General features: G+C 60.7%; 83 protein-coding genes and 1 pseudogene (1 of these 84 only partly in view). 53 read left to right on the top strand and 31 right to left on the bottom strand.

Annotated features, from left to right (window positions below; genetic code table 11):
- The first annotated feature begins 745 nt into the window (after positions 1 to 745).
- Positions 746 to 1,789, top strand: a complete 1,044-nt coding sequence (locus tag AAAT03_RS04370; RefSeq protein WP_124786045.1) for a M42 family metallopeptidase — start codon at positions 746 to 748, stop codon at positions 1,787 to 1,789.
- A gap of 136 nt (positions 1,790 to 1,925) precedes the next feature.
- Here AAAT03_RS04370 and mnmA read toward each other — a convergent pair whose 3' ends face one another.
- Together mnmA and cysK are read right to left on the bottom strand one after the other, a co-directional pair.
- Positions 1,926 to 3,026 carry a tRNA 2-thiouridine(34) synthase MnmA gene (gene mnmA, locus AAAT03_RS04365; protein ID WP_349102668.1) on the bottom strand — a complete coding sequence of 367 codons (1,101 nt, stop codon included), beginning with the start codon at positions 3,024 to 3,026 and terminating at the stop codon, positions 1,926 to 1,928.
- A 181-nt stretch (positions 3,027 to 3,207) separates the two neighbouring features.
- On the bottom strand, positions 3,208 to 4,146 hold the full coding sequence (gene cysK / locus AAAT03_RS04360; RefSeq protein ID WP_055250951.1) for a cysteine synthase A: 939 nt from the start codon (positions 4,144 to 4,146) through the stop codon (positions 3,208 to 3,210).
- A gap of 253 nt (positions 4,147 to 4,399) precedes the next feature.
- On the opposite strand from cysK, the gene AAAT03_RS04355 reads away from it, so the two are divergent.
- The gene (locus AAAT03_RS04355; protein ID WP_117564502.1) at positions 4,400 to 4,828 is read left to right on the top strand and encodes an Rrf2 family transcriptional regulator; all 429 of its coding nucleotides are present in this window, start codon (positions 4,400 to 4,402) and stop codon (positions 4,826 to 4,828) included.
- A 140-nt stretch (positions 4,829 to 4,968) separates the two neighbouring features.
- Here the strand turns inward: AAAT03_RS04355 and AAAT03_RS04350 are convergent, their stop codons facing one another.
- A complete protein-coding gene (locus AAAT03_RS04350; protein ID WP_161194649.1) occupies positions 4,969 to 5,334 on the bottom strand; it encodes a phage holin family protein in 366 nt (121 codons plus the stop codon).
- Positions 5,335 to 5,657: 323 nt separating this feature from the next.
- Here AAAT03_RS04350 and AAAT03_RS04345 point away from each other — a divergent pair, with 323 nt between their 5' ends.
- The 15 genes from AAAT03_RS04345 (at position 5,658) to AAAT03_RS04275 (ending at position 30,350) form a co-directional block, all read left to right on the top strand.
- Positions 5,658 to 5,957, top strand: a complete 300-nt coding sequence (locus tag AAAT03_RS04345) for a YerC/YecD family TrpR-related protein (RefSeq protein ID WP_022094855.1) — start codon at positions 5,658 to 5,660, stop codon at positions 5,955 to 5,957.
- 185 nt (positions 5,958 to 6,142) lie between these two features.
- Positions 6,143 to 9,295 carry a PD-(D/E)XK nuclease family protein gene (locus AAAT03_RS04340; protein ID WP_161194648.1) on the top strand — a complete coding sequence of 1,051 codons (3,153 nt, stop codon included), beginning with the start codon at positions 6,143 to 6,145 and terminating at the stop codon, positions 9,293 to 9,295.
- A gap of 3 nt (positions 9,296 to 9,298) precedes the next feature.
- The gene (locus AAAT03_RS04335; protein WP_124786049.1) at positions 9,299 to 12,925 is read left to right on the top strand and encodes a UvrD-helicase domain-containing protein; all 3,627 of its coding nucleotides are present in this window, start codon (positions 9,299 to 9,301) and stop codon (positions 12,923 to 12,925) included.
- A 135-nt stretch (positions 12,926 to 13,060) separates the two neighbouring features.
- A complete protein-coding gene (locus AAAT03_RS04330; protein ID WP_164473288.1) occupies positions 13,061 to 13,246 on the top strand; it encodes a DUF3284 domain-containing protein in 186 nt (61 codons plus the stop codon).
- Entirely contained in the window at positions 13,170 to 13,568 is a 399-nt protein-coding gene (locus tag AAAT03_RS04325; protein WP_347486541.1) for a DUF3284 domain-containing protein, read from the top strand. The genes AAAT03_RS04330 and AAAT03_RS04325 overlap by 77 nt, the downstream gene beginning before the upstream one ends.
- 103 nt (positions 13,569 to 13,671) lie before the next feature.
- The gene (locus AAAT03_RS04320; RefSeq protein WP_161194646.1) at positions 13,672 to 14,871 is read left to right on the top strand and encodes an MFS transporter; all 1,200 of its coding nucleotides are present in this window, start codon (positions 13,672 to 13,674) and stop codon (positions 14,869 to 14,871) included.
- Between the two features lie 239 nt (positions 14,872 to 15,110).
- Complete coding sequence (gene dnaE, locus AAAT03_RS04315) at positions 15,111 to 18,914, top strand: DNA polymerase III subunit alpha (protein WP_118377276.1); 3,804 nt, start codon at positions 15,111 to 15,113, stop codon at positions 18,912 to 18,914.
- Positions 18,915 to 18,942: 28 nt separating this feature from the next.
- Positions 18,943 to 22,407: an SNF2-related protein gene (locus AAAT03_RS04310; RefSeq protein ID WP_161194644.1), complete on the top strand. Its 3,465-nt coding sequence runs from the start codon at positions 18,943 to 18,945 to the stop codon at positions 22,405 to 22,407.
- A 150-nt stretch (positions 22,408 to 22,557) separates the two neighbouring features.
- A complete protein-coding gene (locus tag AAAT03_RS04305; RefSeq protein ID WP_089572163.1) occupies positions 22,558 to 22,920 on the top strand; it encodes a desulfoferrodoxin family protein in 363 nt (120 codons plus the stop codon).
- A 117-nt stretch (positions 22,921 to 23,037) separates the two neighbouring features.
- Positions 23,038 to 25,023 carry a hypothetical protein gene (locus AAAT03_RS04300; protein WP_349102667.1) on the top strand — a complete coding sequence of 662 codons (1,986 nt, stop codon included), beginning with the start codon at positions 23,038 to 23,040 and terminating at the stop codon, positions 25,021 to 25,023.
- Between the two features lie 137 nt (positions 25,024 to 25,160).
- Positions 25,161 to 25,682 carry a crossover junction endodeoxyribonuclease RuvC gene (ruvC, locus tag AAAT03_RS04295; RefSeq protein ID WP_035137351.1) on the top strand — a complete coding sequence of 174 codons (522 nt, stop codon included), beginning with the start codon at positions 25,161 to 25,163 and terminating at the stop codon, positions 25,680 to 25,682.
- A complete protein-coding gene (gene ruvA, locus AAAT03_RS04290; RefSeq protein WP_055250934.1) occupies positions 25,682 to 26,302 on the top strand; it encodes a Holliday junction branch migration protein RuvA in 621 nt (206 codons plus the stop codon). The genes ruvC and ruvA overlap by 1 nt, the downstream gene beginning before the upstream one ends.
- Positions 26,302 to 27,369: a Holliday junction branch migration DNA helicase RuvB gene (gene ruvB, locus AAAT03_RS04285; protein ID WP_349102666.1), complete on the top strand. Its 1,068-nt coding sequence runs from the start codon at positions 26,302 to 26,304 to the stop codon at positions 27,367 to 27,369. Before ruvA ends, ruvB begins: the two co-directional genes overlap by 1 nt.
- Before the next feature lie 144 nt (positions 27,370 to 27,513).
- Positions 27,514 to 29,181 (top strand): formate--tetrahydrofolate ligase, encoded by a 1,668-nt coding sequence (locus AAAT03_RS04280; RefSeq protein ID WP_117778469.1) that lies wholly within the window; start codon positions 27,514 to 27,516, stop codon positions 29,179 to 29,181.
- A 179-nt stretch (positions 29,182 to 29,360) separates the two neighbouring features.
- Positions 29,361 to 30,350, top strand: coding sequence for a hypothetical protein (locus AAAT03_RS04275; RefSeq protein ID WP_117778468.1), 990 nt, complete (start codon positions 29,361 to 29,363; stop codon positions 30,348 to 30,350).
- Positions 30,351 to 30,362: 12 nt separating this feature from the next.
- On the opposite strand, the gene AAAT03_RS04270 is transcribed toward AAAT03_RS04275, so the two are convergent.
- Positions 30,363 to 31,544, bottom strand: a complete 1,182-nt coding sequence (locus AAAT03_RS04270; protein ID WP_161194641.1) for a cation diffusion facilitator family transporter — start codon at positions 31,542 to 31,544, stop codon at positions 30,363 to 30,365.
- A gap of 218 nt (positions 31,545 to 31,762) precedes the next feature.
- Here AAAT03_RS04270 and AAAT03_RS04265 point away from each other — a divergent pair, with 218 nt between their 5' ends.
- Positions 31,763 to 33,100 carry a hypothetical protein gene (locus AAAT03_RS04265; RefSeq protein ID WP_161194640.1) on the top strand — a complete coding sequence of 446 codons (1,338 nt, stop codon included), beginning with the start codon at positions 31,763 to 31,765 and terminating at the stop codon, positions 33,098 to 33,100.
- A gap of 57 nt (positions 33,101 to 33,157) precedes the next feature.
- Here the strand turns inward: AAAT03_RS04265 and AAAT03_RS04260 are convergent, their stop codons facing one another.
- On the bottom strand, positions 33,158 to 34,276 hold the full coding sequence (locus AAAT03_RS04260; protein ID WP_349102665.1) for a PDDEXK nuclease domain-containing protein: 1,119 nt from the start codon (positions 34,274 to 34,276) through the stop codon (positions 33,158 to 33,160).
- A 98-nt stretch (positions 34,277 to 34,374) separates the two neighbouring features.
- On the opposite strand from AAAT03_RS04260, the gene AAAT03_RS04255 reads away from it, so the two are divergent.
- On the top strand, positions 34,375 to 34,644 hold the full coding sequence (locus AAAT03_RS04255; RefSeq protein ID WP_253055771.1) for a hypothetical protein: 270 nt from the start codon (positions 34,375 to 34,377) through the stop codon (positions 34,642 to 34,644).
- Positions 34,645 to 34,907: 263 nt separating this feature from the next.
- Here the strand turns inward: AAAT03_RS04255 and AAAT03_RS04250 are convergent, their stop codons facing one another.
- The 3 genes from AAAT03_RS04250 to AAAT03_RS04240 all read right to left on the bottom strand — a co-directional run bounded on the left by AAAT03_RS04250 (position 34,908) and on the right by AAAT03_RS04240 (position 38,966).
- A complete protein-coding gene (locus AAAT03_RS04250) occupies positions 34,908 to 37,223 on the bottom strand; it encodes a phosphatidylinositol-specific phospholipase C (RefSeq protein WP_349102664.1) in 2,316 nt (771 codons plus the stop codon).
- 304 nt (positions 37,224 to 37,527) lie between these two features.
- The gene (locus AAAT03_RS04245; protein ID WP_161156269.1) at positions 37,528 to 38,121 is read right to left on the bottom strand and encodes a hypothetical protein; all 594 of its coding nucleotides are present in this window, start codon (positions 38,119 to 38,121) and stop codon (positions 37,528 to 37,530) included.
- A gap of 242 nt (positions 38,122 to 38,363) precedes the next feature.
- Complete coding sequence (locus AAAT03_RS04240) at positions 38,364 to 38,966, bottom strand: hypothetical protein (protein WP_349102663.1); 603 nt, start codon at positions 38,964 to 38,966, stop codon at positions 38,364 to 38,366.
- Between the two features lie 376 nt (positions 38,967 to 39,342).
- Here AAAT03_RS04240 and AAAT03_RS04235 point away from each other — a divergent pair, with 376 nt between their 5' ends.
- The 7 genes from AAAT03_RS04235 to AAAT03_RS04205 all read left to right on the top strand — a co-directional run bounded on the left by AAAT03_RS04235 (position 39,343) and on the right by AAAT03_RS04205 (position 49,831).
- Positions 39,343 to 39,975 carry a cyclodeaminase/cyclohydrolase family protein gene (locus AAAT03_RS04235; protein ID WP_349102662.1) on the top strand — a complete coding sequence of 211 codons (633 nt, stop codon included), beginning with the start codon at positions 39,343 to 39,345 and terminating at the stop codon, positions 39,973 to 39,975.
- Positions 39,976 to 39,977: 2 nt separating this feature from the next.
- The gene (locus tag AAAT03_RS04230) at positions 39,978 to 40,832 is read left to right on the top strand and encodes a tetrahydrofolate dehydrogenase/cyclohydrolase catalytic domain-containing protein (protein ID WP_349102661.1); all 855 of its coding nucleotides are present in this window, start codon (positions 39,978 to 39,980) and stop codon (positions 40,830 to 40,832) included.
- A 99-nt stretch (positions 40,833 to 40,931) separates the two neighbouring features.
- Positions 40,932 to 42,455 (top strand): C69 family dipeptidase, encoded by a 1,524-nt coding sequence (locus tag AAAT03_RS04225; RefSeq protein ID WP_349102660.1) that lies wholly within the window; start codon positions 40,932 to 40,934, stop codon positions 42,453 to 42,455.
- 99 nt (positions 42,456 to 42,554) lie between these two features.
- The gene (locus AAAT03_RS04220; protein ID WP_117583986.1) at positions 42,555 to 42,971 is read left to right on the top strand and encodes a hypothetical protein; all 417 of its coding nucleotides are present in this window, start codon (positions 42,555 to 42,557) and stop codon (positions 42,969 to 42,971) included.
- Between the two features lie 8 nt (positions 42,972 to 42,979).
- Complete coding sequence (locus AAAT03_RS04215; RefSeq protein WP_349102659.1) at positions 42,980 to 44,743, top strand: lipopolysaccharide core heptose(II) kinase RfaY; 1,764 nt, start codon at positions 42,980 to 42,982, stop codon at positions 44,741 to 44,743.
- A 432-nt stretch (positions 44,744 to 45,175) separates the two neighbouring features.
- On the top strand, positions 45,176 to 48,937 hold the full coding sequence (locus tag AAAT03_RS04210; protein ID WP_349102658.1) for a DUF4430 domain-containing protein: 3,762 nt from the start codon (positions 45,176 to 45,178) through the stop codon (positions 48,935 to 48,937).
- A 9-nt stretch (positions 48,938 to 48,946) separates the two neighbouring features.
- On the top strand, positions 48,947 to 49,831 hold the full coding sequence (locus tag AAAT03_RS04205; RefSeq protein ID WP_349102657.1) for a DUF4430 domain-containing protein: 885 nt from the start codon (positions 48,947 to 48,949) through the stop codon (positions 49,829 to 49,831).
- A gap of 159 nt (positions 49,832 to 49,990) precedes the next feature.
- Here the strand turns inward: AAAT03_RS04205 and AAAT03_RS04200 are convergent, their stop codons facing one another.
- The 3 genes from AAAT03_RS04200 to AAAT03_RS04190 all read right to left on the bottom strand — a co-directional run bounded on the left by AAAT03_RS04200 (position 49,991) and on the right by AAAT03_RS04190 (position 53,007).
- Positions 49,991 to 50,398 (bottom strand): GtrA family protein, encoded by a 408-nt coding sequence (locus tag AAAT03_RS04200; RefSeq protein ID WP_022095123.1) that lies wholly within the window; start codon positions 50,396 to 50,398, stop codon positions 49,991 to 49,993.
- Between the two features lie 218 nt (positions 50,399 to 50,616).
- A complete protein-coding gene (locus AAAT03_RS04195) occupies positions 50,617 to 51,012 on the bottom strand; it encodes a GtrA family protein (protein WP_117806353.1) in 396 nt (131 codons plus the stop codon).
- A 78-nt stretch (positions 51,013 to 51,090) separates the two neighbouring features.
- The gene (locus AAAT03_RS04190; RefSeq protein WP_349102656.1) at positions 51,091 to 53,007 is read right to left on the bottom strand and encodes a fructose-1,6-bisphosphatase; all 1,917 of its coding nucleotides are present in this window, start codon (positions 53,005 to 53,007) and stop codon (positions 51,091 to 51,093) included.
- Positions 53,008 to 53,327: 320 nt separating this feature from the next.
- Between AAAT03_RS04190 and AAAT03_RS04185 the strand changes: the two genes are divergently transcribed.
- Complete coding sequence (locus AAAT03_RS04185; protein WP_349102655.1) at positions 53,328 to 54,218, top strand: DegV family protein; 891 nt, start codon at positions 53,328 to 53,330, stop codon at positions 54,216 to 54,218.
- Positions 54,219 to 54,298: 80 nt separating this feature from the next.
- Here AAAT03_RS04185 and AAAT03_RS04180 read toward each other — a convergent pair whose 3' ends face one another.
- Complete coding sequence (locus tag AAAT03_RS04180; protein ID WP_349102654.1) at positions 54,299 to 55,390, bottom strand: hypothetical protein; 1,092 nt, start codon at positions 55,388 to 55,390, stop codon at positions 54,299 to 54,301.
- A 190-nt stretch (positions 55,391 to 55,580) separates the two neighbouring features.
- Between AAAT03_RS04180 and AAAT03_RS04175 the strand changes: the two genes are divergently transcribed.
- Positions 55,581 to 55,751, top strand: coding sequence for a hypothetical protein (locus tag AAAT03_RS04175; protein ID WP_158550943.1), 171 nt, complete (start codon positions 55,581 to 55,583; stop codon positions 55,749 to 55,751).
- A 24-nt stretch (positions 55,752 to 55,775) separates the two neighbouring features.
- Here the strand turns inward: AAAT03_RS04175 and AAAT03_RS04170 are convergent, their stop codons facing one another.
- Complete coding sequence (locus AAAT03_RS04170) at positions 55,776 to 56,879, bottom strand: RsmB/NOP family class I SAM-dependent RNA methyltransferase (protein ID WP_349102653.1); 1,104 nt, start codon at positions 56,877 to 56,879, stop codon at positions 55,776 to 55,778.
- 149 nt (positions 56,880 to 57,028) lie between these two features.
- A complete protein-coding gene (locus AAAT03_RS04165) occupies positions 57,029 to 59,179 on the bottom strand; it encodes a class I tRNA ligase family protein (RefSeq protein WP_349102652.1) in 2,151 nt (716 codons plus the stop codon).
- Positions 59,180 to 59,311: 132 nt separating this feature from the next.
- Here AAAT03_RS04165 and AAAT03_RS04160 point away from each other — a divergent pair, with 132 nt between their 5' ends.
- From AAAT03_RS04160 to queA, 3 genes are all read left to right on the top strand, one after another.
- On the top strand, positions 59,312 to 59,881 hold the full coding sequence (locus AAAT03_RS04160) for a DUF3267 domain-containing protein (protein ID WP_346972290.1): 570 nt from the start codon (positions 59,312 to 59,314) through the stop codon (positions 59,879 to 59,881).
- A 67-nt stretch (positions 59,882 to 59,948) separates the two neighbouring features.
- Positions 59,949 to 60,524, top strand: a complete 576-nt coding sequence (locus AAAT03_RS04155; protein ID WP_253055807.1) for an epoxyqueuosine reductase QueH — start codon at positions 59,949 to 59,951, stop codon at positions 60,522 to 60,524.
- A 70-nt stretch (positions 60,525 to 60,594) separates the two neighbouring features.
- The gene (gene queA, locus AAAT03_RS04150) at positions 60,595 to 61,806 is read left to right on the top strand and encodes a tRNA preQ1(34) S-adenosylmethionine ribosyltransferase-isomerase QueA (RefSeq protein WP_346972296.1); all 1,212 of its coding nucleotides are present in this window, start codon (positions 60,595 to 60,597) and stop codon (positions 61,804 to 61,806) included.
- A gap of 367 nt (positions 61,807 to 62,173) precedes the next feature.
- On the opposite strand, the gene AAAT03_RS04145 is transcribed toward queA, so the two are convergent.
- Positions 62,174 to 63,937, bottom strand: a complete 1,764-nt coding sequence (locus AAAT03_RS04145; protein ID WP_349102651.1) for a hypothetical protein — start codon at positions 63,935 to 63,937, stop codon at positions 62,174 to 62,176.
- Positions 63,938 to 64,231: 294 nt separating this feature from the next.
- On the opposite strand from AAAT03_RS04145, the gene AAAT03_RS04140 reads away from it, so the two are divergent.
- The 5 genes from AAAT03_RS04140 to AAAT03_RS04120 all read left to right on the top strand — a co-directional run bounded on the left by AAAT03_RS04140 (position 64,232) and on the right by AAAT03_RS04120 (position 68,332).
- Positions 64,232 to 65,032 carry an SDR family oxidoreductase gene (locus AAAT03_RS04140; protein WP_006235414.1) on the top strand — a complete coding sequence of 267 codons (801 nt, stop codon included), beginning with the start codon at positions 64,232 to 64,234 and terminating at the stop codon, positions 65,030 to 65,032.
- A gap of 464 nt (positions 65,033 to 65,496) precedes the next feature.
- Complete coding sequence (gene tgt, locus AAAT03_RS04135; protein WP_055250876.1) at positions 65,497 to 66,636, top strand: tRNA guanosine(34) transglycosylase Tgt; 1,140 nt, start codon at positions 65,497 to 65,499, stop codon at positions 66,634 to 66,636.
- Between the two features lie 213 nt (positions 66,637 to 66,849).
- A complete protein-coding gene (locus AAAT03_RS04130; RefSeq protein ID WP_055250875.1) occupies positions 66,850 to 67,608 on the top strand; it encodes a TIGR00730 family Rossman fold protein in 759 nt (252 codons plus the stop codon).
- A gap of 113 nt (positions 67,609 to 67,721) precedes the next feature.
- On the top strand, positions 67,722 to 68,021 hold the full coding sequence (locus tag AAAT03_RS04125; RefSeq protein WP_055250873.1) for a type II toxin-antitoxin system RelB/DinJ family antitoxin: 300 nt from the start codon (positions 67,722 to 67,724) through the stop codon (positions 68,019 to 68,021).
- 2 nt (positions 68,022 to 68,023) lie between these two features.
- Positions 68,024 to 68,332 (top strand): type II toxin-antitoxin system YafQ family toxin, encoded by a 309-nt coding sequence (locus AAAT03_RS04120; RefSeq protein ID WP_055250871.1) that lies wholly within the window; start codon positions 68,024 to 68,026, stop codon positions 68,330 to 68,332.
- A 93-nt stretch (positions 68,333 to 68,425) separates the two neighbouring features.
- Here the strand turns inward: AAAT03_RS04120 and AAAT03_RS04115 are convergent, their stop codons facing one another.
- Positions 68,426 to 69,286, bottom strand: coding sequence for a DegV family protein (locus AAAT03_RS04115; RefSeq protein WP_118267115.1), 861 nt, complete (start codon positions 69,284 to 69,286; stop codon positions 68,426 to 68,428).
- A 123-nt stretch (positions 69,287 to 69,409) separates the two neighbouring features.
- On the opposite strand from AAAT03_RS04115, the gene AAAT03_RS04110 reads away from it, so the two are divergent.
- From AAAT03_RS04110 to AAAT03_RS04070, 9 genes are all read left to right on the top strand, one after another.
- On the top strand, positions 69,410 to 70,105 hold the full coding sequence (locus tag AAAT03_RS04110) for an HAD hydrolase-like protein (RefSeq protein ID WP_346972294.1): 696 nt from the start codon (positions 69,410 to 69,412) through the stop codon (positions 70,103 to 70,105).
- A gap of 54 nt (positions 70,106 to 70,159) precedes the next feature.
- On the top strand, positions 70,160 to 71,596 hold the full coding sequence (locus tag AAAT03_RS04105) for a M20 family metallopeptidase (RefSeq protein ID WP_349102650.1): 1,437 nt from the start codon (positions 70,160 to 70,162) through the stop codon (positions 71,594 to 71,596).
- Positions 71,597 to 71,915: 319 nt separating this feature from the next.
- Complete coding sequence (locus AAAT03_RS04100; protein WP_117655832.1) at positions 71,916 to 72,854, top strand: phosphate ABC transporter substrate-binding protein; 939 nt, start codon at positions 71,916 to 71,918, stop codon at positions 72,852 to 72,854.
- Positions 72,855 to 72,878: 24 nt separating this feature from the next.
- Entirely contained in the window at positions 72,879 to 73,787 is a 909-nt protein-coding gene (gene pstC / locus AAAT03_RS04095) for a phosphate ABC transporter permease subunit PstC (protein ID WP_117735919.1), read from the top strand.
- Complete coding sequence (gene pstA, locus AAAT03_RS04090; protein ID WP_349102649.1) at positions 73,780 to 74,706, top strand: phosphate ABC transporter permease PstA; 927 nt, start codon at positions 73,780 to 73,782, stop codon at positions 74,704 to 74,706. Before pstC ends, pstA begins: the two co-directional genes overlap by 8 nt.
- Positions 74,703 to 75,575 carry a phosphate ABC transporter ATP-binding protein PstB gene (gene pstB / locus AAAT03_RS04085; protein WP_349102648.1) on the top strand — a complete coding sequence of 291 codons (873 nt, stop codon included), beginning with the start codon at positions 74,703 to 74,705 and terminating at the stop codon, positions 75,573 to 75,575. Before pstA ends, pstB begins: the two co-directional genes overlap by 4 nt.
- 203 nt (positions 75,576 to 75,778) lie before the next feature.
- Positions 75,779 to 77,638: an ABC-F family ATP-binding cassette domain-containing protein gene (locus AAAT03_RS04080; protein ID WP_349102647.1), complete on the top strand. Its 1,860-nt coding sequence runs from the start codon at positions 75,779 to 75,781 to the stop codon at positions 77,636 to 77,638.
- A gap of 6 nt (positions 77,639 to 77,644) precedes the next feature.
- Positions 77,645 to 78,415: a Cof-type HAD-IIB family hydrolase gene (locus AAAT03_RS04075; RefSeq protein WP_349102646.1), complete on the top strand. Its 771-nt coding sequence runs from the start codon at positions 77,645 to 77,647 to the stop codon at positions 78,413 to 78,415.
- 212 nt (positions 78,416 to 78,627) lie between these two features.
- Complete coding sequence (locus tag AAAT03_RS04070) at positions 78,628 to 79,017, top strand: metal-dependent transcriptional regulator (RefSeq protein WP_055252669.1); 390 nt, start codon at positions 78,628 to 78,630, stop codon at positions 79,015 to 79,017.
- Positions 79,018 to 79,296: 279 nt separating this feature from the next.
- Here AAAT03_RS04070 and AAAT03_RS04065 read toward each other — a convergent pair whose 3' ends face one another.
- The 5 genes from AAAT03_RS04065 to AAAT03_RS04045 form a co-directional block, all read right to left on the bottom strand.
- A complete protein-coding gene (locus AAAT03_RS04065) occupies positions 79,297 to 81,249 on the bottom strand; it encodes a heavy metal translocating P-type ATPase (protein ID WP_055252068.1) in 1,953 nt (650 codons plus the stop codon).
- A gap of 99 nt (positions 81,250 to 81,348) precedes the next feature.
- Positions 81,349 to 81,567, bottom strand: a complete 219-nt coding sequence (locus tag AAAT03_RS04060; protein ID WP_055252067.1) for a heavy metal-associated domain-containing protein — start codon at positions 81,565 to 81,567, stop codon at positions 81,349 to 81,351.
- Positions 81,568 to 81,630: 63 nt separating this feature from the next.
- Positions 81,631 to 81,996 (bottom strand): metalloregulator ArsR/SmtB family transcription factor, encoded by a 366-nt coding sequence (locus AAAT03_RS04055; RefSeq protein ID WP_055252065.1) that lies wholly within the window; start codon positions 81,994 to 81,996, stop codon positions 81,631 to 81,633.
- A 419-nt stretch (positions 81,997 to 82,415) separates the two neighbouring features.
- Positions 82,416 to 83,606: a hypothetical protein gene (locus AAAT03_RS04050; protein WP_148315876.1), complete on the bottom strand. Its 1,191-nt coding sequence runs from the start codon at positions 83,604 to 83,606 to the stop codon at positions 82,416 to 82,418.
- Between the two features lie 349 nt (positions 83,607 to 83,955).
- The gene (locus tag AAAT03_RS04045; protein ID WP_055252061.1) at positions 83,956 to 84,924 is read right to left on the bottom strand and encodes a hypothetical protein; all 969 of its coding nucleotides are present in this window, start codon (positions 84,922 to 84,924) and stop codon (positions 83,956 to 83,958) included.
- A 171-nt stretch (positions 84,925 to 85,095) separates the two neighbouring features.
- Here AAAT03_RS04045 and AAAT03_RS04040 point away from each other — a divergent pair, with 171 nt between their 5' ends.
- Positions 85,096 to 86,184, top strand: coding sequence for a putative manganese transporter (locus AAAT03_RS04040; RefSeq protein WP_055252059.1), 1,089 nt, complete (start codon positions 85,096 to 85,098; stop codon positions 86,182 to 86,184).
- Between the two features lie 164 nt (positions 86,185 to 86,348).
- On the opposite strand, the gene AAAT03_RS04035 is transcribed toward AAAT03_RS04040, so the two are convergent.
- Both AAAT03_RS04035 and AAAT03_RS04030 read right to left on the bottom strand, forming a co-directional pair.
- On the bottom strand, positions 86,349 to 86,831 hold the full coding sequence (locus tag AAAT03_RS04035) for a DUF188 domain-containing protein (RefSeq protein ID WP_117563982.1): 483 nt from the start codon (positions 86,829 to 86,831) through the stop codon (positions 86,349 to 86,351).
- Positions 86,832 to 87,434 (bottom strand): DUF308 domain-containing protein, encoded by a 603-nt coding sequence (locus tag AAAT03_RS04030; protein ID WP_117773002.1) that lies wholly within the window; start codon positions 87,432 to 87,434, stop codon positions 86,832 to 86,834. It abuts the gene before it with no gap.
- Between the two features lie 234 nt (positions 87,435 to 87,668).
- Between AAAT03_RS04030 and AAAT03_RS04025 the strand changes: the two genes are divergently transcribed.
- The 3 genes from AAAT03_RS04025 to AAAT03_RS04015 all read left to right on the top strand — a co-directional run bounded on the left by AAAT03_RS04025 (position 87,669) and on the right by AAAT03_RS04015 (position 89,618).
- On the top strand, positions 87,669 to 88,340 hold the full coding sequence (locus AAAT03_RS04025; RefSeq protein ID WP_158563751.1) for a nitroreductase family protein: 672 nt from the start codon (positions 87,669 to 87,671) through the stop codon (positions 88,338 to 88,340).
- 82 nt (positions 88,341 to 88,422) lie between these two features.
- The gene (locus AAAT03_RS04020; RefSeq protein WP_055252053.1) at positions 88,423 to 88,965 is read left to right on the top strand and encodes a histidine phosphatase family protein; all 543 of its coding nucleotides are present in this window, start codon (positions 88,423 to 88,425) and stop codon (positions 88,963 to 88,965) included.
- Between the two features lie 17 nt (positions 88,966 to 88,982).
- Positions 88,983 to 89,618: a histidine phosphatase family protein gene (locus tag AAAT03_RS04015; protein WP_117772998.1), complete on the top strand. Its 636-nt coding sequence runs from the start codon at positions 88,983 to 88,985 to the stop codon at positions 89,616 to 89,618.
- 129 nt (positions 89,619 to 89,747) lie between these two features.
- Here the strand turns inward: AAAT03_RS04015 and AAAT03_RS04010 are convergent, their stop codons facing one another.
- Entirely contained in the window at positions 89,748 to 90,437 is a 690-nt protein-coding gene (locus AAAT03_RS04010) for a DUF1015 family protein (RefSeq protein ID WP_117563978.1), read from the bottom strand.
- A 39-nt stretch (positions 90,438 to 90,476) separates the two neighbouring features.
- The gene (locus AAAT03_RS04005) at positions 90,477 to 91,697 is read right to left on the bottom strand and encodes a M20 family metallopeptidase (protein WP_117772996.1); all 1,221 of its coding nucleotides are present in this window, start codon (positions 91,695 to 91,697) and stop codon (positions 90,477 to 90,479) included.
- Positions 91,698 to 91,920: 223 nt separating this feature from the next.
- Between AAAT03_RS04005 and AAAT03_RS04000 the strand changes: the two genes are divergently transcribed.
- Positions 91,921 to 92,901 carry a hypothetical protein gene (locus tag AAAT03_RS04000; RefSeq protein WP_147335433.1) on the top strand — a complete coding sequence of 327 codons (981 nt, stop codon included), beginning with the start codon at positions 91,921 to 91,923 and terminating at the stop codon, positions 92,899 to 92,901.
- Positions 92,902 to 93,248: 347 nt separating this feature from the next.
- Here AAAT03_RS04000 and AAAT03_RS03995 read toward each other — a convergent pair whose 3' ends face one another.
- The 4 genes and pseudogenes from AAAT03_RS03995 to AAAT03_RS03980 all read right to left on the bottom strand — a co-directional run bounded on the left by AAAT03_RS03995 (position 93,249) and on the right by AAAT03_RS03980 (position 97,840).
- The gene (locus AAAT03_RS03995) at positions 93,249 to 94,412 is read right to left on the bottom strand and encodes a phosphoglycerate dehydrogenase (RefSeq protein WP_117735908.1); all 1,164 of its coding nucleotides are present in this window, start codon (positions 94,410 to 94,412) and stop codon (positions 93,249 to 93,251) included.
- A 69-nt stretch (positions 94,413 to 94,481) separates the two neighbouring features.
- Positions 94,482 to 95,606, bottom strand: coding sequence for a 3-phosphoserine/phosphohydroxythreonine transaminase (serC, locus tag AAAT03_RS03990; protein WP_117772992.1), 1,125 nt, complete (start codon positions 95,604 to 95,606; stop codon positions 94,482 to 94,484).
- Between the two features lie 142 nt (positions 95,607 to 95,748).
- Positions 95,749 to 97,491 (bottom strand): annotated as a pseudogene (locus AAAT03_RS03985) (DNA/RNA helicase domain-containing protein).
- The gene (locus AAAT03_RS03980; RefSeq protein ID WP_197032115.1) at positions 97,484 to 97,840 is read right to left on the bottom strand and encodes a nucleotide pyrophosphohydrolase; all 357 of its coding nucleotides are present in this window, start codon (positions 97,838 to 97,840) and stop codon (positions 97,484 to 97,486) included. The pseudogene AAAT03_RS03985 and the gene AAAT03_RS03980 overlap by 8 nt, the downstream one beginning before the upstream one ends.
- A gap of 115 nt (positions 97,841 to 97,955) precedes the next feature.
- Here AAAT03_RS03980 and AAAT03_RS03975 point away from each other — a divergent pair, with 115 nt between their 5' ends.
- Entirely contained in the window at positions 97,956 to 98,147 is a 192-nt protein-coding gene (locus AAAT03_RS03975) for a hypothetical protein (protein ID WP_117563971.1), read from the top strand.
- A gap of 21 nt (positions 98,148 to 98,168) precedes the next feature.
- On the opposite strand, the gene AAAT03_RS03970 is transcribed toward AAAT03_RS03975, so the two are convergent.
- Positions 98,169 to 99,770: a potassium/proton antiporter gene (locus AAAT03_RS03970; RefSeq protein WP_117563970.1), complete on the bottom strand. Its 1,602-nt coding sequence runs from the start codon at positions 99,768 to 99,770 to the stop codon at positions 98,169 to 98,171.
- Positions 99,771 to 100,023: 253 nt separating this feature from the next.
- Here AAAT03_RS03970 and AAAT03_RS03965 point away from each other — a divergent pair, with 253 nt between their 5' ends.
- Positions 100,024 to 100,863 (top strand): metallophosphoesterase family protein, encoded by an 840-nt coding sequence (locus tag AAAT03_RS03965; RefSeq protein ID WP_055252016.1) that lies wholly within the window; start codon positions 100,024 to 100,026, stop codon positions 100,861 to 100,863.
- Positions 100,864 to 101,180: 317 nt separating this feature from the next.
- On the opposite strand, the gene AAAT03_RS03960 is transcribed toward AAAT03_RS03965, so the two are convergent.
- A complete protein-coding gene (locus AAAT03_RS03960) occupies positions 101,181 to 102,755 on the bottom strand; it encodes a lipopolysaccharide biosynthesis protein (protein ID WP_349102645.1) in 1,575 nt (524 codons plus the stop codon).
- A 352-nt stretch (positions 102,756 to 103,107) separates the two neighbouring features.
- On the opposite strand from AAAT03_RS03960, the gene pckA reads away from it, so the two are divergent.
- On the top strand, positions 103,108 to 103,667 hold the start of the coding sequence (gene pckA, locus AAAT03_RS03955) for a phosphoenolpyruvate carboxykinase (ATP) (protein ID WP_349102644.1). 1,111 nt of this gene lie beyond the right edge of the window; 560 of the gene's 1,671 nt are visible here — the first part of the coding sequence; its start codon is at positions 103,108 to 103,110; its stop codon lies off the right edge, out of view.

Below are 103,667 nucleotides of genomic sequence, written 5' to 3'. Positions count from 1 at the left end.
CTCCCGAATGCGCGGTATATCTCCTGCCATCTTCTCACGGCTTCCACGGGAAGCGAAAGGGCAATCGCGGCAGATTTATACCCGTGCCCGAGCTCGAAGAGCCCTATGGCCGCCTTCCTGGCCTCGATATCATGCTTCACTCTCAAATCAACGCGCATAAAGAAAGCCTCCCATTTCTCATGTCCAAGAAATGGGAGGCAGTTCAACTTCGTGCGGCGGGGGCTTTTTGTGCCGCGCCGATGCCCCGATATGGGCAAAACCAAGGCATGCTGCCCGCTGCGGATAGGTGGTGCACTTCCCAGCGTGCATTTTTGGGAGTATTCAGCAAGCTCTGAAAAATGCATAACGTTGTGAATGGGTCGTAGTGGCCCGCGGCGCCCATCGACAGCACTTGTGGGCGGGCTATCGATGGGCGGAGATGGCTGTCGCCGCGTTTTTGGTTTGCGCCGGCCTGCAACACTGCTGCAACCACATCGTTATGTCGTTTGTGATGGGGCCGTTGGGGCCCACGGTGCTGAATACTCCGTTTTTTGCACGGTCCAAGGTGGGGTACCCTAGGATGAGAGAAATTGATACCTCATATTTATGCATATATCGATATTTCTATGCAAGATTTGGATTGTAAACCGTGCGCGTGCATAAAACCGGTGTGGGGACGTCTGGAGTCGGCTCGGCTCCTGGGGCATTGCACGTGCAGAACGGTTAAAATCGGGACTCGGTCTTAGTTTTACTTGGAAGGATGCATATGGCTTCTAATGTTGATGCTTCTCTAGAGGAGACGCTCTCCTATATTACTGACCAGTTGAAGGCGCTTACCTCGATTGCTTCGCCTACGGGCTATACCCGTGCGGCGACTGATTATCTGATGGAGACCCTGCGCGATATGGGGTTTGGGCCCGAGCGTTCCAATAAGGGCAACGTGTTGGTTGAGCTTGGTGGCGAGGGTGGGCCGCTCGTACTGGCGAGCCATGTCGATACCCTGGGCGCCATGGTGCGTTCCATCAAGGACAATGGTCGCTTGCGTCCCACGACGCTCGGCGGGCATCAGTGGTCTACGGCCGATGGCGAGAACTGCACCGTTTACACGCGCGATGGCAAAGTCTTTACGGGTGTGGTCCTCAATACCGAGCCTTCGGCGCATGTGGCCGATGAGCCGGTCAAGACCATCGAGAAGAACATGGAAATCCTGCTCGACGAGAACGTTGACAGCAAGGACGATGTGCTCGAGCTGGGTATTCAGACGGGCGACATCATCGCTATGGATCCGCGTACCACGGTGACGGAGAGCGGCTACATCAAGAGCCGCTTCCTGGATGACAAGCTGTCGGCGTCGATTCTGCTGGGTCTGGCCCGTTCCGTTGCTGACGGCGAGGTGTCGCTTTCGCGCAAGGTGTCGCTGCTCTTTACCGTGTACGAGGAGGTCGGCCACGGCGGTGCCTTTGTGCCGGCCGACACGCGTGAGATGATCAGCGTGGACATGGGCTGCGTGGGTGACGACCTGGGCTGCACCGAGCGCATGGTTTCGATTTGCGCCAAGGATTCGGGCGGTCCGTACAACTACGACCTGGTAACCACGCTGTCCAACATCGCGCGCGAGCTGGAGCTCGATTACGCCATCGATGTGTACCCGCACTACGGCTCCGACGTCGAGGCCACGCTCTCGGCCGGCTACGACATTCGCCATGGTCTGATCGGCCCCGGCGTGTACGCGAGCCACAACTACGAGCGCAGCCACATCGACGGTGTGCGCAACACTTTCGAGCTGGTTCGCGCCTACGTCCAGCGCTAACGATGCAGCGGCCTCGGCTGACACGGCAGTACCGACCGAGGCTGTCCTCTCTAACTTGCGGTGAAATAGGGACTGTTTGGCGGTTTTAAACGCTTAAACAGTCCCTATTTCACCGCAACTTATGAAGGGGATGGGGCTATTTGATGGCGCCGGTCACGGTGCCGCCGCCCAGGACGATGTCGCCGCGATAGACTACAACGGCTTGGCCGGGGGCGATGGCGCGCTGCGGCTCGTCAAAGGTCAGCAACATTTGCCCGTCTTCGCCGCACGTAAGGATCGCTGCCTGGTCTTTCTGTCGGTAGCGGTACTTGGCGCCCACGCGGATGCCGCCGGCATCCAGCTCGGCCTCCATGCGGTCGGCAGGGGCGCTCCAGATCCAGTCGTTGGCCGTGAGCGCCGTGGCCGTCAGGTCCTCGGCCTCGCCCAGATGCACGGTGTTGTTAGCGGCGTCGACGCCCGTCACATACACAGGATGCGCCATCGCGACGCCCAGGCCTTTGCGCTGGCCGATGGTGTAGCGCAGCGCGCCGTTGTGGCGCCCGACCACGCTGCCGTCGCGCCACACAATGTCGCCCGGTGCAGCGGGATGTCCGCAGCGGCGCTCGATATAGCCCGCGTAGTTACCGTCTGGAATAAAGCAGATGTCCTCGCTTTCGGCCTTCTGGGCGTTGGTAAAGCCCTGCTCGGCGGCTATGCGGCGCACGTCGCGCTCTTTGTCTAGGCCTGCCAGCGGAAAGATCGTGTGCGCCAGGCGCTCCTGCGTGAGCGAATACAAAAAGTAGCTTTGGTCCTTTTTAGGGTCCTCGCCGCGATGCAGCTGCCAGGTGCCGTCTGCCGCCTGGCTTGTTTTGGCGTAATGGCCCGTGGCGATGTAGTCGCAGCCCATGTCCAGCGCTGCATCGAGCAGCGCGCCAAACTTAATGTGGCGGTTGCAGATAATGCACGGATTGGGCGTCAGCCCCTCCTGGTAGGCGTTCATAAAACGCTCGACAACGTTGCGGTCGAAGGTTTGCTGCAAGTCGAGCACGTGATGGGGTATCCCCAGGCGCTCGGCGACGGCCTTTGCATCGGCGATGTCGTGGTCGACCTTACTCATGCCCGTGGCGGGATCGGGCGCGGGGCAGGTGAGGCGCATGGTGGCACCGACACATTCGTAACCCTGACTTTTGAGCAGATACGCGGTCACGCTGGAATCGATGCCGCCGCTCATGGCGACGAGCACGCGCTTGTTGTGCATGAGGAGGTTCTCCTTGGTGGCATGTGGCCAAAAAAGAAAAGCGGCGCGGGAGGCTGGTTCCGCGCCGCAGACATTGTAGCAAGTTCGGACGTCTCGTGGGGCATCCTGTTGGGATGAGGTCAGACTGCCAGAAGAGAGGGGAGACCGGCGTGCCTTGGACTCGTTCTAAGAACGAGAAGCTCTAGTCCTGGAAGAGCGCCGTGGACAGGTAGCGCTCGCCGGTGTCGGCGAGCAGCGCCACGATGGTCTTGCCTTCGTTCTCGGGGCGCTTGGCCAGCTGCAGAGCGGCCCAGACGGCGGCGCCGGACGAAATGCCCACGAGCACGCCTTCCTTGTGGCCCACGGCGCGGCCGGTGGCAAAGGCATCGTCGTTCTCGACGGGGATGATCTCGTCATAGACCTGGGTATCGAGGACGTCGGGCACAAAGCCGGCGCCGATGCCCTGGATCTTGTGCGGGCCGGCCTGGCCCTTAGAGAGCACCGGGGAGGTGGCGGGCTCGACGGCGACGACCTGAATCTCGGGGTTCTGCTCCTTGAGGAACTCGCCCACGCCGGTCACGGTGCCGCCGGTGCCAACGCCGGCGACGAAGATGTCGACCTTGCCGTCGGTGTCGTCCCAGATCTCGGGGCCGGTCGTGGCCTTGTGGATGGCGGGGTTGGCGGGGTTCACAAACTGGCCGGCGATGATGCTGTTGGGGGTCTCCTTCTGCAGCTCCTCGGCCTTGGCGATGGCGCCCTTCATGCCTTTGGAGCCGTCGGTGAGCACGAGCTGTGCGCCGTATGCCTGCATGAGCTTGCGGCGCTCGACGGACATGGTCTCGGGCATAGTGATGATCACCTTGTAGCCGCGGGCCGCCGCCACCGAGGCGATGCCGACGCCGGTGTTGCCACTCGTGGGCTCGATGATGGTGTAGTCGCCACCGCGCACGAGCTTGCCGGCCTTCTCGGCCTCGTCAATCATGTTCTTGGCGACGCGGTCTTTGACGGACCCGGCGGGGTTGAAGTATTCCAATTTGACGAGCACACGGGCCTTGAGGTCCTCGTCGGCCTCGAAGTGGGTGAGCTCCAGAAGCGGGGTGTGGCCGATAAGCTGATCGATGGACGTGTAAACATTGCTCATGGTGAACCTCCAAAGTGTTCAAATGACTGGATACCGTGTGGTTTTACGGTGTGTGTGGCAGCGAAACCCACAAACCTTATAGGTTGTTCGTTTTGCTGTTGGCAAGCATAGTAGACACCAAAGCCTAGTAACGCAATAGGAAATAGAAGATTATTACGAGTCGATTAACCATCTTGACGGGAATAGGTATTTTCAAAACCAATTTTTCGGCTAGAATTTCTACGAATTAAAAGACCGAAAGGCAGCTATATATATGTTGGTTTCCACAAAGGGCAGATATGCCCTGCGCGTTATGGTCGACCTGGCCGAGCACCAGGCGACAGGCCGTATCCCGCTTAAAGAGATTGCGGCGCGTCAGGGTATTTCGGAGAAGTACCTCGAGAATATTCTGGCTACGCTCGTGCGCGCCAACATGCTCTCGGGCATGCGCGGCAAGGGCGGCGGCTATGTGCTCACGCGCCCGCCCGAGCAGTACACGGTGGGCGAGATCTTGCGCCTGACCGAGGGCAGCCTGGCGCCGGTCGCCTGCCTGGATGGCGACTGCAAGGGTTGTTCGCGCTCTGACGAGTGCCCCACGCTCGACGTGTGGAAGAACCTGGACAAGCTTATCAACGACTACCTCGACGGTGTGACGCTCGATCAACTTGTCGCTCCCAACGAAGGCTACGACTACGTGATCTAGCCCACCTGCCATTTGGGGACGGGGTGGAAATGGCAGATTCTCTCGCCCTTTGAGACTTGGCAAATAAGAAGGCCGCCCATTTTTGTGATGGGCGGCCTTCGTTTTGGGCTGTTGAGACGGGCGCGGCCGGAATGGCCGTTTTAGCCCTCGGCGATGCTGTCGAGGATGCTGCGCATGATGGACACCAGGATGCTGCCCATAAAGGCCGATCCAAAGCTGGCGATGGAGATGCCCGCGCCCAGCAGATTGACCGACAGATAGCTGGCCAGCTCGAGCATAAAGCTGTTGACTACGAGCTGAAAAATACCCAGCGTAATGATCGTGAGCGGCAGCGAGATAACCGTCAGGAACGGCTTGACGAGCGAATCGACGATGTTCAGGAACAGTCCCACGAAGGCAAAGCAGACCCAGGCGTCGGCCATGCCGAAGGGCTGAATGCCGGGGACGAGAAACGTTGCGATCGCGATGGCGATTGAGGTCAAAAGCCAGTTGAGCATAAAGCGCATGGTGTGAATCCTTTCTTGCGCATGGCGTGGTGAGGGAGCGTGAGAGGCACATGCCTTTGCAACTCGGACAGATGCTCGGGCACGGCTCTGTTTGGGCGCCCATTGTCTCAGATATTCGTGGAGCTTGCGTGCGCATTCGGTTTCAAAACGGCGTTCGTCCTAGAAAACGCGCCGCTGGCAGAGAGTTTTGTCGCTTTAGTTTGGTGGTGTGCTAAACTGCTACGGGCAAAAGCCACAGGCGTTGCCCTATTGCATAGAACGGGCGAACGATGCCCGATGTCAGTATCAACTTCGATGCCTTATGGCGGGTTTGGCGGTGATCGATGAATATCGAGAACATGTTTGACAAGCCTGATGTCAAGCAGCTGGTCCACGCATTTAGTCTTTTGGATGACGAGAAGGATATCCAAGCGTTTTTGACCGATATCTGCACGCCGCGCGAGATCTGCGATCTTTCGCAACGTCTGCAGGTTGCGCGCTATCTGGATGAGGGCGAGCCTTATGTTGAGGTTCAGGCCCGCACCGGCGCTTCGTCCACTACGGTGAGCCGCGTTTCAAAGGCGCTGAACGGCGAGTACGGCGGCTATCGCAAGATCCTCATCAAGCTGGAGGATGGCGAGTAGGCCAGCGACAACAAACGAATTGTGCAGAACCGTCCCTTCGGGGGCGGTTTTTATATGCCCGCAATCGGCTGGTGCGTTGGGGTCAGGTTGCTTTGCACCAAAACATGGAGCTGAGGTAGCAATCTGTCCGCGTGGGCGGGTAGGATGGAAGCATTGAATATTGCGAACGGTTTGAGTGGAGGACCATGCCTGTTCGAATCTATACCACCAACGCCGGCGCGGATTTGAGCGATGCCGAGGCGGCGCTGCTTGCCGACCTTATTGCCCGCCACGGGCGTGCCGTGCTGCTGGCGCCAACGTTTGCCGAGCTCGACCTGTGCCGTCATGATGCGGCGGAAGCCGGCGTTTCGCTGGGTATTGACTACAAGACGCCTACATCGTGGCTTCGCTCGCTTTGGGAGCTTTTGGGCGACGGGCGCGGTTTCGTCGACAACCTGCAGCGCCAGATGCTGTTTTCGGACATGGTAGCGCGTCTCGACGACGCCGACCTGCAGCCGCTTTCGCGCAGCCAGGGCACGGTGCGTATGCTCGCGCGTATGGCTCGCGATGTGCTGCCGGGTGTGGCAGGGACAGGTGCCGAGCGTTGCTGCGACAACGTTTGCAAGCCCAAGCCCAGAAGCGACGCCGAGGCTCGCGTGTTTGAACTTTTGTGCGCCTATGCGCGCGGTTTGGACCGTCGAGATATGGTCGAGCCCTGCGAGGCGGCTGACATTATGGCCGGCGCTTTGGCCGACAACCTGCCGGGGTGCGCCCGCGCCGTTTGCGTGCGCGGCGTCACGTCATTTACGTATAGCCTGCTCGAGCTGCTGTCCGCCGTGGCAAACAACGGGGGAGAGGTTGTCGTGCTGCTTGCCCGCGAGCAAGCGGCGATGCGCGAGGAGCTTGCCGCGGCATTTGATGTCCGCGGTGTGCTGTTTGAGATCGCGCCGCTGGACGAGGATGCCGGCGCTCCCGCGATTGCTCCAAAGTCCGTCGTACGTCCTGCCTTTGTGGAAGTCGCCGGGCCCCATGCCCGTGCCCGTGTCTATGCGGACGTCATCGATAAGATGGTGAAAGCGCGCAAGGAGTCCAAGGTCAACGATGCCGCCTCCGCACCCGTCGATCCCGTGCGCGTACTCGTGGTGTCCGCCCGGGCACCCCAGCTGTTCGGCGAGCTTGCCGCTCGTTTGGCGGCGCGCCACGTTGCTGCCGAGACGGCCGAGTTCACGGCGTTTTCCCAATCCATTGCGGGCAGGCAGTTCACGGCGCTCGCCAACCTGATCGAGCGTATGAAGGCCGCCGACGAAGGGGCAGCTTCTAAGACTGAGTGGTGGCCCGCTCCGGAGCTTACCGACTGGATTTACAGCCCGCTTTCGGGTGCCGACGCCGCCAGCGCGCGCACGTTCGACAAGAATATGCGACTGTCGCGCAGCAAGACCACTGCGGGCGTCAAGAGCCTGCTGCAGAGCGTGCAGGGCCAGGTGAGGGGCGCGCGTAAAGCGGCGAGCGACGAGAACTGGTTTAAGAGCGTGCCGTGCGTGATCTCGGACGTGTTCCAGGCGCTGTGGCGCGACAAACCCGTGACGGCGCTCAAGGCCATGCTTGCCGTTGCCGAGGCACTGCCCGATCGCGCACTTGGCGGTCTCGACGGTCAGGCCCGTCGCCAGGCGGAGGTGGCCCTGCTGCGCCACGTCATCGACATCCTTATGAATGACGCCCGTGCGCTCAACGTGTCGCAGGCCGCGACCGTGCCCGTGCTCGATGACATTCGAACCAAGGTGGACAAGCGTAGCGCCGCCTACGATTACGAGACCTACGAGGTTGACCGTGCGCCACGCGCCCAGGTTCGCTTTGCTTCGCTTGCCGATGCGGCGGCTCTGCGCCCCGGCAGCTACGATGCCGTGCTGTTTGCCGATGTCGATCTGGACAGCTATCCGCTCTCACACGAAGAGGGGCCGCTGACCACGCTGACGGCGAGCCTCGGTCGCGAGGACGTGACGCTTGAGCCTGCGGCCTTGCTGCGCGCACGCTTTGGCCGCGCGATACAAGCGTCGCGTGGTCCGGTTACGCTCGCCCGTGTGACCCACGATCGTCAGGCGCGCGAGTGCTATCCGGCGGCCGTGTGGACCGAGTTGCGGGCGCATGCCGAGGCCGCTAACGATGCTAAGGCCGCTGACGCCGACAAGGCCGCTGACGACGCTAAGGCCGTTGGCGCCGACAAGGCGAAGTGTGTGGGTGAGGGCGATATCGTAAGGGACTTCGATCCCGCGGCAGGCGAAGGTCTTAGGCGCGAGCGCGTGACCTGCGAAGCCCCCCAGCATCTGAGCGATGAAGCCATTCCGTATCTGGTCCTGCGTCGTCGCGATGGCGAGGGCGAGGATGCGCCGCTGGTGCCGCGCCTGACGTCTGCCTCGCAGATCGAGGCCTATTCGACCTGCCCGCTATGCTGGTTCGTCTCGTACCGCGTGAAGCCCCAGTCGATCGACGCTGGCTTTGGCAATATGGAGAAGGGCAACTTTGTCCACGACGTGCTGGAACACTTGCATGCCCGTCTGCCCCAGGAGGGCATGGAGCGCGTGACACCCATGAATCTGCCACGCGCGAAGGAGCTGCTGCGCGAGGTCTTTGACGAGACCTTGGCCGAGCATGCGGGCAAGCGCGGTACCGAGGGCCCGCTCGTGCCGCTCTCCCCGGTGGAGGAGCGCCAGGTGGCCGAGATTTTGCCGCAGCTGGAGGGCGTTCTTGCCTACGAGTCCGAGGCGCTCGCGCCCTTCGCGCCGCGCTACCTGGAGTTTGCGTTCAACGAGCTCCAGGTCGAGTATGCCGGCTGGCCGCTCGGCGGGCGCATCGACCGCGTGGATGTGGATGCCGAGAATCGCGCCGTGGTAATCGACTACAAGCATCGCACGGGCGTTGAGGAGTTTAAACTCGCCGACCCCACGGTGCGCGACGAGGAATCGGGCGAGGCCGCCATCGACGACCCGCGGTGGCTGCCGCCCCATACCCAGACGCTTATCTATGCGCAGGCCATGCGCCGGGCGCTGGATCTGGATGCCCGTGCGGCGCTCTATTTTTCGACCAAGGGCGGCAAACCGGCGCTGCGCGGCGCCGCGAGTGCCGAGCTGCTCGAGGAGGAGCGTGGTGACGGCCGCATCCCGGGGCTTAAGAAGGGCTTTCCCGGCGAGGGTGGCAGCATGGACTTCGACGCCCTGCTCGATCGCGTGGAGGCCGGCATCGCCGAGCGCCTGCACGAACTCGAGGCAGGCGACGTTGCCGCCGTCGACCCGATGTCGGCTCAGGCCGCGCATGCGCGCTGCTCGTATAACCACGAAGGAACGTTTGTAAGGAGGGACGTGTAGACCATGGATCTTTCGACTTTGATGCCGCAACAGCTGCAGATCGTCAAAACGCTCGACCGTCCGCTGTTTGTCTCGGCGGGTGCCGGTTCGGGCAAGACCTTTACCCTCACGCGCCGCATCGTCTACGCGCTCTCGCCCGAATCCGGTCCGTTCGTTGAGCATCTGGACCAGGTGCTCGCCATTACCTTCACCAAAGATGCCGCGGCCGAGATTCGCGACCGCGTGCGTCGCGCGCTTATCGAAGAGGGTATGGACGAGGAGGCCCTGACCGTCGACGACGCTTGGATCTCGACCATTCACGGTATGTGTTCGCGCATCCTGCGCGCGCATGCGTTGGAGCTGGGCATCGATCCCGAGTTCACGGTGCTTACCGATACCGATGAGCTTATGGATCAGGCTGTCGAGCATGTGCTGGGGCGCGCGACGGCGCCCGATGCCGCGCCTGAGCTCGCCGCCTCGCTTAAGGCCCTCTACGCTTGGTATCCCATGGCGGGCGAGGGCGGGCCGTTTGGCGCCGGTACCACCATCAAAGGTCTGGTGCGCGACCTGCTGGAGCTATCGAGCCAGCTGCCGGGCGGCATGGACGATGTGTGCGTGGCGCGCGGCCAGGCCGATACCTCGGCACTCGCCGACGCCTATCGCGCGGCGTTGGGTGCGAGCAAGGCCGCGACCGAGAAAGCGCAGGTGGCACTCGATGCCATCGACGCGTTTGAGGCGAGCGGCAAAACCATGGAGGATGTGGCGCGACTCATGATGTCGTGCAGCATGCCTCGGGCGAGCAAGGCGTTTCCTAAGGAACAGGTGGAGCTGCTCAAGGCCGAGGCTGCCGATGCGTTTATCAATATCGTGCTGGCCTGCGGTGGTCCCGCGCTCGATGCGCTGGTGGGCCTGGCCCGTTCCGTGGAGGCTGAGTATCGCGCGCTGAAGGCCGGCCAGTCCGCGCTCGATAACAACGACCTACTGCGTATGGCGTACGAGGCGCTGCGCGACTACCCGGCTATTCGAGCGGCCTATGAGGGTCGCTTTAAGATGGTCATGATCGATGAGTTCCAGGATACCGACCAGATGCAGGTCGATTTGATCCGTTACCTGACGGGCGCGGGGGAGCGCGCACTGTGCACCGTAGGCGATGCGCAGCAGTCGATCTACCGCTTCCGTGGTGCCGAGGTCGAGGTGTTCCGTCGCCAGGAGCGCAAGGTGGGTTCGACGACGGCGTCCGAGACGGTCGCCACGTCCGATGCCCCCGCCGGCGAGCTCGTCAAGCTTGTACGCAACTTCCGCAGCCACGACGAGGTGCTGCGCTATGTGGCGCGCGTCTTTGACGGCGACACCGGTGGTTTGATGCAGGGGTTCTTGGATCTTGAACCGAGCGACGAACGCGAGGACAAGCTCAAGGCGAAGGCATCGCGCCGCCAGGCGATCTTCGTTGCCGGTGGCAGTACGCAGGAGCGAACGCAGGCGAAAGCTCGCGCGATTGCGGAGCGATTCCAAGCACTCGTTAAAGCGGGCCAGCCCCAGGGCAGCATGGTCCTGCTGCTGGGCCGCATGACCAACGCCGATGTCTATGCGCAGGCCTTCCGCGACCAAGAGCTCGACTGCGTGATCGCAGGCGGCTCGGTCTTTGCCCAGGCAGCTGAGGTGCAGACGGTGCGTGCCCTGGTCTGCGCACTCGCCAATCCGGCCGATACGGCGCAGGGCCTTATGCCGCTGCTCGCCTCGCCGATGTTTGCGCTCGGCGCCCAGGAGTTCCTGGCGCTGGCGACCAAACTGGACGACCAGACGGGGGAGACCTCGCGCCGCAACATCGATGCGGGCATCATGAGCGATTCCGATGTGCCGGGTTTGCAAGACTTGCCGCTCGTGACGCGCGCCCGCGAGGTGCTGCGGTATGCGCTTCGTCGCGTGGGCCGCGATTCGTTCGCCGCCATCGCGCGCGATACTGTCAACGCCTCCGGCTGGTTTGTGCGTCTGGCACAGCGTGGTCCCGAGGGCAAGGCCATTGCCGCCAACGTGCTTAAGGCGCTCGATGCCGTGGCCGAGGCGGAGGCCGAGTTCGGTAACTCGCCGCGTTCCATTGCGCTTGCCTTCGACCGCTTCTTGGCGGGCAAGGAGGCCCCAGGTGCCCTCAACGAGGAGGGCGACGGCGCGGTGCGCATCATGACGGTGCATGCCTCCAAGGGCCTGGAGTATCCGGTCGTGGCGGTTGCGGAGTGCTTTGGCGTGCGTAAGTCTTCGGGTGCGGCTCAGATGGGGCGTGTCGAGGGCGGAGCGCAGGTCGTGGCGCTGCCGGCGCGCTTCGACGGCGTTAAACTCGCGGACGGCACGTTCGTAAAGGGCGATGACGTCAAAAAGCAGTTTGAGCATGCGTTTAAGGGTAAGGGCACGTCGCTATGGTTGCCGCCGGAGCTCATGGAGGATGTCTGCGCGACGGGTTCTCCCGCCGAGGCATTCGTTCGCCTGCGCAACCACGACCTGCAGCTTTCGCTCGAGGAGCGGGCTCGCTTGCTCTATGTCGCCATGACGCGAGCGCGCGAGCTGGTCATTCTGGCGATGGATGTCGGCGTGAGCCGCGGCAAGGTGACGGCGCCGACCTTCGATGTCGAGACGGATCTGACCTACGACGTGCTGCGCCGCATTTTGCCGACGGATGCCCTGGACATGCCGCAGCTCGATGCCGACCGCCTGGTGTTCGACAACTCCCAGCCGGGCGACTACGAGCTCATTTCGCTCGCGGACTTTTCCTTTGGCGAGCAGTCGTTTGAGGCCAATGCTTCTCTGGATGCCGAGGGCAGGCTTGTCCGCGGCGATGCCGATGCCGCCGATAATGCTGCGCACTCAACTGTGCCCGGTCCTGCCGACGCCGAGCCCGATGCGTTTGAGCTCGTGTATCCCCAGGCGGTGGGCGTGCGCATGGGCACCTGCCCGTATCCGGCGCGCGATTCGTACAGCTACTCGTCAATTGCCGCGGCGCTGCATGCCGAGTCCGAGGACCGTGCCGCCGAGGCACACGTGCCCATGGACGAGGCCGGCGATGATGCGGAGTCGGATGGTTCTGAGATGACGGATGCAGACGTGGCCGCCGTTGAGCCCGCCGGCAACCCCATGGCGCTGGGCTCGGCGTTCCATGCTGCCTGCCAGTGGCTGATCGAGATGGGTGCCGACGTGTTGCCCGCTGTGCGCGCCGATGCGCTGGCACGCTTGTGGCGCCTGACGCCGGAGCAGCGCGAACGCTTCGACGTTGCCCTGGACCGCTGGCTCAAGTCGGCTGTTCGTGCCGACCTGCTCGCGTGGCCGTGCGTTCGCGCCGAGGTGCCGTTCTTTTCGCTGGGCTGTGAGGACAAGGACATTGCCCGCTACGGTGCATATGCCGAGGGCGCCATCGACGCTTTGGCAACCGACCCGGCCGATCCGTCGCGCGCGCTGGTCATCGACTACAAGACGGGCGGCACACCGGACGAGACGCCGGATCAGCTGCAGGAGAAGCACGCCCTGCAGGCGCGCGTCTACGCTGATGTTCTGCACAAGGCGGGCTTTGAGGCCGTGACCGTCAAGTTCGTCCGCGCGGAGCAGCCGGATCCAACCATCTTCGTCAAACCCGCCGAACCTCAAGTAGTCACCTACAACCTTTAGCCACCTCAGGCTTTATGGTGCTATTTGGTTGGTTTTCGGCCGTAAGGCCCTCAATCGTCCAAATGGCACCGCAACGCATGGGAGAGCCTGGGGCGGTACAATGGCTCGAACGGTTCAAGCGAATAAGGAGCCATCATGCAGCTCACCAAAACGCTTAAGGTGACGCCGGAGGAGCTTTTTGACGCTCTGGCGGGGTCCATCATGCAGGATATCGAGAACGCCACGGGCAAACGTCCTAGCCGCAATAAGCTCAACGGCTATAAGTACGAGAAGCGTCCATACCGCAAAAGGCAAGACCAAGGGCACGGCGATCAAGGTTAAGATCAAGCACTTTGACTACCCGTGCCTCTATGAGGTCTGTTTTCAGTATGCGGCGGGCATCAATACCATGCGCTATGAGGCTGCACCTGCTGGCGATGGTGCTTGCGAGCTCACCTATACCGAGGATTTTCAGGGTGCGGGTGGCAACACGTCTGGCATGCGCGGCAAGCTCGGCCTCTTCTTCTACGAGCGCAAGCTCAAGAGCCGCGCCAACCAGACGATTGATCAAATCGTCAAATACATCGAGGGTGAGCGCCGCGTAAAGGCTAATCCCGCCTTCGCCGATGATACTGCCGAAAACGCTTCGGATGTATTCCATTGATACCCTGTGCAAAAGCTTTACCGCTCTTCACATCAACTGTGAACACTTCAGGCTTCGAGTCAGTAGCGAGCGGCCCGGCAAAATTAGTTGATGGAAGTGCCAAATGAATAAGAATGCCGCTACGCAACTGCACATCTATTCCGCCTTTTTCGTTCTCGCGGGATTTGTTTTAAATCGGGGAGTGTTTCTACTTTTCCTTGCGGATAAAGGAATGTCTGTCACGGAAATCGCGCTTTATCAAGCCCTGTACAACATTGCAACGGTCGTCCTCGAGCTGCCAACAGGGCTGGTAGGCGATTTCTTTGGAAAGAAGTTCTCGATTCAAGTGGGCGTTCTGCTTCTTTTCTTCCATACGGCTGGCATGCTGTTACTCTCAGGCCCCTTTCTCGTCGCGCTTTCCCTTGTTGAGGCACTCGCCTACTCCCTTCAATCGGGATCCGAACAAGCACTTTTATATGAAATTGCCCGAAATGCCGGTCAAGGAGAGCGCTTCCTCACCATCAACGCTCGGCTGCTTGCCGCGCAATCAATCGCGACGGGAGTGGCAATCGTACTTGGATCATTCATTGCCCAAGTATCTTGGAGTGCCCTCTACGTATGCGTTTCCGTTTTCTATCTCCTGCAGCTTTTCCTTCTGTATCCCATTGAGAGGATGGAAACGACCCATTCCAAAAACTCTGGGGAGGAAAGGTTTGACGTAGCCAAGATCTTCAGACGCGAAACCTGGTGCATTGGAGAATCCGCTTTTGCGGTATTGCTTCTTCTAGTCGGCACAAGCATGCTCGATGGATTCTATGGGAGTTATTACAACTTGAATCAGTTGGTATTCGACGCATTTGATGCTCCCGTCTCCATAATAGGAATCTTTTTCGGTGCATCCTATGCAGTAAATGCGACGGCCTACATTGCAGCAGATTTCTTCTCATCGCGTTTCGGGAAAAGAAACACCATGCTCGGCTCGATGTTAATCGAGGCCGGTCTTTTCATGATTCTTCCGTGGTTCGCTTCAAATCCGCTGTGTTTGTTTGGCCTTAGCATGGTGCTTTGTTTTCTCCCGGAAGTGGTGTACATCACTTCGGAAAACTTAATCCAAGACGCGATAGCGGATGATCTCCGCGCGACGATCCTTTCCGTCGCGTCTCTGGTAAGGGCCCTCTTTTCTGCAATGTTTTTCTCCATATTTGGATATGTGTTGGGGTTATATCCCATTCAGATAGCGCTCGGTGTTATTGGCGCAATCGCGATAGCAATTACCGCCGTTGTTTCTTTAAAAATGGTAGGAATACATGTCTCCAAGAATTGATATATCGATTGACGAGCTGCCCGAAGCGTCGAGCCTTCTTGATGGACATGACTATTCGTCACAAATCATTCAGCGTATCGCCGGGGTTTCAGTAATACTCGATATATCTGGATGCCCTCATTCCCCTTTTTGAAGGTCCCAAAAAGACTACCGTGTGGGTTTGGCTAGGTTCGGGTGCTGTCCGCGCCGTGGGGTAAAATCGTTCAGTCAGAACACGAACCCGCATCGGAGCTCATCACATGGCATTCGTCCATCTGCACAACCACACCGTCTTTTCCATGCTCGACGGCGCAACCCGTATCCAGGATATGGTCAACCGCGCCGTTGAGCTGGGCATGCCCGCCGTCGCCATTACCGACCACGGCTACATGTATGGCGTGCCCGATCTGGCGCTGGCCTGTGACGCCGTTAACCACAACACGCCCGAGTACAAAACCTGGAGCCACGACAAGGCCTTCTTGGAAAAGGACCGTCGCGACGAGCTGGTGGAGCCCGATCCCGAGGCAAACCCGCGCGAGCATGCCCAGTATGTGAAGGACATGGCCATGTGGGACGAGAAGGGCAACATCGACGAGCTCAAGCCGCCTCTGGTCATCAAGCCCATCTTTGGCTGCGAGGTTTACTTTACGCCGGACGAGACGCTCGCCCGCGACCATAAGCCCGAGCTTTATCACATGATCCTTCTGGCCAAGGACCAGGAGGGCTACGTCAACCTGATGCAGACGGTTTCCGAGGCCGCCGTGCAGGGCTTTTACTACAAGCCCCGCGTGACGCTCGACAACCTGCGCCGCCATGCCAAGGGCATGATCTGCACGAGCGCCTGCATCGCGGGCATCATTCCCAAATACATCGACCGCGGTGACATGGAGGGCGCCATCAAGTGGGCCGAGACCTTCCGCGATACCTTCGAACCCGGCGACTTTTATATCGAGATCCAGGAACACGGCATCACCACCGACAACGGCCTGACCGACGAGCAGATGGACCGCACGCTCATCGATATCGCCAAGCAGGTGGGCGTCAAAGTCATTGCCACCAACGACTTCCACTACCTGCGCCGCGAGGACGCGCCGGTGCAGGACGTCATCATGTGCATTGGCATGAACGCCAAGGTCGACGACCCCAACCGCATGCGCATGACCGGCTCGGAGTTTTATATGAAGACCGAGGAGGAGATGCGGGCGATGTTCCCGTATTGCCCCGAGGCCTGCGACAACACGCTCGAGATCGCCGACAAGTGCTACGTAGAGCTGGACTGGGACTCCATCATCCTGCCGCGCTTCCCGCTGCTCGACCCCGGCGAGACACACGAGAGCCAGTTCCGCCGCGAGTGCGAGAAGGGCCTGCGCCAGCACTATGGTGACGACTGGGCCACGCGCGAGATCGGTGGCGTCAACATCAAAGAGCGCTTTGAGTACGAATACAAGGTCATTTGCGACAAGGGCTTTGCCGCCTACTTCCTCATCGTCGCCGAGTACGTGCAATGGGCCAAGGACAACGGCATCGGCGTCGGCCCCGGCCGTGGCTCGGCCGCCGGCGCTATCGTCGCCTACGCCATGAACATCACCGCGTTCGACCCGCTCGAGAACGGCCTGATGTTCGAGAGGTTCCTGTCCCCGCAGCGTACCGAGATGCCCGATATCGATATGGACTTCGACGATGAGCGGCGCCTCGAGGTCGTGGAGCACGTTCGCCAGCTCTACGGCCCCGAGAAGGTCACCCACGTCATCACCTACTCGACCATTAAGGCCAAGCAGGCCATCAACGATGCCGCGCGCGTTCTGGACTACCCGGTCTACATGGGCCAGCGCCTGTCCAAGATGGTCTCGAGCGACCCCAAGGTCAAGCTCAAGCAGGTACTCGAAAAACAACCCGGCAAAGAGGATCTGTTTAACCCCGACTTTGCCGAGGCCTATAAAAAGGACGACGACGCCCGCCGCATCATCGACACGGCGCTCTCGATTGAGGGCCTCACCCGTGGCGAGGGCGTGCACGCGTGCGCCGTTCTGATCTGCCGCGACCCCGTCAACGAACATGTGCCCACCAAGCTCGACACCAAGGGCGGCGTCGAGATTACCCAGTACGAGGGCCATACCGTTGCCGACATGGGCCTGCTCAAGATGGACTTCTTGGGCCTGCGCACGCTGACGGTTATCTCCAAGGCCAAGGCAAACATCAAAAAGAACTTCGGTATCGACATCAAAGAGGAAGAGATCCCCTTTGACGATCCCGAGATCTTTAAGCTCATGGGCTCCGGTCACACTGCCGGCGTCTTCCAGGTCGAGTCCGCCGGCATGACGGCCACGATCAAGAACATGAAGCCCACCGAGTACAAGCACGTCGTAGCATTGATCGCCCTGTACCGCCCGGGCCCGCTGGGCGCCGGCATGGTCTCGTCCTACATCAACCGTATGAACGGCAAGGAGCCGGCCGTCTCCTACGACGACCGCCTGGACGACATCCTGGGCGAAACCTACGGCACCATGGTCTACCAGGAGCAGGTTATGCTCATCTCCGTCGAGATGTGCGGCTTCTCCAAGGGCGAATCGGACTCGCGTATCCGTAAACCCGTGGCTAAGAAAAAGATCAAGCTGCTCACGTCGACGGTGCTGCACTGGGAGGATGGCTCGGACGAGACCACCTACGACCACTGGATGAACGGCGCTATCAAGAACAACTACACGCGCGAGGTCGCCCAGAAGATTTGGGACGATGTTCTCGAGTTCGCATCTTACGCCTTTAACAAGTCGCACTCCGCCGGCTACGCCATCCTGGTTATGCAGACGGCGTGGCTCAAGGCGCACTATCCGCACGAGTACATGGCGGCCGTTCTGACGTCCTACACGGGCAAGACCGACAAGATCGTGCACTACGTCTCGGCATGCCGTCACGACGGCATCCCCGTGCTGTCGCCAGATGTCAACGAGTCGGGTACCGAGTTCACGGCTACCAAGGAGGGCGTGCGCTTTGGTCTGGCCGGCATCCGCGGCGTGGGCACCGGTGTGGCACAGGCGATTATCGCCGAGCGCGAGGCGGGCGGCCCGTTTAAGACGCTGCACGACTTTGTCGAGCGCGTGGACTCGAGCCAGGCCAACCGTCGCGTAATCGAATCGCTGATCAAGGCAGGCGCCTTCGACTCCACGGGGTATCCGCGTCGTCAGATGATGCACTTTGTGGACAAGAACAACCCCGAGAACATCATCGATGCCGCGGTAAAGCGCCAGAAGGATCGCGCGAGCGGGCAGACGTCGTTCTTCGATATGTTTGGCGACGTTGAGGGCTCGGGCTTCGAGGTCAGCGTGCCCGATCCGGACGGCCAGGAATGGGACCGACACCTCAAGCTGAGCCAGGAGAAAGAGGTTCTGGGCATCTATGTCTCGGACCACCCGCTGCGCCCGTTTGAGTATGCACTAGCCAAGGCGCGCGACTTCTCGTTCTCGCAGATCGATACCGGCTACGAAGTTCAGAATCCTACGGGCGGCACCATCAACCAGGAAATTCCCGAGGGCAAGGCGCTGTGGTGGGCCGGCATGGTCTCGAGCGTGTCCAAGCGCGTGACCAAAAACGGTGACCCCATGGGCATCGTGCAGCTCGAGGACATGGAAGGCGAGGCCACCGTCGTCGTGTTCCCCAAGACCTATAAAGAGGCCGAGGGGTACCTGTACGGCGAGGTCGATCCCGAGACCGGCGCGCAGCTGTCCGATGCCTTTGTGCGCATTAAGGGCAAGCTCGAGCGCTCGGACCGCGGCGACCAGATCATCGCGCAGGAGATCGTGCCGCTCGAGCTCAACGAGGAGAACAACAAGCCCAAGGTGTTTGAGGTCATGGTGCCCAACAGCCGCTTTAGCCAGGGCAATATGGCGCGCCTGGCCACGGTGCTCACCGCTAACCCGGGCGGCGACCGTGTGGAGATCTTTATCGAGCAGGTGGACGGGCGCGTGCTGCGTGCCGAGGTACCTGCCAAGGTCAACGCGCGTTCGATTCCGCTGCTGGCCGAGGCCAAGGCCATTGTGGGTAACCAGGGCCGCGTGACGGTGATCTAAGCTACCCCGGGTGAGATTGGAGGAAGTGATGGCGCAGGGGACGTTTGTGCAGGCGCTTCGCAAAGAGGCGGCGTTGAGCGGCACCTTTATGAAGGGGCGTTCGCTCATGCTCAACGGTGCCGTGCTGTCGATTGAGGACAGCGGCTCGCGCTTCTCCAAAAACGTGACGATTGAGGGGTCGGTGCGCGGCTCGCGCGGCGACCTGTACAAGACGCACGTGGCGCTCGACATGGACGAGCACGAGGTGATCGACTACGACTGCGATTGCCCCGCCGCCTATCGTTACCCCGGTATGTGCAAGCACGCTATTGCCACGGCTCTGGCGTATTTGGATGCCAGCGGCGCCGAGCCCGTCGAAGGTTTGCGCACGCCGGTCCGCACGTTTACGGCGCAGCCGAAACAGCCCGCGCGCACCGCGTCCGCCGCGCCGGCCGTCAACCCCAACTTTCCCTTCCCGGCGCCCGTCCCCACGAGCCCGAGCCTTGTGGCGGCGCTTTCCGATCTTTCGGACGCGCGCATGGATGAGCTGGCGAGCATGCGCCGCAAGCTTGCCGGTGCCGTTGATCCCGACGCCCCCAAAGCGGCGTTGGAGCCCTCGTTGGTGCCGTACTACAATCCGCTGTTCGCTGACCGCTTTAGCTGGGCGCTCGAGTTCCGCATTCGCTGTGGATCGGTCTCCTACGTGGTCAAGGACATCGACGGCATGGCCGATGCCTACGTGCGCGGCGGCACGTTCTCCTATGGCAAGAAGCTCACGTTTGTCCATTCACCTGAGGCCTTTGACGAAACATCGGCAAAGCTGCTCAACCTTGTTGTGACGACAGTTGCCTATCTCGATGACATCACAAGCTCGCGTTCGGCGTCGTACGACTTTGCCCGCAGTGGTTTTGTTGCCGAGCGTCAGTTGCCGCTGTCCGAGCATAGCATCGTATATGTGCTGGACCTGCTGCGCGGCCAGACCATCTCCTTTGAGCCCGCCTGGTCGCGGGGGATGACGACGCATCGCACCTACGACGTGGCGGTTGAGCTGTCTCCGCAAGGGGAGGACGAGGCATCCGCTAAGCGCCCACCGCTGCTTGCCGCCAAAATCGCGCCGGCGGCTGGTGGTAGCTATGACCTGCGCCTGCCCGCCGATATGTACTGCTTTGCGTCGGGCGATGCCGCCTACTTGGTTGACACGCGCCGCGCGCGCCGTACCGACGCTGCATTTGCTCAGCATGCCGCACCTTTTTTGTCGCGCTTGCTGCCGTGCCGCACGCCCGCCCATATTGCCGCCGAGCAGGTGGGTGAGTTCTGCCGTATGGCGCTGCCCATTTTGCGCGACTACACCGACCTCACCGCGCCCGCCGCGCTCGATACCGTGGCACCCGAGCCGAGCTTTGCTATGGCGATCGGCGTCGACGATGGGCTCGTGACCTGCAAAATTACGGTTACCTACGGCGATTGGTCGGCGGATCTCTTTAGCCTGGGCGCTCCGGGCAGCCCCTTCGAAGAGCAGCGCCCCGGTGTGCCGCCCCGCGACGAGGTGGCGGAGTTTCGCGTTATGGATACGGCGGCCCTGTACTTCGATTTCTACGAGCGCGGCCTGGCGTTTGAGGAGCGCGATGACGCCCGCTTGTTCTGCCTGCTGACCGAGGGCCTGTCTGCCCTGTCCGAACTGGGTGAGATCATGCTCAGCGACCGTCTGCGCCAGATCTCGGTCCGCCCCGCGCCCAAGCTCTCGGTTCGTGCGACCGTTAAGAGCAATCTGCTCGATGTCGAGCTGGGCGCGAGCGGGCTTTCGGCCGCGGACCTTGCCGTCTATCTCGATTCGTACAAGCGCCATCAAACGTTTGCGCGCCTTACGTCCGGCGACATCATTCGCCTGGACGAGGGGGCGCGCGCCGCGTTTGGCCTTGCCGAGGACCTGGGTGTCGATGCCGTCGACCTGCTCGACGGCGTGTCGCTTCCCGCGTCGAGCACCCTGTTCGTCGACAGCATGCTCGCACGCACGCCGGCGCTCGAGGCCGATCGCGACGCTGCGTTCCGCCGTACCGTCGAGCGCCTGGACACGCTCGGCAAGATGGACTTTACGGTGCCGGCATCGCTCAAGGCAACGATGCGCGGCTACCAGGTCGACGGATACCAGTGGCTCGGCTCGCTCGAACACCTGGGCCTTGGCGGCATCTTGGCCGACGACATGGGCCTGGGCAAAACGCTCCAGATGATTGCGCATATTCTGGCGCGCGTGGAGGCGGGGGACACCAAGCCCACGCTCGTGGTATGCCCGGCCTCACTCGTGTACAACTGGACTGCCGAGCTGGAGCGCTTTGCCCCGTCGCTCGATGTGTGCGCCATTGTGGGCGCCAAGGCTCAACGCCGCGTGCAGATCGCCGGCGTGGCCGAGCATAGCGTGGTCGTGACGTCGTATGACCTTATGCGGCGCGATATCGACGAGTACGTCGAGCGGGATTTTGCCCGCGTGGTGCTCGATGAGGCACAGTACATTAAAAATCCGCTCACGCAGGTGGCGCGCGCCGCCAAGCGCCTGCCTGCCGGCGTGCGCTTTGCCCTGACGGGCACGCCCATCGAAAACCGCCTGTCCGAGCTCTGGAGCATCTTCGACTTTTTGATGCCGGGCCTTTTGGGGACGCGCGAGTCGTTTGCCAAGCGCTTCGAAAGCCCGGTCGAGCACGCCGAGGGCGACAGCGCCGCTCGCCTGCAGGCGCTCGTGTCGCCGTTTGTGCTGCGCCGTGTTAAGGAAGACGTGGTGGCCGACCTGCCCGAGAAGATCGAAGACACCGTCATGGCGCAGCTTACCGGCGAGCAGCGCAAGCTCTACCTGGCCAACCAGGACCGCATCGCCCAGCAGGTGCAGCACCGCGAGGCTGGGGAGTTTAAGAAGGACAAGCTCAAGGTGCTCGCCGAGCTCACCAAGCTGCGCCAGATCTGCTGCGACCCGCGTCTACACTACGAGGATTACAAGGCGGGGAGCGCCAAGCTCGATACGTGTATGGAGCTCGTGCACGGCGCACTCGACGGCGGGCATCGCATCCTGTTGTTCAGCCAGTTTACGGGTATGCTCGATATCATCGGTAAGCGCTTGGCCAAGGAGGACATCGCCTTCCTTAAGCTCACGGGCGCTTCGTCTAAGGAGAGCCGCGCCAAGATGGTCGCGCAGTTCCAAGCGGGCGAGGTTCCGGTCTTTTTGATTTCGCTCAAGGCGGGCGGCGTGGGCCTTAACCTGACGGCGGCCGACGTGGTCATCCACTACGACCCGTGGTGGAACGTGGCAGCGCAGGACCAGGCGACCGACCGCGCGCACCGTATTGGCCAGCAACATACCGTGACCGTGTACAAGCTCATCGCCAAGGACACGATCGAGGAGCGCATTATGCAGATGCAGGAGTCCAAGCGCGACCTGGTCAACAGCGTGCTCGGCGGCGACGGCATCTCGTCGGCGCTGTTTACCCGCGAAGATGTTCTGGCGCTGCTGGGCGGCGACGGGCGCTAACCCGCTCGGGTGGGGCCGCCAGGGCGGATAGCGCACGCTGCCCCATCGTCCCCGCCCGTTATGTGTTCATTTGCAATGCCGTGGATGGTTTGTCTGCCTTTGGGCATAAGAACCATCAAGAACATTGGCACGTCAGCAAAGGAGAACATCATGGCGAAATTCTTTAAGGACCCCGACGGTAAGCTCATTGCCGCCCTTGGCAACGACGTTGCAACCCCTGCCGGTTGCACGGAACTGACCGCAAACACTGAGGACGCGGCGCACGAGAAGCACGTGCCTGTTGTCGAGACCGAGCGCGACGGTCACGTGATTCGCGCACGCGTTGGCTCGGTCGAGCACCCCAGCCTGCCCGAGCACTATATTGAGTGGATCGCCCTTGAGGCCGAGGGCCGCTTAGAGGTCCATTACCTTGAGCCCGGCATGAAGCCCGCGACGTTTTTTGCCGGCGGTTCCAAGACCGGTACCGTCTATGCCTACTGCAACCTGCACGGGCTGTGGTCCGCGACATTCTAGGAGCGCGCCCCCGCTCGGGGTATCATAGCTAGCATATGCACATGCGAGCGCCGACTGCATCATGCGGCCGGCGCTTTTACTACGACAACGATGGTTTACGACGGAAAGGGCTGAGCCATGAAGCTCGCGCTTGCACAGATCGATATGCGCCTGGGTGATATTGAGGGCATTTGCGGCCGCATGGAGGACCAGGCTCGTCTGGCCCACGAGCGCGGGGCGCGCGTGCTGTGCGTTCCGGCTCCGCTCTTTATGGGCGCCATGCCCGGGGGCCTGGTGGGCACTGCCGACTTTGAGCACGACATGCTTGCTGGCTTGACTGGTGTCGCCGAGCGTATCCAGGAGCTTGACATGATCTGCATCGTGCCCGCGGCGGTTTCGTTTGAGGGCCAGCCGCTGCTCGACTACATGATGCTCAAGGACGGTCATGTGGTGCCGGCGCGTTCGAGCATTGCCCTGCAGCGTGGCGAGAACAACGACACGCGTTGGGCGCCGCCGGTGTTCGACGTGGACGGCGTGCGCATTGCCGTGATTTTTGACTTGGACCGCGAACTCGAGATGTTGCCGACCGGTGTTGACCTCATTGCGTATTTCCAATTCAACGCGTTTGACATGACCGACCGCGAGACTGCTGCCATTGCCGCCGTACGCAGCGGCGCCTACCGCAAGATCGCATCCAAGCGCAGCGTGTGGTTTGCCTGCATGGCGCCGGTCGGTGCCTATGACGAGTCGGTGTATACCGGCGGTTCGTTTGTGCTCGACGACTGCGGTCGCGTGGTGGCCCAGGCGCCGTGTTTTGAGGAGAGCCTGCTGGTTCAGGAGATTCAGCGCGGCGTGATGCTCGATGCCCTGGAAGATCACGAACTGCCCGAGTTCCGTTCCGAGGAGTGGCTGTGGCAGGCGCTGGTGCTCGCCGTGCGCGACAACGCCCGAGCCCACGGTGCGTCGCGTGCTGTGGTGGCGCTCGAGGGCGACTTGCCGTCGTCCCTGCTGGCGGCGCTGACCGTCGACGCTCTGGGCCCGCGTAATGTGATTGGCCTGGTGCTGGGGCGCAACCGTATCTTTACGCCGGCGCAGGAAGAGGCCGAGGCTGCCCGCTGTGCCGCCGTCCGCGCCATCGCCGAGCGTCTGCACATTCGCACCGTCGAGCGCGATGCACCGGATGCGGCGCGTGTGCTCGATCGCGACGTGTCGGCGGGCGATGCCGAGCGTCTGCGCTCGCGCACGCTGGGCCTCATGCTGGAGGACACGGCGCTCGAGCTGGGTGCGATGGCGCTGAGCCCGCTGTCCAAAACCGAGTACGCGCTGGCGGCGCCGGCGCTTTGCGGCGGCTACCAGGGCGATTACGCGCCCTTTGGCGATGTGTACCTGTCGACGCTTGAGTTTGTGGCGCGTGTGCGCAACCGCACGTCTGCCGTGGTGCCCCAAGAGCTCGTGACGCTCAACGCGGTGGAAGATTGTATGGAGCGAGTGCTGGCGCAGGCGCTCTCGACGCTCGACGGTCCGGTCGATATGCTCGACCGCGCGGCACAGCTGCTCGGCGGGCTTGAGCCGGGTGAGGTCGATGGCGCGCTCGAGGCGCACGTGGACCGCAATCGATCTTTCGACGACATCCCGATGGCCGCTGGCAAGCCTGAGGCCTGCTCGCTGCTGCTGATGCTCGTGCGTCAGGGCGAGGCCGCCCGCCGCATGCTGCCGACGGCGTCGATCGTCTCAGCCCGTTCGTTTGTCGAGCGCGCCTGGCCGTACATGCTCGCGTGGTCCGACCTGGGGCTTAACGGCAAGGAGCGTATGACGGTCGATTCGCTGGCGCGCGCCGAGGTGCGCCGTTTTGCTGACGAGGATACGAGCGAGCGCGTGCGAAACGAGATGATGGGCGTGCTGGGCGAGCTACTGGGTATTTCGCCCGAGCAGATGGAGGAGCTGCGCTCCGAGGACGGCCAGCGCCGCCTGCACGAGGGTATGAAGAAGTTTGAGGGCGAGGTCCAGGACGCCATCGATAAGATGATGGGCGGCCAGGGTGGCCCGCAGGGTGGGCCCCAGGGTGGCCCGATGCCGCATCCGCCGGTGGATCCGAGGCAGTTTCCCTTTTTCTCTCAAAACTAACTATGGGATAGGATTCGCTTCCAACCCCGACACTTCAACTAAGCATCTTGGCCCCGTTGTGTTATTCTAGAACAGACGTTCGTGAATGATGCTCAGGGCCTTGCCTTGTGCTGTACTTGTGACGAGGGGAGGTTGGCTTGGTCATTTTGGGTATCGACCCCGGTTTGGCCCATACGGGTTGGGGGATTATCGAGGAGCGGCGCGGCGAGGTTCGCTGCCGTGCCTACGGTTGTATCGAGACCAGCGCGGGTAGTCCGCTCGCGGTGCGCCTGTCGCATATCGCCCGCGACCTCAAGGGCGTCGTGGAGCGTTATCGACCCGATACTGCTGCTATCGAGAGCATCTACTTTGGCGCTAATGTCCGCTCGGCAATCCCCACGGCACATGCCCGCGGTGCCGCGCTCGTGGCGCTTTCGGAGTGCGCGCTCGAGATCGGCGAGTACACGCCTATGCAGATCAAGCAGGCTGTGGTGGGTACCGGCGCCGCGGACAAGCGGCAGGTCGCCTACATGGTGCGCACGCTCACGCAGCTCGACCACGACCCTCATCCCGACCATGCCGCCGATGCCCTGGCTTGCGCCATCTGCCACGTAAACCTCAGCCGCACCCGCGCCCTCACCGGTGGCGAGTTCTATCAACAGAGAGGAACCGGATACTGATGATTTCCCAGCTCCACGGAACGCTTGTCGAGGCCACGATGAGCTCTGCTGTCGTCGACGTGTCGGGCGTTGGCTTTGAACTCGGCATTTCTGGCGGCACTGCGGCCACGCTGCCTACGCCCGGCGGTGAGGTGCGCCTCTATACCCGTATGCAGGTGCGCGAGGACGCTATGACACTTTTCGGTTTTTCCTCTAAGGATGAGCGCACGATGTTCGACCGGCTTGTGTCCGTCTCGGGCGTTGGCCCGCGCTTGGCGCTCGCCGTACTTTCCACCTATACCGTGGGACAGCTGTATTCCCTGGTGATGGCCGAGGACGACAAGGGCATGGCCAAGGTGCCCGGCGTGGGCAAAAAGACCGCCCAGCGCCTCATCTTGGAGCTCAAGAGCACCTTTGCCAAGGACAAGGGCTTTGTGCCGGTCGATGCGATCCCCGGTCAGGTTGCGATGCCCGTGCCCGCCGCCGCTCCTTCGGCGATCGATGACGCCCGTGCGGCACTCCTTTCCATGGGCTTTAGCCCGCAGGAGACCGATGTCGCTCTGAGCGGGTATGATGGGCAGGATATGCGTGTCGAGGATTTGCTCGGCGCGGCGCTTAAGCGACTCGGAATGGATGCGTGATGTGGGAAGCCGATGACTCTCGGGACCTGTGGGCGACGCCCGGCAACTCGCCGGCGGCATCCATGGCGCACGGCGAGCGCATGGTGGGCTCGGAGCTGACGGCCGAGGACCTCGATGTCGATCGCACTTTGCGCCCCCAGCGCCTGGACGATTACTGCGGCCAGGAGCATATCAAGCAGAGCCTGCGCGTGTTGATCGAAGCGGCGCAGAGCCGTGGGGAGACGCTCGACCACGTGATCTTCTCGGGTCCTCCGGGCCTGGGCAAGACCACGCTGGCCACCGTAATCGCCAACGAGTTGGGCGCTCAGATAAAAACGACGAGTGGCCCGGCCATCGCGCGTACGGGCGACCTGGCGGCCATCCTTACCAACTTGCAGCCGGGTGATGTGCTGTTTATCGACGAGATCCACCGCCTCAACCGTTCGGTCGAGGAAGTCCTGTACCCCGCGATGGAGGACTTTGCCCTCGATATCGTGATTGGCAAGGGTCCGGCGGCGCGCTCGATTCGCCTGGATATCCCCAAGTTTACGCTGGTAGCAGCAACGACCCGCTCAGGCATGTTGACCGGCCCGTTGCGCGACCGCTTTGGCATTTCATATCGCCTGGATTACTACACGGTCGAAGAGCTCGCGCAGATTGTGACGCGCTCGGCAACTATTCTGGGCGTGGCGATCGACCATCCCAGTGCACTTGAGATCGGCTCGCGTTCGCGCGGCACGCCGCGTCTTGCCAACCGCCTGCTCAAGCGCGTGCGCGATTACGCACAGGTGCGCGGCAACGGTCCCATCGAGCTCGATATCTGTCGCCAGGCGCTCGAGTTCTTCGAGATCGACGAGCTCGGCCTGGACTGGATGGATATTCGTATCTTGGAGACGCTTGCCAAGACGTTCTCCGGTCGTGCCGTGGGACTTACGACCCTTGCCAGCGCGGTGGGCGAGGACCCGGGCACGCTCGAGGATGTCTATGAGCCCTATTTGCTGCAGTGCGGGTTGATGATTCGTACGCCGCAGGGCCGTCAGGCAACCCTGCGCACCTTTGAGCACCTGGGGATTGAACCTACCGTTTAGGGCGCTTTGTTTTGGCGGGCTGTTGGGCTATCGCCGGGCATCGGGTAAACATATCGCCGTTCATCGGTTATGGGCGTTTTACTATTGCGCGCCCGTGCTATGCTGAATTGGTCTTTTTCTCATTCGGTAACGAAAGGACCGCCCATGCCTACTGACATCGAAATCGCACGTTCTGTCACGCCGCTGCCTATTACCGAGGTGGCCAAGAACGCCGGCGTCGACGTTAAGCACCTTATTCCGTACGGCTTCGACAAGGCTAAGGTCGACTATTCACTGCTCAACGAGCCGACCGATCACCAGGCCAAGCTCGTCCTCGTGACCGCTATCAACCCAACGCCTGCGGGCGAGGGCAAGACCACCACGACCATCGGTCTGGCCGATGGCCTGCGTCGTCGCGGCGTCAAGAGTGCCGTGGCCCTGCGCGAGCCTTCGCTCGGCCCCGTCTTTGGTGTTAAGGGCGGTGCTGCCGGCGGCGGCTGGGCTCAGGTGATCCCCATGGAGGATATCAACCTGCACTTTACCGGCGACTTCCATGCCATCGGTGCTGCCAACAACCTGCTGGCCGCCATGCTTGATAACCACATCCAGCAGGGCAACCAGCTTGGCATCGACGTTAAACGCATCACTTGGAAGCGCGTCGTCGATATGAACGACCGTCAGCTGCGCCACGTCATCGACGGTATTGGCGGTAAGGCCCAGGGCGTGCCGCGCGAGGACGGCTTCGATATCACCGTCGCCTCCGAGGTCATGGCAATCCTGTGCCTGTCTACGAGCATCAGCGACCTCAAGGAGCGCCTGGGCGAGATCGTCGTCGGCTACAGCTTTGCCGGCGAGCCCGTCCGTGCCCGCGACCTTAAGGCCCAGGGTGCCATGGCCGCGTTGCTTAAGGACGCGCTCAAGCCCAACCTGGTGCAAACGCTCGAGGGCACGCCCGCGTTTGTCCACGGCGGCCCCTTCGCCAACATCGCCCACGGCTGCAACTCTATCATGGCCACGCGTATGGCGATGCGCTTTGGCGATGTTGCCATTACCGAGGCCGGCTTCGGTGCCGATCTGGGTGCCGAGAAGTTCCTCGACATCAAGTGCCGTATGACGGGCGTTCGCCCCAGCGCCGTCGTGGTCGTCGCGACCGCTCGTGCGCTGAAGTACAACGGTGGCGTCGCCAAGGCCGACCTCAACGAGGAGAACCTCGAGGCACTCAAGGCCGGCATGCCCAACCTGCTGCGTCACGTCGACAACATCCAGAACGTTTATGGTCTTCCCTGCGTGGTCGCCATCAACCGCTTCCCGACGGACACCGAGGCCGAGCTTGCGCTCATCGAGTCCGAGTGCCAGAAGCTCGGCGTCAACGTTAAGCTTTCCGAGGTCTGGGCCAAGGGCGGCGAGGGCGCGCTCGAGCTTGCCGATGAGGTCATGCGTCTGATTGAGCAGCCGAGCGAGCTCAAGTTTGCCTATGAGGACGGCGCCGATGTGGCCGACGCTCTTGAGGCCATTGCCACCAAGGTCTACCGCGCCGACGGTGTTGACTTTACGCCGGCCGCCAAGCGCCAGCTCGCCGAGCTGCGCGAGAACGGCTTTGGCAACCTGCCGGTGTGCGTGGCCAAGACGCAGTACAGCTTTAGCGACAACGCCAAGGCCCTGGGCGCTCCCGAGAACTTCCGCATCACGGTGCGCGAGCTCAAGGTTTCCGCCGGTGCCCACTTTGTGGTCGCACTGACTGGCAGTGTTCTGACCATGCCGGGCCTGCCCAAGGTCCCTGCGGCCGAGAACATCGACGTCGACAACGACGGCAACATCACCGGCCTGTTCTAAGCCTGCTGCCCATAGCTGCTTGTCCGCCCCGCCGTGCCCACAAGGCCCGGCGGGGCTTTTTTATCCTTAGGCCCGCGCATGTCTTGTAGATACCGACGGGCTCTGCCCATCATAGGCTTTTGCGCGGGTAGAATGCATGGATAATTTGATGCTCACGCGCGACGGAAAGGAATCGTTGCATGGATCAGGACAAGACAACCGTGATGGGCGGCTACGGTTCCGCGCAGGCTGGCGATAGCGCCGATGCGACCCGCGTTGTTCCCAACCCCGGATATACCGACCCCGCCGCGACGCAGCCTTCTGCCGAGCCCACCCGGGTTATGGGCTATGGCGACACGGCGCAGGATTCTTGCGCTGCATCTTCGCAAGGCCCCTATGGCAACGCAGCTCCGGACCCGTTTGATTATGCGTCGCAGGATTCTTATGCCGCTTCGACACCGAATCCCTATGATGACCTGCCGCAGAATCCCATTCCGCAGCCTCAGCAGACGACGTATATGCCTCGCACGGCGCAGCCTCGCTACGAGTCGCGCGAGCCGTATCGCGAGTACCCCAAGTCGATTCCGCAATATGGCGAGGACGAGGAGAAGAAGCCGTCGCGTTCGTCGAGCGTGATCAAGAAGATCCTCATCGTGCTGGCGATCTTCTTTGCGCTGTCGGTTGTGTTTGCCATCGTGTCGGGCATGCTCAACAAGCGAGGGAGTTCAACGGCCGATACCACTGCCGAGCAAACCGAGTCCGCCTCGTCTAGCACCGTCGATCTGAGCGATATCCCGGGGCAGTACTGGTCCAACGCCAAAAAGCTTCTCAAGTCGCGCGGCGCCGATCTTTCGAATGCCGTGGTCCTGACTGATGATGGCTCAACGCCCGTCATCGATGCCAACTGGGTCGTTACTTCTGCCTACTATAACGACAACGGCAACCTCGAAATTCAACTCACGCACAAGAACAGCTCGGGCAACTCGTCCGGCGGCCAAAGCGGTACCGACAGCTCGAGCTCCAATACGCTGGAGGACTTGAGCAACAAGGCACAGGAGTTGGGAGACAAGGCGCAAGAGCTGGGCGATACGGCACAAAACCTGGGCGACACCGCGCAGAACTTGGGCGACATGGCGACGGATGCCTGGAACGCACTGCAAAACGGCATCTCGGGCGCGCAGGGAAACTAGCTGTTAAGCGGGCTACAGCTGCTCTGCTGGACGGTCGGGCGAACTAAAGCCCGAGTCAAACGTAACGACGCATGAGACGTTGGGCCGGCGCTCGTGCACGATGCGCGTGACGAGCTCCAGCAGCTCCTCGTCGGATATGTCAAAGCCGTCGGGGCGCACCAGGTCAAACGAAACGAACCCGTCGTGCTCGTGCAGGTCGTGGATGGAGAGCGCGGGATCGATCTGCATGACGCCGCGCTTGACCCAGCCGCGCAGATCATCGCCGGTTGTCGCGATGGGGTCGCAGTGCAGCGTGATGCCAATGCCCATCTGGCGCTTGATGTCGTGCTCGATGGTGTCCAGGATCTCGTGGTGCTCAAATGCGTCGCCCTCGCCGGGCATCTCCACGTGGGCGCTGGCAAACTGACGACCGGGGCCGTAGTCGTGCACCATCAGGTCGTGTGTGCCCAAGACCTGCGGATAGGACATGATCTTGTCGCGGATTGCCTGGACGAGCTTGGGGTCGGGCGCTTGCCCCAGCAACGGGCTGATGGCGTCGCGCACCAGGCCCATGCCACTGATGCAGATGAAGACGCCCACGCCCAGGCCCGCCCAGCCGTCGAGGTCAAAGCCGGTCGTCTGCGAAATAAGCGCTGCGGCCAGGACCGATCCCGAGGTGATGACGTCGTTTTTGGAGTCCTGTGCTGTGGCGATGAGTGTTTCGGAATCGATACGGTTGCCCAGCGCACGGTTGAATGCGGCCATCCAGAATTTGACGAGCATGGACAAGACGAGAGCGGCTAGGGAGACCAGCGTGTAGGCGGTGGGGGAGGGCTTGATGATCTTAGTGACCGACTCGAGGATCAGGTTGATGCCGACGGCGCAAACCAGGACGGCGACGAACAGACCGGCTAGGTACTCGTAGCGACCGTGGCCATAGGGGTGGCCTTCGTCTGCCGGGCGGCTGGCAAGGCGGAACCCGAGCAGGCTCACGATGTTGCTCGAGGCGTCGGAGAGGTTGTTGAAGGCGTCGGCGATGAGCGAGACAGAGCCGGCGAGCAGGCCCGCGATGCCCTTGGCCAGGCACAGAGTGATGTTGAGGCCAATGCAGATGAGGCTTGCGGCGAAGCCCGCGTTGGTGCGGCAGGAGGTATCGACCGGCTCGCCCTCGCTGCCGGGAACAAGCGTATGTACCAGCCGATTTACAAATAGCATAGCGGTCGTCCTCACAATCATGTTTAAGGGGATAGTGTAGCTCGCGCGGAGGCGCTGTGCACCGATGCTCAGAAAATGCAGTAATGGTCTGCCGGTGCTAACGAGCGAGCCTTCTCGTCTGCCTGGGTGGTCCATTTTGGGCCACATGGGTATGGGCATGTGCCTGTTTGCTCGACATACTTAACGTCGATAGCCCCTGTGCAAAGGAGGACGTTTCCATGGACGAGATGTTTGCCATTAAATGTCAAAACTGCGGCGGCCCTATGTACTCGCACCAGGCTAAGCGCAGCTTTGAGTGCGCCTATTGCGGCGCGGTCATTCCGTGGCAGGCGGACGCCGGAGAGCCCAAGAGCGCTTTGGGCATTCGCCATACGCCGTTGACGGTGGTGGATGGACTGCTCAAGCTCACGCATGTGTCGCAACTCGAGCGCCCGGAGGACCCGGACTGGTATTTCTTCAATTCGCACTGGCGCAATCAGTCGGTCCTGGAACATCTGCTGTGGGAGGATTGCGGCACGGCGCAGGAGTTCCAAGAGGCCACGCATGTGAGCATTCCCTGCCCCTTCTGCGGAGCGTCCTTTGAGGGCGAGTCAACGCAGCGTGTGTTTGAGTGCCCGTCCTGCGGCAACAAGATCGGCATTGCCGACCTGCTCAAGCCCGGTACGTTTAGCAAGCGCCTGACCTTGGGCGTGGGTGCGGAGTATGTGCCGGAGCAGGGTATTCCATGCGAAATCTCGCCGCAGCAGGCGCGTGCCAACGCACTGCAGCTGGTGCGTCAGTACCCCGACGCCTTTGCCGGGCACGATGTAGAAGATGCGATCCAAAACGACATGATGCTCTTCTACTTCCCCATGGCGCTCGCGGATTTGCGCATGATGGCGTCCTTCCCGGGCAAGGGCCTGAGCAAGGAAACCCTGGTGTACTACGAGGTGCTCGACTGGGCGTATCCGCGGGCAAACTACCTGGACATTCGCCTCATGGGCATTTTGGAGCCGTGGGACTTTGCCAAGGTCGGTCCGTTCGATCCCGCCATGCAGGAAGGCGATTTCCGCGTCGTCTCCGTCGATGCGTCTACCAAGGACCAGGTGGTCATTGATAAGTTGGCGCTCGACGTTGCGGGCAACGACGCTGAGGCTGTACTGGGGCTCAATAAAAAGAGTATCCGCACGTGGGCTTGTAAGGCCCGCAAGCACAAGGACGGCCTAGTTATGGTGCCGGTCTACTTTGTCGACCGTCCGGCAACGGATGGCCGCGATGGCGAGCAGGTGCGCATTGCCGTAAACGGCCAGACGGGTCGTGCGGCAGCGGTGGTGTTTAGCGATAAGCGCGAAACGCACATTGTCGCACCGCTCAACCCGAGCCTGCATCTGTCCGGCGAAAGTACCGTGCATGCCGCGCCCATCGAGGTCAAATACGTTAAATCGCCGTTTCTGTACCAGATCGTGCGCCGTGGAGGCGGCGAGCAGCAGCATCAGGTTGCAGCGGTCGCCGAGGGTTCTTACCGAGAGGAGAAGCCCAAACGCAAGGGCTTGCTCGCTGCGATCTTTGGGAAGTAGGGAAGCGCAGCGCGGGACGGCTCACAGGCGTGCGGGCGTTTCGGTCGCAACGTGCTGCTACACTTGCGTTTCGCCATTGGTCGCTTCGTTGATGGCGCGGTACTCGGCACTCAGCTCGCGCGCCAGCTCTTCCTTGCTTGGAAGATACGGCAGGTATTTGGCGGCAAACACTTGGTCGTTGTCTTCGGGCAGCGTGTACTCGACGATCGAATCGCTTTTGTCCGCGCAGAGCACGATGCCTATGGGCGGATTGTCGCCTTCGTTCATGAGCTCGCGCGTGTAGTAGTTCACATACATTTGCATCTGGCCCAGGTCCTGATGCGTAAGATCGTCCGTCTTAAGGTCGATGAGCACGAAGCAGCGCATCAGATAGTTGTAAAAAACAAGGTCAATATAGAAATGGCGTCCATCAAAGGTGATGCGCTTTTGGCGCGCCTCGAAAGCGAAGCCACGGCCAAGCTCCAGCAGGAACTTCTGAAGATGCGTGATGAGCGCCTGCTCTAGATCGCTCTCGCGAAACGCAGTATCGTCCGAGAAACCTAAAAACTCCAGCACATATGGGTCGCGGATGATATCCTCGGGGCGACGAGCCGGGGCGCGCTTTTGGATTTCCTGGGTGACGGCCTCCTTGTCCTTGCTGGCAAGTAGGCGCTCTCGGAACATGGTGTTGATCTGGCGCTCGATCTGGCGCGTGCTCCAGCGAGAATTGGCGCATTCGTTCATGTACCAGGCGCGAGCATCAGGGTCGGGAATGCGCATCAACCTGCGGTAATGAGTCCAGCTCAATTCGCTACGCAGTGCGTCGCGAATTGGAAACGCAAGAAAGAACTGACGCATATTGCGAAGGTTTGCGATGCCAAAGCCTCTTCCGAAATCCGCGGTAAGCCTTCTGGAGAGGCCCGCAATCAATGCCTCTCCATATGCTGCGCGCTCCTCTCCGCCCTGTTCATCAACAATACTCTTGCCGATCTCCCAATATGCCTCAACCATCGCAAAGTTAACGGCGGTATAGGCCTTGTCGCGAGCGGCGTTGAAAATCGAGGAAACCTGCTTGTAAAAAACTTCTGGCACGATTGCCGATTCCCCGCGGTTTGCCAGTTCACTCATCAATATCGCCCGACTTTCCTCTTGAGGACGCATCTTTATTGCATTTAGTTTAAAGACTCGTACGGACACGAATCGCTGCGCTGTCTGGCAACTTCGCATGGGGGCCTTGCGGTGACTAAAATTTGGCAATAGAGACAGCTTTCGCGAACCCCATGGGAGTGACATGCATGGACAACAACACCTTGCTGTTTCAGGACAAGGGCTCGGGTAGGTTTAAAGACGTCAAGATCTACCCCAACCGTATCGAGGTGCTCAAGAAGGGCGCTTTTGGTGGCAAGCACACCGAAATTGTCTATCTTAAGGACATCACGGGCGTCAATAGAATCAAAGGCCGCGATGTTTTTCTGCGTAACAGGCTGTTGACTGCTTGTGTTTTTAGCCTGAGCAGTCGTGCGAAGGCCCAGGAGTTTGTTAACGCGCTGAACATGGTGATGTAGCCTATGGCGGCGTTTGGGCCAAGGTAAAAATCGGGGGCACAGAACGGTATCCTGCGCCCCCGATTGAGTCGATGTGTCTAAAAGGCCGGCTTGCCTATTCGCTATCGTCCCCAGCGTTTTCGCGGTCACTGGCAAGCATCGCCGCGCCAGCGACCGTTGTCGCCATGGCGGCAGCGGCGAGCCCGGCGGCGATGCCAGAGCCGTCGCCCGTGTCGGCGAGTTTTCCGCCCGAGCCCTTACCCTTGTTGCCCTTACCATTCTTATCAGCGCCGTCTGCGTTGGAACCCGTGCCGCTGCCGGTGCCGCCTGTACTGCCCGAGGCCGCTACGGTAAAGCTTACGGCTCCATTGCTGGCGAGCATGTAGTTCTGTGCCGCGTCGCCCAACAGGTCTTTCGCACGCACCCAATACGTCCCCGCGGCAAATGCCTCGCCCTCGGCCATCACCGTTCCTGGAGCACCCCATCACCGTTCCTGGAGCACCGTTTGCATCGTGCATAAACTCGAGTTGGGCCGTGCAGGCATCGTTTTCGAGCTTGCCGTCGAGCGGCGCCGTGACCTTGGCGCGCACGTCCTCGCCGGCCTTAAGGCCTTCGAGTCCCTCAAAATGAGGCGTCAGCACGCGCGGATCGATATCGATGGGCACGGATCCCTGCAGCCCTATAACGGTCTCATTGCCCAAGGCATCGACATCAACGTATTCGATGGCAAAAGCGCTTCCCGAAGCCGCCACGTTGAGTACGTTGCTGCTGTCGACGAGGCGGAAATGACCCTCGCCAACGGTCTTGCCGTCCTGGAGCGAGGCGTCGCTCAGCGAGTCGCCATATGTCATGTGCATGCGGGCTGGGAGGTAGCACGAAGCCGTCTGCTTGTGCTGCGTATCGTAATTGCGCTGGTAGATGCTTCGGGCCAGTGCCGCATCAACAAAGTCGGACGCAATGATGCCAATGTGCTTGCGGCAGTCCGCCTTTGTGCTCTCAACTCCGCTATTGTTTATATACGAGCTCTTGTACAGGTGCTCGTCGACCACTCGCGCTGCGGTAAATGGGTTGTATTGCGTGCAGCTCGTGTAGTTGATAAACCAGCAGCGCTCCGTCACCTGCGCCGTTGTCCCGTCCTCGGCAGTGATATCTACGGGACTGCGCTTGAGATCGGGCGCTGCATTCAGGGCCATATCGACCCAGTCGATCTTACTGGATCCCGTGCAGTCGTAATGGTCTTGGGCATATACCTTGGTGCAATAGGGCTCTTTGGCACCCGCATTGCCCGCAGCCTCAAAGCCTCGCGCGTCTTGGACGAGGCGCATGGACTTTCCGGAATGCGCCTTGATTTTGTCGTCCCATTCAGTGAGGTCGAGGCCCCACGTGTGGCCGTCTACGCTGTCGCCGGCGAGTTTAAATCGACGCAGCAGGACGATCTTTCCGCGCACCTCGTGTAGCGTGGGGATTCGGCTCGACGTATAGAACAGTTTGGGGTTGTCGTCCAAAACCTTGGCGAAAGCCGTCGTAACACTTTCGTCGGTAGCCTCGTCGTTGCCTCGTGATACAAGCATGATGAGCGCTTCTGTCGGGTTTTCGTTCAAAAACGTTTTGAAGTAGCCTATGACATCGGAAAGATGCATAAAGTACGCGTCTTTTTTGAGCAGGTAGTAATCCCCGTGGTCGATACCGGGGTCGTCGCCCTTTCCGAGCCGGATATCAAAATAGCGAATGCCTTCGAGCAACTGCGTGGGAATGTAATCCTGCTGGCATTTTACTTGCGAGGATTGGGGCTCAGTGTCGTTGTCCACGCTGCAGGTGCCCGAATCGTGCGTACCCGGGATGCTCAGCTCGTCGAGGAACTTGTTGTCGTCGACGTATTTCATCCAACATGGCCCATCGACGTAGCTGCTGTACGTGATCCAGTCGAGGCTGCTAACCGTGGCATCGTTCTTTTTCATGTCGTAACCGATAAGTTCGAGCTCCCACGGAATGCTCTTACTCTTATGGCAGATCTTATTGTTGTCCTGGTCTTCGCCGTTCGATTCTATTGCCAGGTACTTAATGTCTTTTTTCTCGGTTTCTTTCTCGACCGTGCGGTCTCGGATGATATAGGTTCCGTTTGATTGACGCTCGAACGCAAAAGCGCGGCTGGGCTTGTTGTCATACTCGCCGCCCCATACGTGGATGACCTTTCCATCTTTGTCAGAGTCGTCGTCGACCGACCAAATGCTGTAGCCCGTCTTTTTATGCTCTTCGAAATTGAGCAAGGTGCGGATAGCATACCAGTTTGTATCGTCATTCTTGGTCGTTACGTTCTCAAGGATGAGCTTGCTGGACGTGCCGTCGTTAAACAGGTGGCAGACGTTGCCGCGTACGTTGCCGTCTTGGTTGACGCTCGCGGTGCGAAAATAGCCCGCGGGGCGAAGGCGAATGACGAACTTGTCGAGGGTGGCCGCCGGTGTGGGTGCGTCTTCTGCAAATGCCGCGCGCAGGGGAATGCCCGGCGCTGCGGTTTCGGGCAGGCTTGCAAGTGGTGACAACGCCGCAAGCCCTAGGCCCAGCGTAAACGCTCGGCGGCTGATGGCATGGTGTTCGGTCATAACTTCTCCATTCGCAGAGTGCGGTTATGCGATAGTTTTGGTCACTATACTGCCCAGATGTTTAAAGATGCTGGTTTAATTGTCTGCGCGGCGCAATAAATCGGTGGGCGGACGTGTTGGGGCGCTTGTCTATTTGTGCTGCTACCGCGCTGGGGGTGGTTTTGCCGCCCGGCACCCTCGCGTTCGCCGGCTATCGGCATAAGAAAAGGAGGGTCGGTTTACCGGCCCTCCCTGGGTACGAAGCGCTGGGGTACCGTCGCTTGTTTGCACTGCGACCGTGTTTCCCGTTGCGCTCGCCAGTCGCTTAGCGCTTGATCTCGATATCGTCGAGCTTGACGTCCATGGCCTCGGTCTTGGCCTTGGCAATGTCATCGGCAAACTCCAGAGACTTCATCATGGTCTCGACGGCGTCCTTGTGCTCCTCGACATTGTCGATGCTCACGTAAACGCTGCCGCCGCCTGCTTCGGTGAAGTACTCAGTCGTTACGCCGCCCGAGTGTGTATAGGAAGCGTTGCGCCAAGTCTTGCCGTTGTACTTGACGGGATCATTCTCGGTCCACTCAAAGTTGGCCTTCCATTTGGCCTCGTAGTCGAACAGCTCGTCGGCGTTCTTGTCGGAGTCGAAGACAGGGATGAAGCGATCGCTGGCGTGCTCGCTCTCGGTGAACTTAAACTGGGCCCTATCGGCGGTGTCGCCTGCGACGTCCGTGATTTCGACGCCCTCGGGCACCTCGACCTTAAACCAAATGAAGTCGGTCCTCATATCCACGGCTGGCTTTTCTGCTCCGCCGCCACCGCCACTGCCGGCAGCGCCACCGCTTCCACCGCAACCCACCAGGGCAACTGCGGCAAAAAGACTCATGCAGAGGGTGAGAATCGCAAAGGCCTTCTTTTTCATGGTCGTGTCCTCCTCGGTCTGTAACCGCCCATGGATTACCTGTCTTTACTGTACGCGCGAGCGGCTCCTTCGGGTGGGCCATGTGTCCCATTCTGAGGGCTGGAATTGCGCCGACAAGTGGCAATATGCGCGGGTCCAAAAGAGGGGAGGGCCGATGCTGTCGGCCCTCCCCGGGGTTGGGTGCCCGTTGCTTTAATGGGGCGCATGTGCGCAGGTGCGCGTAGGCGCGTGCGGGTGTCCCGTTACTTGAGCTCGATGCTCGAAATCTCGACTTCGCGCGCCTCGGAAACTGCCTCTGCCATGTCATCGGGGAATTCGATGGAGTTGAGGAGCGCCTCGGCTTCTTTCTTGTGCAGGTCGAAGTTCGAGATAAGGACATAGATGCTTCCCGGCTCAACGTCGGTAAAGAGGAGGGTTGTGATGCCACTGTTGTCCTCGTACGTTCCGACGAGCCACGTCCTGCCGTTATACTCGACGGACCCGCCATCCTTCCACTGGAACGTATCCCCCTTCTTTTCCGCCTGGTCGGCGTGGGATTCCTCGGCAGTCAGCGCTTTTTTCCAAACGGGGATAAACCGATCGGCCGAGGCGTTCTCGTCTTCGGGGAAGGTGAGCTGGACCCTGTCGGCGTTCTTGCCTGCCGAGTCGCTTACGCCAACGCCCTCGGGCATCTCGACCTTAAACCAGATAAAGTCGGTCTTCTTGGCGACGGGGGCCTTTTCCTTGCTCTCGCCCTTGGCGGCGCTGCTGCCTCCGCCCGATGCGTTCCCGCCGCAGCCCACGAGGGCGAGCGCGGCAAAGAGGGCGATGCAAAGGGAAAGGATCGATAGGGTCTTTTTCTTCATGGTGGCGTCCTCCTTGTCTCTTGGTGACATCGCGGTGCCGCGGGGCGTCAGGGCGTTGTTTCCGTTTGCGGCGGATGTCTTTGCGTACGGTGCGGCGATACCTCCGTTCGTGGTTTGCGGCCGTTGAGTGGCCGTGCCCCAACGGGTTCCTTACTTATAGATATGCCCCAGTTTTTGACGTCCGGGAGTCTCGAAAGGTGGGCCATGTGTCCCATGTTTGCGGCGTCGACGCCTATCGTTCGTCATAGAAATCCGCGATGGCCAGGTGTGCTGACGCTCATGTGCTTATGGGCTAGACTTAGCATCATTACGTGTTTGATGCGGTTGGTCGGCGGTTGCCGCCCGACCGATCTATATGACTTGAAGGTGCATACGTATGAGCCAAGAGATGATGGACAAGACCTGCCGTGGGTTTGCCGAGGCGCTGGCCGCGCGCGAGCCGGTTCCCGGCGGCGGTAGCGCGAGTGCCTTTGTGGGCGCGCTGGGTGCCTCGCTTTGTGGGATGGTCGCACGCTACGGGGCGACCAATCCCGCGCTTAGCGATCGGGCGGACGATCTGACGCGTGCATTTGCCCAGGCAGACGAGTTGGCGCAGGAACTAGTGGGTCTGGTTGCCGAGGATGTTCGTGCATACGGCCAGGTGTCTGCGGCATACGGTATTCCGCGCGAGGACCCGGCTCGACCCGCGGCGATTCAGGACGCGTTGCGCGTGGCGGCCATGCCGCCGTACCGGATCATGGATGCCTGCGGGCGCGCGCTGGCGCTGCTCGAGGACATGGCCGACAAGGGTTCGCGCCAGTTGCTGTCCGACGTGGCATGCGGCGCCGTGTTCTGCCGTTCCGCTATGCAGGGCGCGAGCTTGACGCTCTTTGCCAACACCACGTCTATGAAGGATCGCGCTCGTGCTGAGGAACTCGAGACGGCGTGTGATGAGTTGCTCGACACGTGGTTGCCGCGCGCCGATGCGCTGGCGCGCCGCGCCGCCGACGCTGCAAGGAAGAGGGGATAGTCATGGCTGAACTGCTGAAGGGTGCTCCCGTTGCTCGCGCTTTGACTGAGGAACTTGCTGCTCGCTGCGCAGTCCTGCGCGAGCGCGGCGTTGTTCCGACGTTGGCTATCGTGCGTGTGGGTGAACGCGAGGACGACCTATCCTACGAGCGCGGTGCGCTCAAGCGCTGCGAAAAAGTGGGGATTGAGGCTCGTCGCGTTTTGCTTTCTGCCGATGTTTCGCAGGACGAGCTGTTGGCGGCCATCGAGGACATTAATACCGATTCGTCTGTTCATGGCTGCCTGATGTTCCGCCCGCTGCCCGCCGGCCTTGACGAGGACGCGGTTGCCGCGGCACTCGATCCTGCCAAGGACGTTGACTCCATGACGCCGGCTTCGCTGCTCACCACGCTTTCGGGGCGCGGCGAGGGTTTTGCCCCCTGCACAGCCGAAGCCGTGCTTGCTTTGCTGGATCATTACGGCGTTGAGCTGGATGGGGCCAAGGTCGCGGTTGTCGGTCGGTCGCTGGTTATCGGGCGTCCTGTTGCCGCCATGCTTACGGCGCGCAATGCGACTGTGACGACGTGCCATACGCATACGCACGACCTTGCTGCCGAGTGCCGTGCGGCTGATATTGTGGTTGCGGCCGTTGGGCGCGCACGTACGATTGGCGTGGATGCGGTTCGCGAGGGCCAGACGATCATCGATGTTGGCATTAATTGGGACGAGGCCGCTGGCAAGCTGGTGGGTGACGTCGATTCTGATGCTGCGGAGCCGGTCGTTAACGCCATCACGCCCGTGCCGGGCGGCGTGGGCGCTGTGACGACGGCGATCCTCGCCAAACACGTGATCGAAGCGGCCGAGCGCGCATCGAAATAGGTTTTTGACCACAAGGGCTGCCGAGGCCGTGGTTTCGCCCTTTCTGCGCCGAAGCGATACACTGTTATCGTTTGATTTCTTCGCTCAAGGAGGATGCGCATGCCGTGCACAACGATTTTGGTCGGTAAGAACGCGAGCTACGACGGGTCGACCCTGGTCGCGCGTAACGAGGACTCGTCCAACGGGGTGTTTGAGCCCAAGCGCATGCGCGTGGTGCATCCCGACGAGCAGCCGCGCGTCTACACGAGCGTCCTGAGCCACCTGACCGTTGAGCTGCCCGATAACCCCATGCGTTACACGAGCGTCCCCGATGTTGTTCCGGGCCACGGCATCTGGGCCGAGGCCGGTTTCAACGAGCTCAATGTGGGCATGTCCGCAACCGAGACGCTCACCACCAACGAGCGCGTCCGCGGTGCCGACCCGCTTGTGGACTACGTGCCCGCCAAGGGCAACGAGGGTGAGGACGGCTATGTGCCGGCGCAGCCTGGTGGCCTGGGTGAGGAGGATATGGTGACCCTGGTCCTGCCCTACGCCAAGTCCGCCCGCGACGGCGTTCGTATCCTGGGCGACCTGCTCGAGCGCTACGGTACCTACGAGAACAACGGCATCGCCTTTAGCGACGTGGACGAGATCTGGTGGCTCGAGACCATCGGCGGCCACCACTGGATCGCCAAGCGCGTGCCCGACGACGCCTATGTGACCATGCCCAACCAACTGGGTATCGACAGCTTTGACCTGGATGACGCCGAGGGCGCCCAGGCCGACCACATGTGCTCCGCCGACCTGCGTGCCTGGATGGCCGAGTGGCATCTGGACCTGACGCTGGGCGTCGATGGCGACGGCCCGGCGACGGTCTTTAACCCGCGCGAGGCCTTTGGCTCGCACAGCGACAGCGACCATGTCTACAACACGCCGCGCGCGTGGTACATGCAGCGCTGCCTTAACCCCAGCGATGTGTGGGACGGCCCCGACGCCGACTACACGCCCGAGAGCGATGACATCCCCTGGAGCCGCGTGCCCGAGCGTAAGGTGACCATCGAGGACATCAAGTACGTACTCTCGAGCCACTACCAGGGCACGGAGTACGACTGCTACGGCAGCAAGGGCACGCCCGCCACACGTGGCGCCTATCGCCCCATCGGCATCAACCGCAACAGCCAGCTCGCTGTGCTGCAGCTGCGCCCCTATGCGCATCCGGCCTACCGCGCCGTGCAGTGGATGGCCTTTGGCTCCAACTCGTTTAACGCGCTGGTTCCGCTGTACGCCAACGTCGAGACCATGCCCGAGCACTTTGCCGACACGCAGGCTCGCGTGACGTCCGAAAACTTCTACTGGGCCAACCGCCTGATCGGCGCGCTGGCCGACGTCCGCTTCCATGAGTGCGGCCGCGCAGTCGAGGATTATCAGGAGAAGGTCGGCGGCATGGGCCACAAGCAGATCCATGACGTCGACGCTGCCGTAGCCGTTCTGCCCGAGGCCGAGGTGCCTGCCGAGCTTGCACGCGCCAACGAGGAGTTTGCCGAGCTCGTGCGCGTGGAGACCGATGCCCTGTTGGGCAAGGTGCTCTACACCACGAGCTGCGCCATGAAGAACTCTTTCGCGATGAACGACAACGTGAGATAGGGATTTCCCGTCGATCGAATAGCGCTAAAACGCTTTGTCGCTTTCACTCAATCTTGGGTACAAGAACGCCAATGCAGTTGTTTGTGATTGGAGACAACCATGGTTATGAAACTCGATCAGCTTGTTAACGGTGCCATCAACGTGGGCTTTGGCGCTGCCGCCGTTGCTGTCGAAGGCGGCAAGAAGGTCCTCGACGACCTTAACACCAAAGGCGAGCAGGTCCGCAAGGACACCGCCACCCCCGATATCGCCCGCAGCGTGTCCGACATGTTCGAGCAGGCCGGCGGTACCATCTCCGATCTGACCGAGCGTCTGGGCATGCAGGGCGAGACCGCGGCCCAACGCGTGCTCGACGAGCTCATTCTGGCTCGCGTCCGCGTTATGACCGCGCCCGAGCGTACGGCCTTCCTGGCCCATGTGCGCGACATCGTCGATTCGGTCGAGGACAACGTGACCTCGGTGCCCGTCGAGTCCGTTGAGCCCGACGATGCGAAGGATACCGAAGAGGCCGAGTAGCAGCGCAGATGGCAGATTCCACCACCGATTACAACAATCTAGATCCCTTGGGTGACGAGGCGGCGGTTGTCGATGAGGTCGATGCCGCCGTCTCGGGCGCTCGCAAGAAGCCGCGCGCTGTCGATATGGTCCCCGAGGAGCCCGACGCGATGGCGCCGGACGAGGAATACCAGCTCACGCCGGCGGGTCGCCGCGAGCGCATCGGGCAGATTGTTCGCCTGGTCAAAAAGTACCGCGTGTGGGACAACCTCACGCCGGTTCGTTTGCGCCGTCTGCTCGAGGAACTCGGCCCCATGTTCGTCAAGATGGGGCAGATTCTGGCCAACCGGTCCGAGATTCTGCCGCAACGCTTTTGCGACGAGCTGCGTCGTCTGCGGTCCGACGTGGAGCCGGTGCCGTACGAGGTCGTACTCAGTTGTCTGGAAGAAGAATACGGCCTGCGCCTGGGAGAGATGTTCGATGCGATCGACCCCAATCCGCTTGGTAGCGCATCGCTCGCGCAGGTGCACCGCGCTCGTCTGGTGACGGGCGAGGACGTGGCCGTCAAGGTGCAGCGCCCCGGTGCGCAGCAGGTTATGGCGCAGGACATCGATATCATCCGCTCGGTGGTGCGTATCGTTTCCAAGTTCGTCAACACCGATCAATTCGTTGACCTGCACGGCGTAGTCGAGGAGTTGTGGACCTCGTTTCGCGAGGAGACCAACTTTTTGGCCGAGGCCAAAAACCTCAACGACTTCTACGAGTTCCATAAGAGCGTTCATGGCGTGACGTGCCCTAAATCCTATCTGGACCTGTGCACCGAGCACGTGGTGGTTATGGACTACGTCGACGGCATTTCGATCGCCGATCCTGAACGCTTGGTGGCCGAGGGCTATGACTTGGAAAAGATCGGTGCCGCAATCGTCGAGGACTACTCGACGCAGGTGCTCGATGACGGCTTTTTCCATGCCGACCCGCATGCGGGAAACATTATTCTCAAGGAAGGCATCGTCTACTTTATCGACTTGGGCATGGTCGGACGCATGTCGAGTCACGATCGCGGTATCGTCAAGGACATGATTTTCGCCGTGGCCGAGGGCGATGTGCCAAAGCTCAAGGATTCGCTCATGCGCTTCGCCGTGACGCGTGGCGATTCGGCAGAGCTCGATCATTCAGCGTTTTTGTCCGATCTTGACTTTATCGTGGCTGACTTTGCGGGCCTTGACCTGAAGGATTTGGATATCGGCGAGTTTTTGACCTCGCTGTTAAACCTCGCGCGTAAGAATGATGTTGAGCTGCCGAGCGTGGTGACGATGTTCGCCCGCGGCATGGTGACGCTCGAGGGTTTGCTGACCGAGTATATGCCCAACGTCAACATGATTCAGATTATCCAGGCGCACATCAAAAACGAGAAGAGCACCTATGCGCGCGTACGTGATATGGGACGCGATCTTGCCGCGAGCAGCTATCGTGCGGCAAAAGGCTCGCTCGAGGCAGCCGAGTATCTGGGCTTGGCTTCGCGTATGCTCACGCGCGGCCAGCTTAAGGTGAACACGCAGATCATGAGCAGCGATAAGGCGCTGCGACAGCTAGGTGGGATTATCGACCGCATGTCGATGGCTATTGTGATCGCCGGCCTGTTTATCGGTTCGTCGGTGGTGTACTACGCGCGCATCGAGCCGGTTGTGTTCGGCATTCCGGTCATTGGCTTTTTGGGCTACGTCAGCGCGCTGGTGCTGGCACTTATGCTGGGCCGCAATATCTGGCTCAACAGTCACGGCGGCAAGCACTAGAGGCTGCGACCGTCACCGTATTTTCCTATCGCAAACAATAGCTTTTACCCTTGGGCTTCGCCTGCGTGCGAGGCCCTTTTGCGTGATACCATACTGACGGTAATAATCGATGGCCTAGATGGTGGTGCGGAGACGCACAAATGCGCGGTTTTCCTGCGCGTTTGGGAGAATCGGGGTGCAAGTCCCCGGCTGTACCAGTAACCGTAATTCCTCTTGGCTCGGGATGTTCGCGTCGCAGATCGGACGGCGCGCCTGAGCCGTTAAGGTTAAGTCGGATCGCCTCCCATCTTGCATGCGGCTGCGGCGTATGCTGCCGGTGTGCATAGGGCTCTGGAGGGAAGAGAGATCCCGATGGGGGAACTCGAGCGCAACATGCGCGATGACGTGGGGCAGCCTCAAGGCAACGCTCCAAGTACAGACAGTAGGAGACAAATGGATATGTTTGTGGACGAGCGCCAGCGCGTCTCGCATCGCCGTGGCGCAACTGCGCGCGGCGTAGCCAAGCGCGGCCTGGTGGCATTCCTGGCCTTCGCGATGGCCTTTGGCACCACGCCGGCTCAGCTGTGGGCCGAGGGCGCCGAGGGCATTGCCGAGGCTGTGGCTCAGGCTACGACGCCGGACGAGGGCGCAGCGCCTGCGGATGGTGCTGCCGACCAGGGCAACGCTGAGGTTTCGGATTCTGGGAGCGCGCCCGCGGCTAGTGCTGCCACAACAGGGGCGGCGGCTGGCGACGAAGGCTCGGCGACGGGGGAGAACCCTGCCGCGAGCGAGCGGTCTTCGACGGTAGCCGCTGACCAAGCAGGATCTGCCGCCGCGGCTGCCGTCCAGACGGAGAGCCCGACGGAAACCGGCGATGTCGCCAAGAAGCAAGTCGAGGTCTCGTTCTCGATTATCGGCACCGATGCCGACGGCAAGGCTCAGACCTGGGTGGCACCTACGCAGCTCAAGCTCGACGAGGGCGCGACGGCTGCGGATGCCTTTATTAAGCTGCAGGAGAAGACGGGCTTCAAGGCGGACTACGATCCGAACACGGCATACGGGTTCTACCTCAAAAGCATCACATCCCCGAGCGATGGCCGCACGCTTGCCTACGATCCGACGACTTATGCCTTCTGGCAGCTGTTCGTCGATGGCGCGTCTTCCTCGGTTGGCGCGAGCAGCGTCAAGCTCACCCAGGGGCAGAAGATTGAGTTTGCCTATACGGCTGGTAGCTCGTCCCCTGTCGTTAAGGACCAGGTTGCCGCAAATGTGACCGTCATTGGTCGCGATGCCCAAGGCAAGACTCAGACTTGGGTCGATAACGCGCAGTATGTGGTGACGTCCGGCTCGAGCGCACTTGACCTTACGAAGGTCGCGCTCGAGGCGAATGACATCGACGCCGTTGCTGCGGGCTCCTTCATTCTGAGCCTTAAGTACAACGGCGTTGAGCTGGGTACGCCGCTCGATTATTCGACCTATTGGCAGCTGTTCATCAACGGCAAGTCGAGCGACTACACGGCAGACAATGTCACCATTCATGCTGGCGATACCGTTACGTGGTTCTACGGTGGCTGGGGCGACCAGTTGCCGTCCGATTCCGTCCATGCTTCCGTTCAGGTCCTCGGTAAGGACAAGGACGGCAAGCAGCAGGTTTGGGCCTCGACGGGCCAGACGAGTCTCAAGGCAGGCTCTACTGCCAAGGATCTCCTTGAGCAGACCGGCCTTACTCTCGATGCTGGCGAATCGCCTTGGGGCTGGTTCCTCAACGGTATTACTTCGCCGTTCGATTGTAAGTCCTATGGCTGGGATGCTGCGACTAATAGCTATTGGCGCTTCTACGTAAATGGCAAGTTCGCCGACGTTGGCGCCGGTGCCTACAAGCTCCAGGAGGGTGACGCCGTCACCTTTATGTATGGTGCTGACGCCGATGCCCTCCCCGGTCAGGTTCTTGGGTCCGTCGATGTTATCGGTCCCGATGCCAACGGCAACAATACTCGCTGGGGCTCGGCAAGCAATGTTTCTCTGCCCGAAGGCTCTACGGCCCAGAACCTTATCGAAGCGGTTCTGAAGGCAAAGGGCGTTACGTACAGCGGCTCCCAGAGCGGTGAGTACTGGTTCCTCAATTCCATCGACTCGCCGTTCGGAGGCAAGACGTACGGCTATGATGGTGCGACCAATAAATACTGGCATCTGTATATCAATGGAGAGCCCTCCTTACTCTGCGCCAATCAGATTACGCTCAAGAGCGGCGATAAGGTTACGCTTGCCTATACAACTGATAAATCGCCCATGCCCGATCCCGACAAGATTGTCGTGGACCCGAGTGCGACGACTCCTGATTGGGATGCCGAGTGGGCCGGCTACGGCAACAGTGGCAACGGTTCGACCGTAACGGATGCCAAGACGCCTGCGCAGGCCGCCGGTCTTAAGTGGGCCTTCGATTGGAAGGCCGAGTCTGGCCAGCAGTATGCCAACTGCAGCGAGCCTGTCATTGCTAACGGTTTTGTGTACATCGCGACCGAGAACGAGCTCATTAAGATCGATTCGTCCACGGGCAAAAAGGTTGCCTCTGCGCCGCTTGCCTCCAAGGTGAGCTATACCTCTCGTCCGATCTATACCAACGGCCTTATCATCGTTCCGCTCAACGGCGGTGCGGTCCAGGCGATTACTGCAGACAAGCTGATCTGCAAGTGGCTGACGCCTGGTTTGACGGACTTGACGCAGAGCTCCTGCACCGTCGTTTCGGACGGCGAGTACGTCTATGTTGGTACGGTCGTTATTTCGTATGACGAGAACTACAACGCGACCTACGGCAACGGCTCCCTGAAGCGTATCAAGATTGCCACGGGCGAAGTCTCTTGGCAGAACATTGACCCTTCCGAGGGCTATTATTGGACTGGTGCTGCGCTGACGGATAAGTACGCCATTGTTCCTACGAGCGCGGGCACGCTTAAGTGCATTGATAAGACGACGGGCGATGTCGTTTCGACTATGAAGCTCGGTGCTCTCGCGAACGCCGACTGTGTCGCCGATCCGTCCAATGGTTCGACCTTCTATCAGATGACGCACGATGGAAAGCTCCATGTGATTTCGCTTTCGGCGAAGGGCGTGCTGAGCGAGCAGAAGACGGTCGACCTGGGTCTTACGAATAACATGAGCGCCCCGGCGGTGTCTGGCGAGAACTTGATTGCCGGTGGGCAGACGGCTACTGGATCTGCTCTGGTTCTCTATAATCTGAAGACTGGTAAGACCACGATGGTCACCGCTGCTGACGGTAAAGAACTACCGGCCGGATTTAACGGTATTGCTGCTACTCCGCTGGTGAGCGTTCAGGGCAGCAAGACCTATGTGTACTTCACCGTTAACAGCGCGGATAGCAAGGATTACGTTAACTACTCTGCTGGTGGTGGCGTGTATCGCTATACGCTCGGCGATGCAGAGGCGACGCAGATTTATGATGCGGCTGGCCATTACCAGTACTGTGACTCTCCGGTCATTGCCGATGCATCTGGCAACCTGTACTACATCAATGATTCGGGTACTTTGTTCAAGCTGGGGGCTGTTGAGTCTTGGACGGTTGCCTTTAATTCCAATGGCGGGTCTGCTTGCGACACTAAGTTTGTTGCTACGGCCGATGGCAAGCTGGTCAAGCCGGCAGATCCGACGCGCGATGGCTACACTTTCGGCGGTTGGTATACCGATGAGGCTTGCATGCAGGCGTATGACTTCAGTACGCCGGTGACGGCCGATTTGACGCTGTATGCCAAGTGGACCAAGAATGCCGTTAACCCTGGCGGTAATGGCGGCGCTGGTTCGAATGGCGGCGGTTCTGGTACCGGTACTGGTTCCGGCACTGGCGCTGGCGCGGGTTCTGGCTCCGGCTCGAAGGGCGGCGCTATTGCCCCGGGCCAGAAGCCGGTGACCAAGACGACGGTGTCGACCAAGACCGAGACCAAGGAAAACAAGTCCGACAAGAAGGACTCCGATAAGTCCGATAAGAAGGACGAGAAGAAGTCTGACAAGAAGGACGGCAAGTCCGACAAGAAGTCCGATTCCAAGTCCGATACGGGCGCTGCTTCCACGACCACTGCCAAGAAGTCCTCTAGTGCTTCCGAGCAGGAGGCTGGCACCAATCCGCTCGCCATCGTTGGCGTTGCCGCCGGCGTCATCGGTCTCGCCATCGTCGGCGTGTTCGTGTTCACCAAACGTCGGTAGGTGAGGGCTGTGTCCAATAAATCCAAGGACGCTGACCCCAAGCAACCAGATTCATCGTTCATTCAGTTCGACGATGCAAAGCAACAGGGCGCCGCTTCGGCGGCGTCCGCCCCTCGTTGCGAGGCGCTCCTTGGCGTTCTGACTGCCGCGTGCACCATTCTGATCGTCGTCTCGCTGGGTTTCGTCCATCCTTCCACAAGCGGTGCCTGGTCCATCGACTGGATCATTCAGACCGTGACGGGGGAGAGCGTCGTCACCAAGGACACCAAGGCGTCTGGCTCGACTACGACTTCGGTCGAGGCCAGTTCCAAGGATTCCAAGTCATCGAATGACGCAAAAGACGAGTCCAAGGACGATTCCGAGTCTTCAAACAAGGAATCGGATAAAAGCTCGGATAGCAAGAAGTCCGATGGTCAGGACGGCAAGAAGTCTGGAGATAAATCCGCTGCCCAGAATACGGGAGCCGGCGATACTTCCAATGTGTCTGGCGGTGCTTCTTCGGGCGGCGGCCAGTCGTCTGATGGAGCCTCCAGCTCTAATGGTGGAAACGCCTCCTCGGGCGGCCAGAGCGGCTCGCAGGAGTCCAGCTACGTAACAGTGACGGTTTCGGTTACATCGAGCGCTGTGGGCAATCCTGTGTCCTCTGGTGGCACCTTTACCTTTAACGAAGGCGCCACCGTTTACGATGCCCTGTGCGCGCTGGGCCTTTCTGTCAACGCACATGGCTCGTCGTACGGCACGTATGTCTCCGCGATTGGTGGTTTGGCCGAGAAACAGTACGGCGGCACGAGTGGCTGGATGTACTCCGTCAACGGCACAACGCCCATGACGGCCTGCAGCAACTACGTTCTCTCCAACGGCGACAACGTGGTCTGGTATTACGTTACAGGCTAGAGGCCTCGACATAGCGCGCCAGACGGGCGGTTCGGACAAACATCCGGGCCGCCCGTTTTTCATGCGAATGAGACCGGGTCGCCGGGCCTCTCGGCAAACAAAAAACCGGTTGGAACGGGAATTCCAACCGGTTATACATTCAAGCTAATAATGAATCGACTACGACCGTGCGCCCTCGAGGAAGAAGCGGCGGCTAAAGTAGTTGTACCAGGTGACCAAGAACGTGGCGATGGCCTTCATGGCCTGGTAGCCGATGCTCAAAAACGTGACGCCCACAAACATGTACAGGTCGTTGAGGCCCAGACCGATCACCGACAGGATGGTGAAGATCGTGAACTCGCGCTTGCGGCTCATGCCCTCGCGATGGTCGAACACGTACTTCATGCTGAGCCAGTAGTTGACCACGACGGACGTGATGAACGAGACCGTGGTGCTCATCAAAAAGTCGAGGTGGAACAGCTCGACGAGCGCAATGAGCATACCCCAGTCGATGCCAAAGGAGATAAGGCCCACGACAGCGAACTTGAGGAACTGCTTGGTATGAGGTTGTGCCAGTGCCTTGCGCACGTAATCACATCCAATGCGTTGATGAATCGAGCAGAGGATACTTTAGAGCTTTTGCAAGGGAAACGTAAGGTCTTTGCCAAGAACTATACGAACTCGCCAGATTTTCAAGAGCTAATCCGCAAACGTTGAAAATTTGCCCGTAAACGAGCAAAGCCCACGAACAACAAAACGCTCGACGCGCGTCATCCGAGGGCATCGTAAAGCTGTAAGGCTGCGAGTTACTTGGTCTCGTCGCCTTCCAGGAAGATCTTTCGGGTCACAAAGTTGTAGACCATGACGAGCGCGGTGGCGCAAATCTTGGCGATATTGGCCTCGAGGCCCAGGCCGGCGTTGAGGGCCAGCACGATGCCGTCGTTGAGTACCAAGCCAATAACGGACAGCACGACAAAGATAATGAACTCGCGGCGGCGGCTCATGCCCTCCTTGTGCGCAAACACGTACTTCATGCTGGCGACGTAATTAAAGATGAGTGAGACGATAAAGCCGCTGGTGTTGGCGATTAGGATGTTGAGGCCCAGACCGTAGTGGAGCAGATTCATAATGCCAAAGTCGATAACCGTGGCAATGACACCGACGACGCCAAATTTCATGATCTGCGCAAGGAGCTTTTGCATGGTACCTGCCTTAAGCTGGCGCCGAAGCGCCGCGGGGATGACAAACTCAGCAAGTTTAGCCAATCCCCACGGGTGGAGCTAGGCGCGCTCCTCGATAGCACCGTTTCTATATGCATCGAGCAGCTGGCGTAGGTCCTGGATTTGGCTGCGAATCTTGGCGCCAGTATCGGTGTCGCTCACCATGCGGCGACGGTCTGCTTGGTCAAAACGGTTGGTCTCGCTTTCGATGTCCACGTTGCGCGTGAGTGCCTCGGCAACCGTGGTAAAGGCCCGGTGCGACTTGAGGCGGCATCCGCGCGAGCCCGAGATAAGTGTGTAGCCGGCGATGCCCGTCTTGGGATGGTAGGCGCGGCAGAAGCCGCCATCGATGACCAGCAGCTTGCCCTCGGCGCGGATGGGCTGCTCGCCCTTGGTGGTTTTGACGGGCGTGTGACCGTTGATGATGTGGCCGGTCGGTGAACATGCCATGGGCGCGACACCAAACTCGCGCATGATGTCATCGCAGACCGAGGGCGACTTGGTAAGCGTAAAGTACGGGTCCATCGGCTCGACCCAGGTGCTCTTATCGGCGATATAGGCGCGCTCAAAGGTACGCACCAGGCGTCCGCTGGCGGGTGAGTTAAAGCCAATCCACAGGTACCACATCCAGTCGAGGGCGTCGCGGTCGCCCACGCGCCAGGCGCGGCGGGCGATGTGGTCGCAAAAATCGAGATAATCGCGGCCAGCGTGCCAGGTGCCCAGGCAGTTCATGCTGCTAAAGGTGCCGTCTTCGTTGAGCGGCACGCAGCCATGGAACAGCAGGTTGCCGTTGGCGACCTTGTACATCGAGCCGTGGGAATAGAGGAAATCGATATGGCGATGCAGGTGATCGGCGGTGACAAACTCGGACACGAGCTTGTCGATGATGTGCTGCTCCTGAGACGTGAGCGTATAGGGGTCCGTCGGGTCGACGGTGGGGAAGTCGTTGGTCGTGAGCGGCCACACGCTGCCGTCGGCGAGCGTGACCGTGCCGGTGTCGTGGTCGATCTTGTCGAGTAACAGGCGGTCGGTCATGTCGAACTCGGGGTGGCGCTGGATAATCTGACCCTCGAGCTTAAAGAGCAGCACGTTGATGGCCTTGATCAGCGGGGTGATGGACTCACCGGTGGTGTAGGTGGCATCGGCAAAGGCGACAAGCTCACGCAGCGAGATGCCGTAGTCGTTCTCCAGGATCTCGTAGTTGTCGTAGCGTAGGTTGTTGCGCAGCACCGTGGCGATGCAGGCGGGCTCACCGGCCGCAGCGCCCATCCACAGCAGGTCGTGGTTGCCCCACTGGATGTCGAGTGAATGGTAGGTGAGCAGGCGGTCCATAATCTTGGCCGCGCCGCCACCGCGGTCGAAGATGTCGCCCACCAGGTGCAGGTGGTCGACGGCCAGGCGCTTGATGAGCGAGGCAAGCGACTCGATAAAGTCGTCGGCGCTTGCGGTCTCCAGGATGGACTCCACGATGCGCTCGTGATAGCGCACGCGATAGTTGTTCTCGTCCGGGTGCGTGTGCAACAACTCGTCGATGATGTAGGCGTAATCGCGTGGGATGGCCTTACGCACCTTGGAGCGCGTATAGCGGCTCGAAAGCGAGCGGGCGACCATGATGAGCTGGTCAAGCATCGTCTTGTACCAGGTGGGCGAGTCCTCGCGCTGGCTGCGGACCAGCTCGATCTTCTCGCGCGGGTAGTAGATGAGCGTGCACAGCTCGCCCTTCTCGTCAAAGGAGAGCGTTTCGCCAAAGATTTCGTCGACATGCTCGCGCACGACGCCCGAGCAGTTGTTGAGGATGTGCATAAAGGCTTCGTACTCGCCATGCACGTCGCTCATAAAATGCTCAGTGCCTTTGGGCAGGTTGAGGATGGCCGAGAGGTTGATGATCTCGGTAAACGCGGATTGCTCGGTGGGAAATTGTTTCGACAGCAGGCGCAGATACTTGAAGTCTTGCGGATTGCGATCGAATGCGACCATGAAACACCTTCCGATGGAGCTGGTAAAACTGATAAACAGCGTCAAACGTTTATCAGTATGCGCCGCTTTTGTTTCGATTTTGCGCCAGCGGCTGAATTGTCGGCTGAACGGTTTGGTAAATCGATTTAGTTGAGGTAGATATGGCGGTTGAGTGGAGACGACAGAGGGTGTTTTCTCAGATATTTATGCGTGGGGCCGGTGGAGACGATGGTGGTAAAGATGTTCGCTATTTTTGGTTCGATTTGGTAAATAGTGGACATATGTACCGTATGTAGGCTCACTGTGCGATAATTTGCGCAGCAATGAGTAAGGAGCCTCATATGAGTGATTTTGTCCTGACCTGTGAATCCGCCGCCGATCGAACTCGGGAGTTCTTTGAATCGCGCAATATCCCTGTCGTGTGTTTTCATTACGAGATCGACGATGTTGTCTATACGGACGATCTGTATCAGTCGATTACGCCGGACGAGTTTTTTGCCCAGATATCCGCGGGCGCCATGCCCAAGACGTCTCAGGTGAGCGTGGGTGAGTACGAGGAGTTTTGGGAGCCGCTTGTTGCCGAGGGTAAAGACGTGCTGCACCTGACGTTGTCGTCGGGTATTTCGGGTACGTATGGCTCGGCTTGCGTTGCGGCGCAGATGCTCGCGGATCGCTATCCCCAGGGCGGCAAGGTGCGCGTCATCGATTCGCTGGCGGCGTCTTCGGGCTTTGGCCTGCTGGCGGAATGTGCCGCCGACGTGCGCGATAGCGGGGCTTCACTCGACGAGACGGCTGCCTGGATCGAGGAGCACAAGCTCAACCTGCACCACTGGTTCTTCTCGACCGATCTGTCGAGCTACCTGCGCGGCGGTCGCATTTCGGCTGCGAGCGCGATCATCGGCACGGCGCTTAAGATTTGCCCGCTTATGACGGTCGATTGCGAAGGTGGGCTGTCGCCACGTGAGAAGATTCGCACTAAGAAGCGCGCGATTTCCGAGATGGCTCAGACCATGATGGCACACGTGCAGGACGGTGCGGATTATTCGGGTAAGTGCATCATGTCGCACTCGGCGTGCCGCGAGGATGCCGAGGCAGTTGCGGCGCTGATTGAGAAACAGGTTCCGCAGCTTAAAGGCAAGATTGAGATCAATAACATCGGTACTCTGATTGGCTCGCATACCGGACCTGGTACGGTGGCGCTCTTCTTTATGGGCGACAAGCGCGTGGATTAATTTGCCCCATCACATCGCTGCATGATTGCTCAAACGAAAACGGCCCGCCTCACGTTTGTGGGGCGGGCCAAGATGTTTTGCTAGCGTTTCTTTCCTCGGAAGAAAAAGCCGTGCAGTGAGGGCTTGAGCCCGCGGTTGGCGCGACGCTCCTCGACGCGCTCGTGGATCGAAGCGACGCGCTCGATGACCTCGTCGGGAATCGGCACGTCGGGATTCATGTTCTCGACCTGGCTGACTTCGGCGGCGGCGACCTGGTCGATAATGGGCACATCGTCGCGCGAGATAACGGGCGTGGCGTCTTCTTTCATCTTGCGATAACGCTGCATCATGTCGGTCTGTAGCTGCTGTGCCGAAGGCGGCGTCCAGATGATGGCGTTGGCGCCGGCGGCGATGGTCTCGCGGATGCTCTCGGGCGTCTTGCCGCCCGGCGCGATGAGCGGCAGGTTGGGATAGTGCTCGCGCAGTTCACGCAGGACCTGCGGCGTGTTTTTGCCGGCGGCGATGTTAAGAATCTTGGCGCCGGCGCGCACCTTTGCGTGAGCATCGTCGTCGCAACGTACGACCGTGGCGATGACGGGGATGTCGGCGATGTTGGTGATGTGCTCGACCATCTCGGCAGTAGCGGGGGAGTTGACCACACAGCCCGCCGCGCCCTGCATCTCGGAGACGGCTGCCATCTGAACGGAGCGCTTACCGGTCGTAGTTCCGCCGCCCACGCCTACAAAGACCGGGCACTCGGCGACGGTCAACAGTGCCTGCGTAATGGCCGGCTGCGGCGTGAAGGGGTAAACGGCGAAGACAGCATCGGCGTTGGAGTTGCGGATAACCGCGACATCGGTGGTGTAAATGAGCGACTTGATGCGGCGGCCGAAGAGCGTGAAGCCGCTGGCCTCCTCGATCTCGTCGGGCATGCGAAGGGCAGCCTTGCGCAGACGTCCGTCGATGGGCAGGGGCTCCATAGGGAGCAGGCCGTTGGGCGTGACGGCTACCTGGGGCTCGGTGAACTCGTCTGCGAGCTCGACCTCGGAGAAATCGACCGAGGCGACGATGTCTTCGTGAACCTCGGCGGGCACATCGATGGGGGCTTGGTCGTTTGCCGCGGCAGGCGTGTCGAAGGAGCTGGTGCCGACGAAGGCGTTGACGCGCTCATTTAGATCGTTGAGGGTATCCATGGAGGCTCGATTCTATGTGATGACGGCCGGCAGGGTGCCGGCAGCGTTGTGCTTGCTAAATCGTTTGACGAGTTGATTTTTCCCCGCCGCGTCCTCCGTTAGACCGAAGGGCGGCGAACGTGAAGGAGCTGTGGTGGCGGGGATCGAGGTGCTATCTTGAAAGTCCCGTTTAAAAGAGAGGTGACGCGGTATGGAATTTTCGGCAATGTTGGGCTCGATTGGCCTATGCGTGGGCGCAATCGTTGCCGCCGCGGTCATCTACTTTGTGGTCACGGCCATTAAGGGCAAAAGGGCCGAACGCAAGGAGCGCGCGATGCTTAAACAGCATCGCGACCAGCAGGACAAACGCGCACGGAGATAGCTTGTTGAGTTTTGGATCCGTACGCTAGCTGCGTTTTCGGATCAGGGCAATGTAGAAGCCCTCAAATTCGCGGCTGGGCGGAATGGTGAGCGTGCCGGGCAGGCCGTTGGCGATGGCCGATACCTGACCCGCGGCAATGGCCTCGGTCAGGGCGTTGGACTCGATGCGCGGCTTCTCGCCAGCTTCCTGGGCGCGGCGTGCCTCACTTTCGCTTGGCGTGCCGTCGAGGGGGATGAGCTCGCAGTCCATATGCTTGTCGAGGGCCTCTTGCAGGGCGTCCTCGTTTTCCTGCGGCAAGATCGAACAAGTCGAATAGACGAGCGTGCCGCCCGGTTTGAGGGCTCCCATGGCGCGGTCCAGAAGTGCTCGCTGCGAGCGGGCGCACTTGCTCAGCAACTGCTCGGTGAGGCCGCGCAGGCTCTTCTCGTTGCCGCTGACGACGGTGCCCGTGCCGGTGCAGGGAGCGTCGAGCAGGATACGGTCAAAGCGGAAGAACTCGTCGAGCTCGCGTGCGTCGATGCGCATGACGGGCACGTTTTTTGCGCCTTGGCGGTGGAGGTTGGCTTCGAGCTTCTCGGCGCGGGGAATGCTCATCTCGCAGGCGGTAAGGTGCGCCTGCCCCTGCGTGAGGGCGGCGATCTGCGTCGTCTTGCCGCCGGGGGCCGCGCACATGTCCAGGATGTCCTCGCCGGCCTGGCCGCCCAAGACCAACGGCGGCATCATGGACGACAGACTTTGCAAGTAGATCTTGCCGTCGCGGTAGATGTCGAGGTCCCACAGGTCGGAAACCTGGGCCTCGGGCAGGATGAAAGCGTCCGGGTACCAGGCGACGGTTTGGTGGGCGATGCCGGCTGCGTCGAGCGCGGCGGCGATGTCCTCGGCGGTCGCCTTGAGCGTGTTGGCGCGCAGCGTGACCGGGCGTGTGACCGCGGCGCCGAAGCCCTTGATCATGAGCTCGGCATCGGCGGGCGCATAGGCGCCGGCGACCGTGTCGACCATAAAGCGCGGCAGATCGGCGGCGCAGGGAAGGGCGGCAAGCTGGTCGGAAAGCTCGGTGGCGGCAAACTGCCTGAGCTTGAGCTCGGCCTTGACCTGCTTTTTCTGCTTACGACGACGCGGCTTGGACATCCGTCTTTCCTTCCACCGAAATGATTATTCTGGGACGGGGATAAAAAATCATTTAATGATCCCCGTTCCAAAAAGACTACTTTGCGGCGCCCGGGAATGATTTTTTATCCCCGTCCCAGAATAATCATTTCCGGGCGCGTTGCGGTTGCCTAGTACTGGCTCTCGTGCTTGCTGAAGAAGTCGAAGCGCGGGGGTAGCGGCTTTACGCGGTGCTCGCCGGGCTTCTCGCCCAGGCTCTCCACAAACTCATCCGTGGAGGCGAAGATGTTATCCCAGCTAAAGAAGGCGACCGGGTCGATGTCGAAGTACTCACAGATGAGCTCGCAGCCGGCCGGGACGATGCCGTGCATCAGGACGGTCGCCACGCGCAGCTCGGTAAAGGCGTCGACGAGGGCCTGCGTCATTGCGGCGTTGGCCGGCTCGCCCTCGAGCTTGTTGGCGGCCTTGGAGGCGTCGCTCCAGCGCTTGTTGGCGGCGCGCAGGTAGTCGTCGCACACGGCAAGCGCGCGGTGCGTCTCGAACTTGTACATGGCCTGCTCAAAGGCGAGGGCTGCCTGCTGGGCGGCTTCGACCACGGTGTCAGAAGCGGCACCGGCGGGGATGCAGCCGTTGCGGTAGGGGCTCTCGTCGCCTTCCTTGACGGCGACGCCGTAGAAGCAGCTGCGGGCCAAGCGGTTGAACACGCCGGTCAAAAGGGCGCTCTCCTTAAGGGCCGGGTCGATAACGCGCTTGTCGTCGCAGGCGCGTACCTCGTTGCCGTCCTTGTCCTTGCCGGTCACACGCGTGTCGTATGCCTTGGGGCTAAAGCTTACCGGCTTCTCGGACAGGCCGAGCGACAGCCAGTGCGCACGCATCTGCTCGCAGGTGTAGTGGTTGAGCAGGTCGTCTGCCGGCGGGGGAGGCGTCTGCGAGGACGAGCTGGCCTTTTTGCCCATGTAGAGCAGGTGGTAGCAGGCGCTGACGGTGCTCTGCGTGAGGTCCCAGCCCAGGGCCTCCCACATGGCGGTCTGCGCGATGCAGTAGAAGTAGATGTTGTCCTGACCGATAAACTGGTAGATCTGCGCGTCGTCCGAGCACCACCAGTCGCGCCAGTCGAGCGAGCTGTGCTGGTAGGTGGGCGCGGGGACCTGCGTGGAGTCGGCAGCGGGCTCGCCCATGAGGGCGGCATCCTGGGCGGCGACGCCCTCGGTCACGCCGGCTGCCTTGGCATCGCGCGCGAGCACGGTACGCGTATAGCTGATGGGCGCCCACAGGCTCTCGGGCCAGCACCAGCAGGTGACGTCGGAGACGCCATCGACCTCGGGCACCGGAACGCCCCAGTCGATGTTGCCGGTGATGCGGAAGGGCACGAGCGCCTTGCCGCTGCGGAAGCGCACGCCGCCGTTGGCGAGCACCGCGTGGGCGTCGTCGCGCTCCTTCCAGCTGGGGAAGGTGACGGTAAAGCTGCTCTTGTTGCCCTCGGGCTCCAGCACGGTGTGCTCGGGAAGCTGGTCCTCGACGGCGTCGAAGGCCTCGCGGAACTTGTTCTGGATGTAGAGCTGAGCCGGCAGCAGCCACTCCTCCATGGTCTTGGAGACCACGGAGCGAACCTGCGGGTTCTGGGCGAGCTTGGCGGTGTAGGTTTTCATGAAGTCGAGGTAGGCCGGCAGGTCAAAGTAGAGATTGTCGACCGGACGCAACTCGGGCACCTCGCCGGTGAGCTGGCTTTTGGGCGCGATGAGCTCCTCGGGCTCAAACTGGTGGCCCAGATCGCACTCGTCGGCATAAGCCTTCTCGGACTTGCAGCCCTGGATGGGGCAGCGGCCGATGACCTGGCGTCCGTTGAGGAACGTGCCGGCCTTGGCATCGTAGAACTGCAGCGTGGAGCGCTTGGAGATGGTGCCCTGCTCGTGCAGGCGCTCGATAATCTCGGCGGTCACCTCGTTGTGAATCTGCGCAGCCGGCTCAAGGCCCGAGCCGCCGTAGATATCGCAGCTGATGTTGTAGTTGTTGAGGGTCGCGGCCTGGCGGGAGTGATTGGACTCGACATACTCGCCGATGGACTTATCGTAGCCTTCGTTTTCCTTGAGCTTGCGGTAGCTCTCCATGATGGGCGAGCCGTAGCAGTCGGTGCCCGAGGTGAAGATGACGTTCTCGCGGCCCAGGCGGTCGCGAAGGAAGCGGGCGAAGAAGTCGGCCGGGACAAAGACGCCGCCGACGTGGCCAAAGTGCAGGCCCTTGTTGCCGTAGGGCTCGCCGGCGGTAACGATGGCGCGGCGCGGCCAGCTGGGACGGTCGTTCATGGAATATTTGGATGCCATGGGACTCCTTCGCATATGGTGGGAGCGCGGCCGGGCGCAAGGCCTGGCGACGCGGTGGTCAATTCGTGCATATCGTTCGACATTATCGCACATGCGGACGGGTACGTGGCAGGGGCGCTATCCTAAGATGCTATGAATGAGATTTCCAACATACATGCGTTTGAGGACGAGGATTTTCTGCACGCCTGCTTTGTGTGGGGGATGGTCGTAGTCGGCGTGTTTGCCGTGTGCCTGGTGCCGGTGTTTATGCTGCTGGGCGGGCCTGCGGACTTGGACGCGGCTGAGGCGGGCGGCTGGACCACCGTCGTGGGCTGGATGGTCGGTGTGGCTGCGGTTTCTGCAGCGTCGTTTGCCGTGCACGAGCTGGTGCATGCGGTGTTTTTTAAGCTGCTGGCGCCTGCGGGCGCGCATGTGACCTTTGGCGCGAATCGTGAGACGGCGATGATCTATGCCTGCGCCGAGGGCGTTGTGTATTCGCGTCGGCGGTACATGGCCATTTGCCTGGCGCCCACGGTTGTTTTGACGGTGGCGTTTGCCCTGGGCTTTGCGCTCTCGGGCTATCCGCTGCTGTGTTACCTGGCGGCTGGCTTGCATTTGTCGGGCTGTGTGGGCGACTGGTATTACGTGCGGGCCATTTTGCGCGACCGCCGCATCGCTGCCTGCGAGGACACGTCCTTTGGCGTGCGCTTTTTCGCAAAGTAGTCTTTTTGGGACGGGGCTATTTTAGCTGCCATGATGTCGGGGTGAGTTTTCTGGGACGGGGATGTTGATGAAGTCGTTGTTGCTGCATGCGTGCTGTGCACCATGCTCGCTTGAGCCGGTTCGCCTGCTGCGCGAGGAGGGGTTTGAACCCACGATCTGCTGGACCAACCCCAATATTCAGCCGCACAATGAATGGCAGCGTCGCCTGGACGAGCTGCGCCGGTGGTGTGCCGACGGCGACATCGAGCTCATCGAGGCCGGGGAGGATCGCGAGCGCTGGGAGGCCGGCGTGGCCCCGCTGGGTGCCGATCGGCCCCGTCGCTGTCGCGCGTGCTATGCCCTGCGTCTGGCCGAGGCGTGCCGCGTGGCTCGGGAGCGCGGGTTTGAATACGTGGGCACGACGCTCGCCGTCTCGCCGTACCAGCTGTTCGATACCTGCAATGACGTGCTTGAGCGCTTGGCGGCGGCACACGGGCTCACCCCGGTGATTCGCGATTTTCGCCCGTATTACCCCGAGGCGACACGCCGTTCGCGCGAGCTTGGCATGTATCGGCAGAACTACTGTGGTTGCCGCTTCTCGGCTGTCGAGGCGGCCATGGACCGCGCCCGCATCCGCGACGAGCGCAAAGCCGCCAAAAAGTAGTTCACTTGGGACGTCAGCCTGCTAGGATGTAGAGCGGACTTTAGCTATATAAGGAGAATCCGACGTGTCTATGCGTACCGATGATTTTGACTATAACCTGCCCGAAGAGCTCATCGCCCAGGCGCCTGCCGAGCCGCGCGACTCCTGCCGCCTGCTGGTGGTTGATCGCAAAGGCTCCGAGACAGGAACGCCGCTAGAGCACGGCGGTACCGTTGAGCACCGCATCTTCCGCGACATCATCGACTATATCGAGCCGGGCGACGTGCTCGTCATCAACCAGACGCGCGTGATGCCGGCCCGTCTTATCGGTCGCAAGGCAGGCTCGGGCGGTGTGGTCGAGACGCTGCTGCTCAAGCGCCGCGAGGATGTTGATCCGCTGGGTCACGTTTGGGAGTGCCTGGTCAAGCCGGGCAAGCGTCTGAAGCCCGGTGCTCAGATTGAGTATCGCGCCGGCGGCGCCCATGCACCCGAGGGCGCGCCCGTGGTGCTGACGGCCGAGGTCGTCGACTTTGTCACCGATAGCCGCGGCGGCCGACTGGTGCGCTTTGAGCCGGCCGGTTGCAATGCCGCTGGAGAGCCGCGCACGCTCGACGAGGCCATTCATGCTGCCGGTCACGTTCCGCTGCCGCCCTACATTACCGATTACGAGGGCGATCCCGAGAAGTACCAGACCGTCTACGCCATGAAGGAGGAGCACTCGGCTGCCGCTCCTACGGCGGGTCTGCACTTTACTCCCGAGCTCATGGCCGCTATCGAGGCCAAGGGCGCGAAGTTTGCCGCCGTCGAGCTCGAGGTGGGTATTGATACCTTCCGTCTGGTGGAGGAGGACGACCCCACGCAGCACGTCATGCACACCGAGCGTTACCACGTGTCGCAGGAGGTTGTCGACGCCGTGCATAAGGCGAAGGCCGAGGGGCACCGCGTGATCGCCGTCGGCACTACCGCAGTACGCTCGCTCGAAAGCGCGTTTGACGCCGATGCTCCGGTGTCCGATCCGGCTGTGACGGCGCGCTATTTTGAGGGCCGCGAGGACGGGGCCGATACGCTCGGCCGCGGCGACATCGTGGTGCGCGAGAACGCGACGACGCAGCTCTACCTCATGCCCGGCTCGACCTATCACGTGGTCGACGCGCTGATCACGAACTTCCACGTGCCGCGCTCCACGCTCATGATGCTTGTGAGCGCACTTGCCACCCGCGACCAGATCATGGATGCCTACGCCGCCGCCATCGAGGAGCGCTACCGCTTCTTCAGCTTTGGCGACGCGATGCTCATTTGTTAGTTACGCGGTTCTACGAACCGCGTAACGGCTCGACGCTGCAAACCCGCCAGAGCGGCAATCTGCCTTTCAACTTCGGCGGCATGACCAGAAGGTCAATGCCGCCTCGTTTCAAGGCACCTTGCTCGCTCTGGCGGGTTTTCGCTGACTTTGCCAAGGCATCGGCGTCGCCTTTGTTGGCACTTGGGGACGTTCCTTTTGTGTCGGCACTTGGGGACAGTCCTTATGTCAAGAGATTGGTGCAAGAGGGATAGGTTGCCTTGCGTCGATCTAAATAGGTTGCGGTGAGATAGTTCTTGAATTGGCCTTATTGAGGACTAAACAGGAACTATCTCACCGCAACTGCGTTGAACGTTTTTTGGCAACTGGTTTACTTGCTCGCGAAGAGCCAGACCAGGATGATCGCTAGAATCACGGCGACGATGCAGACGATGGCACCGGTGAATTTGATGCGTGAGTCGCGGGTGCGCTCTCGTACGTCATCCTCGGTAGCCTCGAGCTGGGCCACTTCGCGCTCGGTTTCGGCGTGTTCGGCTTTGTCTCGGGCCAAGGATCCTGCAAGCGACTCAGTGATCTCTGGGTGGTCGTGCACCTCGGTCGCCTGTTCGATGATCGACTGCGCATGTGCGGCATCTGCTTGGGCGTTGGCGATGCTCTGCTCCTGGTCGCGGCGTGCCTTGTCCTCGGCAGTGACCTTCTCGCGCAGTTCGCGCTGACGAGTCGCGGCGGCTGTCTTCGCCGTCTGCAGCTCGTCGCGCGCGGCATCGGCTTCGGTCGTCGCGGCTTGGTGCGCGCGTTTTGCGTCGGCGATAGGGGCTTGAGCCTGCTCGACGGCCTGCTCGGCTGCGGCAAGCGAGTGCTCAAGGTCGGCGGTGATGCGCGGGACATCTTCTTCGGCTTTACGCAGGGCATCTGCCGTGTCGGAAATCTGCATCGAGAGCTCACTGGTGCGCACCGTATAGTTGGCGGGATTTGCCGAGGGATTGCGTTGCAGCTCGGCATACTCATGGCGCAGCGTCTCGAGCTGGGCGCGCGTGGCGTCGACGGTTTGTTGTGCGGCCGCAATGCCGGCGTCTCGCTCGGCCTTCACCTTGTCGCGGATGCGCTTGGAATCCTCAAGACGTCGAACGAGGCGGTTGCCGGTCTCGCGAGAGCTCGCCTCGCGGGCCTCCACGGCGTCGAGCGCGGCCTTCAGGCGGAGCTCAGTCGCGTCATCCTCTGTCTTCATTTGTTCGAGCTGACCATTGAGCTCTGTCGCTTTGGCGGCGTGGGCATCACGGTCAATCTCGGCTGCCGCAGCGGTCTTTTGCGCTGTGGCGATCGCCTGACGCTGGTCGGCGACGATCTGGTCGTAGCGGCCTGCGATATCCTGGCGCGTCTCGAGTTCCTCGGCCTGATCGGCAATGCGCTGCTCAAGTTCGGCCAGGTGGGCGCGGGCATCGGCAAGTGCCTTTTTCGCGGCGTTCATCTCGCGCATGGCCGAGGCGCCCTGGGCGATAAAGGTGCCCACGGCGTTCGCAGTGTTCGAGACAGCGGTCCCCAGATCGCGGCTCGCGGCGGAGGAGTGCGGGGCGGTCGGGCGAGCGGTGTCGGCAGCGTCCGCATCGGCAGCCTGCGGCACGGCGATATTGCCGGTACCGCCCTCGATCACAGAAAAGCCTGCTGCGTGCGGGTCGACCGCATCGGCGCCAATCGTGGGATGCTCGAGCTGCAGAAACGAGGGCATGGTGCTGCCCTGGTCGGCAACCGGAGTCTCGCCGGGTACAAAGGTCGAGGCCGCCTCGGCGGCCTCCTCTTCCTCGGCGTCAACGTCAGCGTCGGCCACGGCGTCTTTCATCGCTTTGACGGCATCCATCATGGAGTCCATGACGGCGTCGAGCTCTTCTTCCGAAGAAACCTCGATAGGGCCCGCAGCTTGCGGAGCAGCATCCTGTACAGGGGTGTCGTCCTGAGCGGGCGCATCGTCATTTTGCTCGCCTGCATCTTCGGCGCCGGGGGTTTCCGCCGTAGCGCTTTCGTCCAAGATGGGGTCGTCGAGGTCAATATCATCGCAGGTCACAGCGTCAGCATCTGCGGCGACGTCTGCGGAATCATCAATATGCTGTTGAGTCTGGGGGTCCAGCTCGTCTGTCATAGGCATGTGCTCCTCATCGTTGTTTGTCACCCTATGATAAAGTCTCGCGCCGACATCCCGCGCGCTGCAGCAAAGTTTCAAAACGTGTTCGATGGCTCGCGTCGATAGCAAAAACTCGGCCACTTTATCCAGTTTGTACTTGACAATCCCTTCGCCGAAAGACGTTATGCCGTTCGCCTGCCGAGGCCTTTTCTTTTCACTTGAACCCGTTAAAGTTGCATTTCAGCTTTTGTCGCGTTTATTTGGATGCGCGCAGTCGGCGGGTGCGCCCGTCGCGATTTGAAAGGACTTTATATGGGACTTTTCACTGGTAAGACCGTGATCGTCACCGGCGGCGGCAAGGCCACGCTCAAGGACGGCTCCGCTGGCTCCATCGGCTACGGTATCGATATCGCTTTTGCCAAGGAGGGCGCAAACCTCGTCATTACCGGCCGCAACGTTGCCAAGCTCGAGGCCGCCAAGGAATCCCTCGAGGCCGAGTACGGTGTCAAGGTTTTGCCTGTTCAGGCCGATGTTTCGGCTGGTCAGGACAACGAGGCTGTCGTCCAGAACGTCATCGACAAGGCTATTGAGGAGTTCGGCCGCATCGACGCCGTCGTCAACAATGCTCAGGCCAGCGCCTCGGGCGTGACCATTGCCGATCACACCATGGATCAGTTTAACCTGGCCATTTACTCTGGCCTGTATGCCACCTACCTGTACATGCAGAAGGCCTACCCGCACCTGAAGGAGACCAAGGGCTCCGTGGTCAACTTTGCCTCGGGCGCCGGCCTGTTTGGCAACTACGGCCAGTGCAGCTATGCCGCTGCCAAGGAGGGCATCCGCGGTTTGACTCGCGTTGCCGCCAACGAGTGGGGCAAGGACGGCATCAACGTCAATATCGTTTGCCCGCTTGCTTGGACCGCTGCGCTCGAGAACTTCCAGGATGCTTATCCCGAGGCGTTCAAGGCCAACGTCCACATGCCACCGGCGGGTCACTACGGCGACGTCGAGAAGGAAATCGGCCGCGTGGTCGTTCAGCTCTGCGGTCCCGACTTTAAGTACATGAACGGCGAGACCGTCACCCTCGAGGGTGGCATGGGCCAGCGTCCGTAGGAGTTACGCGGTTTTACCAAACCGCGTAACGGGCCGACGCTGCGCGGTCACCAGAGCGACAACTTGTCATTCAAAGAGGGCGGCATGACCAGAAGGTCTATGCCGTCCTCTTTTCATGCCAATTTGTTCGCTCTGGTGACCGCTCGCTGATGTTGTCAGAGCATCGGCGTTACCTTGACTGTTGGATGTAGTCGTTGGGGACGTTCTTAAATGACTAGTCGAAAGGGACACTCTTGCCGGCACTTGGGGACAGTCCCTGAGTGCCGGCAGATTGGGGCGCTCATTTGCAAGATGGCGCTGAAGACTGTCCCCAACGTCTAGTCGTTTAAGACTGTCCCCAACGACTACCCAACGACTAGCGCGGGAACCTGATCCTAATGCACTAGTTTCTGTCGAGTCGGTGCTTCTTGCGGGTTGCCCGTATAATGGTTTGCGTATGAACCGCAACCAAGGAGTTCCAGTTTATGGACCAGAACCTTTTTAAATTCGACCTGATTGCCGAGGATCCGACGACGCACGCGCGTGCCGGCGTACTGCACACCCCGCACGGCGACATCGAGACGCCGATTTTTATGCCCGTGGGCACCAAGGCAAACGTCAAGGGCATTCCTACCGAGACTGTCAAGAAGCTCGGCGCCCAGATCGTGCTCGCCAATACCTATCATCTGTCCATGCGTCCCGGCGAGGATACCATCGCCGAGCTGGGCGGCCTGCACAAGTTCATGAACTGGCACGGCCCCATCCTCACCGACTCGGGCGGTTTCCAGGTCTTCAGCCACAACGATGCCGTCAAGCTCACCGATGAGGGCGTGCGCTTTATCGTCAACGATTACGACGGCCGCCACGTGTTTTGGACGCCCGAGGACAACATGGAAATCGCCATGAAACTCGGCTCCGATATCTGCATGCAGCTCGACCAGTGCCCGGGCTATCCCGCCACGCGCGCCTACGTTGAGCGCGCCGTTGAGCTGTCGAGCATGTGGGCCGAGCGCTGCTATAAGGCGCATACCCGCGATGACCAGGCGCTCTTTGGCATCGTTCAGGGCGGCATGCACCTGGATCTGCGCCTGCGCTCGCTGCGCCATCTGGAGGAGTGCGGCGACTTCCCGGGCTATGGTATCGGTGGCTATTCGGTGGGCGAGGATCACGAGACCATGTTCGAGACCCTGGCGCCGCTCGTGAGCGAGTACATGCCCAAGCATAAGCCGCGCTACCTGATGGGTGTCGGCAACCCGACCACGCTCGTGCGCGGCGTTGGCGTGGGCATCGACATGTTTGACTGCGTGCTGCCGACGCGCACCGGCCGTATGGGCACGGCATTCTCCAGCGAGGGTCGCCTCAACTTCCGCAACGCTCGCTTTGCGCACGACGACGGTCCCATCGATCCCACCTGCACCTGCCCGGTGTGCACGGGCGGTTACAGCCGTGCGCTCATCCGTCACATGGTCACGCAGAAGGAGATGCTCGGCGGCATTCTGCTTTCGATGCACAACATCTACTACCTGCTCAACCTTATGCAGCGGGCCCGCCAGGCCATTATCGAGGGCCGCTACGGCGCGTTCGTGAGCGACTGGATGAACAGCCCTGCGGCGGTGGATTACTAAGAGCAGCACGGGCGCTTGCAGAGCGCGGGCAACGGCAAGGGGCGAGCGCCGGCCGGTCATCACGTTTGCTAACACCGCTTGCGCGACCGATGACCGATAGCTTGCAAGCACTTGATGCATCGTGGGTACCATACCGAATAGTTGATGTTCGGGCGGGTGTTTGGCGCACAGCGTCGACCCCGCCCGTTTTTCTTTTTCTCGATAGGAGTACCCATGATTAAGAATGAGAACGTCGAGGGCGAGCCTGCCTACGACGAGACGTACCGCCGCGGCCCCGTGGTCATGCGCGGCCCCATGATTCCTAAGGACAACACCTACGCCAACCTGCTGGCGCCCGAGGACTCGACCGACTGGCTGCATGCCGACCCGTGGCGCGTGCTGCGCATTCAGGCAGAGTTTGTCGATGGTTTTGGCGCGCTTGCCGAGCTTGGACCTGCGGTGACCATCTTCGGTAGCGCCCGCACGCCCAAGACCGATCCGCTCTACAAGGCGGCGCGTACCGTCGGGCGCAAGATCGCGCAACGTGGCGTGGCGGTCATCACCGGTGGCGGCCCCGGCATCATGGAAGCGGCCAACAGGGGAGCGGCGAGTGTCAACGGCAAGTCAGTTGGCCTAGGCATTGAATTGCCGCACGAGCAGGGGCTCAATAAATACGTGAACCTCGGCATGGACTTCCGCTACTTCTTTGTGCGCAAAACCATGTTCGTTAAGTACAGCTCGGGCGCCATCGTATTTCCCGGCGGCTTTGGCACGCTCGACGAGATGTTCGAGGTTCTCACGCTGGTGCAGACGCACAAGGTCAAGCGCATGCCGCTCGTGCTGGTGGGCACCGAGTACTGGCAGGGCCTATTCGACTGGCTCAACGGCCCGGTGATGAGCACCGGTATGATTAGCCCGCTCGATCCGGATCTGGTACACATTACCGACGACCTCAACGAGGCCGTTGACATTGCGCTCAGCGGGCTGATGTAGATCAATCGTGCCCACGCGACATGAATACGCATGGCAATCTGATGTTATCTAACATCAGATTGCCATGCGTATTGGGTATACTGGTGTAAAAGACGAGGGCGAGGAGGTCGCAAATGTCTACAGCAACAGTTAAGCCTACGACGGTTCGAATCGAAGAGGGGCTCAAGGAGCAGGCGACTGAGTTCTTGGATTCGGTCGGCCTCAGCCTCAATTCCTATCTCAATCTTGCTGTTCGGCAGCTGGTAAATCAGCGAAAGATTCCTTTTGAGATTGTAGGAAGGGCGGAGGTGCCCAACGAGGTGACGAGGCGCGCCATGGTGATCGCCGAGGCTCATGAGCTGGGGATTTTGCCGGACGATAGCCTGTCATTCAATAACGCTGATGAGCTTATGTCATTCCTCGATGAGGAATAGCGATGTTCGAGATTAAAGTCGAGGCTCAATTTAAGGTGGACTACAAACGAACGATGCGCATGCATCCGCAGCTAAAAAGTGAGTTTAAAGCGGCGGTTGCAGAGCTTGTGGCTCATGGGTCACTTCCGGCGGAGTATGGCGCCCACGAGCTCTCAAACCCGGGCGGAAACTACAACGGCCACATCGATTTCCACCTATCCGATGGCTTGGTCGATGTGGTCGTTCTTTATCTTCCCCATAAGACTAACCCAGTGATTAGGCTGGTGAGAATGGGCACTCATCAGGAACTGTTTCAGGGTCCGCTGGGCTGATCGCCGATTTCTAAGTTGCGGTGGAATAGGGATTGATTTGCGGCTGATAAGCCAAAAACAGTTCCTATTCCACCGCAAGTGGTAAAGGTGCCCCTAGTGGATGGGCTGGTAACGAGGGCAGTAGCTGATGGCGATGGCGTCGACGCCTACATGGGTGGCGATGGTGCAGCCGATGGGGCCGGTGCCGGCGTCCACGTAGTCCCGGCCTGCGAGCGCTTGGCTGACGAGCTTTTGCTCCTCAGCGGCGCCGGTCGTGAGTACGCGCACGCTGGAGCCCGGATGCTCGGCCAAAAATGCGAGGCAATCGGTCATGGTGTTGGCAACGATGCGCTTGGCGCCGCGGCCCTTTTTGACGGCCTTGATCTCGCCCGATTTCCACTCCGGCGAAACGGCCAGGCGAATGTTGAGCATCTGCGTCAACTGGCCGGCGAGCTTGGGCGCGCGGCCGTTCTTAACGAGGTTCTCGAGCGTGCGCGGAATCAGCAACAGGTGGGCGTCGGGCAGGGTCGCGCGGATCTGCGCCTCGGTCTCGTCCAGGCTGCGGCCGTCCTCGCGCATGGCCAGCGCGTACTCCACCAGCAGGCCCTCGGCGCCCGAGCCGGTGCGCGAATCGATGCAGCGCACGTCGAGCTCGTGGGTTTCGGCCGTCAGGCATGCGTTGGCATAGCAGGCGGACCACTCGCTGCATAGCGAGATAAAGATCGCGCTATCGTGGCCGTCGGCGCGTACGCGGTCGAAGAGTGCCTTGAACTCGCCGGCGCTCGGCTGCGAGGTGTGCGGCAGCTGCTCGGAGCCGGCCATGCGGGCGACGTACTCCTCGGCGGTAATCTGCACCTGGTCGAGCAGGTCCTCGCCCTCGATAATCACATGCAGCGGAATCACGTAAATGCCGAGCTCTTGGGCGCGGGCGGGGGAGATGTCCGACGTGGAGTCGGTTATGATGGCAAAAGACATAATTGCACCTTTCGTTGGGGCGCGGCAGCGCCGCCTTCTGAAAGCAAAGTGCGACAAGTATAGTGGAGTTGCTCTACATTGCTAGGTTCAATTGTTGAATAGTCAACAGTTTGAAGCGGTGGTGTGGAAATCATCAACTGGGGAAGAAGGGTGCCGATGGCGGCATTGCAACTTTGCGAGCGGCCGGTTGTGCTGTTCGATTTTGACGGCACGGTGGCAGATACGGGCCGGGCGGTGATGACCTCGACGCGCAAGACGCTTTCCGCGCGCGGGTTTTCGGAAGCGCAGATGGGTGATCTGCGCCGCATGATCGGGCCGCCCCTGTGGAAGAGCTTTCACGACTTTTACGGCTTTTCCCGCGAGGAGTCGCTTGTGGTGGCCGATGAGTACCGCGCCTTTTTTGATGAACTGGGACCGGAGGAGTATCCCGTGTTCAATGGGGTCCCCGAGCTGCTGGATGGGTTGGTCGCCCAAGGCAAACGTATGGCCGTGGCGACGTCGCGCATGGAGGCCAAGTGCATCGACATGGTGCGTGAGCTCGGGCTCTCTCAGTTTGAGGCGGTGATTGGCATGAATCCGCCGCAGGGACGCGAGACCAAGGCCGATTCGGTCCGCGATGCCCTGGCGGCGCTCGGCGCGACGGCCGACGATGCCGTGATGATCGGCGATCGCTTTAACGATGTGGAGGGCGCGCACGCAATGGGCGTGCCGTGCATCGGCATCTATTCGGGCGCGGCGGCGCCGGGCGAGCACGAGGCGGCGGGTGCCGATGCGGTGGTGCACTCGGTGGCCGAGCTTGCTAAACTTTTCGCTATCTAATGACGTAATGTGAGGGGCGAGCGCGCTCGCCGCTCATTGGTAAGGAGGTCGTCCATGAATCAGGTGGAGCAGAGCGTTGCCGAATATGTCGACGAGGTCTGGGAAGATGTCGTCGCCGATATCGAGCGGCTGGTGAGCTATCCGTCTGTGGCCGTTGCTGCCGATGCGGAGCCCGGTGCGCCGTTTGGCCGCCCGGTCCGTGATGCGCTCGATTGCGCGCTCGGCATTGCGCAAAAGCTCGGCTACCAGACGAGCGATGACGAGGGCTTTGTGGGCATTGCCGATATTCCTGGCCGCGGCGACAAGCAGCTCGCGACCATCTGCCACGTGGACGTGGTGCCCGCCGGCCCGGGCTGGAACACCGACCCGTTTGCGATGGAGCGTCGCGAGGGCTGGCTGCTCGGCCGCGGCGTTATCGACGACAAGGGTCCGGCGGTGCTGTCGCTCTACGCCGGCGCCTATCTGCTCAAGCACGGCATTGTTCCGCGCTACACCTTCCGCGCACTGCTGGGCTGCGATGAGGAAGTGGGCATGTCCGACGTTCACCATTATCTGGAGAACCACGCGAACCCCGACTTTCTGTTTACGCCCGATGCCGAGTTCCCGGTCTGTAATGCCGAGAAGGGCCAGTTTGGGGCGACATTTGTGAGCTCCAAGATCGACGGCGGGCGCATTGTGTCCTGGAGTGGTGCCGAGGCGAGCAACGCCATTCCGTCGCAGTCTATCTGCGAGCTTGCGATTGCCGCCGATGAGCTGCCGGCGCCGGTCGAGAACGGCGACCGCCTGGAGATCACGGCGCTCGATAACGGGCATGCGCAGATTTTCGCCCACGGCATTGGCGGTCATGCCTCGATGCCAGAGGGAACGATCAACGCCGTCGGGCTGATCGTGGCGTATCTGCGCGAGGCCGAGGACGCGTTTGGTGCACGCGACGAGCGCCTGCTGACGCCTGCCGAGCACGAGTTCGTCAAGTTCCTGGCCTTTGTGCATGCGGACGCCTATGGTCGCGGCCTGGGTATCGATGCGACGAGTCCGGCGTTTGGCCCGCTTACCTGCAACGCTGGCGTCATCCGCGTGGCGGATGGCCATATTGAGCAGGTCATCGACGTGCGCTTCCCCGACAGCACGAGTGCCGATACCATCCGCGAGCAGCTCGATCCGCTCGTGGGCCGTTTTGGCGTGACGTGCCGTGTGGGTCGTGCGAAGGTGCCGTTCTCGGTCTCTGCCGACGATCCGGCCGTGAAGGCGCTTATTGATACCTATAACGAGTTTACGGGCAAGCATGCTGAGCCCTTTGCCATGGGCGGCGGCACGTACGCGCGCAACTTTGCCCGCGCCGTCTCGTTTGGCCCCGAGGAGACCGGTCTGGAGCTGCCCGAGTGGGGCGGCCAGATGCACGGTCCCAACGAGTGCGCCAACGAGGAACAGCTCAAGCAGGCGCTCAAGATTTATATCGTGGCGATCTTACGTTTGAACGAGCTTGAGCTTTAAGGCTGCGGCGTTTTAACAACTTAGCACCCCTTTCGTCCGGGCTTTTTAAGTTGCGGTGGAATAGTTCCTAGAATGGGCCATTTGATGGCCAAGCAGGAACTATTTCACCGCAACTTTGTTTTTATTGGTGTAAAAGGCGGGTCATGCTTGGTGGCGGGTTTGTTATTCGTTTGTAAAGCCGAGCCGCGCTTGCGGTAAGGGTCTATCAGATGCCCGTAATAAAGCGCAGCTGACGCGGGCGCTGCCCGATCGAGACCGTATCTTTCCAAACAGCAAAGCGGGCAGGGTGCCCGCGAGTCGCTTGTATGAAAGGAAGATCATGCTCGATCAGGCTTATTCTCGTCGTCAGTTCCTCGGCCTCGCTGGTGGTCTTGCCAGCATCGTCGGTCTCGGTCTCGTTGGTTGCGGCGGCTCCAACGCCGCCAACACCGCTGCTGAGGGCAGCGCCGCTGCTGCCGAGTCCGTCTCCGGCGAGGTGACCTACGACGGCGCCTCCTCGTTCCAGGCTCTCGTCGAGGCTGCTGCCGAGAAGTTTATGGATGCCAATCCCGACGTCTCCGTCTCCGGTTCGGGCAACGGTTCGGGCAAGGGCCTGACCGCTGTTGCCGCCGGCACCGTTACTATCGGTAACTCCGACGTCTTCGCCGAGACCAAGCTCGAGGCCGATCAGGTCAAGAGCCTCGTCGATCACGAGGTCGCCGTCGTGGGCATGGGCCCTGTCGTCTCCAAGAACGTCAAGGTCGATGATCTGTCCCTCGAGCAGCTCAAGGGCATCTTCTCCGGCCAGATCACCAACTGGAAGGAGGTCGGCGGCGACGACGCCAAGATCGTCGTCCTCAACCGCAAGGCAGGCTCCGGCACCCGCGCCACCTTCGAGGCCGCCGTCTTTGGCGACGAGGCCGTCGACTTTAAGGGCGACGCCGAGCTCGACAAGTCCGGCGACGTCCAGACTCAGATGGGCAGCACCGACAATGCCATCTCCTACCTCGACTTCTCGCACTTCGACGACTCCAAGTTCAACGCCATCAAGGTCGAGGGCGTGGAGCCCAAGAGCGCAAACGTCACCGACGACTCCTTCAAGATCTGGGCTACCGAGCACATGTACTGCGCGAAGGACGCCGACGAGGCCACCAAGGCCTTCCTGGAGTTCATGCTTTCCGACGACGTCCAGGGCAAGCTCGTCGAGGAGCAGGGCTTTATCCCCGTCTCTGCTATGAAGGTCGTCAAGGACGCCAGCGGCAAGGTCTCCGCTAAATAAGTAATCGCCCCGGAAAGGTTTGCAATGGCAAAACAGCTGCCAAAGCGCGACCTTGAGAACGTGGGCCTGGGCGTCACGGGCGCGTGCGTAGCGCTCGTGACGCTTGTCGTTGCCGCGCTCATCTTTATGGTCGCCCAAAAGGGCCTCTCGGCTTTTCTCAAGGACGGCGTTTCGGTCGTCGAGTTCTTCACCGGCACCAAGTGGGACCTGGCCAACACGGCCGAAAATGGCCTGCCCTACACCGGCGCCCTGCCCCTGATCGTCACCTCGTTTGCGGTCATGGTGCTCTCCACGCTCATCGCGCTGCCCATCGCCATCGGCTCTGCCATCTTTGCGGTCGAGATCCAGCCTAAGTTTGGCTCCAAGGTCTTTCAGCCGCTTATTGAGCTTTTGACCGGCATTCCCTCGGTCGTCTTTGGCCTGATCGGTTTTCACGTGGTCGTCGGCCTTATGAAGAGCGTTTTCCATGTGAGCACGGGTCTGGGCATCTTGCCCGGCGCCATCGTGCTGGCCGTCATGATCCTGCCGACCATGACCACGCTTTCGGTCGATGGCCTGCGTGCCGTGCCCGACAGCTACCGTCAGGGTTCGCTCGCGCTGGGCTACACCCGCTGGCAGACCATCTGGCACGTGGTGCTCAAGAGCGCCATGCCCTCGCTCATGACCGCGGTCATCCTTGGCATGACCCGCGCCTTTGGCGAGACGCTCGCCGTGCGCATGGTTATCGGCGGTATCGAGGCCATGCCGACGTCGCTGCTGTCGCCGGCCTCCACCATCACCACCACGCTCACCACGTCCATGGCGGTCTATGCCGAGGGCTCGGCCCAGGACGACGTCCTGTGGGCGCTCGGCCTTCTGCTGATGGGCATGAGCCTCATCTTCATCCTGATCATCCATCTCATTGGCCGCAAGGGGGCGAAGGCTCGTGGCTAGCACGCGCATCCATATCGACGAGGCGAGACTCGGGCGTGTCCAAAGGCAGGACCGCATCGCCACGGGCGTGCTGACGGCGATCGTCGCCATCGTCATGCTCATCGTCGTCTCCATGGTGGCCTACATCCTGTTCGAGGGCATCTCGACGCTGTTCCAGCCGGGCTTTCTCACGCAGCCTGCGCGCGCCAACGGAACCCAGGGCGGTGTGCTCTACCAGCTGTTCGACTCGTTCTATCTGCTGCTGATTACCCTGATCATCTCGGTGCCCATCAGCCTGGGCGGCGCGGTCTTTTTGGTTGAGTACGCGCCCGATGGGCCTATTCGCGACATCGCCTCGACCGCCATCGAAACGCTGTCCTCGCTGCCTTCCATCGTCGTGGGCATGTTCGGCTTTCTGGTGTTCTCGGTGCAGCTGGGCTGGAAGTACTCCATCATCTCCGGCGCCGTCGCGCTCACCATGTTCAACATCCCCATCCTGGTGCGCGTGATTCAGCAGGCGCTCGAGGACGTGCCGCAGGTCCAGCGCGATGCGTGCCTGGCTATGGGCCTCACCCGCTGGGAGGCCACGCTGCACATCCTGATTCCCGAGGCCATGCCCGCCATCGTGACCGGCATCGTGCTTTCGGCCGGCCGTGTGTTTGGCGAGGCCGCGGCGTTGCTCTTTACCTCGGGCATGAGCTCGCCGGTTCGCCTGAACTTCTTGAGCTTTAACCTGTCGAGCCCCACCTGCGCCTGGAACGTGTTCCGTCCCGGTGAGTCGCTTGCCGTGCACATCTACAAGATTTACGGCGAGGGCAGCCCCGAGGCCCAGCAGATCGTTTGGGGAACCGCCGCCCTGCTGATGATTTGCGTGCTGCTGTTTAACGTGGTCGCCCGTATCGTGGGCAAGCAACTGGCAAGGAAGATGACGGCCGAATGAGCGAGATGAATGCAACGCCCGCAACCGAGGCGGCCACGTCCGAGACCCAGGACTTTCTGTCGAGCGTGGGGGAGAGCGAGAAGCACGTGCGCGTGAGCGGCAAGGCCGTGAGCGACGAGGTCGTGCTCTCCACCAAGGACGTCAACGTGTACTATGGCGACCACCATGCGCTGCACAATACGTCGCTCGACTTCCACAAGGGTGAGATCACGGCGCTCGTCGGGCCTTCGGGCTGCGGTAAGTCGACCTTTTTGCGCAGCCTCAACCTGATGAATCGCGAGATTCGCGACTGCCGCGTGGAGGGCGAGATTAACTACCGTGGGCGCAACGTGAACACCAAGGCCGAGAACACCTACGAGCTGCGTCGGTCCATTGGCATGGTGTTTCAGCAGCCCAACCCGTTCCGTAAGTCCATTCGCGACAACATCACGTTTGCGCCCAAGCGCCACGGTATCACCGACCGCGATGAGCTCGACCGCATGGTCGAGGAGAGCCTACGCGGTGCTGCGCTGTGGGACGAGGTCAAGGATAAGCTCGACAAGAGCGCCTATGCGCTTTCGGGCGGTCAGCAGCAGCGCCTGTGCATCGCGCGCACGCTGGCGCTTAACCCCGACGTGATTCTGTTTGACGAGCCCTGCTCGGCGCTCGACCCCATCTCGACGCTGGCGATCGAGGACCTGATGTCGTCGATCGTGTCCGACCGCGCCATCGTTATCGTGACGCACAACATGGAGCAGGCGTCGCGCGTGTCCAATCGCACGGCGTTCTTCTACATGGGCGATATGGTCGAGTACGACGAGACCGACGAGATTTTCCAACGGCCCAAGGATAAGCGGCTGAATGATTACCTCACCGGCATGTTCTCCTAGTCCGGGACATGCTTGAGGCCCGCGGCGGCCACGGTTGTCGCGGGACTGATTGGAGAGGCGGGTCATCTCTTGCGGGAGATGGCCCGCCTTTTTGTGTCGTGTGCTGGTGCGCTTGCCCAAAACCACCACAAAGGTGCCTGTCCCCTTTGTGGTGGTTTTCGCTATCATGGACAACGTTGAATCTCTACGAAGGAGCAGGGCATATGGCGATTCTTTTGGGATGCGATTCCATCAGCCTAGAGTTTCCCACCAAGCATATTTTCGATAGCGTGACGCTCGGCGTGGGCGAGGGCGACCGCATTGGTATTGTCGGTAAAAACGGCGACGGCAAGTCGACGCTGCTGAGCGTGCTCGCCGGCACGCTGGAGCCCGATGACGGACGCGTGACGCACCGCCGCGGCACCACGATCGGTCTACTCGGCCAAAAGGATCAGCTTGTCGACACCGATACCGTGCATCATGCCGTTGTGGGCGACACGCCTGAGTACGAGTGGGCGTCGAGCCCGCGTACGCGCCAGATTCTGGCCGGTCTTATTAGCGATGTGCCCTGGGAGGGCATGGTGGGCGAGCTCTCGGGCGGTCAGCGCCGTCGCGTGGACCTCGCGCGCCTGCTGATTGGCGACTACGATGTGCTCATGCTCGACGAGCCCACCAACCACCTGGACATGCGCACCATCAACTGGCTTGCGCGTCACTTAAAGGCCCGCTGGCAGCGCGGCCAGGGCGCCATGCTCGTGGTCACGCACGACCGCTGGTTCTTGGACGAGGTCTGCACCAGCATGTGGGAGGTCCACGACGGCCAGGTAGATCCCTTCGAGGGCGGCTACTCGGCATATATCCTGCAGCGCGTGGAGCGCGACCGCATGGCCGCCGTTACCGAGGAGCGCCGTCGCAACATGGCGCGCAAGGAGCTCGCGTGGCTAAGCCGCGGCGCCCAGGCGCGTTCCACCAAGCCCAAGTTTCGCGTTGAGGCTGCTCGCGAGCTGATCGCCGACGTACCGCCCGTGCGTGACGAGCTGGAGCTCAAGCGCCTTGCTGTGAGCCGCCTAGGCAAGCAGGTCATCGATGTCATCGACGTGGATGCCGGCTATGCGGATACCGATGGTGCGCCCAAGCAGGTGCTCACCGATGTGACCTGGCTCATCGGCGCGGGCGACCGCTATGGTCTTTTGGGCGAGAACGGCGCCGGCAAGTCGACCTTGCTCGACGTGATCCAGGGCAAGATTGAGCCCACGCGCGGCCGTGTGAAGATTGGCCAGACGGTGCGCTTTGGCGTTCTGTCGCAGCAGCTCGAGGAACTCGAGCCCTACATGGGTGACACGATCCGCGAGGTGCTCGGCAACTATAAGAAGTACTACGTCATCGACGGCAAGGAGACTTCGCCCGAGAAACTTTGCGAGCGCCTGGGCTTTACGACACAGCAGCTCTGGAGTCGCATCGGCGATCTTTCGGGCGGCCAGCGCCGTCGCCTGTCGCTGCTGCTGACGATCCTGGACGAGCCCAACGTGCTTATCCTGGACGAGCCCGGCAACGACCTGGATACCGATATGCTGGCGATTGTCGAGGACCTGCTCGACGGCTGGCCGGGCACGCTGATCCTGGTGACGCACGACCGCTTCTTGATGGAGCGCGTGACCGACCAGCAGTGGGCGCTGCTCGACGGCCACCTGACGCATATGCCCGGCGGCGTGGACCAGTACCTGCGCCTGTGCAACGCTACCGCCGAGGGCGAGCCCGTGGGCGCGCCGAGTGCCAAGACCGGCACGTTCGACACCGGTGCCGCGGCTGCGACGGCCGATAAGCCCAAGGCGAGCGGTCAGCCCAATGGCCTGTCCAACGCCGAGCGTCAGAAGCTTCGCCGCGAGGTGAGCTCGCTCGAGCGCAAGATGGAGACGCAGCGCGTCCGCGTTGAGGAGGCCGAGGCAGCAATGGCCCAGGTCGATCCCACCAACTACACGGCGCTCGGCGAGCAACAGGCAAAGATCGACGAGGCTCACGCTGCCATGGACGAGCTGGAGATGGCGTGGCTCGAGGCGAGCGAAAAGCTCGAGGGCGAGGAGTAGGCGAGAATGATCAAAGCCGCGTTTTTCGATATCGACGGTACGCTGCTGAGCTTTAAGACCCACCGGATTCCGGCGTCGGCGCAGCAGGTGCTCGACAGCTTTCGCGAGCAGGGAATTGCGTGCGTGATCGCCACGGGCCGTCCGACCTACCAGATGCCGGACTGGCTGTTCGACCTGGGCTGGGATGCGTACATTACGCTTTCGGGCCAGCACTGCTTTGATGGCAAGGGCGTTTACCGCAGCTGCCCGATCGATCCGGACGACGTCGCGGCGATCGTGGACCAGGTGGCGCAGGGGTGCTACGACTCGCTGTGCATGCAGGGCGAGAACTCGTTTGTGAACCGTCTATCCGAGCGCGTGGTGACGGCCGGCAGCAACGCGGGAATTGTCTACCACGAGGAGCCGTTTGAGCACGCCTTTGACGCGCCGGTCTACCAGTTTTGCGCCTTTGTGGATCCGGCCGACGAGCATATCGTGACCGACGCCGTGTCGCATTCGCTCACCACGCGCTGGTGCGACCTGTTCTGCGACATTATTCCCGCTAACGGCGGCAAGGACCTGGGTGTGGCGGCGACGCTCGAGCGGCTTGGTATCGACGCGAGCGAGGCGATTGCCTTTGGCGACGGCGAGAACGACCTGTCGATGTTTGCCGCCGTGGGCACGAGCGTGGCCATGGGCAACGCGCAGGATACCGTGAAGGCCGCGGCGACCTACGTGACGACCGCCGTAGACGATGATGGAATCTACAACGCCGCCAAGCACTTTGGGCTGGTGTAGCTGCGGATTCGGCACTTGGGGACGTTCCTTTTGTGCCGGCAGCTGGGGACACTCCTTGCGGGGTGTGTCCCCGTTTTGTTTTCGTCCCGTGCGTTTTGTGAAACACGGTTAACTTTTTAAATAACGTAGTAAGACATGGGCAACTTTTGCGGTAAAGTAAATCAAGCAAAAGTATCCAAAGGCTAACTAGAAGCCATCGCGAAAGGCGGCCCATGGCCCTGCGTGAATCCGGAGAAGACTATCTCGAATCGATCTACGTTCTATCGGAACGTCAGGGCATCGTGCGCTCGATCGACGTTGCCGAATACTTGGGCGTAACCAAAGCAAGCGTCTCTAAAGCCATGGCGGCCTTGGAGAGCACCGGCTACGTGGAGATGGGCAAACGCGACGTGCATCTGACGGAACGCGGTCTTGAGGTTGCCCGTCAAATGTGGGAGCGCCACTGCTTTTTTGTAGGTCTGCTAGAGGACGCAGGCGTAACGCCCGAGGTCGCGTCGCAAGAGGGCTGCCACATGGAGCACTGCCTGAGCGAGGAGAGCTTCGAGAAGCTAAGATCGATGCTGAGACGGGAAGATGTAGCGGGTCCAACAACAGAAGCCTAACTGACCCACAGTAGCGCGGAGTTCACGCAAAGCGCGAACCAGCGACCGGGACCAGCGGCCCTTTCGGCCAAGTCCATTTCAGCAAAGGAACCCCGCCAGCAAGCGATGCCCAAGAACCGCCAGCTGTGTCAATGCAGGCCGGGGCCGGGCTTGGTTTTGAAAACACTCCGCAGCGCGAGGCCCGCCTTTCCGTTGCTCCGCAGGAGCAAGAAAGACGGGCCTCATGCGCGAGGACGTTTTCAAAACCAAGCCCGGCCCCGGCCGGAGGGACCACGAGCGCTACAGGTTCTTGACACCCATCGCGCGCATGGCGTTCAGGATGGCGATGATCGCCACGCCTACGTCGCCAAAGACGGCAAGCCACATATTGGCGATACCCAGCGCTGCCAGCACAAGGATCAGCAGCTTAATGCCCAGCGCAAAGATTATGTTCTGCCAAACAATCGACATGGTCTTGCGCGCCACGCGGATCGCGCGGGAAATGTTGGACGGCTTGTCGTCCATCAGCACCACGTCGGCGGCCTCGATCGCGGCGTCGGAGCCCATGGCGCCCATGGCAATGCCCACATCGGCGCGCGTAAGCACAGGAGCGTCGTTGATACCGTCGCCGACAAAGGCGAGCTTGCCCTTGCCACTTTCGGCCGCGAGTAGCGCCTCAACGCGCTCGACCTTGTCGCCCGGCAGGAGCTGCGCGTGGAACTCGTCGAGACCGAGTTGCTTGGCCACAGACGCTGCAACCTCCTCGCGGTCGCCCGTGAGCATGACGGTGCGGTTGATACCGGCGGCATGCAGGTCGCGAATCGTTTGCTCCGCATCGGCCTTAACGGTGTCTGCAATCACGATGTGGCCGGCGTACACGCCGTCAACGAGCACGTGGAGGATCGTGCCGACAACCTCACAGTCCGGTGCTTCAACGCCGGCCGCGGCGAGCATCTTGGCGTTGCCAACGACGACGTGCTTGCCGTCGATGGTTGCCGTCACGCCGTGGCCCGCGTCGTTGGCGGAGTCGCTCACGCGCTTGGGGTCGACCTCGCCCTGGTAGGCGTCGCGCACGGACTGCGCGATGGGGTGATCGAAGAACGACTCAGCAAGGGCTGCGACTTCGAGCAGCGACTGCTCGGTATAGCCAGCCTCGGGGTGCACCGCGACGACTGAGAACGTGCCGTTGGTGAGGGTGCCCGTTTTGTCGAAGACGATGGTGTCCACGTCGGCGAGCGTCTCGAGGTAGTTGGAGCCCTTGATGAGAACGCCCAGCTTGGACGCGCCGCCGATGCCGCCAAAGAAACTCAACGGTACGCTGATCACGAGGGCGCACGGGCAGCTGACGACCAGGAAGGTCAGGCCGCGCAGGATCCAATCGGACCAAGCGCCAGTCACCAGGCCGCCGCCAAGCGCGAGCACCGCGGCAGCGCCAGTGACGGCGGGGGTGTAGACGCGGGCAAAGCGCGTGATGAAGTTCTCGGTGCGCGCCTTCTTTTCGCTGGCATTCTCCACGAGCTCCAGAACACGCGCGACGGTTGACTCGCCAAAGGGCTTGGTGGTGCGCACGTGGATGAGGCCCGTCATGTTGATGCAGCCGCTGATGATATCGTCGCCGGTCTTGGCGGGGCGGGGGACTGACTCGCCCGTGAGCGCGGCGGTGTCGAGCTGGGTTTCGCCCTCGACGATGACGCCGTCGATAGGCACGCGCTCGCCGGGCTTGACCACGATCACGGTGCCGACGGCGATGTCATCGGGAAAGACCTGTTCGAGTGTGCCGTCGGCTTGCTCGACGTTAGCGTAGTCGGGCGCGATGTCCATCATGGCACTGATCGACTTGCGGCTCTTGCCCACGGCGTATGCCTGGAACAACTCGCCGACCTGGTAGAACAGCATGACGGCGGCGCCTTCGGCCATGTGCGGGTCGGTGTCGGGGAAGAGCACCATGGCAAACGCGCCGATGGTCGCGACGGCCATGAGGAAGCTCTCGTCGAAGGCCTTGCCGCGGCGGATGTTATTGAATGCCTTTTGCAGTACGTCGTAGCCGGCAATCAAAAACGGCACGAGGAACAGCGCGAAGCTGGCGTAGATGTTGCCGGGCTCCCCAAATGCGATAGTGAGGGCGCCGAGCTCGTCGAGGGCATAAACAACGGCAAAAATGCCCAGTGCTACCAGGATGCGGTTGCGCTTGTGCTCAAGGGACTCTTTCTTCTTGCGCTTCTTCTTTTTCTTTTTGGGGTCGGCGGCTGCCATGATTCAAACCTCCCATTTGAGTGTATGAACACTTGCTCATATAATTTCGCGAGCAAAGGCCGCGGCAAGCGCGGCCTTACAGGTCAACGTGTGCGCGGGTTAGAGAATGATCTCGCAGTCCGGCTCGGCGTCGGCGGTGAACTCAACGACGCGGTCCAGGACCTCGTCGAACTTGGCGTCGTCGGCCTCGAGCGTCAGCTTCTGGGTCATAAAGTTGACCGAAACGGACTTGACGCCATCGAGCTTAGCCAGCTCGTCCTGAAGTTCACGCGCGCAGTTGGCGCAATCGATCTCGTCGAGCTTAAACTGCTTTTTCATGGTGGGTTCCTTTCCCTGTGTTGGCGGTCTGGGTGCCGGCCGCGCTGATACCGTGGTTGATTGCTATTCGCAGATATGGCTCATGCCCTGGTTGAGCATGGTATAGACATGATCGTCAGCGAGCGAGTAGAGAATGTTGCGGCCGTCGCGGCGGAACTTGACCAGGTGCGACTGCTTAAGCGTGCGCAGCTGGTGCGACACCGCAGACTGCGAGGTCGCGGTCGCTTCGGCGATGTCAGCCACGCAGAGCTCGCGGCCCATGAGGGCATAGAGAATCTTGATGCGCGTGGTGTCGCTGAAGACCTTGAACAGGTCGGCAAGGTCGTAGAGAAGTTCCTCGTCGGGAAGGTCCTCGGGCGAGCAGGTGGTGGGGACGATCGGCTCGGTGGCCTCGATGCCAGTCTTTGTTTCATCAGCGTGGCTGCTCATTGCAATATCCTTTCATATGAACATGCGCTCATATAACTTACTTCCGATTATATGAGCGCATGTTCATATGTCAATGACGTACAGGTAATTCGTCGCATAAAATGATGGGGAATAGTGGACGAGATTCCGGACTGAGCGGTTTTGATAGCCGATGCCGGGGTGGGTGCCCCCGCGCCGTGCAAAAATTGGAGTATTCTGCAACTATAGGGGGTCCGTTAATCTATTCCAGGCCAAATAAAGCCGCTCAAGAGTTATCCAAGGGCGGTAAACAGACAAGGTCTTCCTCAAATGTTGCCTAACGTTCCCGTTCGATAGCGTTTTTGTTTTTCATTTGGATTAACTTGTGGGTGCTGGAGGGCCGACCCTGCTGAATACTCGCAATTTTGCACATCGCTAGGGTACCCACCTTGTTAGCCGGTCTAGCTTCCGGCCCCGAAGATTCTGCCCTCGGGCGCGAGGCTGCTTATTTGGGCAAATGATGGGCTGTCGGATTCGACAGTCTGCATGTCATCGATTGCCGGAACTTCATTTATTGTCGGGTCATCCAGCGTGATGCCTTCGAGTGTTGCTTTTTCGAGGTCGATTCGTTGACGATCTTCGGAATCCTGGCGAAGCTGCTTCTGAATTCTCTTTTTCTCTTCTATAAACCTTCTGAGCACAAACTGTCTCAGGTCCTCTTGCATGATTTGAAAGTCTTTTGGCAGACGCGAGGGGCGTATGCCCTCTTTCCGTTGGATCGCCTCCATGACCCTAACGAAAGCGCTGGCATGCATAAAGGAATAACGACTGACGGTGATGATTCCGTATCCCATGGACGCAAGCGCATTCTTGCGCTCCTCATCGATGGCGCGGTCTTCTTCCGCGTCATGATAAAACCCGTTGTATTCAATGTCTGTGCGAGATTTCTTTAGATACGCATCCATAAAGAACTTTTTGCGTCTCGTGAGATTCTTTGCGGCAGCGGTGACCTGCACCTCGCAATCGGTCTCAATTCCCTTAATACCAAGCCCTCCTTCGCTTTTAGGCAGCGTTAGCATCATGACAAAGGCCGTTTCCATAGGAGACCGGCATCCGTCGCGCACACATTGAATCGCCTTTCGGGCAAGGGCCAGACCGTCGCATCTGGTAATGGAATTAAAGAACTGTTTTAACCTTTCGGTCGAGGTGAGCGCGAAACGCTCGTTATACGAGGTGGAAGAGCCGGTTCCAAGGGAGTAAGCGCCGCACAATTCAAAGTAGTACTCCACCAGTTCGCGAAAAGGGAGATAGGTGGCGGCCTGAAGTGCGCAAAGCTCAACGCCAACAATGAAGATGCCATCTTTGAGCTCTATAAAGCGTGAGCTCGAGAATCGTTTTGACGAAACGTGGCATTGACAGTTCATTGCATAGCGCGCATTCCTGCGATCAAACACCATTACTTCGAGGCAATCATTTGCGTCAAGGGAAACATCGTGTTTGGTGAGCCATTCTGCGGCTGCGTCAAGGAGCGTTCCGGTGGGACATGATCCGTAAATCGCGGCAGGGTTACAGGGCTCGGTGTCTTTCGTAGACGCCGAATGCGCGGCCTGGTAGACCGCTTTTGCAGTGGTATGTGACAATACGATACTCATGGTATATATCGTGTCAGCTAATGCCGTGCTGATGGCGCTGAGTGGGAAAGTCGTTTTAGGGGCCTAACCAAATGCTGTCCAAAAGCTTGACGCAATTATGGGTTGGCATGCCTAAAATCAATGTTATCGCAGCTTAGCTATAGCATATAAAAACTCAATTGCTGCACATTTGATATCGATGCATCACCATCCGACAACGAATTACGTGTCGGGAATTGGCCGAAATCGTTCAAAATGAGGGTTCAGAATTTGTGATGGCAGATCTATCTGTGGAACATAGGGCGGCCCCGCTGCGGTGTTTCCCGCTGCGAGGCCGCTCGTGAGCAAGTAGTGTTTGTCGCAGGCGTTGCTATTTCGCGAATAGGTTCTTGAGGTTGAACTCGGCCTGTACCGTGCGGAGCATGAGGTCGGTGTCGTCCAGACCCAGATGCTGCTCGTTGGCGTCGGGCGCGAGGGTGCCGCGACGGCGTGCCCAGTTCTCGAGCGCGGCGGGGGCGGACTCGCGGGGGAGCGAGCGCACGTCGGCGTCCAGGCTGCGGCAGATCTGGCGCGAGTCGATGACGATGATCTTGCCGGCGCGGCGTGCCTCGGCGTAGCCGTCCAGGTGGATCTTGAACCAGCTGTCCTCAAAGGCGGCGTTGTGTGCCATGTACGGGTACTTCTTCATAAGCTTGAGCAGCTGCTTTTGCAGCTCTTTGTTCTCGCGGAACGGCTTTTTGCCGTCGATGTCGTCCCAGGTGATGTGGTGGATATTCGACAACGGCACATCCTCGCCGCGGTAGATGTCGGGCAGGCCGCAGTAGTGTGCCTCGGCGTCATGCGGGACGGCGTCGCTGGTGAGCTCCATGATCTCCCAGCCCACGTTGATGATATAGCCGCGCTCGGGTGCACGTCCGGTGGTCTCGATGTCGATACCGAGCACGGTGCCCTGGATGGGCTTGCGGGCGTAGGCCACGCCGAGCGCGTCGCGGTCGCCGCGGATTTCGCGCATAACGGACGCGGCGGTGCGCTTTTGCATCTTGCCGATGGCGGCGCAGGTGTCGGCATCGGACAGGCCGCGCGAGAGCGTCGCGGGCGTCACGTTGCGCAGACGCGCCTCGCCAATCTGGTCGCACAGGTCGCGGTTGCGGTCGGCCAGGTCGCGCACGGTGGCAAAGTCGAAGCCGGGGTCGCCCTCGGCGGTAAAGTACTCGGTCTCGAGCACCTTGAGGGCCTCCTCGCCCTTCTGGCGCTCGGACTCCATGGCGCCGTGGTCGCCGTAGATAAACATGGGGATAAACGGCTGGCGCTCGTATTCGAGTGCTTGCGATACGTTCATATGCTACTCCTTGGACGGGCCGCGTTGTGCGGCTCGAGGTTACTGAGTTATGGCGAGATGATAGTTTACCATAGGCAACTATTGGCACCGCGCCCGGGACAACTACAATACCCTAGTTGACCGCTAGGACTTTTACAATGCTGCCGAAAGACACGAAAGGTTCCATCCGTCATGGATTTACTGATTGATATTCTGCTCGACGCCGGCAAGGACACGCTGTCGCTGGTGCCGTTTTTGTTGGTGACGTATCTTGCTCTCGAGACACTTGAGCACGTTGCGGGCGACCGCGTCAACGGCGCTATCAAGCGCGCCGGCGCTGCGGGTCCCGTGGTTGGCTCGCTGCTGGGCATGGTGCCGCAGTGCGGATTTTCGGCCATGGCAGCAACGCTGTACGCCGGCCGTGTCGTGACCTTGGGCACGTTGGTGGCGGTGTTCCTTTCGACCTCCGATGAGATGCTGCCGCTGTTGCTTGCCGAGCAGGTTCCCGTGCAGACTATGGCGATGCTTTTGGCTTCGAAAGCGCTGATCGCACTGGTCACGGGTTTTATCGTGGACGCTGCCATTCGCGGCCTGCGCCGTAACGCCCGCGCGCACGCGGCGATTCGCCGTACCGTGCTGGGAACCGCAGCCAACCCGGCCCACGTGAACTGCGCGCACGACGACCACAGCGGCGGTGACATCATCGACGAGGTGGCCGAGGCGGGCGTGAGCGCCGACCACATCCACGAGCTGTGCGAGCGCGACCATTGCGGTTGTGATGAAGACGAGGACGAGCACGAACACGGACATGGCCACGATCACGGTCATGAGGGCGAACATGAACACCATGATGGTCACGGTCACTCTCACTCCCACGAAGGGACGCCTGTCCTGTCGATCATCCGCAGTGCGATCTCGCACACCGTGCAGGTCTCGGTATTCATTTTTCTGGTGACGCTGATTCTGGTCGCCGTGCTCGAGACGTTCGGCGAGTCCGCGATCGAGCAGTTCCTGCGCGGCAACGAGACACTCGCTGTCCTGGGTTCGGCGCTTGTCGGGCTGATTCCCAATTGCTCGGCGAGCGTGGTCATTACACAGCTGTATCTGGAAGGCGCGCTGCAACTGGCGCCGATGCTCGCCGGCACGCTCATTTCCGCCGGCGTGGGCTATCTGGTGCTGTTCCGCACCAACCGCAGCGCCCGCGAAAATGCCGTGTTCCTGATCATGATGTACGTCATCGGCGCTGGCTGGGGCCTCATCCTCTCCGCCGTTGGCCTCTAAGTAGGCCTAAAAAATGGGCTTCAAATAGCCATGCTCAGCGCCTGCGCAATGCGGCGACGCATGGCATTTTGAAGCCCGTTTTTTGTTGAGCCATGGATTCCGAGCGCTCACACCGCTCAAAACAAAAAGGTAGATTTTAGGCATGTCTCAAAAATCTACCTTGGTTAGTGCAGCAACTCGGTGAGGTTGCGTTTAAAGCGGGCGCGGTCTTCGCTGGTAAATGCTGCCGGACCGCGAGTGCGTCCGCCGGCGCGGCGTACCTTCTTTTCCTCGTGGCGAATAAACAGCTGCATGTCGATAGTCGCCTTGTCGTACACGCGCCCGCGCACACCGATGGCGGCGGCATCGCGCCCGAGCACCATGCTCGCCAAGCCAATGTCCTGCGTCACGACCACGTCGCCCGCCTGCAGGCGTTCGACAATGGCAAAGTCGGCGCTGTCGGCGCCCACGCTCACGTCGAGCGTCGTGACCCAAAAGCCGCGTCGCGCGTGCTCGGCATCGCGCGGGTCGTCGCGGCGAATGTGCCGTTCCAGGTTTTGCGTGCTGTTGCCGGCGATAACAACGGCGACGCCCGCCCGCCGCGCGCAGTCAATCGACTCGCGCGTGACCGGGCAGGCGTCGGCATCAATAAAGAGCGTCTTTGGCATCTAGCGCACCAGTTTGCCAAACTGAATGGCGCGAACAATGAGCGTCACGCCAAACACCAGCAGCGCGGCACCGCTAAAGATGACGAGCATCTTGGCCGACCACAGCGGATAGATAAACACGAACATGCCGGCGATGATGGAAAGTGCGCCGCTCAGGATAGCGAGGGCGCGGTTGGACGAAAGCTCGGACTCCAGAATGGACATGACACCTTCGACAATCCAGCCAAAGCCGGCCACGATAACCACCATCGTGGTGAGCGTCGCGGTCGAGAAGGCCTGGTTGCGCAGGATTATGACGCCGCCCAAGATAATGAGTAGGTTGGAGATGATGCTCGTCACGCGCCAGCCGGTGGGCAGCAGCGGCTCAAAAATGGCAGTGAATAGTCTGATGGCAGCAGTGATTACAAAGTAAAAACCCAGGACAGTCGTCAAAAAGACGAGGGACTTGGCAGGTGCAAAAAGCAGCGCGATACCAGCAATGAGTGCTAAGACGCCCGTGATGGCGTAGATCCAGCGTACGGCCTTGACGGCTTTGCCCGCCATGCTTTTCTCGTCAAATCCAAACTGGCTCGATTTTTGATCATCGTTCTTAAAGATGCCCATAAGTCTCCTTTCCGTGCGGCGTAAGCCTTGATCGTTACAACCAGTATCCCCTAAGGGCGCTGACGTATGGGTCGGGGAGGGCGAAACGTAACCCAAAGGCCCCGAATTGTTTCCGTTGTTCCCCACGTCGCGATTTTCTATTCAACAGGTGTAGAACATTGCAGCCCTGTTCGTTATTGCCTACGTTTTAGGTTAGATTTTCCTAAGGACAATTGGCTTGTATTGGGGGTCCCTATGAACGAAGCAGTTCCCGAGGCACCGTCGAGTGTCGAATCGATGGCAAAGCAAGGTTGCGAAAAGCTTGGCCTGGACACGTTTGACGCGCTGGTCCGCCGCGCCCGTACGTGCCGCCGTTTTGACGAGTCCATGCGCGTGCCGCGCGAGTTTTTGCTCGAGCTGGCGGAACTGGCGCACCTGGCTCCCTGCGGCGCCAATGCTCAGCGTCTGCGTTTTCATGTGGTGAGCGGTGCCGAGGATTGCGCGCGTGTATTTGATGAGCTTGCATGGGCCGGCGCGCTTAAGGATTGGTCGGGTCCTGCCGAGGGCGAGCGTCCGACCGGCTACATCGCGATTCTTGCCGAGCGCGCTGTTCCGGGTAAGCCCGCCGCGCCCATCACCGAGGTCGACACGGGCATTGCCGCGCAGACGATGATGCTCGCCGCTCGCAGCGCCACGCCCGAGGTGGCAGCCTGCATGTTCAAGGCCTTTACGCCCCACGCGATCGATGCTATGGGGCTCGATAACGACAAGTATGAGCTCAAGCTGATCATGGCTTTTGGCGTGCCGGCCGAGACGCAGATGATCGATGCGATCGATTCCAACCCCGACGGGTCAATTAATTACTGGCGTGACGATGCGCAGGTGCACCACGTACCCAAGCGCCCGCTCGCCGACGTGCTGGTGTAGCTGAGCGTCACCGCGGCGTGATCAGACGGTAAACCACCACAAAGGTGCCTGTCCCCTTTGTGGTGGTACGAGGGGAGAGCGTGTGGCAGATCTGTATTTGGTGCGGCATGGGCAGACTGAGCTCAATGTGCAGAGCATTTTGCAGGGCTGGCACGATTCGCCGCTTACGGCGCGCGGGCGCGAGCAGGCGCTGACGGCGCGTACGGCGTTTGCGGCGCGTGGCGTGGCCTTTGATCATGTGTATTCCTCGCCGTTGGGCCGGGCGCGGCATACGGCCGAGCTTATCGTTGGCGAGGGCCGTTCCATTGAGCTGGTCGATGACCTGCGTGAGTGGCATTTTGGCTCGCTGGAGGGCACATCAAATCGCGAGATGCCGCCGCAGCCCTGGGGCGATTATCCGGTGGCCTTTGGCGGCGAGTCGGAAGTGCAGCTTCAGTCGCGCATGGTCGCGGCGCTGTCCCGTATTATGGCCCGGCCGCAGCACGACTGCGTGCTGGCGGTTTCCCACGGCTCAGCCTGCCAGGAGTTTCTTGAGTATGTGACTGGCGGGGGAGAGCTACCCGACAACGGTGCCGTGCTTCATTTTGGCTATTGCGACGGGGCGTTTTCGCTCTTGGGTTGGTAACGAACGAAAGGACCCCTATGAATAAAGATCTGTATCTGGTCCGTCATGGACAGACGATATTCAACCTTAAGCGTATCATTCAGGGGTGGAGTGACTCGCCGCTTACGCAGTTGGGTTGCGACCAGGCGGCGCGCGCCGGCATGTTTTTACGTGCGCGCGGCATTGAGCCCGATCATGCCTACACCTCTACGCTTCATCGCACCGAGCAGACTATCGCCAACTTGTGGCCGGGCTTGGCGTACGAGCGCCTGGACGGCCTGCGTGAGTGGTTCTTTGGCGACTTTGAGGCCGAGCGCGTGATGCTTATGCCCGAGCGCCCGTGGCGCGACTTCTATCGGCAGTTTGGCGGCGAGGGCCAGATCCAGGTGCGCACGCGCATGGTGGCGACGCTGACCGATCTTATGCGGCGTCCGGACCATACGTGCGTGCTCGCGGTAAGTCATGGCTCAGCTATCAAGGAGTTTTTGGACCACGTGCGGGGCGCGGCGGCCGACGAGCGCGAACGCGTGCCGGGCAACTGCTCAGTGCTGCATTTTGCGTTTGACGATGCGGCCGATACGTTTGAACTGGTCGAAGTCTTTACGCAGGAAGACTACGCGCGCGAGCTGGGGCTAGAGCCGCTCGTGGCGGCGGCAGGTCCGCAGCGTGGATAACGCTGACGTTGCGGCCCGGTTTACCGGCGTAATTGTTTGATGCGAAAAGGGCGGAGGTGCATGCGTTTGCTGCATCTCCGCCCCTTGTTTGTTTGGATGCTGGGTTTTCCAGCTTAGCGTTTGAGTTCGCTAGAACCGTGAGACCTGGTGAGTGAGCAGACCCGTCGGAACCTGCGGCGCGCTGCCGCTGACCTGCGCGGCGGGGAACAGCACGGCTACAGCAAAGTTGAACGGCTCTTTGCCAGAGTAGGCGCCGGCAGCGCGGGCCTCGTCGGCCAGAATCTGCGATGCCCCAGCCAGTGCGGCGACATAGGCGGAGTCACCGGCGAACACCGGGTCGGGCGCCTGATCGAGCATGGCACGGATGGCGGCAACGGCGTCCTCGCGCTTGACCTCCCACACGCGATGTGTGACGCCCGCGGGATCGGTGACGGCGTAGAGCGATGCGCCCTCTTTGGCAGCGCTCAAAATGATATCCATGACGGGCGACGCCTCGTAGGCGAGCGACACGGGGCGCGGCTGCACCTTAAGCTCGGCGATCGCGCGCGCGGCGGCGAGTGCGTCGACGCTCTCGGCGGCAGCCTCGTCGCTACCCGTCAGTACGTTAACCGGGCAAATCGCCACGACACCCGTCGCGCGACCCGGCTCGCCCGAGCATTCGTACACGTAATACGCCGCGCCTGGATCCTTGAGCATTAGGCCGTCAGCAATGGCGCCGCGCAGGGCGTCGTTGCCGCTCAGGATACCGCCCATCGCAGGCAGCGCCTCGAGCACACGGTCCTGAGCCGGGCGGATGCAGGGAAACGGAAGTGCTTTCATGGGCGGTCCTAACGCGCGAGTCGGTTTGTTCGCGGCTTATTATGCCCCAACTTGGCCGCTTGCGTCCCAGAGCGTGTTATCGGCAAGCGCGATGAGCACGTTTTGGCAGCGAACGATATCGGCATGGGGCACATACTCGTCGGGCTTGTGTGCGAGCGCCAACGAGCCGGGGCCGTAGCTCATACAATTGCGGTTGCCTGTCTTGCCGGCAATGACGGCGGTATCGGTGTAGCCGGTAAAGAAGCCGACGGTCGTGTCCGCGTCCGTTACGTCATCGGCGGCACGCTTGAGCGCTGCTAGAAGGGGAGAGTTCGGGTCGCGCTCGATGGCGGGGCGGTCGCCCGTCACGGTGTAGCTGCCATGGCAACCGGGAACGGCGGCTTCGGCGACGGCGATGGCATGCTCGACCATATTGATTGCGGCGGCCGTATCGGTCGGCGGGGTCAGGCGCATGTCGACCCAGACTTTGGCGCGGTCGGGTACGACGTAGGGGCGATATCCGCCCTCGATTTGGCCAAACGTGATGGTCGAAGGCCCCAGCTCATCGTGCGCGGGCAGCGCCGCAAACGCGCGACGAAGCGAACACACGACCTCGGCCATGGCGGCGACGGCATCCGCGCCCTTCCAAGGCTGGCTCGCATGCGCCGTCACGCCAGCCATTTCAATCTCGAACCACGTACGCCCCTTGTGCGCCACCTGGATCTGTCCGTCGGTGGGCTCGGTGTCCAGCACCCATTCGCGCGAGCTGACCCAGCCAGCATCGATCGCGGCCTCTGAGCCGCGCATGAAGTCTTCCTCGTCGACCGAGCAGATGAGCGAAAAGCCGCGGCGTGGCAGCGCGCCATCCGCCGCCACGCGCTCGAGCGTATGGACCAGTGCGGCAATGGCGCAGGCCAGGCCACCCTTCATATCGCAGGCACCGCGGCCATAGAGTTTATCGTCGCGCACAACCGCCCCAAGCGGTTCGATGTCTGCGTCCCAGCCATCGCCCAAGGTGACGGTATCCATGTGGCAGATATAGATCAGCCGCGGCTCGTCGCTTTGGCCCGGCACGGTGACTTTAAGGTTGCGGCGCCCGGGCAGCACTTCGAGCTCCTCAATCTGCACGGCATCGAGCGCAGAACTATCAAGTTGTGCCAGCTGCTGCTCAATGAGCCTCTTAATGAAGCGCTCAATTTCATCCTCATACGCGCCCGGGTCTGAGCTGTCGATCCGCACAAGCTCCTGCGCAAGCCGCCAGGCAAAATCCTCATCAACCATATGCAACCTCACAATCAGTTTGCTTTCCAAACCGATTGTAAGCCTCCTGAGAGATCCGCGACGTGGGCGTGGCAGTATTTACCGTTCGCAGGCCGAGCCAGCGCGTTTGCCGTCCGGGCGGGTTCACAAGCGACGCAGCGGGTACGTACCCTTCATGGACGACATGCTGTGCGACATATCTGCCTTTCGGTATCACCGGATACCTCCACAGGTCTTGGCAATAATGCCGGACCTGCCCGATTCTGCGGACGATCCGCGCAGGGAGCACCTATGTGAGCATCCGCTCGTCACGCATTTCCTGGGCACCCCGTTACACGTGTTGGCGCAGGGCAGCTGCGGACGTAAGGGCGATCGCATTGTCAGGCATGTTTGGAACGGGGAGAGGCCGTTTGATTCCGTGCGGCAGACGGAGTTTGGCCTCGATGTTGCGTCCCCACTCTTTACCCTGCTGACCCTGGCTTCCTCGGTCTCAAACGAGCGTCTAATCATGTGCATGTATGAGATGTGCGGCACCTTTGCCGTGTGCAAGATTGCGCCTCAGGTAAAGTCGGCACTTGAGCAGGCATACGGGGGCCGGTGGGGTGACGCACGGTCGGGCTGGGAAAACGTAAAGGATGTCTCGGGGAATCCAACGGACTTGTGGAAACGACCTCCCTTGATCGAGCTCTCTGAGCTTACAGAGTTCGTCGATAAGGTCCGGGGGCTCCGCGGCGCTAAATCGTTCATACGAGCCGCGAAATGCATTACGGGGGTGGCAGCATCGCCGCTCGAGGTCCAGGCTTCGATGCTGTTTGGCCTTACGAGGTTGCGCGGCGGCGAAGGGCTGAGCCTTACCAATAACGTTGAGATTCGTATGACGCGCAGCGCCCGCCTGATTTCGGGGCTTGATAGGCGCTATGCCGATATCCTGCTGGCAAATAAGGACGGCAGCCGAGAGTGTCTGGTTGAATGCCAGGGTAAAGCCATTCACGGATCCATTGAATCCAAGATTTCGGACTCCGATCGAACGACGGCGCTGCAAGCGATGGGATATCCCGTCATTCTGATGACCTATGGTCAGCTGGCCGACTCCGATGCCTTCCGCGTGGTGATGGAGCTCATCATGTCCTATCTCGATGTGCCGCTGAAAGACAAGACGCCGCGACAGCAGGAGCTCGAACGGCGGCTTCGTGAGGAGATTTTTATCGATTGGGCAGGAATGTAGCCGCGCGGGTGGAAAACGGTCGCGCGGACTAGAGTTTTGGTCACAAAAAGACTTATATTTCGCCTTGGAGGGGCCTTAAAAATGCTATCTAGAATAAGTTGTTTCGGAAAATGGACAGTCAACTTACATTCGGCACATAGAGATCGATTTTTACCTACTAAAGTCCCTGATAAAGCTGTTTATCAAAGCGGGTGTGCTTAGCGACTTGAGCCTCACTATCGATTATCTGAAAAAACTTGTTATGGGTATCATTTTAAAGTCGTCCGGAGCAACAAAATCGGCCCCCGTTTCGTGAAAACGGGGGCCGAATGGGCTTCGTGGTCTGTCTGGCAGGATTGGCGCCGGCGCTATTTAATCACGCGCACACGATACATCGACGGAATATGCTTGAGTGCCTCGATCGTGCTGCCGTCCAGGTGCTCATCGGTGTCGAACATGGTGTAGGCGTTCTCGCCAGCGGACTCGTTGGTCATGCGCTGCACGTTGGCGTTGTCCTTGGCGAGAATGGCCGTGATCTGGCCGATCATGTTGGGCACGTTGGCATGCAGGCAGGCAATGCGGCTTGCGGCGCGCGCCTTGCCCATGCTGCAGGCGGGGTAGTTGACGCTGTGCGCGATGTTGCCGTTTTCCAGGTAATCCTTGAGCTCGCTGATGGCCATGTCGGCGCAGTTGGCCTCGGCCTCGCCGGTGCCGGCGCCCGAATGCGTGGTGATAAACGTGTTGGGCATCTTGACGGTCTTGGGCGTGGCAAAGTCGCAGCTAAACCAGCTGAGCTTGCCCTCGCGCAGGGCAGCGTCGACGGCGTCCTCGTCAATGATGGTTTCGCGCGCGTAGTTGATGAGCACGGCGTCGGGCGCCAGCAGGTCGATCTGCTCGGTGCTGATCATGCCGATGGTATCGGCCTTGCTGGGCACGTGCACGGTGAGGTAGTCGCAGCCGCGGCAGAGGTCCTCGAGCGTGCCCACGCGCTGCACCTCGCGACTCAGCACCCATGCGTGCTCGACGGAAATGAACGGGTCGTAGCCGTAGACGTCCATGCCCAGATCGACACAGGCGTTGGCGACCTTGGAGCCCACGTTGCCCAGGCCGATGACGCCGATGCGCTTGCCCTTGAGCTCGCGGCCCACAAAGGCCTTCTTGGCCTTTTCGGCATCGACCTGAATCTCGGGGTCGTCGGCGTTGTCACGCACCCAGTTCATCGATTGCACCACGCCGCGGCTCGAGAGCACCAACATGCCCAGGACGAGCTCCTTGACGGCGTTGCTGTTGGCGCCGGGGGAGTTAAAGACGACGACGCCCTTCTTGGCGTACTCCTCGACGGGGATGTTGTTGACGCCGGCGCCGCAGCGGGCGATGGCGCGGATGCCCTCGGGCAGCTCGTAGCCGTGCAGGTCGGTGGAGCGCATCAGAATGGCGTCGGCCTCCTCGGCGGTGCCCACAAACTCGTAGCCCTCGCCAAATTCGACTTTGCCGTCCTTGGTAATGTCGTCGATGGTTTTAATCTTGCGCATGAAAAACTCCTTAGCGGATTTGTTTATAACAAGTGGTTTGAAGTGGCTGGTCGGTCCGCGTGTTGCGGGCTAGTTAGATCGCGGGCTCAAACTATGCTGCGCTTCGAAGTCCTTCACGTACGTGGCCAGCGCCTGCACGTCCTCCATGGTGACGGCGTTGTACACGCTGGCGCGCATTCCGCCGACGAGGCGATGGCCCTTGACGTTTTGGATCTGGTGCTCTGCCGCGCCCGCAACAAAGGCCGCGTCGAGTTCGGCGTCGCCGGTACGGAACGTGACGTTGGCGATGGAGCGGCTGTTGGCCTGCGCGGTGCCATGGAACAGCTCGCTGTGCTCGAGCAGGTCGTAGAGCAGGTTGGCCTTGGCCCAGTTGCGCTCGGCCATGGCGGCAAGTCCGCCGGTCTGCTCAACCCAACGGAACACCTTGCCGCACACGTAGATGCCAAAGGTGTTGGGCGTGTTGAGCATGGAGCCCTTGGCGGCCTGGGTCTTAAGGTTCATGTACTGCGGCGTCTGCGCAAAGGCCGGGCCGTCGGCGATCAGGTCGTCGCGCACGATGACCACGGTCACGCCAGCGGCGCCGGCGTTTTTCTGAGCGCCGGCGTAGATGAGTCCGTAGCGCTCGACGTCGAGTGGCTGCGACAAAAAGCAGCTCGAAACATCGGCGACCAGCGGCACATCGCCGCAGTTAGGCAGCTCGCGGTACATGGTGCCAAAGATGGTGTTGTTCTGGCAGATGTAGACGTAGTCGAGCCCGTCGCCCGCAGCCTCGGCGGCAATACGCGCGTTGATGTCGGCCATGTCGGGGATGCGGTCGAAGTTGGTGTCTTCGGAGCTCGCGAGCAGCACGGCCTCGCCGTACTTGGCGGCCTCCTTGTACGCCTTGTTGGCAAAGTTGCCGGTCACGATGTAGCCGGCGCGCCCGCGGCGCATGAGGTTCATGGGGATGCCCGCAAACTGCAGCGTGGCGCCGCCCTGCAAAAACAGGACACGGTAATTGTCGGGGATGCTCAGCAGGCGGCGTAGGGTTGCCTCGGCGTCGTCGATGATCTGCTGGTACATGCTAGATCGATGGCTCATCTCGAGCACGGACATGCCGCAACCGCGGTAGTCCATCATCTCGTCGGCGATCTCGGCGAGCACGCTTGTGGGCAGTGCGGCCGGGCCAGCTGAGAAGTTGTGCACACGTGCCATCTTCTAGTTCCCCCTCGTAGTCGTTTGAACGTTCGGGATACTTTAGCACAGTGGAGCGCTCGGCGCGACCGCATCACGGTAAAACTCGAGTGCGCCGCTATGATTTACAGGATGGTTACATGGGGGAGGGCGGTCGCAAGGTCTATATCGCCGGGATATACCGTGACAGGTACTCTTTGAGCGCGGGGTCGCACACATAGAGATACGTTCCTAACATGCCGCGCGTCATGAGGACGTAGTAGGCGTTGACGATGATCTTTTGCAGATCATCGTCGCTTGCCTTTTTCTTGGCAACGGCATCTTTGAAGTTTGCCCTGTTAACGTTGACTGCATCTTTGTTCGAATCGTAGTAAATGTCGGGACCCAGAATTACGAATCCGTAGTTGAGGTCGTAGCCTTGTACCGTATGAATGCATCCGACTTCGTTGACGGCGTTGGCGGAGTTAACCCAATCCTTCTGGGTTGAGTTCCAGCGTTTGGGAATGCCCTCGATGACGATATCGAACGCATCTTTGTTATTCTTCGTTTCCCACTTCCACGCAAAGCCTGCCATCATGCGGGATAGACCAACTTCTTCTTCCTTGGTTTGCTGCAGAGAGCAGAAGTCCTCAAATCGGTCGACGATTCCAAACTGGTATCTGGGGATATCGCTGTCCGGATCCCCGGCTCGCGAATCGTAAGGCTCCTATGAAAAGAGTGCTTTGAACTTCATGCCGGCATGCATGTACGCTTTGTTATCAAGCAGGTCGTAGACAAAATCGAGGTACTCATCGCCGCCACGCACGCGCATTTGGGTACTCAAGTTGAATTCTTCGGTCTCGATGCCGGCTTCTTCGAGTTGGTTGAGTCGCTGCTCAAGGCCATCTCGGTTGAGTCCCGATGCGCGGACTTGCTGTTTGGGGTCAAAGAACAGGTACGCCTTGTCGCAGCATTTGAAAATCCAATCCACCTGGCTGCTCGTGCGCGGCAAGCTGAGTCGTTCACATGTGTTGTAGAAAGCTCCGATGCCGGCGCCGGCGGATAAGTAGTTTCCCAGTCGGTGCGCCTCGTCGACAAGCAAGACGTCATACCGATCGTTTTTTGTGACGTCGTTGGGGCTCAGGATATCGCCGGGCTTTAACCCGGGGAGGAAGTGCGTGAGTTTTTTGAGCGTCTTGCTCAGAGACTCCATGGGCGTCACGAAGCCGACCCGCAGACCGGAAAGGTTCGGCTCATTTTTGATTTTGAACATGAGACTGATGGCGAGGATTGTTTTGCCTGTTCCCGGCGCGCCGTTCACGACGGTTACGCGCTCTTTCTTGGGACCGCCGTGTTTAATGTCTTCATGCTCTTGCTCGAGCCGCCTGTAAATCGCCTCAATCGTTTCGTATTGATCGGGCGTGAGCGTTTTGAAGGGCGAGAATTTGAACAGGTCGGTATTCTCGAGCTCTTCGATGGGGTGGATCGCATAGTTCTCTTCGCGAAGCTTTGTCCAGAGGTCTCTGAACTTCTGGCGATACTGAGGTCGCTCAAAATAATCGAACTGGGCATAGCCATTGTTGGCGTTGGTTACCTGGTATTTTTCGTCAGCGCAGAACAGCTCGATAAGTCGATTCTCAAACTCAAATGTTGCTGACTGATTGAAGGTTGGATTGTCAATCAGGAGGGTCCGGTCGAAGTCTTTGTCCACGTTTGCGGCGTGTTGCTTCATGCGGCGTCGATAATTGGTCGTTTGACCGATGTACGCCGTTTTGTTTTTACTGTTGGTCAGAATATAGAGAACGGGCCAACTCTCGTCATGGTGGAATCCGGGCTTTGGCGTGCCAAAGTCCTGCAGCGATTCGCTTGCCTCGAAGGGTTGGGGGAGGGGAAGCGTGTATTGTCGAAGGGCGAACTCATTACTCATGGTGGGCCGCCTTTCTGTATTCGCTGGAGCTGGTGTCGACGGGATAGCGCTCGCCGTTGCGTTTGAGTTTGGACGAGAGCGCCTTTGGGAGGTCGATTCCGTTTAGATCGGCGAAACGTAGGAGAAAGAGGAGCGTGTCGGCAACTTCGTCTTCGATGGCTTGGCGCTGATCAGGGCTATCGAACATTTCTGCAATGCGCTTGTCGCTCATAAAGCGGAAAAGCTGAAGGAGTTCGGAGGACTCTGTCGCTATGCCGATGGCAAGTTCCTTTGGAGTGTGATATTTGCGCCAATCGCGCGCATCACAAAAATCTCTGACTTGTTCTGTCATGGCAGTGAGCTTGTCCATCATCCGTAACCTCCCTGATGTTCATTATTTTATTATGGCCGTATCTGGAGTTTATTGCACATCAGTTGGGACGTGCGGTTTGTCCGGCCGCGATTGCCCGGTAGGAGGATTCACCGTGAAGATTGAAGTTGATGTAGACCAGCTGCGCGAGGGCTTGCTCGACTACGCGGGGAGCGCGGCTGGCGTGGGCTTTCCCGCTGCCATGCTCGACGTGATGGATATCGAGGACGAGTCGCCCCAAGAGCTCCTAGCCCGAGCCGAACGCGAAGGCCTCGACCTCCGCGACTTCGCTGTGGGTGACAGCTAGTAGCTGAAGAGGGACGGGCTGCTAGGAAGCTAGCGTGGCGATGACGGCTTCGTCGCCGGCGTATATTAGGGTGTTGCCATCGGGGATGATGGTTTGGCCGTCGCGCTTGAGCATCACCACGATAAACGGGTGCTTGCCCTGCGGCACGTCGCGCAGGCGCTGACCGGCCAGGCGACCGTGGGGCGTCACGGTGACCTCGCGCAGCGTAACCTCGGCACGCTCTTCGAACGTTGGGGCTGCCATCACCAGAAGGTCGCCTTCCTCGATGACGGTATCGCCGTTGGGCAGTACCGGGTGTGCCCCGTCGCGCAGCACCAAGACCACGAGCATGTCCGTCGCGCTGCCAATATCGGCGAGCGAGCGCCCGGCAAACGGATGGCCAGCGCCCACCTTGAGCTTTACAAACGACATGCCGTCCTCGTCGTGGTAGTCGTTAAAGGTGCGGCGCACGTCGCCGGCCGCATCGATCATATCGAGTTTCTTCGCCACCGCCGGCAGTAGCGAACCCTGCACCACAATGCTCGATACGGCAATCACAAACACCAGGTCAAATAGGTCGTGTCCGCCGGGAACGCCGGCCACCACAGCAAAGAGGCTAAAGACGACCGAAGCCGCGCCGCGCAAGCCCGCCCAGCTTACGAGCGCAACCTGGCGAGGGCTCGTCTTAAAGGGCGCCAGCAGCAGACCGACGGCGATGGGGCGGCTCGCAAAGAGCATAAACGCCATGAGCGCCAGGCCGGGTAGCAGCATTTGCGGCAGGCGCGCGGGCGTGACGAGCAGGCCGAGCAAGAAGAAGATCGTCATCTCGGCCATCTCGGTAAGGGTGTCAAAGAAGTGCGCCATCTCGACCTTGCCGGTGATGTCGCTCGCGCCCAGCACAATGCCTGCCAGGTATACGGCCAAAAAGCCGTTGCCGCCCAGGTAGCTCGGCAGTGCGTAGGCGACGATCGCCACGGCGAACAAAAAGATAGTCTGCGCGCCCTCGGCCGTTGCGTGTGCGCGCTCAATCAGGCGGCTGGATATCCAGCCGATGGCAAGGCCCAGCCCCACGCCCAGGATGATCTGCTTGGCCAGCAGCACGGGAATGTCGATGTTGCCACCCGCCGCGAGGGTGGCGAGTACCGCGGTGAGCATGTAGGCGACGGGGTCGTTGGAGCCCGATTCGACCTCGAGCAGCGAGTCGGTGCCGCCCTTTAGCGACAGGTTGTGCTCGCGCAGCACGCTAAAGACGCTCGCCGCGTCGGTCGACGCCACGACCGAGCCCAGCAGCAGGCCGCCGATCCAGTCGAAGCCCAGTGCGAAGTGTGCGAACACGCCAGTGATGCCGGCGGTGGCGATAACGCCGAGCGTGCTCAGCAGCACAGCGGGCGCGGCGACGGGTTTGGCACGGTCGATGTTGGTGTTAAAGCCGCCGTAGAACATGATGAACAGCAGCGCCGTGCTGCAGACGGTTTCGGTGAGCGCGTAGTCGCTAAAGTCGATGTGCGCCGGACCGTTGACGCCGAGCAGCATGCCGAGCGCAATAAAGATGAGGAGGGTGGGGAAGGGGAGTTTTTTGCCGACGGGTTTGATGGTCAGGCACAAAATGATGACGAGGCCGATAAAGAGAAGTATCTGGTTCATGGATAGTGTCCGCTCCTGGGTGGTTGGCGTGGCACGGTCAGTTGTCTGCGGTTATTTGTACCCAAAGGTGGTGGGTTTATGGGGGCGGATTACGGGCGTGCGCGATATCGTCATAGATGGCTGCCGTCTTTGCCTCTGCTCGGAAACCCTTTCCAGCTTTATTGCAACGGAGTACAATGGGTAACGTTTAAGTTCAACTTGAAGTTTTAGTTGCGGCGCCGGGCTTAGACCGCAATGCAAGGAGAGGCGTACCATGGCGATCTATGTGACATCTGATGCTCACGGGCACGTGCGTGCGCTTGACGAGGCCCTGTCTAAGATCTCGTTGACGTCCGACGACACGCTGTACGTGCTGGGCGACATGATCGATCGCGGGCCCGATCCGGTCGGCGTTATTAAGCTCGTGCGCTCGCTGCCCAACGCCCACGTGCTCAAGGGCAATCACGAGCAGATCATGCTCGATGCCATCATTGGCCAGGACCCGCTCGATGCCGAGACCTGGGATATCAACGGTGGCTGGACGACGAGCGAGCAGCTCAACGACATGGAATTTGAGGCATACGAGGAGCTCGTGCGATGGATGGCCGCGCTGCCGCTCTACGCGGTGGCCGAGACCGAGGAGCGCCCGTACCTGCTGGTGCATGCCGGCATCCAGACCGAGGCGGCGCGCGCGTTTTTGCTTGAGCATGGTGTCGATTGCGGTGACGGCAGGGGAGCGGTCGATGCCGATAGCGAGCTGCTGCGGCAAATGCTCGCCGTGCAGTCGTCCGATGACCTGCTGTGGATTCGTCACGGCTATTGGGATGCGCCGACGGGACTGCTTTCTGCCGAGGGCGAGGGCCCGGTCGTGGTGAGCGGCCACACGCCCACGGTGTCGCTTGGGCGCTATTGCGAGGTTGGCGGCCTGGCGGGGCTCGATGAGGAGTCGGGCCGCGGGCAGATTGTGCGCCTGGGTGGCGAGGATACCGCCGGCGTGCCCGATCGCATCGACATCGACTGCGCCGCCGCCACCGGCTCCGAGTTCGGTCGCGTGGGCATCCTGCGGCTCGATGATGGGGCGGAGTTCTACGCGAACATCAACCCGGGCGAATAATCGGTGCAAGTGGTAGCTAATTTGGGACGGGGCTTTTTTGACTACTCTTGCCCTTCTGCCCGCTAATTGATTTCTCTGGGACGGGGATTAAATAATCATTTGGCTGCCCGCTGGCTAAGTGAGTAGACTTTTTTGGAAATGCCGAGCACCCAACATATTTGCCTCAATAAAACCGCAGGTCACAGACTTGTGCTCTGTCGGTGTGGTCAGGGATTCGGTAAAAATCTACTCACTTAGTTTTACGTAATGCATATTGTCTTCAACGAGACCCCAGCCGGGGCGATTCCATCGCAAATTCCGGTGACCGGGGCAGCTAATTAGGCGCCGTAGGGGTTGCGGTCGCGCTCGATGCGCTGGCGGATGTGGGCGTACTCGATTATCAGCAGCACCAGGAGTAGGGCCATGATGGCTAGGTAGCTCACCACGGCGCCCATCAGACCCAGCAGCTTAATCAGGATCACCGGCAGCACCACGCTTACGGCGAAGCAGATCAGGTAGATCTTGGTGACATCGCCGGCGTGGCGCAACACCGTGATGATGGCGTAGATAAAGTCGATTGCCGCGGTGACGCCGCCGGCGACAACCATTAGCAGTGCCAGCGTGCGGTAGCGCTCAAAGTTGAGGCCGTACATAAAGCTCATGATGGGGATGCCGGGGCCTGCCATAAATGCGGCGCACGCTCCGGTAATGACCACGATCAGTGCCATAACGGCAACAATAATCAAGTCAAAGCGGCGACGCTTGCGCGGATTCGCCCAAATGCTCGACAGACGTAGGAGCTGCGGTTTATAGATAAATCCAATGCTCAACAAAATAGCCTGCGCTGGAAAGAACAGTGCATTAAAGTACAGCTGGTATTTGTAGGCCAGTGTGCCTTCCATCACGAACTTGGGCATGCTCTCGATGAGGTTGAACAGGAACAGCGCACCAAAGAGCGGGGCGCACTGGATAAACAGGTGACCAGCCTCGCGCAGACTCATACGGCGTGATTTTTCGGTTTCGAGCAGGGCGAGCGGGGCGGTGACCAGCACGAGCGAGGCAATCGCGGCGATGCCCATGGCCATGGCGGCGATGGGCATGCTGCGCGTGAGGAACAGTGCCACGCTAAAGACCGCGATGACGCCGACGGATCGTAGCGTTTGGCTCATGCCGGCCAGGTAGAGTTTGTCGGCCTGCTGCAGGCGTCCCTCGTACACGTCGGCAATGCCGTCGATCACCTTATACAGGTAGACGCCCAGGCCGATTGTGGCCATCTGCGCATCGTAGCCGCGGGCGCTGCTGTATACCAGGCCGCATGCCAGCGCGAGCGCTCCGCAGATCCAGCGGTTGAGCTGGTAAGAGGCAAAGGACGTCTTTTCGTCGATGTCCGAGACCTGGAAATTGCGCACGCCGTAGTTGCACGCGATCATGATGAGCGTGCCGGTGACAAAGGCGATGGAGAATTTGCCAGCCTCCTCGGCGCCCACGAGCTGTGTGGACAAGATGGTGAGCAACGGAAACGCCATGCCCCATACGGCGGTGCCCAGGGTATTCCAAAGGTAGTCGCGACGGGTGGCGTGATCTTCGTACTCGGCTTCTTGCGTGGAGAAGCCGCCGCCGTAGACGGCTCCGAGCAGGCGGTTCCACCAGGCATTGACCATGCGGTGGATGGGGCCGGGCTGGCGATCGCGCTCGCGGCGACGGCGTGTGGCCTGGCTGCTGTCGGGACCGCCGGCGTTACGCTGGCTTAGCTCTTGGATTCGTGCGAGCTCCTCGGCGGTGTGCGATGCGGGGAACAGGCCGTTCTCGATGCGTCCGCCCTGCCCGTGCGCCCCGTCCGATACGGTGGGGTCGGCGACGCCATTGCGGCGGGCGATGGCGCGGCGAATGCTATCGATGGGCGTGATGCTCAAAGCGGAGTCCTTTCTATTGCTGCGCTCTAGTATAGACGCGACGGTGTTCGTTCGTGTTTTTGAACAGGTTGTTCGATAATTTCGGCGGCGCCATTCAGTAGCCGGCACTCGGGGACGTTCCTTATGTGCCGGCACTTTAGGAACGTCCCCGAGTGCCGGCATCCGGGGACGCTCCTTGGTTGTTGCCTGTTCAAGAGTGTCCCTAACGACTAGGCCGCTTGCCTGCGATTTTTGACCGTTGGGCGGGCGCTTCGCCGTTGCCGCAAAAACGTTTTTGCATATCGGGTACAACGGGCTTTACGTGAGTAAAGTGCGCGCCGCGTCCACGTGTCGCGCTTTTAAAGGAGGCCCCATGCCTGGTGTTACCCCTGCAGAAGTTCTGTCCAACTTTGGTATTGCGCTGGTCGAAGATCCCGCCGAGAATCAACCCCGTCTGCTGGTCGATCTACCCGCCGCGGAGCTCGTCGAGCACGCTATCCGCCGCGAAGAAGGCCGCATGGCATCCAACGGCGCGCTGGTGATCGAGACGGGGGAGCGTACCGGCCGTTCGCCCAACGACCGCTTTATCGTCGACACGCCCGACGTGCACGACAAGATCGCCTGGGGCGCCGTCAACCGCCCGCTTTCTGCCGAGAGCTACGAGGCCATCAAGGCCGGTATCGTCAACTACCTCAACGAGCGCGATGTGTTCGTCACTCGCGGTATGGCCGGTGCCGATCGCAACCATACGCGTCGCCTGCTTGTCGCCTGCGAGCGTGCCAGCCAAGCGCTCTTTATTAAGCAGATGCTCGCCCGCCCGCTTGCCCGTGAAATCGCACGCACCGGCGAGCCGGACTTCTGTGTGCTCGCCGCTCCCGGCTACCAGTGCGATCCCGCCATTAAGGGCCTCAACTCCAGCGCCGCCGTGGTCAT

The sequence above is a fragment of the Collinsella sp. CLA-AA-H167 genome (genome assembly GCF_040095305.1).
In the GTDB taxonomy this organism is placed as follows: domain Bacteria; phylum Actinomycetota; class Coriobacteriia; order Coriobacteriales; family Coriobacteriaceae; genus Collinsella.
Note: the sequence above shows the minus strand (reverse complement) of the source record. Positions and strands in the feature narration are given on the sequence as shown.

Bases quoted from the DNA above. Each gene is read 5' to 3' on its own strand.
- AAAT03_RS04065 (WP_055252068.1), bottom strand. From the start codon at position 81,249: ATGGCAGCCGCCGACCCCAAAAAGAAAAAGAAGAAGCGCAAGAAGAAA.
- AAAT03_RS04165 (WP_349102652.1), bottom strand. From the start codon at position 59,179: ATGGCATCCAAATATTCCATGAACGACCGTCCCAGCTGGCCGCGCCGC.
- AAAT03_RS04280 (WP_117778469.1), top strand. From the start codon at position 27,514: ATGCCTACTGACATCGAAATCGCACGTTCTGTCACGCCGCTGCCTATT.
- AAAT03_RS04115 (WP_118267115.1), bottom strand. From the start codon at position 69,286: ATGTCTTTTGCCATCATAACCGACTCCACGTCGGACATCTCCCCCGCC.
- serC (WP_117772992.1), bottom strand. From the start codon at position 95,606: ATGGCACGTGTGCACAACTTCTCAGCTGGCCCGGCCGCACTGCCCACA.
- AAAT03_RS04300 (WP_349102667.1), top strand. From the start codon at position 23,038: ATGAAGCTCGCGCTTGCACAGATCGATATGCGCCTGGGTGATATTGAG.
- AAAT03_RS04145 (WP_349102651.1), bottom strand. From the start codon at position 63,937: ATGACAGACGAGCTGGACCCCCAGACTCAACAGCATATTGATGATTCC.
- AAAT03_RS04050 (WP_148315876.1), bottom strand. From the start codon at position 83,606: ATGAGTATCGTATTGTCACATACCACTGCAAAAGCGGTCTACCAGGCC.
- AAAT03_RS04270 (WP_161194641.1), bottom strand. From the start codon at position 31,544: ATGCTATTTGTAAATCGGCTGGTACATACGCTTGTTCCCGGCAGCGAG.
- AAAT03_RS04215 (WP_349102659.1), top strand. From the start codon at position 42,980: ATGGCAGATTCCACCACCGATTACAACAATCTAGATCCCTTGGGTGAC.
- pstC (WP_117735919.1), top strand. From the start codon at position 72,879: ATGGCAAAACAGCTGCCAAAGCGCGACCTTGAGAACGTGGGCCTGGGC.
- pstB (WP_349102648.1), top strand. From the start codon at position 74,703: ATGAGCGAGATGAATGCAACGCCCGCAACCGAGGCGGCCACGTCCGAG.
- AAAT03_RS04155 (WP_253055807.1), top strand. From the start codon at position 59,949: ATGAAGTCGTTGTTGCTGCATGCGTGCTGTGCACCATGCTCGCTTGAG.
- ruvA (WP_055250934.1), top strand. From the start codon at position 25,682: ATGATTTCCCAGCTCCACGGAACGCTTGTCGAGGCCACGATGAGCTCT.
- dnaE (WP_118377276.1), top strand. From the start codon at position 15,111: ATGGCATTCGTCCATCTGCACAACCACACCGTCTTTTCCATGCTCGAC.
- AAAT03_RS04235 (WP_349102662.1), top strand. From the start codon at position 39,343: ATGAGCCAAGAGATGATGGACAAGACCTGCCGTGGGTTTGCCGAGGCG.
- AAAT03_RS04010 (WP_117563978.1), bottom strand. From the start codon at position 90,437: ATGAAAGCACTTCCGTTTCCCTGCATCCGCCCGGCTCAGGACCGTGTG.
- AAAT03_RS04015 (WP_117772998.1), top strand. From the start codon at position 88,983: ATGAATAAAGATCTGTATCTGGTCCGTCATGGACAGACGATATTCAAC.
- AAAT03_RS04040 (WP_055252059.1), top strand. From the start codon at position 85,096: ATGGATTTACTGATTGATATTCTGCTCGACGCCGGCAAGGACACGCTG.
- AAAT03_RS03965 (WP_055252016.1), top strand. From the start codon at position 100,024: ATGGCGATCTATGTGACATCTGATGCTCACGGGCACGTGCGTGCGCTT.
- AAAT03_RS04140 (WP_006235414.1), top strand. From the start codon at position 64,232: ATGGGACTTTTCACTGGTAAGACCGTGATCGTCACCGGCGGCGGCAAG.
- AAAT03_RS03970 (WP_117563970.1), bottom strand. From the start codon at position 99,770: ATGAACCAGATACTTCTCTTTATCGGCCTCGTCATCATTTTGTGCCTG.
- AAAT03_RS04195 (WP_117806353.1), bottom strand. From the start codon at position 51,012: ATGCAAAAGCTCCTTGCGCAGATCATGAAATTTGGCGTCGTCGGTGTC.
- AAAT03_RS04045 (WP_055252061.1), bottom strand. From the start codon at position 84,924: ATGAACGTATCGCAAGCACTCGAATACGAGCGCCAGCCGTTTATCCCC.
- AAAT03_RS04275 (WP_117778468.1), top strand. From the start codon at position 29,361: ATGGATCAGGACAAGACAACCGTGATGGGCGGCTACGGTTCCGCGCAG.
- AAAT03_RS04230 (WP_349102661.1), top strand. From the start codon at position 39,978: ATGGCTGAACTGCTGAAGGGTGCTCCCGTTGCTCGCGCTTTGACTGAG.
- AAAT03_RS04310 (WP_161194644.1), top strand. From the start codon at position 18,943: ATGGCGCAGGGGACGTTTGTGCAGGCGCTTCGCAAAGAGGCGGCGTTG.
- AAAT03_RS04070 (WP_055252669.1), top strand. From the start codon at position 78,628: ATGGCCCTGCGTGAATCCGGAGAAGACTATCTCGAATCGATCTACGTT.
- AAAT03_RS04030 (WP_117773002.1), bottom strand. From the start codon at position 87,434: ATGGGCATCTTTAAGAACGATGATCAAAAATCGAGCCAGTTTGGATTT.
- mnmA (WP_349102668.1), bottom strand. From the start codon at position 3,026: ATGCACAACAAGCGCGTGCTCGTCGCCATGAGCGGCGGCATCGATTCC.
- tgt (WP_055250876.1), top strand. From the start codon at position 65,497: ATGGACCAGAACCTTTTTAAATTCGACCTGATTGCCGAGGATCCGACG.
- queA (WP_346972296.1), top strand. From the start codon at position 60,595: ATGCGTACCGATGATTTTGACTATAACCTGCCCGAAGAGCTCATCGCC.
- AAAT03_RS04220 (WP_117583986.1), top strand. From the start codon at position 42,555: ATGGTTATGAAACTCGATCAGCTTGTTAACGGTGCCATCAACGTGGGC.
- AAAT03_RS04335 (WP_124786049.1), top strand. From the start codon at position 9,299: ATGGATCTTTCGACTTTGATGCCGCAACAGCTGCAGATCGTCAAAACG.
- AAAT03_RS04320 (WP_161194646.1), top strand. From the start codon at position 13,672: ATGAATAAGAATGCCGCTACGCAACTGCACATCTATTCCGCCTTTTTC.
- AAAT03_RS04060 (WP_055252067.1), bottom strand. From the start codon at position 81,567: ATGAAAAAGCAGTTTAAGCTCGACGAGATCGATTGCGCCAACTGCGCG.
- AAAT03_RS04190 (WP_349102656.1), bottom strand. From the start codon at position 53,007: ATGGTCGCATTCGATCGCAATCCGCAAGACTTCAAGTATCTGCGCCTG.
- AAAT03_RS04265 (WP_161194640.1), top strand. From the start codon at position 31,763: ATGGACGAGATGTTTGCCATTAAATGTCAAAACTGCGGCGGCCCTATG.
- AAAT03_RS04175 (WP_158550943.1), top strand. From the start codon at position 55,581: ATGGAATTTTCGGCAATGTTGGGCTCGATTGGCCTATGCGTGGGCGCA.
- AAAT03_RS04185 (WP_349102655.1), top strand. From the start codon at position 53,328: ATGAGTGATTTTGTCCTGACCTGTGAATCCGCCGCCGATCGAACTCGG.
- AAAT03_RS04125 (WP_055250873.1), top strand. From the start codon at position 67,722: ATGTCTACAGCAACAGTTAAGCCTACGACGGTTCGAATCGAAGAGGGG.
- AAAT03_RS04000 (WP_147335433.1), top strand. From the start codon at position 91,921: ATGCCGGACCTGCCCGATTCTGCGGACGATCCGCGCAGGGAGCACCTA.
- AAAT03_RS04225 (WP_349102660.1), top strand. From the start codon at position 40,932: ATGCCGTGCACAACGATTTTGGTCGGTAAGAACGCGAGCTACGACGGG.
- AAAT03_RS04250 (WP_349102664.1), bottom strand. From the start codon at position 37,223: ATGACCGAACACCATGCCATCAGCCGCCGAGCGTTTACGCTGGGCCTA.
- AAAT03_RS04170 (WP_349102653.1), bottom strand. From the start codon at position 56,879: ATGTCCAAGCCGCGTCGTCGTAAGCAGAAAAAGCAGGTCAAGGCCGAG.
- AAAT03_RS04340 (WP_161194648.1), top strand. From the start codon at position 6,143: ATGCCTGTTCGAATCTATACCACCAACGCCGGCGCGGATTTGAGCGAT.
- AAAT03_RS04355 (WP_117564502.1), top strand. From the start codon at position 4,400: ATGTTGGTTTCCACAAAGGGCAGATATGCCCTGCGCGTTATGGTCGAC.
- AAAT03_RS04105 (WP_349102650.1), top strand. From the start codon at position 70,160: ATGAATCAGGTGGAGCAGAGCGTTGCCGAATATGTCGACGAGGTCTGG.
- AAAT03_RS04005 (WP_117772996.1), bottom strand. From the start codon at position 91,697: ATGGTTGATGAGGATTTTGCCTGGCGGCTTGCGCAGGAGCTTGTGCGG.
- AAAT03_RS04120 (WP_055250871.1), top strand. From the start codon at position 68,024: ATGTTCGAGATTAAAGTCGAGGCTCAATTTAAGGTGGACTACAAACGA.
- AAAT03_RS04055 (WP_055252065.1), bottom strand. From the start codon at position 81,996: ATGAGCAGCCACGCTGATGAAACAAAGACTGGCATCGAGGCCACCGAG.
- AAAT03_RS04130 (WP_055250875.1), top strand. From the start codon at position 66,850: ATGATTAAGAATGAGAACGTCGAGGGCGAGCCTGCCTACGACGAGACG.
- AAAT03_RS04240 (WP_349102663.1), bottom strand. From the start codon at position 38,966: ATGAAGAAAAAGACCCTATCGATCCTTTCCCTTTGCATCGCCCTCTTT.
- AAAT03_RS04350 (WP_161194649.1), bottom strand. From the start codon at position 5,334: ATGCGCTTTATGCTCAACTGGCTTTTGACCTCAATCGCCATCGCGATC.
- AAAT03_RS04345 (WP_022094855.1), top strand. From the start codon at position 5,658: ATGAATATCGAGAACATGTTTGACAAGCCTGATGTCAAGCAGCTGGTC.
- ruvB (WP_349102666.1), top strand. From the start codon at position 26,302: ATGTGGGAAGCCGATGACTCTCGGGACCTGTGGGCGACGCCCGGCAAC.
- AAAT03_RS03995 (WP_117735908.1), bottom strand. From the start codon at position 94,412: ATGCGCAAGATTAAAACCATCGACGACATTACCAAGGACGGCAAAGTC.
- cysK (WP_055250951.1), bottom strand. From the start codon at position 4,146: ATGAGCAATGTTTACACGTCCATCGATCAGCTTATCGGCCACACCCCG.
- AAAT03_RS04100 (WP_117655832.1), top strand. From the start codon at position 71,916: ATGCTCGATCAGGCTTATTCTCGTCGTCAGTTCCTCGGCCTCGCTGGT.
- AAAT03_RS04025 (WP_158563751.1), top strand. From the start codon at position 87,669: ATGAACGAAGCAGTTCCCGAGGCACCGTCGAGTGTCGAATCGATGGCA.
- AAAT03_RS04035 (WP_117563982.1), bottom strand. From the start codon at position 86,831: ATGCCAAAGACGCTCTTTATTGATGCCGACGCCTGCCCGGTCACGCGC.
- AAAT03_RS04160 (WP_346972290.1), top strand. From the start codon at position 59,312: ATGAATGAGATTTCCAACATACATGCGTTTGAGGACGAGGATTTTCTG.
- AAAT03_RS04080 (WP_349102647.1), top strand. From the start codon at position 75,779: ATGGCGATTCTTTTGGGATGCGATTCCATCAGCCTAGAGTTTCCCACC.
- AAAT03_RS03980 (WP_197032115.1), bottom strand. From the start codon at position 97,840: ATGGACAAGCTCACTGCCATGACAGAACAAGTCAGAGATTTTTGTGAT.
- AAAT03_RS04330 (WP_164473288.1), top strand. From the start codon at position 13,061: ATGCAGCTCACCAAAACGCTTAAGGTGACGCCGGAGGAGCTTTTTGAC.
- AAAT03_RS04370 (WP_124786045.1), top strand. From the start codon at position 746: ATGGCTTCTAATGTTGATGCTTCTCTAGAGGAGACGCTCTCCTATATT.
- AAAT03_RS04180 (WP_349102654.1), bottom strand. From the start codon at position 55,390: ATGGATACCCTCAACGATCTAAATGAGCGCGTCAACGCCTTCGTCGGC.
- AAAT03_RS04255 (WP_253055771.1), top strand. From the start codon at position 34,375: ATGGACAACAACACCTTGCTGTTTCAGGACAAGGGCTCGGGTAGGTTT.
- AAAT03_RS04245 (WP_161156269.1), bottom strand. From the start codon at position 38,121: ATGAAAAAGAAGGCCTTTGCGATTCTCACCCTCTGCATGAGTCTTTTT.
- AAAT03_RS04305 (WP_089572163.1), top strand. From the start codon at position 22,558: ATGGCGAAATTCTTTAAGGACCCCGACGGTAAGCTCATTGCCGCCCTT.
- AAAT03_RS04075 (WP_349102646.1), top strand. From the start codon at position 77,645: ATGATCAAAGCCGCGTTTTTCGATATCGACGGTACGCTGCTGAGCTTT.
- AAAT03_RS04210 (WP_349102658.1), top strand. From the start codon at position 45,176: ATGGATATGTTTGTGGACGAGCGCCAGCGCGTCTCGCATCGCCGTGGC.